Below are 115,343 nucleotides of genomic sequence, written 5' to 3' on the forward strand. Positions count from 1 at the left end.
CTCGTCCGGCGCGATGAAGCACCGGGCGACAGAGACGATCTGGCCAGCGAGGTAGCCCTGGTCGAGCTGCCAGGCGATGCCGTCGACTGAGACGATGTTGTCGCCCGAGACGCGGCGCCGGGTACGCTCGGTGAGCGCGCTGCGTAGCGCCTTCTCATCGACGGCGCTGTCTCCGGCGGGGCGGGCTGCGTAGAGCTGCGCCGGGGTCTTGCCGAGCAGGCCCGCGTGTGGCGCCGGGTGGTAGCGCCTGTCGAGGAAGGCGCGGAGCGTCGTGTTGATGTCGACGAGCGAGGCCACGGCACCGAGGTAGTTGAGGCACCCTTCGCGCAGCGTGCGCCAGAAGCGCTCCATCTTGCCGCGCGCCTCGGGGTCGTAGGGCTTTGCGTGCAGGAGCGTGATGCCGAGCCGCGCGCACGCGGTCTTGAGGATGTCGCCGCGGTAGGTCGAGCCGTTGTCGAGATAGAGCGCGTCGGGCTTGCCGTGACGGCGCAGGGCGTCGACGGTCATGCCGAGCATGTCGACCTCTTTCTCGGTGGTGTGCGCCTCGAGCGCGACGACGTAGCGAGAGGCGTCGTCGAGCAGCCCGTGGATGCGGATCGGCATCGCTTTGCCGCCGACGGTGCAGCCGGTCACGTGACAGACGTCACCGTGCCAGAGCGCGCCGGGGCGCTCGGCTTGCCAGCGCAGCCGCGTCTTCGGCTCGCCCTCGGCGCGCGCAGCGCGGCGGCGAAGTCCGTGCGCCGCGTACAGGCGCCGTACGGTGGGCTCGGAGACCTTGCCCGCTTCGAGGCGTCCGTCATCGACGAGCGTCTTGAGGATGAGCGGCACCGAGGCGTAGGGATGCTCGCGCCGGATATCGAGCAGCAACGCACGCAGCTCTTCAGGCAGCCGCTGCGCGAAGCCTCGATCGCTGCGTGGCTGCGGACGCAGGCCGTCGAGGCCAGCTGCGCGATAGGCGTACAGCCAGCGCTGGAGCGTGGGCACCGAGTAGGTGCGCGTGCTGTGCGCGCCCGGCGGGCGAAACCGCTGCTCGCTGAGCGTGCGCAGCTCGGCGGCGAGCTGGCCGTGGGTGAGCACGCGGTGCATCAGAGGGCCGATGACCGTGGCGCGATAGATCGCCACGGTCTCGGCGTGGTCGGCGGGGCCGAGAGCCATTCGAACAGGTCCTTTCTGCGCCTTGCTGGCGCGCGGTCCTTGTCCGGGATCGGCGGCGTTTTCGGCAGGGATCCTCTCAGGTGGGCTGTACGATTGGGACTCTGAAAGGGCAGAGGCCCTCACGCCGCGTGCGCGGCGCCGAGGAAGGCGCGGTGCTCGATCGGCAGCGCCCGGGTCGTTGGGGCAGCGCTCGCCGCGAGCGCTGCCGCGGCGCTGGCCGCGCTCTGACGAAGGGATGCGGGTGGGCCTGGGCCGGGGGCTTCCGCAAAGAGACGTCGCTGCGCGACATCGCGCGCCCACCGGCGCAGCGTGGCCCAGCCGGTGACGGCGCTGTCGCCGAGGATCCTCGCCGGGCCCACGCGCCGCCGGACCTCGGCTGCCGTCGCGAGCGCGAGGCCCCAGAGCGCGAGGGCGAAGCCTATCGCGGCGGCGCTGTACGTGCGCCGACCGAGCACACCGCGAGGAACGACGAGGAGCACGGCGCCGCAACGGAGGCAGCGGTAGCGGCGGGCGGTGACCGGCATCACCTCGGGCGGTTGGTCCGGGCTGGCAGGGCCCCAGACCTGCCGCTCGCGCCTGCCGTGACCTTGGAGCTGGATGGCGCCTCCGAGCGGACAACTCGCGACGCCGCAGGCGGGGCAGCGAGCAGGGCGCGCTTCGACGACCGAGGGGGGTTGCTGCTGCCAGCGCTTGATGTCGATGGCGCTCTGGATAACACTGCGACCGCTTCGATTCCTGGGCACAAGAACCGGAGCACGACGAGGAGGCTGTCGGCCAAGATCAGGTCTCCTCGTCGCCTATTTTGTGGCCGGCACCGCGCCGCTGCTCCGCTCCGCTGGTGGACCTACCCCGTCGTGAGGCGGGCGTGGGAGCAACGATGGGTGGTAATTTTCGAGCGGTGGCCGGAATGGATGCAGTCACGTGCCGGTAGCTCCTTCCGATGAGAATTCGGGGCAGCTGGCCGGAATGTAGGTACCGCGGCTTCAGGGGTGTCGTCCTCCCTCGTTGCGTACGCGGAGCGAGCGCCCTCCATGATGGCCATCTTCGCTGCGTAGAGCTCCTCACCATCACGCAGCATGCTCGATGTGAGGGGCTGGAGCATCATCGAGACCGGGCGGCAATAGCTGGTGCCGGCCTCTAGGCAGACCGGCGAGCCGGCTGCAAGCAGCGGGACGGGGGCGGCGGCGGGAGGACGGATCGATCTCTTGGCCCTGTTCAGGGCGTGGACGTACTGTTTCCATGTCGGACCTCGTGCAAGCGGGGTTCGGCCACGCAGCCCGGGGCGTTGGCGCGCCCGCGGGCTGCACTTGTTGCGCTGCCCGCAGCTTATGCGCCGCGAACCATGGCAGTCAAGGGAACCTAACCTAAAGGTTGCGTTTTCGCAGGACGCGGAGGGGACGCCGCAGGTATGGAGGGCGATCATGCGGATGCGGTGCTCGAGTACATTGGGGCGAACGTGCATCGGTTTCGTGTACGGTCCGGTCTGAGCCAGGAGGCACTCGCCAAAGCGACGGGTATCAGCACCGGCTTCCTGCAGCGCGTCGAGAGGGGAAAGACGAACCTCGGGGTCGTCATTCTCGTCCGCCTAGCTGACGCGCTCGGTGTCGCGCCCGGTGTTCTGATGCGCCGCGCCACTCTGCCGGAGGCGACGGTCGGGAGGCCGCGCAGGGCACGCGCGAAGCGGGTGCCTTCAGGGTAGCCGAGCCCGGCTCGTTGTGCGAAGCGAAGGACTCCGCTAGCCGGCAGTGCCGCACTGCCGAAGAGTTTGCTCTATTGGGAGCGGAACCGGCGGTGGAAGGAGCGCGACCAGTGCCGCGCCACCGGCCTGCGCAGGTCGCGCGCTACGCAGCGCGGACGTACGCAAGCGGGAAGGAGCCGTCCCGCGGCGCGGCACCTTGCGCCTGGGCGCTTCGCACGCAGCGCGGTGGCGGCGCTCGCGCTCCTCGAGGTCCCTTAGCCCGGCGTTGGCGATCCCTTGGGCCAGGTAGCAGGGCGCGACGAGCGCGCCGAGATCCCCCAGGTTCGCCGAGCGCGGCAATCCGGCAGTAGTCGCCCCTCAGGGAGCGGCTGAGCGGGGCGCGTACGCGTGGCTACGGCCATACCCAGGGACCGCCACAGAGTACATCTTGCTACGACGGCTGGGCCTAGACAGGAGCAAGTGTAACACAGCGACTCTCCACGGGAAACGGCCGCGAACGAGGGGTGTACACCAGGGCAGACCCGTCGATCCTCTTCCGTACGAGGTGTCCAGGCGACCCACCCGGGCGCCGCGGACGCGTCACGACGAGATCCTGCTGCTCGTGGAGCGTCTCGGCGCGAGCGCGCACGGGTCGCGTTCTGTGCGACGCGCCGACTGCGGCGCACCCCTCGGCGTGCCTTCGGGGGCGGCGCCGAGGGGGCGCGCAGAATTACCAAATCGCGCCCTTCGCTCCCCCGTTTTCCGGCCCCTCAGCGGCGCTTCCTAGAGCACCTAACCACGCGACAGGACGTCATATTTCCCCAGGCGCATCACCGGGTAATTCGAGTCGAATTACCTTAGGCGCAGAATTACCTTTTCGGGCCTCTTTCGGCGGCATCGGTCACGGTTGCTCGCCAACCTAACACGATGGAGGTACGGCATGGCACGAGCGGATCTCGCGCGTGTATCGGCACCCCTTGCTCTTCGTCAGGCAGACAACATCGTCCGGGTGGGCGAGAAGGAATTCCCGGAGGCGCCCGCCAGCGGGTCGTGCAGTTCCACGGGGCGCGACCAGTCCGCGACGACGACGGCAACGGCGACGCTCTCGATCCCGCTGGACGGGCTCACGATCACGGCGCCGCCTCCGGAGATGCTCTCGCAGAAGAACGTCGAGGCGGTCACCGGCGTCCCGGCGCGCGTCTTCCTCGACACGATCCGCGCGCCGGGCTTTCCCCTGCCGGTCACCAAGCTAGGCAAGCTGCGCTTGGTCCAGCGTGAGGCGTTCGTTGCCTACCTGCAGGCGCTGGCCAGTGAGCGGGAAGTGCGCCGTGACGCCGAGGCGGATGAGCGCACGCGGGTTGCGGCAGTCCTCGCCGCTGCCGGCCTCGAATCTGTCCCACGTGCACGTACCGACCGAGCGGGCCCTCATGGCGAAAGCGCGAGCCGTGGTAGGCTGCCGCCGAAGTAGAGCGGGCCCGCTCGGCGCTTCCAACACCGAACGAGCCCTTGATCGACCCCCGCATCACCGGAGACCGATCCATGACCGACGTACCCCAGCGGCGGGCGCGTGCCAAGCGCTCGCCGGCCCTCCCTTCATCATCCCTTCCCGCATCCACATCGCCCGACCGGCGTACGCGTTCGAGCGGCTCCGGCAGGCGCGCCTTACTGCCGGCGGAGCCTGCCGCGCCCAACGCGGGTCTGCCGGGCTCGGCCAGCTCGACGGAGCGCCCGAAGCCTGCCGCCCGCGCGGGTGGCAGGTCTGCAGGAGAGAAGCGCGCCAACGGCTCCGGCTCCGTCCGGCTGCGCGGGAAGACGTGGACTGCACGCCTCAGCCTCGGCGAGGCCGGGCGACGCACGTTCAGCCTGCCGACGTGCCGCACGGAGCAAGAAGCCAAGGCGCGGCTGCAGGTGCTGTCCGAGCTTGCGGGGCGACTACTCGCCGCCGGGCAGATCGTGCTCGGCGTGCCGCTGCTGGAGCAGGCTGCCGCGCGCGAGGGAAACGCCCTCCGGGATGTCCGGCTTGCGATCGATCACCTGTGCAAGGGCGAAGCGCGCGCCCGCTCCTCGGGGGAAACAACCTTCGCCGAGTTTGCTGAGCTGTTCCTGTCTGGGAAGCTGGCCGAGCAGTATCCGGATCATGTGAAGGCGATCCGCAGTGTAGATGATTATAGAACGCGACTCGCTCACGTGCTCGACGTGCTCGGCCCGGTTCCTCTCGCACGATTCACACTCGACCATGCTGATCGCGCGATGTCGTTGCTGCCAGGGCACTTGGAGCCCGGAACGCGCAGAAACGTTGCGAACATGGTTCACCGAATATTGTCACTCGCGGCCTACCCAGCGAGAGTCATTCCCAGCAATCCCTTGCCACGTGGATGGATCCCCAAAGCGGGTGACGACAAGGCGAAAGGGTACCTCTACCCGGACGAGGACCATCGCCTCATGCGGAGCCAGGCGATCCCGCTGTGCTTCCGGATCTACTACGGCTTCCTCATCCGCGAGGGGATGCGAGCTGACGAGGCTGGAAGGCTCCAATGGTCAGATCTGGATCTTGACCGGGGGGCCGTTGTTCTCGACGAGAACAAGACGGACGATCCCCGGGCGTGGGCACTTTCGCCCGACGTTGTGCGTGCGCTCCGGAAGTGGTGCGATATCTGTCCCGACAAGGAGCGCGTGTTCGTCGGGAAGTGGGGCAACGCCTTGCCAGGGCACAATGGGGCGATGAACTTTCGAGACCACCTTCGACGTGCCGGAATCGACCGGCCTGAGCTGTTCGAGACCACGGCAACAAGGCTGAACATCCGTTTGCACGACACGCGTGCGACCTTCATCACCATCAAGCTCGCGAATGGCCGCACGGAAACGTGGATCTCCGATCGGACCGGTCACAGCTCGAGCGATCAAATCCACAATTACAAGCGCGCTGCGCGGAAGGTCGCGGAGCTCGCCCTGGGGGACTTCGCCCCGTTGGACGAGGCGATCCCTGAGCTGGCCGGCAAGGGCGGTTCGGTAGCGGGAGACGGTCCCGCGTCCGAGGAACCGAAGGTGCGGCCGACGAGCAAGGAGGTCTCCCTTGCCTCCGCGTCGCCCCGCCACGCGCTGGCCCGGGGCGACGTGGCCGCCCTCCCCGAGGTGGACGCCGAGGTGGCCGATGAGCGCCGGTTGGGCCCGCGTTGGGCCAGACCGGAAGAGGACCCGGCTGAGAGGCAAGTCGAAGTTTTTGAAATTGTTCGAACTTCTACTCCTCGCTCCCCAGCACCAGGGAAGAAGCCCAAGTTCGTCCCTGGTTCGTCGCGGAGGGGCCGGAGCGAAGGCGGGCCACAACGGGGCCCGCTGGAGCGCAGGACCCGGAGCGGCGAACCAAGGACGAGCTCAGGCGACAACGTAACAGTGCGGGCGCGCGGGGCGAGGTGGCGCGGTAGACTGATCCCATGACCAACTCGCCCTGTCCCGCTCGCACGAGGCCGCGATCTCCTCGGCACGGCCGACGGCGCTCCCTCGGCGCAGCGCTCGCGCGCGCGGCCGGCGTCCTCGGCCTGTGCGCGCTTCCCATGTGCGATTCGCTCGACAACATCGACGTGGAGGTCGGCGCCAGGGCGGTCGTCCCGGCGGGCACGATCATCGACGACACCCTCGGCTTGCTGGAATTCGACGCCTTCCAGCGGATCGATCTCTCGGCGGAGTTCGAGAACCAGGGTGTCACCAAGGACGACGTCGACGCGGTGCATCTCGTCCACTTCACGCTGCGGGTCGAGAGCCCGGCCGACGGGAGCCTCGATTTCCTGCGCTCCGCGTCGTTCTTCGCCGAGACCGAGGGGCAGCCGCGGGTGCTCATCGCGAAGCTGGACGAGGTCCCTCGCGGGGCGCGCGAGCTGTCGATGGACGTGATCGAGGGCGTAGATCTCAAGCCCTATGTCGTAGCGCCGAGCATGAGGATCACGACCGAGGCCCGCGCGAGCGGCCGTCCCGACGAGGAGACGACCGTCGCCGCGGACGTGCTGCTCGACGTCGATATCGCCGTGCCTGGCTGCTGACGCCGCGCCGCCGAGGTGCGTTGCTGGTTCCGTGAGGGGGGTTCCCGTCCACGCCGCCGCACCGTCCCGCGCTCAGTCGAGGACCGCGGTGACCTCGACTTCGACCAGGTGCTCGGGGTCGGAGAGCGCGCTGATGCCCAGCAGCGTGCCCGGCGGGACCGGGACCACGCCCAGCTTCGCGGCCGCCCGAGCGATCCCCTCGAGCAACAAGGGCATCTTGTCGGGAGTCCAGCCGACGGCTTAGATGGTCAGCTTCGCCACGTCGTTGAAGGTGCCGCCGACCGCCGCCAGGGCGGTGGCGACGTTGAGATAACACTGCTCGACCTGAGCGGCGAAGTCGCCCACGCCGACCGTGCGCCCTTCGGCGTCCCAGGCGACCTGGCCCGCGATGAACACCAGTCTCGACCCGGTGGCGATCGACACCTGTCGGTACGCCTCGATCTTCGGCAACCCGCTGGGGTTCACCAGGGTGATGGCCATGCGCCTCTCCTCATCGTAGGAGCCCGTGGGCTCGTGTTCTCCAAATCATCCGACCGTCGAGCAGGGCGGCATGCCCCGCCGCGCACAGGCTAGATGCGCCCGCCCCGCCGCGACCGGTAGGCCCGCCGCGCGAAACGGACCGATGAGCGCTGCTATACAATCGAGCGATGAACCGCGCGGCGGACCGCTTCGAAGGGCTGACCGTCTTCCTCACCGTGGCGAGGCACCGGAGCTTCCGCGCCGCCGCCGCGGAGCTCGGCGTGACCACGGGCGCCGTGAGCCAGGCGATCCGCGCGCTCGAACGCCGCGTCGGCCTGCCGCTCTTCTCGCGCACGACGCGCCACGTGGGGCTCACCGAGGCCGGCGAGCGGCTCCACGAGCGCCTCGCGCCCGCGGCCGGTGAGATCGGCGCCGCGCTCGAGGCGCTCGACGAGCTCCGGAGCCGGCCTGCGGGGCTGCTCCGCCTCACAGTCCCTCGGACGGCCGTGCCCGTCGTGGTCGAGCCGGTGCTCCCGCGCTTCCGCCGCGCCTACCCCGACGTGGCCGTCGAGATCTCGGTGAACGACGCCTTCGTCGATCTCGCCGACGCCGGCTTCGACGCCGGCGTGCGGCTCGGCGACGGCCTCGCCCAGGACATGACCGCCGTGCGCCTCACGCGCGATCTCCGCTGGCTCGTGGTCGGCGCGCCGGCTTACTTCGCGGCCCACGGCCGCCCCGAGGAGCCCGAGGATCTGCTCGCGCACACGTGCATCCGGTACCGATTCCAGAGCGCCGCGCTCTATCGCTGGGAGTTCGTGCGCGATCACCGCGAGGTCGCCGTGCACGCTCCCGGCGCGCTCACGGTCAACGACGCCCATCTGGCGGTGTCCCTGGCGCGCGAGGGGCTCGGGCTCGCGTACGTGTTCGATCTCGCCGTGGCGGAGGACCTGGCGAGCGGGGCGCTCGCGACGGCGCTCGAGCGCCGCGCGCCGACGGGGCCCGGGTTCTACCTCTATTTTCCCGCCCGCGCGCAGACGCAGGCGAAGCTGCGAGCGTTCATCGATACGGCGCTCGCCGTGCTCATGCCGGAGGGCGGCTGACGCGGTCGCGAGGCAGGCCGCCGATGTCGCGCGTCGGTCACCGCGCGCGCTGCCAGGCGACGATCCGCGTCACCGCCTCGTCGACCTGCTCGACCGGGGCCGCGAAGGACAGCCGGACGCACCGCGCGCCACCTTCGCCGTCGAAGTCCGTGCCCGGCGTGAGCGCCACGCCCGTGTCGGCGAGCAGCCGCTCGCACCACGCGACCGAGTCGTCCGTGCCGACGTCGGCGTACAGGTAGAAGGCGCCGTCGGGCGGCGCGACCTTCCAGCCGAGCTCGGGTAGCCGTCGCAGCAGCAGGTCGCGCGCCGCCGCGTAGCCCTCCACCAGCCGGTCCGCCTCGGCGTACGCCTCCGGGGTCAGGGCCGCGAGCGCCGCGTGCTGCGCCAGGGCGGGCGGGCACAGCGCGAGGTTCCCCGCCAGCGCGTCGACCGGCGCGACGAGCTTCGGCGGGAGCACGAGCCACCCCAGGCGCCACCCCGTCATGGCCCAGTACTTCGAGAAGCTCGAGACGACGACGGCGCCCGCGTCGCCGTAGCGCGCCGCCGTCGCCTGGCGCCCGGCCCACGCGCCGTACGTGAGGCCGTGATAGATCTCGTCGCTCACCAGCCGGACGCCATGCTCCGCGCACCAGCGCGCGATCGCGTCGAGCTCCGCGGCGTCGATCATCGTGCCCGTCGGGTTCGCCGGGCTCGCCAGGATCAGGCCGTCGAGCTTCCCGCCGTCGTGCGCGGCCGCGAGCTGCGACGTGGTCGGCTGGAAGCGGCTCTCCGGGCCGCACGGCAGCTCGACCGCCTCCACCCCGAGGGAGCGGAGGATGTTCCGGTACGCCGGGTAGCCCGGGCGCGCGAGCGCCACGCGGTCGCCCGGCTCGAACGCCGCGAGGAACGCGAGCAGGAACCCGCCCGACGACCCGGTGGTGAGGGCGACGCGCGACGGGTCGAGGTCCACGCCGTACCAGCGGCCGTAGTGCTCCGCGAGCGCGCGGCGCAGCGCCGGGATGCCGAGCGCCTCGGTGTACCCGAGGTCGCCGTCCGCGAGGAGCGCGGCCGCCCGCTCGCGCACGACGGCGGGCGCCCCGGAGCCCGGCTGGCCCGCGCACAGGCTGATCACCGGCTCGCCCGCCGCGCGCCGCGCGTTGGCGGCGGCGAGCACCTCCATGACCGCGAACGGCGGCACCTGCGAACGGCGGCTGATCCTCATGAGACCTGTCGAGTCGGGACGATGACGTTTACGCCATCACCCCGAGCGGCTCAACGGCCATCTGCAGCGCTGAAGCGATGTCGTCGGCCGAGGAGATTCGGCCCGTGAGGCAGGGCGAGGACGACGCGGATCGGCGCGTCGCGACGGCGGGTCCGCTCAGGCGATGAGCGGGGCGATGAGGAGCGACACGACGCCCATCACCTTGATGAGGATCGAGATGCCGGGGCCGGACGTGTCCTTGAAGGGATCGCCGACGGTGTCGCCGACGACGGCGGCCTTGTGGGCGTCGGAGCCCTTCGCGTGGCCGTCGAGGCCGCCCTTCTCGATGTGCTTCTTGGCGTTGTCCCAGGCGCCGCCGCCGTTCGCCATCATCAGCGAGAGCACCGCGCCGACGACGAGCGCGCCGGCCAGCGTGCCCGCGAGGACCTCGGGGCCGGCCACGAAGCCGACGACGACCGGCGCGAGCACCGCGATGGCGCCGGGCGCGATCATCTCGCGGATGGCGGCCGACGTGGCGATGTCGACGATGACCTTCGGCTGCGGGTCGACGCCCGGCTTGCCCTCGAGCAGGCCGGGGATCTCGCGGAACTGACGGCGGATCTCCTCGACGATCGAGCCGGCCGCGCGGCCGACGGCGGTCATCGTCAGCGCGCCGACGAGGCAGGGGAGGAGGGCGCCGAAGAGGAGCCCCATGAGGACCTTCGCGTCCGTCAGGTAGAGCACGAGCTCCGGGAGCCCCTTCGCGCGACGGACCGCGTCGACCTCCATGTTGAACGCGGCGAACAGCGCGACGACGGTGAGCACCGCCGAGCCGATCGCGAAGCCCTTGCCGACGGCCGCGGTGGTGTTGCCGACCGCGTCGAGCTCGTCGGTGATCGCGCGGACCTCCTTGCCGAGGCCGGCCATCTCGGAGATGCCGCCGCCGTTGTCGGCGATCGGGCCGTACGCGTCGACGGTCATGACGATCGCGGTGCCCGCGAGCATGCCGACCGCGGCGAGCGCGATGCCGTAGAGGCCGAGGTAGTGGTTCGAGATCCAGCCCACGGCGACGAGGGTCACGAGGGGGATCGCGACGCTCTCGAGGCCGACGGCGATGCCGCGGATGACGTTGGTGCCGGGGCCGGTGAGCGAGCTCTGGGCCACCTTGTGGATGGGGCCCATCGACGTGTAGTAGTCGGTCACGAGGCCGACGATGGCGCCGCCCGCCGCGCCGGCCGCGAGGGTGACGACGGCGCCGGAGCTGAAGCCGAGCCCCGGGAGGATGGCGGCCGCCGCGAGCACGACGAGGAACGGCGGGACGATGAGCGCGAGGCGCAGCACCCGGGCCGGGGGCAGGTTCTTGAGCGCGCGCGTGATGAAGATGCCGACGACCGACACCGCGAGGCCGATCGTCGCGAGGAGCAGCGGCAGCGACACGGCCATGGCGCGGAGCTCCACCTCGCCCGCCGACGGCGCGAGCTGCTGCAGCTTGGCGATCGGCATCGTGAGGCCGAGCGCGATCGCGGCGACGACCGCGGCCACGTAGCTCTCGTAGATGTCGGCGCCCATGCCCGCGATGTCGCCGACGTTGTCGCCGACGTTGTCGGCGATGACGCCCGGGTTGCGCGGGTCGTCCTCGGGGATGTTCGCCTCGACCTTGCCGACGATGTCGGCGCCGACGTCGGCGGCCTTCGTGTAGATGCCGCCGCCGATGCGGGCGAAGAGCGCGATCGAGCTCGCCCCGACCGCGAACGAGTGGACGATGGTCGCGAGGTGCTCGTGGTTGCGGAACAGGGCGTAGATGCCGCCGAGGCCGATGAGGCCGAGCCCCGCGACGCAGAGGCCCATGACGGCGCCGCCGTCGAGCGCGGTGACGAGCGCGGTGGGCTTGCCGTGCGCGCGGGCGGCCTCGGCCGTGCGGACGTTGGCGTACGTCGCGGCCTTCATGCCGAAGAAGCCGGCGATGAGCGACAGGAACGCGCCGGCGGCGAAGGCGCCCGCGGCGAGGAGCCCGAGCGTCGCGGCCAGGAGCGCGAAGACGACGGCGGCGTAGACGGCGAGCACCTTGTACTCGCGCGCGAGGAAGGCCATCGCCCCCTCGCGGACGTAGCGCGCGATGCGCGCCATCGTCTCGTTGCCTTCGGGGGCCCTCTTGACGCGCACGTAGAAGGTGCGTGCGACCACGAGCGCGACGGCGCCCGTTACGAGCGACTGATACGACAATGCATCCACGGGTGATGGTCCTCTCGATCGCTCCCGGCCGGAGCGAGCGCCGGCTCCCTCTTCCGTCCATGACGGCGGATCAAGTAGGAAATGGTGGCGCCGCGGTTCCCCGGGCCGCTCTGGGCGAAATCGGGGATAGCGTCAGCGGAACGTGGCGTCCGCGGCGTCGTCCTGTCGGGGCCCGCGCCTGCCGACGGTGACCGTGATGTTGGAATATTACAGGTAGGAATGATGCGCGAGGCGCGTACGTCGGGGTCGCCCTTGCTGGCGCGCGCTCGCGGTCGCCGTCCGGACGGGGGCGATCAAGGGGCGTGATAGGACACGACTTGACCCTGGTAGCGATAGTCGCCGGCGTTGGACCAGAACACGCCCTGGCCTTCCGGGGCGAGGACGCGCCAGGCGACGGGCTGTCCGAGCGCGAGCACGACGGTCCGGTGGCTCTCGAGGTCGTGCGCGTTGACGCTGCGGTTCCCGCCCGTGTCCGTCGAGAACAGCGTCGAGCCCCGGAGGGCGAGCCCCGCCATCGAGACCCCCTGATAGACCAGCGTCTTCTGCCCTCCGCCGATGGGCGCCTTGAACACGCCGCCGTCGCCGACATTCGCCCAGTAGACGAACGCGGCGTCCACCGCGATCCCGGTTGGCTCGGCCTCGTTCTCGGCGATGACGGTCACCTCCCCGCCCGACTTCGCCACCTTGTAGACCTTGTTGGTCGCGGAGCCGCCGGTCCAGTAGATGTTCTCTGCGTCCTGCGCGAGGCGCTCGGGATTCCCGGCGCCTTCCGCGAGGACGACGGGCTCGCCGCCGTCGAGCGGCATCGTGTAGATCTTCTCGCCGAAGCCGTCGCCGAAGTAGAGGGCCGACGCGTCGCCGATGACGCTCACGACATAGCCGACCTCGACAAGGGTCTCCACCTCCTGGCTCGCCTTGGCGACGCGCCGGAGCGCGGAGGGGATCACCGGATCATCGTCGCCGCCGCTCGCCCAGTACACGTGGGAGTCGTTGACCCACAGCGACTTTGGATCCGAATCGGCGGGGATCATCGCCTCCGCCGCGTCGGCGCCCGGCTTCACGCGGTAGATGAAGCCGTCGTTGTTGTCCCCGGTGGCGACGTCCTCGGTGCCGCCGCTCGCGAAGTAGAGGAAGGACCCGTCGGCGGCGAGCGCGCTCGGGTAGCGGTGCTGGCTCGCCATCGCGGTCGGCAGGGGCATCCCCGGGTAAACGCTGGAGAGGCGGTCGGTCTCCGTGATGACGCTGTCCCTGGAGACGTCGTGTCGCGCGAGCGGCGCGAACGCGTTCGAGCCCTCCTGCGCGGTGAAGCCATAGGCGCCGAGGACCGTGTCTTCGCCCAGCTCGGCCTTGAGCGCGACGGTGATCGGCAGCGTGAGCGTGATCGGCTTGTCGAACGTCTGGCCCTCCGGGCCGAGGACGTACAGGGGCCCCACCGCGCCCTCGGGGGCGTCGTCGACGCGCTCGACGGTGATCACCGTCTCCTCGCGCACCGCGCCCGCCGGCACCTCGATCGTGAAGCCGTCCTCCGCGGTGAAGGTCCCGCCCTGCGCGTCGACGGAGAACTGGCCGGACGCCGGCTGCGCGCCGGTCTCCGACGTGTCGCCGCCGCCGGTCTCGCCGCCGCCGGTCTCGTCGCCGCCCGTATCGCTTCTGTCGGTACCCTCGTCGCCCTTGTCCGTCCCACCGCACGACGCGCTGCTCAGCGCGGCAGCCGCGCACGCCAACACCAACACCAAGTTCGTTGTCATCGCTTTGCTCCTCCGCGGGCGGCCGTCGCCGCCATGTCATGGAAGGCCATGGCTCTGCTGAGCTCGCCATCGGCGCGGCTGCGGCATCACCATTGATCCAAGCAACAGCGTAGCGCCTGAATTGCGGCTGGCGAGCTGAGCTGGAGCACGAGACAACGTACGGTGTTTACCCGTCAGGGGTTTCCCACGCGTGCAGTCGCTGCAGTCTTTGCCCGTCAGGGCTAACCCCCAGATATGCAGTTGTGATGGTCTTTGCGCGTCAGGGGTTTTCCATGTGTGCAGCCGCACCGCGTGCCGCCGGCCGCTCATGGGTCGTCGGGGGGGCGGCGGCGTCCTTCTCGGGCCGACCGGAGCGGCCGCGCCGCAGGGCTACAGGGCGGTGTGCGTCCCCGTGATCCAGACGGTCGCGTGGGAGCCGTCGGACTGCTTGGCCCAGGTGCGGACGCGGTACTTGCTCGTGGCGACCTGCTGCGCAGTCCCGTAATTCTCGTGGTAGTAGGTGAACGTCGGAGTCGAGCAGTGCCCGCGGCCGGCCAGCGGGTTGTCCCAGACCCACGCGCCCGCCTGCTCCTTGTACGTGAGCTCCACGAACTTGTTCGTGGCCCAGTCCCAGCGCTGCATGCGCGTCGCCATCTTGGTGTTCTCACAGTCGCTCATCGCCTGCGAAGCGTTGCTCCACGAGGTGGAAGAGGAGCCCCAGAAGGTCGGCTCCACGTCGAAGCGGTACGTCTCCGGGGACTGGTGCTGGTAGTAGTTGGGCACGGGGAAATCCACGATCGTCGTCGCTCGATCCAGCCCGCCGGCCGGACAGATGCTGTCGATCCACTGGTAGGAGCGGACGTAATCCTCGCTTGCTCCGACCGCGGTGAGCTGCGGGCTGGTGAAGTTCGGGTCGAGCCCCATCGCGCAGGGGTCAGGGTTTCCTCCGAGCGCCTCCGCGCTCTCCGCCGTGTCTTCCTCGCCGAAGCTGCCGTCCTCCGCCGCCACGCAGCCCACGACGCTCGAGAAGGTGATGAGACCGAGACCGACATGATACGCAGCAATCTTCATGGTGCGACTCCCCTTGGTATGCCTGCCTGTCAGACCGCGCCCGACCAAGGAGCAGGGAGCATGCCTACGGCGATCCCGCCGAGCGCTCCTGCGTGTTTCAACGGTCTCGCGGCGCAAGTTTGCGACGCGGGCCATGGGCTGATCGCCGCTCGCCAGGCGATGGAGGCGGCAGCCTCCTCCATCGGCAGGGCGATGGAGGCTCGCGCCTCCACCTCGGCGAGCTCCCTGCTCCCCACATGGGTGCGGGCGGGCGCAGCCCGCCGGGCCCGCGAAGCGGCGGGTCGATCGCGACGGGGCGGAGGCGCTGACCGGAGCGGCGCGCTGGCAGCGCTGCCACGCGGCGTACGACTCGGTGAAAGCTCGTTGCAATCTTGCGCCCCGAGCGCCATGCCCTCTCTGCAGAAGGCACTTTTCGAGTGCAAAGACGCTGCCCGTTCGACGAGACTCGCTCATGAGAAGCTCCTGAGGCCGTGGGGATCCGCCCGCGCCTCCCTGAAGTGGCATCACGCCGTCGTGAGCGAGACGGCGCTCACCGCAACCGCACGCACCTCCATGAAACTTCAAGCTATCGTCGCGTCGTTCGCCGCGCTCACCGTGGCCGTGTCGTGCTCCCCGAGCGATCCGGGCCCTTCCGTGGACGCCGCGGCGGCGGGGAGCGGCGGCCAGGGGGGAAGCGCAGGCAGCGCGACCGCGGGCTCGGGCGGCGGATCGACCGCGGGCTCGGGGGGCGGATCGCCGAGCAGCACCGGCGGCACGGGGGCCGTGGGCGGGAGCGGGGGCTCACCGAGCGAGCCACGCCCCACGGTGACCGCCGCGCCGGGCACGGAGCTCGTCAGGATCGACACGGGCGTGCTCCACCAATCGTTCGAGGGCTGGGGCACGAGCCTGTGCTGGTGGGCCCATCACGTGGGCGGATGGGAGGAAGCCAAGCGCAACGCGGTCGTCGAAGCGGTCGTCGATCCGGTGAGCGGGCTCGGCTACAACATCTTCCGCTACAACATCGGTGGCGGGGAGAACCCGTCCCACGAGCACATGAAGGAGCACCGCGAGATGCCGGGGTTCCAGGGCGCCGACGGGACCTTCACGTGGGAGAACGACGAGAACCAGCGCGCCATCCTCCTGCGCATCGCGGAGCGCGGAGCGGACCTGATCTTCGAGGCGTTCTCCAACTCGCCCCCGTACTGGATGACGAGCAGCGGCTGCGCCTCGGGCAGCAGGAGCGGCGGAGACAACCTCAAGGCCGACCACTACGACGACTTCGCCCACTACCTCACCGAGGTCGTGCGTCATTACAGGGACGAGCACGGGATCGCCTTTCGCACGCTGGAGCCGCTGAACGAGCCTTACGCAAACTGGTGGAAGTCGGACGGCTCCCAGGAAGGTTGCCACTTCGACCGGGCGAGCCAGGAGAAGATCATCCGAGAGGTGGCCGCGCAGCTCGCCAGCAAGGGCCTCGACGAGACGGTGGTCAGCGCATCGGACGAGAACAGCATGGATGATGCCGTCCGGAACCTCGGCGCGTTCGGCGCGGAGACGCTCGCCGCTCTCCAGCAGATCAACGTCCACTCCTACGCGGGCAGCCAGCGCAAGGAGCTCCGGCAGCTGGCGACCCGGCTCGGCAAGCGTCTGTGGCAATCGGAGTCGGGGCCCCTCGGGCAGAACCTGAGCGACGACACCGACGCGGCGCTGTTCATGGCGGAGCGCCTCATCCGGGATCTGCGCGAGCTGCAGCCGGAGGCCTGGGTGGATTGGCAGTCGGGCGATCCGTCGCGCAGCTGGGCGAGCTTCACGCTGAACGACCGCGAGCAGTCCTACGCGCCCATCAAGCGCTTTTACATGCACGCCGGCTTCAGCCGGTACATCCGGCCCGGCGCGACCTTCGTCGAGGTCGACAGCGAGGACATGGTGGCCGCGGTCAGCGCCGACGGGCGCGCTCTCACGCTCGTGGTGCGCAACGGCGATCGCGGCGCGAGCCGCGGCTACACGCTCGATCTCACGCGGCTCCCCACGGTCGGCCCCGCGGCGGAAGCGCACCGCACCTCGCGCACGGAGGACCTCGAGCGGCTCCCCGACATCGCGATCGAAGACTATCGCTTGGTGATCACGGCCCCCGCCTTCTCCGTCACCACCTTGGTCATCCCGATGCCTTGATGGGGCCGCATCGCCCCCGGCCGCGCGTCGCCCGGCCGCTCCTGCGCCGCGCGCCGGTAGGCCGCGGGCGTCGTGGCGAAGTGTCCCCGGAACAGGCGCGTGAAGTGGCTCGTGTCGCGGAAGCCCCAGCGCGCGGCGATCTCGAACACCGCGTCGTCCTGGCGGGTCGCGAGCTCGCTCGCCGCCCGCTCGAGGCGGCGCCGCCGGATGTGCGCGGCCAGCGAGCTGCCGAGCTGCTCGGCCATCGCGCCGTCGAGATAGCGACGGCTCACCCCCTGCGCCCGCGCGATGTCCGCCGGCTGGAGCGCCGGGTCGCCGAGGCGCAGCTCGATCTCGGCCAGCGCCCGCTCGACGCGGGTCCGCGAGAGCTCGGGCGCGCGGCCGCACATTCCGATCGCCTCGAGCACCACGCCGACGGCCGCCGCGCAGTCGCGCTCCGACAGCGACGAGCCCTCGCGCAGGATCTGGCGCAGGAGCCCCGCCACGACCCGCTCGCCTGCGTGCTCTTCGCCGCGCGCGACGGCCGTCCGGAGGTCGACCCCGGGGTGCCGCTGCTGCACCACCGAGACCGGCAGCCGCAGCAGCAGTCGCCGCCCCCGGCTCATCGAGAGCTCGAAGGGGGCGTCCGACTGGACCCAGGCGAACATCCCCTCGCGCAGGAGGGTCCGACGGCCCCCCTGCGCGATGACCCCCTCGCCCTCGGCCACGGCGACGATCTTGAGCAGCCCCGTGGCCCGCGCGGGCTCGCAGCGGACCTCGAACGGCTCGGCGCCGAGCCAGAGCAGCTCGCCCGGGCCGGTCCGCACCGCGCGCTCGAGCATCGCGTCCGGAGGCGCCGCCAGGTGGGTCAGTTCCATCGTGGACCACCCGCCGCGTCGGATCCGGCCAGGCGCCGCCCGCCGCGGCGCCGCACGCTGGGGCCAGACGTTCGGCCCCGGAGGAACATCATGTCTGCGGTCCAGATCATTCGCGTGCCCATTTTACCCTTTCGGATGGTCAACGCGCACCTGCTCGTCGGCGCTGCAGGTTGCGTGCTGGTCGATGCCGGCGTGCCGGAAGCGGCGCCCAAGGTGGGCGAGGCGCTGGCCCGCGCGGGCCGCGGCTGGTCCGACCTGAAGTTGATCGTGGTCACGCACGCCCACGTCGACCACGCCGGGAGCGCCGCCGCCCTTCGCGAGCGATCCGGAGCGCTCGTCGTCGCCCACGAGGCCGAGGTCGAGCACCTCAACGGGCGTGCCCCGATGACCTTCTGCCCGACCGGTTGGTTCGGTCGCGTGTTCGTCCGTGCCCCGCTCGTGCACGAGCGCTACGCCCCCGTCGCGCCCGACCTCGTGCTGTCCGGCGACGAGACGCTCGACCTGGCTCCCTACGGGGTCGCAGGCAGCGTGCGCCACACGCCCGGGCACACCCGGGGCTCGCTCTCGGTCGTCCTCGAGTCGCGCGAGGCGCTTGTCGGGGATCTTGTCGCTTCGGGGGTGATGCTGGGCGGGCTGGCGCGACTGGGCCATGCGATTAGGCCCCCCTTCGAGCTGGACCCGCGCGCCGTCGGCGTCGCGCTGGAGCGGCTGGTCGACGAGGGGGTGCAGACCTTCCACCTGGGTCACGGAGGGCCGCTCGGCGCCGGCGAGGTGCGGCGGCACGCCCGCGTGCTGGCAGGCTCCGTCGCGGGCGTGCCCCACCTGCAGCGGATGCCCCAGCCGCGGTGAGCGCGGTCCCACGGCGCGGTGGGCCCTCCTTGACGAGGCGGGGCAGCCGTCGGCTACGCTATCTTGCCACGATGCGTGGGGGCGGCACATGGGGGTGGGGTCGGGGTTCAAGGCGCTCCACGCGGATGCCGCGGTCAGCGGTCGAGAGGACTGACCATGCCGAGAATACGGGGATAGGCGCCACGCTTTGCGGCTTACATGCGAGAGCGCGAAGATATGTCGTGCAGCACGGCTGATTGCGGTGTTCGGCGGCAGGAGGCGAGGCGCGGATGGTGGTAAGCGGCATCGAGTACCTGGACGAGGGCGCGGAGCTGTTCCCCGACGGCTCAATCCACGACGCGACCCTTGTCCGCGACACGGACATCCAGGGACTTCCGTGCGCCGGCGGCTGCGACGTGGTGTTCTTCCCCAGCGGCCGGCTCCGGCTCGCCTCGCTCTCCCGGCCGGTGGTCATCGGGGGCGTGGCCTGCGCCCCCGGCATCGCGTACCTTCACGAGAGCGGCGCTCTTCTGAACGCCACGCTTGCCACCGACCACGAGTTCACGGGCGTGCCGGTCCCGGCCCGTGCGCGGGTCACGCTCGACGAGGCCGGGCGGCTGCTCGAGCGCTCGCAGCGGCTGGAGGCGGATCAGCTGGTCGGCGGGCTCCCGTGCTCCGCCGAGCTTCACGCCTGGGTCTACCCTGATGGCCGTCCGAGCGTCGTGGTGCTCGCCTCGCCGTCGATCGTCGGGGGGCAGGAGTACCCGCGTGGGGCCGAGCTGTTCCTCGATGAGGGCGGGCAGGTCCTCGACTGGCGGCAGGTCGACCTCGATTCGGGACGGCGGTACAAGCAGCGCGTCTTCGGAGTCTACGAGGCTCCGCTCGAGTAGGCCGCCGAACCGGGCGCTGCCGACGCTGACGAGGTGAGGTTCGAACGGCCGTATTGCCCGGGCGCCGAGGATGTGCTCGGCGCCGGGCGCGCCGGGGTCAGACCGCCGGCGGCTCGGTCTGGCGCTGCCACGCGCGGTGGATGGCGATCACCTTGATGAACGCCGGGGCCGCCTCGGCCACCCCGTCGTCGGGCAGGACGAGCAGGCCCGGGTCGTTGTCCGCGCCGGCCGCGGCGGCCTTCACGCCCGCGGCCGCGGCGAGCTGCGCGGCCGACGCGGGCACGAGCAGGGGCTTGCAGTGGCGGTACTGGAGCTGGACGAACTCGACCGCGAGCCCGTCGCGCGCCAGCGCCGCCGCGTTCGCGCCGGTCGGCAGCGCCGCCGCGTCGAAGAGGACGCTCGGGGCGGTCTCGAACGTGACCTCGACCGGCAGCTCGTCGCCCTCGGCGGTGCGCACCACGCCGAGGCGCTCGCCGACGTAGCGGGGCACCGCGCCCGCCGTCAGCAGCGCGTCGTAGAGGGCGCCCACCGCCGCGCCGCTCACGCCGTCGGCGACGAGGAGCGCGACGCGGCGGCCGAGGATGCGGCCGTCGCCCGGCCGCGCGAACAGCGACAGGGGCGGCGACACCGCGACCTCGGGGTTCTCGACGGGCGGCACTGCCACCGGGAGCGGCTCGGGGAGCGGCATGCCGAGGTCGGCCGCGACGCGCGCGGCCAGCGCCTCGTCGACGTTCCGCACCATCCGGACCATGCGCTCGCGGATGGCCTGCGTCTGCACGCGCGTCAGCTCGAAGCGGAAGGCGCGCGCGATGTGCTCGCGCTCGACGGGCGTCTGGCTCGCCCAGAAGAGGCGCGCCTGCGTGTAGTGGTCGGCGAACTTCTCGGGCTTCGCGCGCAGCTTCGTCGGCTCGGTCGCGGCCTGCTGCGCCAGGAGCCGCTCGGCGACCGAGGCGAAGCCGCGCGCGCCGGCCTGGAAGGGGCAGCCGCCGGCGAGCGAGTTGGGCTCGTAGTTCACCCGGCCGCGGTTGATCGCTTGACGGTGGAAGCCGTCGCGCTGGTTGTTGTGCACCTCGGCGATCGGCGCGTTGATCGGGATCTCGTGGAAGTTCGGCCCGCCGAGGCGCGAGAGCTGCGTGTCGAGGTACGAGAAGTTGCGGCCCTGCAGCAGCGGGTCGTTCGTGAAATCGATGCCGGGGACGACGTGCTGCGTGCAGAACGCGACCTGCTCGGTCTCGGCGAAGAAGTTGTCGGGGTTGCGGTTCAAGACGAGCCGGCCGACGGTGCGCAGGGGCGCGAGCTCCTCCGGCACGATCTTTGTCGCGTCGAGCACGTCGAAGCTCCACCTCTCGGCCTCGGCCTCGGTGAACGTCTGGATCTGCAGGAGGTACTCGGGGAAGGCGCCGCCCTCGATGGACTCCCAGAGGTCGCGGCGGTGGAAGTCGGGGTCGGCGCCCGCGATCTTCACCGCCTCGTCCCAGTCGAGCGAGTGCGTGCCGAGCAAGGGCGTCCAGTGGAACTTCACGAGCGTCGCCTCGCCCGCCGCGTTGACGAGCCGGAAGGTGTGCACGCCGAAGCCCTGCATCGTGCGGTAGCTGCGCGGGATCGCCCGGTCGCTCATATGCCACATGATCATGTGCATCGACTCGGGCATGAGCGAGATGAAGTCCCAGAAGGTGTCGTGCGCGCTCGAGGCCTGCGGCATCTGGTGGTGCGGCTCGGGCTTGACGGCGTGCACCACGTCCGGGAACTTCATCGCGTCCTGGATGAAGAAGACGGGGATGTTGTTGCCGACCAGGTCCCAGTTGCCCTCTTCGGTGTAGAACTTCACGGCGAAGCCGCGCACGTCACGCACCGTGTCGGCGCTGCCGCGCTCGCCGGCCACGGTCGAGAAGCGCACGAAGACGGGCGTCCGCTTGCCGACCTTCGCGAAGGGCGCGGCCTTGGTGAGCGCGGTGATGTCCTCGGTGCACTCGAAGTAGCCGTGCGCGCCCGAGCCGCGCGCGTGCACCACGCGCTCGGGGATGCGCTCGTGGTCGAAGTGCGTGATCTTCTCGCGCAGGATGAAGTCTTCGAGCAGCGTCGGGCCGCGCAGCCCCGCGCGCAGCGAGTTCTGGTTGTCGCCGACGGGGACGCCCTGATTCGTCGTCAGCGCGCGGCCGAGCGAGTCGGCCCGGTGCTTCTGCAGCGGCCCCTGGTTCAGGTTCTCGCCGGGCGCCGCCTTGGCGCCGTTCTTCTCGGACTCGTTGCTTTCGGTGATCGTGCTCGCGGTCGCGTCGAGGTTCTCTGGCTTCGCTGTGGCACCTTGCGGCGGCTGTGGCACTTTGCCGCGTAGCGCGTACTCGGCGGGTTTGTTCACGTTCTCTGGGATTGCGGCGACGAGCGCCTCGGTGGCGTCGACCTTCGCGTCGAGGCGGTCTGCCGCCGCGAGGTTGCGCACCCCGGCGTCGTCGCTGCTGGTCCCGCTGCCGAGCGCGGTCGCCGCGCGCTCGAGGAGGCTGCGTTTGGGCCGCGCCGCCCGCGGCTTCGCGGACGGTCCGCCCATCGATTGCTTCGCGCTGCCGGCGCCTTTTTCGGCCGGCGCCGGATCTTTGGATGATGACTTCGCAGGGTCTTTGCGATCGGTCATGAGATGGCCTCCTGGGGGGACCGGGGCTTCAGCAAGGAGCGCACCAACGGTCGAGCTTGGGGCCGCCGTGCGGTCGCCCGACGCGCGGCCGGGGCCGTGGCGGCGCTTCGGTTGGCCCGCCGCGGATTCGCAGGGCGTCGACGCGCGGACGGCCGCGGCGACGGCCGGGTGGGCGACTCACGATGACGAGCGGGGAGGGGAGGGAGCAGGGCGGGAGAAGCCGGACCGGGGAATCGCGCACGCGCACGCGCACGAAGGACGAGCACGAGAGACGAGCACGAAGGACGAGCACGAGAGACGAGCACGAAGGACGAGCACGAGAGACGAGCACGAGAGACGAGCACGAGAGACGAGCACGAGAGACGAGCACGAGAGACGAGCACGAGAGACGAGCACCATCCGCATCAAACCCGAGCGAAAACCACGCGGCGTCTCTCTTCCTCGGTCTGCCCCCCTCGCACCCGGCGCGCGCTCCTCCCCGCGATTCCGGCGCCCAACCCGCGCCAGCGCGATGCTACAACACGACCCCACACCCGCCATGAGCACCGCCCGCCTCCTCTCCTCCACCGCCCTCCCGCTCCTGCGGGGCCGCAACCCCGTCGCCCGCCGCGTCCAGACCCGGCATGGCTTCCCCGTCCTCCCCGGCGGCTTCCCGGTCGTGGGCCACATGCCGGCGATCGCCGTCGACGAGCTCGGCCTGCTCCGCGAGGGCCAGCGCCGCTTCGGCTCCCTGTTCTTCTGGACCCACGGCTTCCAGGCCTGGCAGCTCATCTACGCCTCGAAAGACGCCTTCTCGCTCTTCAAGAGCAAGACCGTCGACTCCTCGTATCTGACCGAAGGCGGGGTCGGCCACCTCTTCGGCCAATCGCTGATGGCCCACGACGGCGCCTCCCACCGCCACATCCGCACCGCCATGAACGGTCCCTTCTCGCCCAAGGGCCTCGACGCCGCCGAGGTCGGCGCGATCGTCGCGACCAGCGTCGAGCGCAAGGTCCGCTCCTGGGTCGGCCGGCGCGACGTCCTGGTGCTGCGCGAGACCCGCGAGCTGGCCCTGGAGGTGATGTTCAAGATCACCGGCGTCGAGGACGACGAGCTCCCCGAGTGGCGCCGCCACTACGAGGATCTGATGCTCCTCATCCTCAACCTGCCCTTCGACGTGCCAGGCTCGCCGAGGCGCCGCGGCCTCCGCGCCCGCGGCTGGCTCGACGCGCGCATCCGCCGGATCCTCGCCGACGTGCGCGCCCGCGGCGAGGCGAAGGGGCTCCTGCCCGCGCTGCTGGCGGCGCGCGACGAGGACGGCGAGCCGCTCTCGGAGGACGATCTGGTGGGCAACCTCCGCCTGCTCCTCCTCGCCGGCCACGAGACCTCGGCCTCGACCATGGCCTGGTGCGTCGCCCACCTCGCCGAGAGCCCCGCGATCTGGCGCGCGCTCCGCGAGGAGGCGTCGAGCGCGCCGGATCTCCCACGCTCGCCCGCGGAGCTCCGCCGCTTCCCCTTCGCAGAGGCCGTGTTCCGCGAGGCGCTCCGCCTCCACCCGCCGGTGCCCCACGACGCTCGCCGCGCCGTCGCCGATTTCGAGCTCGAAGGCCGCACCGTCCCCCGAGGGACCAACGTGGCGATCCCGCTGGTCCTGCTCTCGCGCGATCCCGAGCTCTACCCGGATCCGGACAGCTACCGCCCCGAGCGCTGGCTCGACCGCAAAGAGGCGATATCGCCGCTCGAGATCGCCCAGTTCGGCGGCGGCGCGCACTTCTGCCTCGGCTATCACCTCGCCTGGATGGAGATCGTCCAGTTCCTCGTCGCGCTCGGGCGGGCGCTCCCGGCCTCGGGCCCGAGGCTCCAGGGCGGATTCCCGGCCTCGCGCTACCTCCCGGTGCTCCGGCCCGCGGCGGGCATGCGCGTCCGCTTCGACGGCTGAAGCGGCGTGGGCCGGCTGTAACGGAGCGCGCGCCCCGCGAGCGAGCGCGACGAACACGCCGAAACCGCCGGTGCGCGCTCAGGCGGGCGCGGGGCGCGCGAACGCGCCGAGGAAGCGCGTCGCGAGGGCGGCGTCGCCGGCGATCTCGACCCCGCGCGGCTCGTGTCCAGCGAAGACGACGGCGCGGAGCGTGCGCGCGGTCGTGGTGATCGTCGCGTCGGGCGCCTCCGGCTCGCCGCGCGCCACCGACAGGGCGCCGCACGCGATCTCGACCGAGAACGGCTCGCCGTCGAGGACGACCGCGAGCCTCCCGCGTGAGAGCGCGCCGGGGTCGAACGTGGTGCGGAGCGCGATCATCAGCGCGCTCGGGCTGAGCTCGCCCCGCGGCAGCGGGGCTGCCCGACTCCCCCAGCGGGCCAGCGACACGAGCACCGCCTCGAGCTCGCGCCCCCGGGGCGTGAGCTCGTAGACCGTCGCCGCGACGGGCGGCGGGAGCGCGCGCCGCTGCACCACGCCGGCGTCCTCCAGCTCCCGCAGCCGCTGCGACAGCACGTTGGGGCTGGCGGACGGGAGCCCGGCGCGCAGATCGGTGAAGCGCCGCGGGCCGAGGAGCAGCTCGCGCACGACGAGGAGCGCCCACCGCTCCCCCACGCGGTCGAGGGCGCGCGCGATCCCGCACGGATCCTGGTAGCTACGCATGCGCACACGATGGAGTTTGACTTCAGGACCGTCCAGTCCTAATTTAGGACTACGATCTTCCAACGAGGTCGCGCGAGGAGGTTGCGATGAGAAGGCTGACGGTGTTCGAGAACGTCTCGCTGGACGGCTATTTCGTCGATGCGCGGGGCGACATGAGCTGGGCTCACGCGTCCTCCGCGGGGGATCCCGAGTGGGCGCGCTTCTCCGCCGAGAACGCGAAGGGCGGCCGGGGCACGCTGCTCTTTGGCCGCAAGACCTACGAGCTGATGGCGGGCTTCTGGACCACCGAGGCCGCGCGCCAGCAGATGCCCGAGGTCGCCGAGGGCATGTCCCGGCTGGAGAAGCTCGTCGTCTCGCGCACGCTCGAGCAGGTCGGCTGGACGAACGCCTCCCTGCTCCGCGGCGACCTGGTGGAGCGGATCGCCGCGATGAAGCAGGGCAGCGGCGAGCCGATCCTGGTGATGGGGAGCGGCACGATCGTGGCGCAGCTCGCGCGGGCCGGGCTCATCGACGGCTACACGTTCGTCATCGTGCCGATCCTGCTCGGCGCTGGGCGCACCCTCTTCGAGGGCCTCGACCGCGCCATCGCGCTCCGCCGCGTCTCCGAGCGCACCTTCCAGAACGGCAACATCGTCGCGACGTACGAGCCGAGGTGACGCGCGCGCCGGACGATCGCGCGCGCCGCGGCGCGGCGACTCGGCATGATGGAATCGTGTCAGAGCCCTAGGGCCGACCGCGGGCGGGGGCGCCGTGGCCCTCCTGGAGGTGCCGCGCGAGCAGGCTGTCGCCGAAGTCGTCCTGCAGGTCGCGGAACACGGTGTGGATGTGGTCGCCGCCGCGGTTGTCGTACTCGATGAGGTGGGTGGGGCCGTGGATCCGGTAATAATGCGACTGCTTCGGTGAGGCGCTGCCCGCCCAGGCGAAGTGCAGGCGCTCCACGCCGGCGCGCGCGATGCGGTCGAGGTGCCCGTCGGCGAGGTCGGCCGGGAAGTTGCGGGCGTAGGCCTCCAGCAGGCGCAGCAGCGCGGCGCGCTGGGCCGGGGTCATCTCGGCCGCGGGCAGGCCCTCGACGCTCGCCAGCGCGGCGCGGCGGGAGGCCTCGGTCACGAGGTCGGGCGGCGCCGTGGCGGCGATCACGGCGCGCTGGCGCTGCGCGGGGGTGAGGGAGGCCAGGAAGGCGCGGCCGAGATCCTCCTCGGCCGCGAGCACGCGCAGGCCCTTGCGGGGTCCCGAGGGCACCTCGGCCGGGTTGGCGCCCAGGAACGCCGGGGTGGTGGCCACGCCGCCTCCCGCGGAGGTGAAGTTGAGCGAGACGTGGTGTCCCTCGAAGCGAAAGCCCCACGGGGCCTCGGGCCCGGGCTGGCCGAAGAGGGCGAGGTGGTAGCGGCCCGGGTCGCGGAACGCCGGGTTGCCCTCGATGCCCCCGAGGATGCCCTCGAGCAGCAGGACGCCCTCCACCTTGCGGTATCCCTCCGGGCTGAGGCCGGCCCGGAGCAGCGCGTGCGCCGCGCCGCGCTCGCCGCCGTCCATGTCGCCGAGCGCGAGGCCGGCGCGGCGGCGCGGGACGTAATGCCAGTCCTCGCGCTCGCGGCTCTGGAACGCGAGCAGCGCCCGGCCGCGCGCCTCGCCGTCGAGGCCGTCCACGAAGGCGCGCGCGGAGGCCGCGATCGCCTCGGCCGTGGCGCGCCCCGCGGCGCCGCCCGGCGGAGGCGCGGCGCCGGGAGGTCCCGCGGGCGCGGGCGGGGAGGGCGGGGTGGGTAGGGGGCCCGGCTCGGCGGCCTGCTGGGCCGGCGCGGACGGGCTGGCCGGCGCGGCCGCGGGCTCGCCGGGCGGGGCTTCCTGGGGTCGCATGCTGTTGCAGGAGGTCGTCATCGCCAGCATGAGGGTAGCCGCGATCCGCGAGCCCGGCCCGGACAGGCGGGGGTAGCGCGACCGGAGCGCGCGCGGAGGCGCAGCGGTGCGCGCGATCGTGCCGTCGCCCGGGCTGGCGAGGCGATGTCCCGCTGCGTCCGCGCCCGCGGCGCGCCCGGCGATGCTCCGCATGCGCGTAGCCTACTTCGGCGTGTCGGAAATGCCGCCAGAAACACCGGTCGATGGCGAGCGGTCGCCGGAAACAGTAGCAATTTGCATAGCTTCCGCCTGTTTCGCCGCCGAGGACGGCTCCGGTGTGGCCCAACGGCGACGCCGTTGCCGCCGAGGTCGATGCCCCGGAGAACGTCGTCGGCGGTGGATGCTGCGCTGAAGCCGCTGCCGATCAAATGTTGCTTGTTCGTCATGCCGCTCTTCTATCGCCTGTCGCGAAAGACCGATTCGAAGGAACGGGCATTTCACTTTCGGCTACGGTTCAGCTTGCTTGGCGGGAACGAACGACCAAAATTCGAAGGTGCTCGAAACGACGGCGGCTCCTCGCTCGGCCTTCTCACGGTCGCGCTTCGTCGAGTCCGTTCGCAGCTCCGTGCCGCCGCGAGGTCGCGCGCGTCGCGTCAATCGACTCCCCGACGGCAGGACTTCGCTGTTCTTCCGCCTGCACGAGGGCCGTCACCCCCTCGCCCTGTCCTCAGCCCTGCGCCGTAGGCCACACAACGACGCTGCCGACATTGACCTCGGGCGGCTGCTCGATCGCGAAGGCAATGGCGCGGGCGATCGAGTCCGCCGGGATCGCGACTGAATCGGCGGTCGACCGGATCGCGCTCCGCGTCGCCTCGTCGGTGATCGTGTCCGCGAAGTCCGTCGCGATCATGCCGGGAGAGATCTCGGTGACGCGCAGGTTCGGCCCGGACTCCTGGCGCAGCGCCTCTGTGATCGTGCGGACCGCGTTCTTGGTGGCGCCGTAGACGCCCATCGTGGGCACGACCTTGAGGCCGGCGACGGAGATGACATTGACGATGTGGCCGCTCTTCTGCCGACCGAAGACGGGCAGCGCGGCGGCAATGCCGTAAAGAACGCCCTTGAGGTTCACGTCGATCATTGCGTCCCAATCATGGACGTGCAGCGCGTCGAAGCGCGAGATCGGGGCGATGCCCGCGTTGTTGACGAGGACGTCGAGCCGTCCAAACCGGTCGCAGGCGAAGTCCACCAGCGCCTGAAGGTCCGCTCGCTTGGTGACGTCGGTGATCCGATAAATCGCACGCCCCCCGGCCGCCTCGATCTCTCCCGCTGCCGCCGCGATCTCCGCCTCGCGCCGGGCGCCGATCACGATCCGCGCGCCGCGCGAGGCCAGAAGAATTGCTGTGGCCCGGCCAATCCCTCTGCCGCCGCCCGTGATCGCGACGACCTTGCCCTCGATGGTCATGAGATGCCTCCTGGGTTGTGTTCGAATAAGGCTAGTCGGGCGAGGCCGGTCGATCCATGATTGTTCGGCCATGATTTTGTCGCGATCGTCCAGAGAGACGCTGGATCCATTTTCCCATGTGCTGTCGGCCCTGGGCGTGCGCAGCGTCAGGTCCACGCGGTTCGAGGCGTCGGGCGACTGGGCGCTCGCCTTTCCCGGCAAGGCGAGGCTGAAGTTCGTCGCCCTCCTGCGCGGGCGGTGCTGGATGCTCCTGCCCGACCACCCGCCGGAGGCGCTGACCGAGGGCGACGTGTTCCTGATCGGCGATACTCCCTATACGGTAGCGAGCGACCCTGCGATCGAGCCTGTGGACGGCGCGCCGCTCTACGCGCAGCCGGACCATGACGTCGTGCGCCTGGGCGACGGCCTCCAGACAGGGCTTCTGGGCGGGAGCGTCGACTTCGCCGATGGCGATGCGGCCTTCATCCTGGAGGCGCTGCCCGCGTTCCTCCGGGTCGATCGTGCCTCGCCCGGGGCGGGAGCCGTCGCGCGGACGTTGGCGTGCCTGGAGGCGGAGATCGGCGAGGACCGGCCGGGGGCCCCGCTCATCACCGACCGCCTGGCGGAAATCCTCCTGGTCGAGGCGATCCGTGCTTATATCGCGATGGGTGCCGAGGATCGCGTCAGCTGGATCGGCGCCCTGGCAGATCGGCAGGTCGGCGCGGCGCTCCGGCTCATGCATAGCGAGGTGGCTGAGCCCTGGACGGTGGCCAGGCTGGCAGCGCGTGTCGGCATGTCGCGCTCCGCCTTCTCGGCCCGCTTCGTGGCGCGCGTTGGCCGGCCGCCGCTCGATTATCTCACTCATTGGCGCATGGTGCTGGCGCGACGATTGCTGAGCGAAGGGCGGGACCCCATCGCGAGCGTGGCGGCCGAGGTCGGCTATAGCTCGCAGAGCGCCTTCGCGCATGCGTTCAAGCGCACGTTCGGATATCCGCCACGGAGCGTCGCTTGAGGAGCGCGCTGCTCCCTGGCGAGCACACCACCGGAGACGTTGTAATCCTTGTGGAGGTAGAGCATGCGGTTGGCACGTTCATAGGTAATCCGTGCAAACGCGGCGCTGCATGCGTGGTCCCGGTCGCAGGATTTCTCGGACCTCGCCAGGTCGGTGATCGAGCGCGGCGCCTCGTCGGCCCGCTGCGCTGCCGGGGGATCGGCGGCACCCAGCCCGCGGCAGATCCAGGACCAAGCGGACCGTGCCGACATGGCTCGGCCCCCGCGGCTCTTGGCGTCTGTCCTACCCGGACGCCTCATCTCTGCGGCATGCTACTGTCGGCGCGACCGTGCTCGCCCGTCCAGTGCCACCGGCAGCCCGAGCAGCCGACCGATCGCCCCATGAACGACCCGGGCCGCCACCTCATCCCCGAGGGCGACGGCGCGGCTCAGGGTGCTGGCGAGCGAGGCGACCACGGCCGCCCGAGGCGACGGATCGGTCACGGCGAGCCCCCCAGGCCCGGGGCTTGACCGTTGGGCCCGGGTTGGGACCATGTCTTCCGAGGGGGTGCGATCCATCGTCACGCCCTCCCCAGATCCCCGCGGAAGCGACGACGTGCACGTGCGTCGTTTCGCGCTCGAGCATGCGCTCGCGCGTCTCCGCGCCAGGCAAGCCGGTCGGCTCGCGGAGCTCGCGGCGCACGATCCGCCCGTCCCGCAGCCAGGGTCGGAGCGCGCCGACGTGGACGTCGATCGAGACCGAGCAGCGGTGCTCCGCGACCCATCGCCACACGTTGGCGGACGTGATGTAGCCGGTGCCCTCCACGCGGGCGCCGCTCGGGTCCTCGACGCGACCAGCATCGTGCGGGCGGCGCGGGAGCTGCTGGCCGTGCCGTGACGGCCCTCCAGCGATTCGATCCGGCGCTGCGGCGGAATGTCCATGCGCATACGCTGGCGCTGGATGGGCCTCGAACCCTCGATCTCGTACTCGATCGGATATGAGGTGTGAGAGGAACAGGGGCAGCGCGCCGGGGCGACGTAGGGGCACTGCGAGCCACTATCTCAATTTCTGAATTTTCGTCACGCGAGCTCGCACAGGGCGATCACGTCAACTCGGCCCGGCCATGAGACTGAAGCGAATGAATTTCTTTGACATTCACAAGGGCTTTAGGATTTGCTACCCGCCCCAGGGCGATCCGGAGCGCCGAGCAGAAGGCCGCGACATCGGGTCGCATCGTCCTGCATGGAGGCAATCGTAATGAAGCTGCAGAAGGTGATGGCGTTCCTCGGCGCCTTGGCGCTCGTGGCCGGGTTCGGGTTGGCGCGCGAAGCACGCGCCGCCGAGGCGATCAAGATCGGCACGCTGGCGCCCAAGTCCAGCACGTGGGGCAAGGTCTTTACGGTTTGGGAAAAGGCCGTCAAAGAGAAGAGCTCGGGCAGGCTCGAGCTCCAGTTCTTCTACAACGGAACGCAGGGCGATGAAGACGCGATGATCGCCAAGATCAAGGGCGGCCAGCTCCACGGCGCGGCCGTCACCGGCGTCGGCCTCGGCAAGGTTTACAAGCCGATCCTCGCGCTGCAGATGCCGGGCCTGTTCACGAGCTGGAGCAAGCTCGACAAGGCCCGTGACGCCCTCAAGACGGACTTCGAGAAGGGCGCGAAGGATGCGGGCTTTTTCATCTCTGGCTGGTTCGACGTCGGCCTCGTGCGCACCATGTCGAAGGGCTTCGCGATCAAGGTGCCCGGCAACCTCAAGGGCAAGAAGCCGCATTACATCCGCGCCGACGCCATCCTCCCCGTGCTCTACTCCACGATCGGCGGCGTCTCCGGCGTGCCGCTCAACGTGCCCGAGGTCCTGCCGAACCTGAACACCGGCGCGGTCAATGTCGTCAGCGCGCCGTGCCTCGCCGCCGAGCAGCTCCAGTGGGCTGGCAAGCTCGACAACCTCAACGACGCCGTGATCGCGACCGCGATCGGCGCGGTCGTGTTCTCGAGCAAGACCATCGACGCGCTCCCGGCCGACCTCAAGGCCATCCTGACCGACACCGGCAAGGTGGCCGTGAGCGCCCTCACCACCCAGGTCCGCAGCGAGGACGACGCCGCCTGCAGCCGCCTCAAGACGAAGATGACGGTCACCACGCCGTCGGCCGACGACAAGACCAAGTGGGAGGCCGTCTTCAAGCAGACCCGGCAGAAGCTCGGCCAGGGCACCTTCTCGCCAGATCTCGTGAAGAAGGTCGAAGGCTACGCGAAGTAGCCTTCGAGCGGTCGGTTGCTGCGCGCCACTTTCGCATCAACCTGGGCCGAATGCCCATGCGCATACGCTGGCGCTGGATGAAGTGGTTGTGCCGCGCGAGGAGTTGGCTGGAGACAGCCTGTCCTCTCTGCGCGTGCCGGCGCTCGACGGATGGCGAGGTGCATGACGTCGCGCGCGCAGCTCGATTCGTATGACTTACAGATCGAGGTCGACGGAGCGAGAGCGAGCCCCGAGGGCCTCGATCACTTGATGACGAACTCGATCGGAAAATGGTCGCTCACCGCCCTCATCTCGTCCCCGTTCAATTTGAATCTCTCGTCCACATACACGGTGCGAGCCTGCGCGGCATTCACCCGCATCTCGTCGCCTGCCACGACGACTCGATCGTAAGCGCAATTTTGCTTACCGACGGTGGTGTCGGCGTCGTCCCCGATGAGCCACAAGTGATCCTCCCCCGCTTCCTCGGACAGTCTCACTATGCCGCGCGCGCGGCCACGTAGGTCTTCAATTCGAACTCGATCGGGCTCATGTAGGCGAGCCGTGAGTGCCGGCGTTTCAGGTTGTAGAAGTTGTCGATGTAGTCTCTGACCGAGGCGGTGGCGGCCGCTCGCGTCGGGTAGCGCTCGTACTCGACCAACTCCGCCTTCAGCGTCGCGAAGAAGCTCTCGGCCACGGCGTTGTCCCAGCAGTCGCCAGCGCGGCTCATGCTCGGGATGAGCCCGTGCGCCCCGAGCACGAGCCGGTAGTCGTCGCTGGCGTAGGGGCTGCCGCGATCCGAGTGGTGTACCAGCCCAGGCGCCGGCCGCCGCGTTCCCAAGGCGAACGCGAGCGCGGTGAGCGCCAGGGCGCGATCGTTGAACGCGCTCGCGGCCCAGCCGACCACGCGGCGCGAGAACAGGTCCAGGATCACGGCCAAGTACAGCCAGCCCTCGCCGGTGGGAATGTACGTCACGTCCGTCACCCAGACCTGGTTGGGCGCTCGAGCATCGAATTGCCGCTCGATCACATTCGGGGCGATCGAGCCGTTGTGCCGCGAGTCGGTGGTGCGGCGGAAGCGCCGCTTCGTCCGAGCCACGAGCCTCTGAGCGCGCATCAGCCGCTCGACCCGTTTCTTGCCGACACGCATGCCGCGAGCACGCCGCTCCGCGTGGATGCGCGGACTGCCGTAGCGGCCACGGCTCTTGTGGTGCACGGCCCTGATCTGCGCGCTCAGTTGAGCGTCGGACTTGGCCCGCGCGGACTCCGAGCGCTTGGCCCACCCGTAGTAGCCGCTGCGCGAGACCAGCTGCGTATTCCGGGCCGACGTGACGGCCGATTCCGAGCGCACGTGACGGCTCGTTCCGACGGGACGTGACCGGGCGTTCCGGGCCACCCGACGGGGTGTTCCGACACACCTGACGGCTCGTTCCGACGCACGTGACGGGCCGTTCCGAGGGACGTGACGGACCGTTCCGACGGGGGTGACGGCCCACAGGCGGCGCTCGCGGTCGCAGCCTCATCGCGTACATGGGCGCGATGTCGGAGCGGCTATCGATGCGGAAGGTTCGAGAGATTCTGAGGCTCAAGTTCGAGTGCAAGCGCAGCCGAGCGGAGATCGCTGCAGCGGCCTGCGTCGGCGAGAGCACGGTGAGCGGCTACCTGGCGCGCGCGGAGAAGGCGGGGCTGACGTGGGAGGTCGCCCGAGAGATGACCGAGGCCGAGATCGAGTCGCGGCTGTTCCGCGACGTCGGCCGCAACGAGCCGCCCGCGCGCGTGCCGATCGACTTCTCCTGGGTGCACCGCGAGCTGTCGAAGCCGTGCGTCACGCTGCAGACGCTCTGGCTCGAGTACCGCGAAGCGAGCGCGGCACAGGCTCCGCTGAGGCCCTACGAGTACAGCCGGTTCTGCGACCTGTACGCAGGCTGGAAGAAGAAGCTCGGCGTCGTGATGCGTCAGGTTCACCGCGCCGGCGAGAAGGTCTTCATCGACTACTCGGGAAGGAAGCCGCACATCGTCGACCAGACGACCGGCGAGGTGACCGAGGTTGAGCTGTTCGTCGCGGTGCTCGGCGCCAGCAACTACACGTACGCCGAGGCAACGCGCTCGCAGAAGCTCGCCGACTTCGTCGGCTCGACGGTTCGGATGCTCGAGTACTTCGGTGGCGTGCCCGAGGTGATCGTCCCCGACCAGCTCCGCAGCGCGGTCTCCGGGCCGGATCGGTACGAGCCGGACATCAACCCGACCTACCTCGAGATGGCGCACCACTACGGCGTGACGGTGATCCCGGCTCGGCCTCGAAAGCCGCGCGACAAGGCCAAGGTCGAGGGCGGCGTGCTCATCGCGCAGCGCTGGATCCTCGCCTCGCTGCGACACCGGACCTTCTTCAGCCTTGCCGAGCTCAACGACGCGATCGCGTCGCTGCTCGAGCGGCTGAATGCGCGGCCGTTCCAGCGGCTCGACGGCTGCCGGCGGACAGCGTTCGAGACCATCGACAAGCCCGTGCTGCGGCCACTGCCGGCGCGGCCGTACGAGCTCGCCGACTGGAAGCACGCCAAGGTCAACATCGACTACTGCGTCTGCTACGACGACCGGCTCTACAGCGCGCCGTACACGCTGGTCGGTGCGCGCGTCGAGATCCGAGAGACGGCGGCCGTCGTGGAGCTGTTCCACGACGGCGTGCGCGTCGCATCGCACGCGCGCAGCTACGGGCGGAAGGGCACGGCGGTGATCGTGGACGAGCATCGCCCCAGGGCCCATCGCGACTACGGCAAGTGGCCGCCGGAGCGCGTGGTGGCGTGGGCCGAGACGATCGGTCCGAACGTCGGCGAGCTCGCGCGCGCGGTCATGCGCCACCGCACCCACCCGGAGACGGGCTACCGGACGTGCCTGGGCGTGATCCGGCTCGCGGACAAGTACGGTCGCGAGCGCGTCGACGCTGCGTGCGCGCGTGCGCTTCGCATCGGCAGCCCCACCGCGAAGAGCGTGACCGCGATCCTGAGGAATGGTCTCGACCGCGCGCCGCTGGTCGAGCCGCCGCCCCGGGGGGCCCTGGCGCACGAGAACATCCGCGGTGCTGAGTACTTCGACAAGGAGGAGAGGAGTGATCTTGGAAGAGACGATTCAGAAGCTGGTCGAGATGAAGCTGAACGCGATGGCGGCGATGCTGAGAGAGAGGGAGGCTGCGCCGTCGGCGGAGCCGCTCTCCACTGAGGAGATGATCGGGTTGCTCGTCGACCGCGAGTGGACAGCCCGTGAAAACAAGCGGCTCCATCGCCTGCTGAAGGATGCGCGGGTGCCGGGGGGCGCGTGCATGGAGGACTTCTCCTGCGAGGCAGGGCGCGGCGTAGACAGGTCCTTCGCTCGGTCGCTGGGCTCCTGCCAGTGGGTCCGAGCGAAGCAGAACGTGATCGTGCTGGGAGCGACCGGAGCCGGGAAGAGCTTTCTCGGCGGCGCGCTGGCGCAGGCAGCCTGCAGGCAGGGCTTCCGCGCCCTCGTCATCCGCACCCCGCGCCTGCTCCAGCAGCTCGCGGTCGCGCGTGCCGACGGGACCTACGCCAACGCCCTCGCGCGCATGGCCAAGGTCGCCGTGCTGGTCCTCGACGACTTCCTGCTCGCGCCCATGACCGATGTCGAGAGGCGCGATCTACTCGAGGTCCTCGAGGACAGATACGACACGTCGTCGACCGTGATCACCTCGCAGATCCCGGTGAAAAGTTGGCACCAAGCCATCGGAGAGGCGAGTATCGCCGACGCGATCTGCGACCGCGTTGTCCACAACGCGCACCTGGTGACGCTCCGCGGCGGGTCGATGCGGAAGAAGAAGGCGGTGGCTCCCGAGGTGACCGAGACGAAGACCTGACCGCGCTCGTCGCTACGCTCCGGTCCACGTCACGCCGGACTGGGCCGTCGCGTCGCCCCGGAACGAGCCGTCACGTCCGTCGGAATACGCAAGCGAAGGCGCGATTGAGCGACAGCCGCACCAGGCCGTCCTGCTGCGGCTCGACGCGGTCCTTTGCGATCGGGGGTCGCAGCACGTAACGCAGCAGCGCCTCCCTCGCCGCGGCATGGTGCGCACCGGCGCGCGTCGCTGCGTGCAAGGTGAAGCCATCGAGCGCAGCGCACAGCGGCTTATCGTACGCGAGCGCGCTCGGAGAAGACGGCGAGAGCCCGCGGAGCCATTGCGGGGCGACGACGTGTGGCGCGGCTCTCGTCCCGAGACGGCGGAGGCACAGAGCGCTGCCTCGGGCTCGTCGTCTCCCTCGACGTCGTGCTCGATCTCGAGACGCCCGTGCCGCCGGAGGTAACGGAGCATCCGCCCGACGGCGTGCTCCAGGACCTGACCGACCGCGCGAGTCGGAAGATGACCGAGTTCGTTCCACACGAGCTCGGTGCCGTCTTCGTGATAAGCCCCGTCGAGGAACACCACGTGCAGATGCGGATTGAGCCGCATGTCGCCGGACGTGCGTTGCACGACGGTCACCGCGCCGCTCTTGACCGCGCCGCACGCGCCTCGGCGCGCGGCGCGCTCTTCGTAGAACCGCTCCACGCTCTCGACGAAGATGCGGGTCAGCACGCCGAACAACGCCCCGTCCTGGGCGAGCCTGCGCCGCCAGCGTGTGTCCGAGCTGCGATGCTCGCCGGATGTGCAATACGGCGGCGCACATAACGGACCGCGTGCTCCCAGCGGTGCCCGTGCGGCAATGGGTGCTTTCGCTACCCTTCTTAGCTCTGTCACCTGACCGCGGCTTTGTTGAGCCAGGTGACCACACCGATCGCGCTTTATATTCTGTTTGGTCCGGCGATGGAACATCAGGGGGAGGAAGCATCGCGCCCGCGCGGGCGTTGACTGGCGGACCGAGCGGCTCAGTCGAACTTGAACTGGGTGGCGGCGCTTTGATCCGAGGCGCCGGCGCAGTTGATCACGCGCACGTCGGCGACGGCGCCCGCGATGCCAAACGGTGCCTTACATGTGATGGTCTTATCGTCTTTGACCGTGACATCGGTCGCGTCCCCGAACCCGATCAAGAAGTAGAACCTCACCTTGCAGTCCTGGGAGAAGTTCTTGCCGGTGATGGTCAGCAGGTCGTTCATGTGCCCGTTGTTCGGGCTCACGCTGGTCGCCACCGGCGGGTTGGGGAGCTGCTGCTGCTCGGAGAGCCCGAGGAGCTCGAGGTAGGTGTTGGCCCCGTGCTGGTACGCCATCTCTTCCTTCCAATAGGCGTCGGCCATCGCCTCGTCATTTCTGAGAACGTGGCGGGAATCAGTAAAAGAAATAGAGAGATTCGTGTTGAGCGGCGGCTGCTGGGCCACCTGCGTATACTGGGAATGTGTGCCCACCCCGTTTGCCTTGTCTATTGCGCTCTGAATCTGCTGTTTCATGTTCTTGCTGGCGGCGAGCCCCGGCAGGGGATAGAAAGTATCCCGGACCGTCTCCAGCGCGGCCCAAGCGTGGGGGACGACATCGTATGCGTTCCAGACGCAAACGGGCGCAGGCTGCTGGTTGTTGAACGAGGTGGCAAACTTGCTGTCACCCGCGCTCGGCGCGGCGAAGGTGTAGCACTGCACGGTGCAACCATAGCCGTTCAGCTGGTCCCGGAGGTAGAGGCTAAACATGGTGGCCATGGCTCCGCCGAGGCTATGGCCGACGACATATACAGTCTGTGGGCCGGAACTTTCCTTCACGAATCCCTGGAGCGTCGACACCAGATTCGTATCGTTCGTGATCGCAGCGAATGCGACATTAGATCCATGGGACACCTTGCCATACTGCGCGCCGCCGAGGAAGTCCTCCGGAGTCGCCACGTCATAGTCTTCCATTAAGTTGAAGAGGTTGACCGTGCCGCGAAATACCACCGCGAACGCGGAGGCCGCGGCGTTCTGCGCGATGTAGGCCATGTTGAACCCGAAACCCGACTGCTGCACCCACTTCAACGTCCACTGGCCGGCGGTGGCCAGCGACGTCATCGCCAGCTGCGTTTCGATGCCCTTCTGGATGCGCGCAGTCTGCTGGTCGGGCGATTCGCCCGGGAGCGTATTCTGCGCCGTCGACGCCAGACCAGCCAATGTCATCATCACCTGCTGCTTCACGTCGGTCCCTACTCCCGCGTTCTCCTGCTGTACCATGGCTTCTCCTCCTTGAGCGCTATGTCCAATCACGCCTGACTCCCGGGTGGGGTCAGGCGGGCGAAAGGTGTCAGTCTCGATGAGAGATGACAATCGTTGGTTTCCTCTCGAATGTGTGCTGGTGGGCCTGTCCCTTTCGGACATGGTGCAGGGGCGAGCCTCATGCCGCGCTGCCGTGCCGTCGTCGGATGGCAAAGGGATGGCAAAGCTCGTGCCGCTGGGCTACGTGGGCGTGGGCGTAGACCGAGGCAGTGAAGTGATGCGCAAGCACCCGCGCTCGTTCAAGGCAGGGGGCGGCGGAGCGGAGGCTTGCGTCCCTGCATGCAGCGCCGCGTCTCCCGCACACGCAGGCTCCAGGAGAGGACGGCCACCTCGACGGCGTCGTCAGCGTCATCCTCGCCTCGCCGCACGACCACGGCGTGGACGGCGCCTCGATGATCGACGCCGGCGAGGCCGCGCGGTCGCAGGCCTCGCACCAGGCCGTCTGCGGCGCCCCTCGGCGTACGGCGGCCATGTCGAGGGCTCGCGGACGGCTCGATCGTCGCCACGCTGGACCAGGCGCGCCACGGCGCCGCGACGGACCTCGCCGTGCAGGCGGCGCGGTGCGCGCTGCGGCTCAAGGAGCGCTGGCCGGAGGCGCGGGTCGCCCTGGCCAGCGGGCGCAGCGTGCTCCGCGGGCACCTCCCGCTCGGCGAGGCCGCCGACCGCGCGGGCCGCCTGGTGCACGCCGGCGCCGGCGTCACCGGGCGCGTAGGTAAAAGAAGCCGGATCGCAGCGCGAAGAAGTGTAGCGCAGCAAACCGAAAGGGTGGAACCGCGAGCGTCGTGATGGCTCGGTCCTGGGTCGAAAGAGCGTGGTCCGGGCGGCGCCGAGCGCGCTACGGGGCGCATCGGCGTGCCGTGGGCACACGTGTCCGTCCGTGCGTTGGTCTGGCCGGGGAGGCGCGTCGCGAGACGCTATGCGGCGTCACCGGGCGCCTTGCGGCGCACAACGGTGCTTTTCCAGTACGGTGGCCGCCGCGTGGACGCTGGGAGAGCGTGCTGGAACATCGGTCGGCTCGCTGAGCGCGGAGAGGAAGCGGGCGATGTTCCGGGGCTCGGTGACCATGGCGACGAGCTTCATCCGCCCCTTGCAAGCTGGGCACTGGCCGGCCACCCAGCGCAACCACGTCGTAGCACGGCGCGCCGAGCGCATCTGGGGTGCCGGACCGGCCGCGTGCGTCTTCAGAAGAGGCGCTGCGTCTCCAGGTGACGCACGCAGCCCCGGTCGCTGCCGGCTGCCGGCAGGCCCCTGCCCGCCCACGCACGCCGCCGCGCCGATCGCCACGTCGGCGGCTCGTGGGAGAGACGGTTCGAGCGCCTGGCATGCGAGCTGCACCCGGCAGGGGCAGCGGGTCGAGATGACGCGGCTCTACAAACGGTTCGAGGCACCGCCGGCGAGGGACGTGACCTCTGCGTTTCTCGCCGCGGAGCAGGCAACCTTCATGAGCAAGTAGATCAGGAGTGCACCATGCATGCGCAGAACGCAGGTGCAACACAACCCGTCCCCAGGTCTTCCATCGGACGCGCATGGGACGACATGCAAGTGAGCATTCGCATGTCATACGTCATCCGCAGCACTCGGGACAGGCGCTACGTCGTTGGTGTGCCAGCGACATTCAATGATGGTGACCCTGTCCAGCTTCTGCTGGATATGGTTTCTGTTTCCTCTCAAGTCGAGTGGAATCTGGACCCGGTGTCAGGCCTGATCATGCTCGCGAGCAGCCCCGGACTCGCCTGCCACGGCAACGTGTGCCTGGGCCGGCATGCGCGCTGATATAACGGAAATTCAAAGCACGACGAGGAATGAGGAGAGCCACCACGAAGAAGACTTTCGCCATCGCCGCTCTGTTCGTTGCCGCACTGACCGGGACCGCCGTGGCGGCCGACAGTTATGACCTGTCGGTGAACGCGCCCGCGTCGAAGGTCAACCAGAAGGCCACCGCCAAGTTGTCGGTGCAGACCAAGGGTGACTGGCACATCAACAAGGACTACCCGCACAAGCTCACCCTCGTGCCGCCCGCGGGCGTGAAGATCGAGAAGACGACGCTGACGGCGAAGGAAGCCGCCAAGTTCGACGAGAAGCAGCTCGCCTTCGACGTGACCTACACCGCGGCCAAGGCGGGCAAGGCGGAGATCAATGGCACGCTCAAGTTCGGCACCTGCCAGGGCGAGAGCGTCTGCGTGCCGAAGACCGAGAACATCGTCATCTCCGTCTCCGCCAAGTAGCACCTGCAGGGCGGCGCAACGCGTAGGTAAATCAAGCCGGATCGCAGCGCGAGGAAGTGTAGCGCAGCAAAGCGAAAGAGTGGGACCGCGAGCGTCGTGATGGCTCGGTCCTGGGTCGAAAGAGCATGATCCGGGCGGCGCCGAGCGCGCTACGGGGCGCATCGGCGTGCCGTGGGCACACGTGTCCGTTCGGGCGTTGGTCTGGCCCGGGAGGCGCGTCGCGAGACGTTATGCGGCGTCACCGGGCGCCTTGCAGCGCACAACGGTGCTCTTCCAGTACGGCGGCCGCCGCGTCGGCGCTGGGAGAGCGAGCTGGAACATCGGTCGGCTCGCCGAGCGCGGAGAGGAAGCGGGCGATGTTCCTTGGCTCGGTCACCATGGCGACGAGCTTCATCCACCCCTTGCAAGCTGGGCACTCGAGCACATCGATCGCAAATGTGCGGCGCAAGAGCTCGACGCTCGGCACCCTGGCGGCCGGCGTCGCGCACGAGATCAACAACCCTCGACATGCTCGACCGCCCCACGGTCATCCCATTCATCGGCCGCGCTGGTGGATGGGACTTGACTGGACCGACAGAGCTTAAGTAAAAGGTTAGTTTCAAGCGAAGTCATCCGCGAGCACGGCGGGGGATTGCGGGACCGTGCTCGTCGATGACGAATGCGACGCGCTGCCAGGGCGCGCGCGCTCGCACACGTCCTTTTCACGAAAGGTCACAGGAGATTCTTCTCATGAGCAGCAACGGAAACATGCGTGACACGCGTTCGTCCGGTCTCGCGCTTTCGATCGACCGGCGCAACTTCTTGAGGCTCGGCGCCACGGTGAGCGCGGGTCTCTTCCTACCCGAGGTCCTCGGCTGCGGCTCCGATCCCGTGAGCCCCGGGACGGTCACGCCGCCGAACCCCGAGATCCAGAAGCCCGCCTGGGTCCGCTCCAAGGACGGCGTGCTCGATATCGAGATCACCATCACCGAGACGGATGTGACGGTGGGCGCATACACGTTCAAGACCCGCGCCTATACGGGCCTGACGGTCAACAAGGGCACGGCGAGCTTCACGGGCACCTACACGGGCAAGCTGCCCGGCCCGACCCTCGAGGTCAGCCCCGGGGACACGATCATCATGAAGCTCATGAACAAGCTCCCCAGCGACAACCTCAACGTGGATCCCACCGATTGCGGCATCGCGAACGCGAGCGGCTCGAGCACCACCGGCGGCGATTCGCACCACGTCCCCGGGTTCTCCAACAACACCACGAACATGCACGTCCACGGGCTGCACGTCGATCCCGGGCCGCCCGGAGACGACGTCCTGCTCGAGATCGCTCCCGGCGAATCGTACGATTTCGTCTTCAAGATCCCCAAGGATCTCCCCATGCCGGACGGGACCGTGGCCAATCACCCCGCCGGGACGTACTGGTATCACCCGCACGTGCACCGCTCCACGGCGATCCAGGTCATGGGCGGCATGGCCGGGGCCATTCTCATCCGCGACCCGGCGAACGACGACCTCGACGCCCTCTTCGCGCCCGAGCCGCAGGCGGGTCAGGGCAAGGAGCAGCTCCTCGTCATCGGGGAGTTCATGCTCCAGACGCTGGATACGTGCCCCGGCGCGCCCCGCCTCGCGACGTACAACGAGATCGTCACCGACGCGGACGGGACGACCGATTTCTTCACCGTCAATGGCCAGGTCAACCCGATCATCCGCATGCGCCCGAGCGAGGTGCAGCGCTATCGCCTGATCCACGCCGGCTTCCACCTGCCGCTCGACGTCGCCTTCGTCCGCGTGCCTGACGATCAGGTGGATTCTGCGACGAAGCTGCCGAAGGCAGGGTACACGCCGTTCAGCTACGCCTGCCCGGCGAATAAGCATTTCGACAGCAAGCAGGACCCCGGCTTCCTGGCAGCGCAGAACGCTCTGCGCGCGCAGTCGGTCCCCTACGTGCAGGTCGCCACCGACGGGGTCACCTACCCCAAACCCATATCGATGCCCATGGCCGATGCGGTCTCGGAGGTCGAGTACCTCATCGGGCCGGGGAACCGGGTAGACATCCTCGCCCAGTTCCAGAAGGGCACCTATCAGATGGTGACCCTCGGCTATGATCTCGGCTTCGCTTGCTCCGAGCCGCAGGTCCTCGGCACGATCATCGTCGATGGGGAGCCGGACACCAGCATCGAGATCCCGGCGACGATGAAGACGCCCGCGCTCTACCCGGGCTTCGACGACACGATGAAGCCCGGCAACATGGTCTCGAAGAAGCGCTCGCTCGAGTTCAAGGTGGTGGTCGACAAGGGCGCCACGGGCACCTCGGGCTACCATTTCACGATCGACGGGAAGGAGTTCTGCGAGGGCCGGGTCGATCAGTGCATGGCGACGGGCGCCACCGAGGAGTGGACCGTGAACAACATCCAGAAGAGCGCCTCGCTGCACCCCTTCCACATCCACGTGAACTCGTTCCTGGTGACGTCGCTCAACGGCAAGCCGCCCGCGTATCCCATCTGGCGCGACACGCTGCTCCTGCCCAGGGACGGCTACGACATGGACGGGTTCGGCGGGACGTTCACGTTCCTCTCGCGCTTCCTGCACTTCGAAGGCGCGTACGTGCTGCATTGCCACATGTTGCAGCACGAGGACCTCGGCATGATGCAGCTCATCGACGTGGAAAAGGACGGCATCTGCACGCCGCCCTCGAACATGACCTGCCCCTGAGCCTTCCCCGCCGACACCTCGTCCTCGCTGGTGACCCGGAGCCCCTGCGCGCCTCCGGGTAACCCGACCTCCGCCACCACCGATTCGCCTCCCGTGCGACATCTTGACGCACGGTCTCTGCCGCTCGGCGTATTAGTGCTGCGCTCCGCCATAACCTGGAAGGGAGAAGGTGTGCTTCGGCAGAGCGACCGGCGCTCCGGCGGGCGTGAGTTTTCGGTCATGAGCGCAGCGTGCGGGGATGGAGCAGTTGCCTGCCATGCAAGTTCATGCTCCGGCGTGCGGCGCATCCGAGGGTGCTCGAGCGTCGACCCCCGCAGCCTCGTCGATGAAGGCCTGGTTGCACGTGAAGTCTCGGGTCTCGAGGAAGCCGGCGATGGTCGAGCGACGGGTGGTGCCGGTAACCGGCTCGACCTCGTGGGGCAACAGCGTGGGGCTGAGCGAGAAGATCAAAAGTTCGTTGGCCCGCGGGCGGAGCTCGCCGAGCATGCGTGGCTGGCCCTCACCCCCTTCGGGAGCCGCGTACAGGCGCAGCCGCCCTCCCTCGCCCTCGGCCAGGCTGGAAAGCGAGAGAGTAAACGCGTATTTACCGAGGCCGCGATCGTCATGGAGGCTGAGAAAGTCGCCATCCTGAAAAATCGTCACGTACACATCGCTCATTCGCACGACCTCCTCCCCGACGATCGCCGAAAGCTGGGCCAAGGTGGCCGCCGAGCTCATGTGTCGCTGCACCTCCTGATGAAAGGCCGACGCGCGCTGGGGTTCCCACTTGGAGTAGGCGAACTCGCCTCGCTTGTAGGCGGCCTCGACGCGACGCCGCCGCTCGACGATGTTTTCATTGCTGCGGATCTTGGCCGTGCCGTCGTTGGTCGTGTAGCTCCACTCGCCATCGGGTCCGGGGAGCTCGGCTCGCTCGCAGTGGCGACGCCAGCGCTCGAGTAGCTCGACCGCTAAAAAATCGTGGGTCGTCAGTAAGCGCGCGCTCCTCTCGGGGCGCTGGAGCGGCTCATCTACCGGCCAGACGCGCATGGCAGTCATCGCCGCTCTTCCTTCAACCCGAACACGTCGGCTGCCTCGAGCGCGCGAATGGCCTCGTAGTCAGCTCTGACGACGGCTTCGTCCTGGTGGCTGAGCACGACCAGGGCGGGGATGGACTGTTGATCGATGCACGGTCGCAGCGCATCGCCGAGCCCGGGCTTCCATATGAAGTCGCTGAAGCTCACCAGCGACTCGATGCGCGAAAGGCCGGCCAGTGAGTTCACGGTTCCGGCCTCGAGTGCCGCCACCGCGACGAACCACACGTGTTTGCTCATGGTCATCGGCGCCTCGAAGCGCCGCAAGAAGCCCTGGGGATCACAGAGGCGCTGGGCGTAGGCGCTCGCGTGGCTGTGCCCGAGGGCGGCCTCGATTTCGGCGCAGGAGCCGGTCCCGGCCCCGGCGAGCCGGGCGTTGATCTCGATCAGCATGGGCCCCTGAGCCGTCAGCATGATCTCGCCGAGGACCGGACCCGTCTTGACGTGCAGCGCGTCCAGGCATCGGCGCGAGTAGTGGTACAGCTCTCGCCATGACTCGTGCTGGTCCGGTGAGATCAAGCGAAAGCAGTCGTAAATGGCTCCCCCCAGCGGGCCGGTTCGCTTGACGAATTCGAACACAGCCACCAGCACGTGGTGGCCGTCGAGGCTGACGGTATGCGTCGCGTAGGCCGGCCCCGAGACGAATTGCTGCACCGCCAGCTTCTCGTTAATCTGTCCGCAAAGGTTCCTTTCGCCGAGCAGCGCGCGACAGGCACGCTCGACATCAGCCGGCCCGTGACAGAATGACACCCCATCGGAGCCCGAGCTGTTGATGGGTTTGACGACCACGGGCCACGAGCCGATGCGAGCCGCGCTCTCGAGCCCCTGGGCCACCGTCGTCGCCGCAAAGGTCAGCGGAGCGGGCACGCCCGCGGCGGCGAGGGCCTCCGCGGCCAGATGCTTATCGAGGTAGAGCCGCCGGCCGATCTCCCCGTTCGCTGGTAGGCCCAGCGCCTCGCTCAGCACGTCCGCGAGCCAGATGCTCTCGTGAGCGCCGACGGCCACGAAGGCTGGCGCGAATTCTTCGCGCAGCCGCGCCGCGAGGCCGTCGACGTCACCCGTGAAGACCAGGGCCTCTCGCCACTGCCCCGCCCGGTGAGCGGACAGGTAATCGCGAGGAATCTCACGCATGCTTTGGACGTGCACGCACTCGTAACCAAAGCGCCGAAGCGCGCGCGGCAGGGCTGCGGCTCCAGAGTAGCCGTCAATGAGGATCCCCATCCGTTGGCCCATGATTCGGATTCGTCCCTCCGGGTCCGCCATTTACCCTAGAATGGTCAACAGTCTCGAGAAGCGCGGACTCCTACGTCGACAGGTGCGGAGACGGTGGGGAATCGAACCAGACGGGGCGCCGGTAGTCAATAGACTCTTTGCAGCGCTCGCTGACGGGTCGAGCGCGTGGCTCGTTCCCGTCCCGAAAGTCGCATCTCCGCGTGGCCTCGGCGTGGGGAGACGAGCATCCGTGCAGTAGGAACGGCAGGGCGGAACGTTCCCCGGCGCCGGAGCGCGCCGCAGACGCACCACGGCCGGGGAGCAGGCACACGAGTCCTGACGGCCCGCGCTCCCGATATGCCGCGTCATCGAAGATGTAGGCCACGGCGTCTGATCCCATCTTCCTCAACCGCCTCCTGCGCCGAACGACTGCCGCTCCGCCGCGGGCCGCGCCGCCGAGCGGAGCGAGGCTGCGCGGACCGCCGGCCAGCAACGGCGAGTTAGCCAGCTGTCTCGAGGACTGCGCCCTCCAGAACGCCGCGATCCACGCGCCACGAGCGTCCACATGCCTGGCAGACGAGAGCGCCTTCCACGGCACGGAAGCGCGCCGCGCTGAGGCGAAAGTGCGGACAGGTCATGGGCTGCTCGAACACGGGCGTTCCGGTAAGTTCCGGCCGTTTCGCCGCCGAGGGCGGCTCCGACGTGGCCCAACGCGCGCCCATCGGGCCGCCCTCCGCCGCCGCGTCGGCCGCTGGTCGGGATAGAGGGAGCTTTTGGCCTTGTTGTCGTCCGCCTTGGGAATCCATCCACGCGGCGGCGGGTCGTTGGCGATGATGCGCGCCGGATGGGTCGCGAGCGCGAGTATCCGGTGAATGACCATTCGCCATGGCTCGACGCGAAGAAAGCTCCACCGAATAAGGCGACCGCGCCGGCCACGTCGACACGTCACCGGAAAGCTACGTCGCCGCCGAAGGGCGCCTCTCAGGCGCTGGAACCTGCAGGGGCGACGTCGCGGACGCCTCGCTGGCGTGATGCCCCCCGCCTCGCCCGCGGCCTCTCCTCGCGTCGGGGCGGCGGCGCGGGACGCCCGGTGCCCTGTCGGGCGGTGGAATGCCCGTTGCCAGGAGGGTGCCTGGTGCGACACAACGGCGACACCACCCGCGCCGGAGCGCCGGCCGCGGGCAGCCATCCACCTGCTTATCCGCGGAGAGATCTCATGCGCCGAAGCCTGATCCCGATGCTCCTCTCGTGCCTCGCCCTCGCGGCCGCCGCTTGTTCGAGCACACCGCCACAGCCCGTCGAGACCCCGACGGGGACATCGTCCGCCGAGACGCCCCCGAATGCGGGGCCGGAGGCGGTGCCGAGCTCCCGCGAGGCCTCCGAGGAGGACGATCTCTGCTCGGACCAGCAGCCGACAGGCGACCCGCCGGTCTGCCCGCCGGGCTGCATCTGGAGCGGCCCCAAGCAGAAGTGCATCCAGGATCGCGGCGTGATCGTCGACCAGCGCCCAGAAGAGCCGGTGCGCGACCCGCGCCCCGCGCCGACGTTGGTCCCGAAGCCAGCGCCGACGTCGATCCAGCCGCCAGCGTCGACGCCGCCGAAGTGACCCGCGCGCGCCCCGGTCAGGCCGAGATCGGCGCCGTCCGCCGCGCCGGCGAACGACGGCTCCTGGGACCGTGAGCGCCTGGGGCTCGAGAGGTCGGGCGCCGAGGGCGGCGCGGCCGCGGCCTCACCCCGACGCCGGCGCCGGCTCGGACGGGAGCGTCGGCTCCAACACCGCCCGCGTCGCAGCGACCCACGCGCGCGCCTCGTCCATCAGCACCAGCGTGAGCGGGCGCAACGTCACGCCCGATCCTGCCGCCTCCGCGATCGCCGCCTCGATGGCCTCGGCCCCGACCTCGCCCCGCCGCGCCACGAAGAGCAGCTCCCAGAGCCGCGCCCCGAGGGCGAGGTCGCGGTCGCCTCGCGCCTCGGCGACCTCGCGGGCCGCCCGGGCGTCGGCGAGCGCCTCGGCGGAGCGGCCGGCCAGGGCCAGGATCTCCGCGCGCCGCAGCAGCGTGAGCGCCTGGCGACGGTCGCGGTGGGCGCGCTGCAGCGCCTCGGCCTCGTCGGCGGCGGAGAGCGCGCCGGCGAGATCGCCGGTGCGGCGGAGCGCGTCCGCGCGCAGCGACAGCGCGCTCGCGCGCAGCGCCGGATCCCCCGCCTCGGCCGCGAGCTCGGCCGTGCGGCCGGCCGTCTCCGCCGCCTCGGCCGCGCGACCCTCCCGCAGCAGGAAGGCGGCGAGGTTCGTGAGCACGAGGCGGAGCTGGCCGCGCATGCCCTCCGCCTCGGCCCGCGCGGCGAGGCGGCCAAGCCGGTCGATCGCGGCGCCGAGCCGGCCGCGCTCCGCCTCGAGCACCGCGAGATCGGCCTCGATGTGCAGCCGGTGCCAGCTCGACCCGAGCGCGGTCGCGATGGTGAGCGCGCGCGTGAGGTCCTCCTCGGCCAGCGCGAGGTCGCGGTGGTTCGAGGCGTAGTTCAGCTCGAAGCGCAGCACGCGCGCCCCGAACTCCAGCGCGGCGCCGGCGCGCGACGCGAGCGCCACCGCCTCGCCCGCCAGCGCGAGGGCCCGCTCCGGCGCGGCGACGCCGGCGAGCGCCATGCGCGCCTCGCAGCGGAGCGCCAGGTCGGGCTGGGCGTCGGCGTCGGCGAGCAGCACCGGATCGTCGTAGCCCTCCTCCCGCAGCCCCCGCGCCACCTCCAGCCGACAGAGCCGGCGGCGCAGCGACACCGCCGCGCAGCGAGGGGGGAACACGGCCGCGCGCGCGTCGAGCGCGTCGAGCCGCCGCCGGGCCTCCTCGAGCTTCCTGCCGCGCAGGAGGGCGCGCACCGCCTCGATCTCGAAGGCCGCGCGCTCGTCCGGGTCCTCGGCGAGCGCGGCGAGGCGGTCGCCGAACTCCACCGCCTCGACGAACAGGCCCGAGGCCAGCGCGGCCTCCATGGCCCGGCCGAGCCAGCGCCGCGCCTCCGGGGCCGCGCCCAGGCGCTCGTAGCCCGTGGCGAGGAACGCGGCGTCCGCGGCGGCGGTGGGGCCGCGCGCGATGGCGTCGAGCAGCGCGCGGTGCAGGCGGCGCAGCCAGGGCCGCGGCCGCGCGAGGTTGAGCACGGCCTGGCGCACCATCTCCTGCGCGAAGCCGTGCCCCTGCCCGTCGCTCGCGGCGACGAGGATGCCCGCATCGACGAGGGCGAGCAACGCGACCTCCAGCGCGTCCTCGTCGCCGTCGATCACCTCGGCGAGCACATCGGCGCCGAGGCCGCCGCCATAGAGCGCGACCGCGGCGAGCGCGCGCAGGGCGAGCCGCCCGGCGTCGCTCGCCGGATCGAGGTAGCCGGCGAGGCGCGCGGACACGAGGTCGGCGACGCCGGGGACGCCGCGGTCGAGGGCGTCCGGCGCCGCGACGTCCCAGGCGCCGGAGCGGTGGACGAGCGCGCCGGTCTCGCGCCAGGCGACGAGCGCGTGAACGATGAAGAAGGGCACGCCGCCCGCGCCGCGCACCACCGCGCGCTCGAGCGCGGGCGCGACCGGGAGCGTGGCCTGGACGAGGCGGGCGGCGTCCTCGTCGCCGAGCGGGCCCAGGGCGACGTGCCGGGCGCCGGGGCGGGTGCGCCCGCGCAGCTCGGCGAGCAGGGCGCGCAGCGGCGGCGGAGGGTTCGGCTCGTCGCGCGCGGCCGCGAGGACGAGGAGGCGCGGCGCCGCGCCGGGGCGGGCGCTCGCCGCGCCTGCGCGCGCGCCGACGCGCTCGAGCACGAGCCGCAGCAGGATGAGGGTGGGCGCGTCGGCCCACTGCAGGTCGTCGATGGCGAGCAGCAGCGGCGCCTCGACGCTCGCCCAGAGCAAGGCGTCCTCGACGGCTTCCATCGCGGCGGCCGCGTCCGGCGCGCCCGGGAGCACGCTCGGCGACAGCGCCCGCTCGATGGTGTCCTGCAGCAGCCCGAACGCGGAGGCGGCCTCGGGCGGGAGCGCCTCCAGGGCGCGGAGCAGCGGCCGGAGGGGGCTCTTCCGCTCCGGTGAGCAGGCGGCGCGGAGCACGCGGGCGTCGCCGATGCCGGCGCGCTCGACGGCAGCGGCGAGCAGCCGGGTACGGCCGATGCCGAGCGGGCCTGTGATCACCGCGGCGCGGACGGCGCCCTCCTGCACCTCCGCGGCGAGGCGGGCGAGCACCTCGAGGGCGTCGCTGCGGCCGACCAGCGCGGCGTGTGTGCAGGGCTCGGGCGGGCCTCCGGCCTCGCTCGTCCGGATGGCGCCCGGCGCGGCGGGGAGGGTGACGTCGTGCGGCAGGGCGGCGGTCGGCAGGTCGCGCCGGGCGGGCTCCGCGCCCGGGGAGCCGCGCCCGACGCGGATCGTCGGCGGCGGGCGCTCGCTCGTGGAGAGGGCGAGCGCCCGCTCGAGCTCGCGCGCGACCCACTCGGCGTGGCGCGGGCGCGCGCCGGGATCCGGCTCGAGCAGGAGCGCGGTGAGGCGCGCGAGCGGCTCGAGCACGGGCGCGCCGGGCGGCAAGAGCGCGTCGAGCCGGGGCGGGCGCCGCCGGTCGAGGAGGGCCTCCAGCCCGCCCACGGCGTCGACCGGGAGCATGCCGGTGCACAGGCGGAAGAGCGTGGCGCCGAGGGCGTAGAGGTCGGTGCCGGGCGACGCGGCGCCCCCGAGGAGCCGCTCCGGCGCCATGTAACCGGGGGAGCCGAAGAGCGGCCGCTCGACCGCGCCCGCGGGCACGACGGAGGGGTCGTCGACGACGATGCCGAAGTCGATGAGCTTGTACGCGGGGCGCGCCGCGGAGCCTCGGCCCGCGGACGGCGGCTCCGGCGGCGCCGCGCGCTCGACGATGTTGCTCGGCTTGACGTCGTGGTGCACGAGGCCAGCGTCGTGGACGGCGGAGAGCGCCCAGGCGACGGCCAGCGCGGCCTCGGCGGCGTCTCGAGGGCTCAGGCACCCGGCCTGCTCCAGGCGGCGATCGAGGCTGAGGCCGGCGACGTGCTCCATGGCGAGCCCGACCGCGCCCCAGGCGTCGTCGCGGTGCAGGGCGTAGAAGCGGACGATGTTGGGGTGCTCGACCCGGCAGAGGGCGCGCGCCTCGTCGAGGATGGCGTCGCGCCAGGACGTGGCCGCGGGCGAGGCCGGGGCGATGCCGTCCGGCAGGAAGAAGAGCTTGACCGCGGCGTCGCGGAGCTTGCGGCCGTCGTAGATCTCCTCGGCCAGCCACACGGGGGCGAAGCCGCCGCGCCCCAGCTGGCGGATCAGCCGGAAGGGGCCGAGCCAGCGCTCCGCGTCGGGGCGCTGGAGGTAAACGGACGCGGCGGAGGAGGCGGAGGACGGCATCCGGGCCGGGTGCAATGCTAGTCTCGACTTGGGCACAGCTGCCCGAAGTCAGGCAGCAGTGTCCAAGCACGCCAGCAGCGGCGCCAGACGTTTCTTCAACGTCGGAGCGTTTGCGTCGGGCTCAAAAAGTCGCTCAGCCCACGAGGCACGCCGCAGTGTCGCGAGCATGTCGGAGAAGGCAGGCAAGGTCTTGGAGGGCGAGCTCTTCGGCGAGTACCAGGGCGCTTTGGTCGGTTGCGCCGAGCGGAGCGCGCAGCCGCTTCGGGCGTACCAGAGCACCACGAGCGTGTAGAGGAGCAAGGTGAACGGGGCGGTTCGCTCGACGGCGTGCTCGGTCCTGGAGCGCGGCTGCTCAAGGCCGAGCTTGCCCTTGGTCTCCTGGAAGGTGGTCTCGAGCGACCAGCGCGTGGCGTAGTGCTCGATGATGTTCTTGGGGGCCATGGTCGGGTCGGTGCTGAGCAGCACGTCGTCCTTGGCGTGGCCCGGAAAGCCGCGCACCACCACAAGGCGCACCGGCTTGGAGTGGGCCACGGCGTACCAGAGCGCGTCGAGGGTCATGACCTTGACGGTGACGACCCGGTGGTAGGCGCTGACCTCGACCCGCTGCCAGCGCGCCTTGGCTGCGTCGGCCTGGGCGGCCGGTGATGGCAGCCTCATGCCTCGCACTCTCGGCCGCCCCATCTGGCCGCCGCGGCGGGCAGGCGCCGGTGCGTAGAGGGCCGCGTCGAGTCGCGCGCGGCCGACGAAGGTGACGTTGCTGGGGCGAGCCCGGACGACCGAGCGATTGGTGTAGGCCGCATCTCCGACGACGAGCAGGCGCCGGTGCGGCAGCTGCTCGGCCAGCAGTGCGATGAGCTCAGCCGCAAGCTCGGTGGTGCGGCGATGCGCGCGCCCCTGCTGCTGGCACAGCTTCTCGCTGCGGTAGAGCCGGAACAGCACCGGCAAGCACCACGTCTTGTGGAACAGCTGCACGATGATGCCCAGCACCACCCAAACGTGCCCCCAATGGAACGCCACGCGCGTGGCGGTCGACAGCAGCGGGTCGCGATGCATCGACGCAGCGGCGATCTTCTTGCCCGTGTGACGACCGAGCGTGTCGTCGACCGCGGCCACAAGCGGCTGGTCGCGCTCGACCAGCGCATCGACCGCGCGCACCAAGGTCAGCCCCAGCGCGTCGCGCTCCCAGATGGACTTGGAAAAGAAGCGATGGAAGCTGCGGATCTGCTTCCAGCCCATGGCGTTGGCAGCACGCACCGCGGAGGTGACCGTATGGCGGCCGAGCGCCAGCACCCAGCCGCACGCCATCGTCAGGAAAGTGTGGAAGGTAGGTGCGGTGAAGTGCGGCTCGAGCACTTGCAGCAGCGCGAGGAAGCTGGGAACGATCACGACGTCCGGCACGGGAACCTCTGGTGGGGCTGGTGTGTGGCAACTCCTCCTTCGCCAAAGCGCGACCGTGCCGGAAGTCTTTGTCGGCGTACAATTGGTTGTTTTTACAAGGAAATCGCCGCTGCGTGGGCGCAAGGGGCAGCGTCCAAGTGCGGCGTAGCTGACGCTACCGCCCACCACGCACGGCAGCATCCGGCCAGAGCCGCCTCCGTGCATCGTGGCCCTGCTCGCGAGCGCCGCGTGCGCCAGAATTGATCCCCTTTCGCGTTGCCGCGCCGGTGCGGCGCTTGCAGCGCGAGGACCGCGGCCACCACGAGAAAAGTGCCCAAGTCGAGACTAGCGCGAGTCGAGCCGTCCGCGGGCGCCGCTACCCGGCCGCGTCCCCGCCCTCGCCGCTCCCCTCTGCGTCCCCGCGCAGGCCGTGGCGCTTCATGGCGCGCTGGATGAATTTGCGGTTCACCCGCGCGAGCTCCGCCGCGCGCGACACGTTGCCGCCCGTCTGCCGGAGCGCGGCGTCCAGGTACGCCTTCTCGTACGCCTCGGCCACGCGCTCGCGGCCCGCGAGCAGCGGCTCGTTCAGGTCCACCGCGGGCTCGCCCGGCGCGCCGGGCTCCGGCGCCGCCGCGTGCGCCGGACGACCGCCCGCGCCGCCGGCGGGCCCCAGCGAGAGCGCCCGGGCCACCGCGTTGCGCAGCTCGCGGACGTTGCCAGGCCACGAGCGCGACGCGAGCCCCGCCACCACCTCCTCGGAGAGCGGCGGGGGCGACCCGGAGCGGGGGCGCAGCTCCTGCTCGAAGTGGCGCACGAGCTGCGGGATGTCGCCCTGCCGCTCGCGGAGCGGCGGCAGCGCGACCTGGATGACCGCGAGGCGGTAATAGAGATCCTCGCGGAACTTTCCGCGCTCCACCTCGCGGGCGAGGTTCCGGTTCGTGGCGGCGACGATGCGCACGTCCACCCGCCGCGGCACGTTCGCCCCCACCCGCCTCACCTCGCGGCGCTCGAGGGCGCGCAGGAGCTTGGGCTGGAGATCGAGCGGCAGCTCGCCGATCTCGTCGAGGAACAGGGTGCCGCCGTCCGCCGCCTCGAAGGCGCCGGGGCGATCGGCGAACGCGCCCGTGAACGCGCCCCGCACGTGGCCGAACAGCTCGCTCTCGATCAGGGTGGCGCTCACCGCCGAGCAGTCGAAGACCACGAACGCTGCGCCCTGGCGCGGGCTCTCCTCGTGCACCGCCTCGGCGACGAGCTCCTTGCCCGTGCCGGTCTCGCCCTCGACGAGCACGGTGGCGTCCGTGGCCGCGACCCGCTCCAGCACCGCGAACAGCCGGCGCATGGCCACGCTGCGCCCGAGCATGCCGCCGAAGCGCTCGCGCTGGGAGAGCGGCAGCTCGACGACGTCGCTCAGCATGCGCAGCCGCATCGTGGTGCCGCCGATCGAGATCGCCGCGTCGGGGCGGGCGTAGGCGTCCCGCACCTCCACGCCGTCGACCGCCGTCCCGTTGCGGCTGCCGGCGTCGATCACGCGGATGCGCTCGTCCTCGACGCGCACGACGAGGTGCAGGCGGCTGACCGTGGGGTCCTTGAGGACGAGATCGCATTCCCGGCCGAGGCCGACGCGCGCCTCCGGCCCCGGGAGCTCCGCGACGAGCCCCCGATCCGGACCGTGCACGACCTCGACGCGGATCTTGCGTGAGGCGAGCCTGAACGCGCTGCCGTCGCGCTCCAGCGGCTGGGTGAGCTCCTGTGCCACGGCGTGAGTATAGGCGGGAAGCGCATCCCCAGCCTGGGGATCGCCCGCGGCCCCCGCGGCCGCGACGCGATCGCGGGCACCGGGTTATCCTCCGCAGCCTCATGGCCAGGACGCGATGGACACCGTGGCTCCGCGGCGCGCTCGCCGCGCTCTGCACGGCGGTAGTGGCCCCGGCCCCGGTCGAGGCGCAGTCCCAGCCCCTGTGGGTCCCGCCGAGGACGGCGCTGCCGTCGCCCGAGGACGAGCGGCTGGACGGCGCCCTGGACCACGAGCTCTGGGAGCTGACGGCGCAGGGGAGGTACTTCGAGGCGCTCTCCGCCGCCGAGCGGCTCCTCGAGCTGCGCCAGCGCGTGCTCGGGCCGGAGCACCTGCAGACCGCGCTCGCCGCGATCTGGGCGGCGAGCCATTCCCGGAGGGTCGCGGAGTACCACAAGGCAGCGTCCCTGCTGGAGCGCGTCCTCGCCCTCCTGGAGCGGGAGCGCATCCCGGGCGATCTGCTCTTCGCCGAGGTGGGGGCCCTCGCGCTCGTGTACCGCGAGATGGGCGACTTCCGGCGCGCGGAAGCGCTCTACCGGCGCCTCCTGGCCGAGCACGCGCTGGTGGGGAGCAGCGGCGACGACGCGCTCCGTGGGCTGGCAGCCCTGGCCAAGGCCCAGGGGGATCTCGACAGGGCCGCGTTGCTCTACGAGCGCCTCCTCGCGGCACAAGAGAAGGAGAACGCCAGGAACAGGAGCGAAGGGGCGAAGCTCGACAGCCACGAGCTCGGCGCCGCGCTGGACAACGTCGCGGAGGTCTACCGGCTCCAGGGGTCCCATCCCAGAGCCGAAGCGCTCTTTCGGCGCGCCGTGAGCATCCTGGAGAGATGGAGCGGCGGGCCGGAGCTCTCCCTGGCCACGTGCCTCGACCACCAGGCGCTCCTCTACCAGGACATGGGGGACGACGCGCGCGCCGAGCCGCTCTTCCAGCGGGCGCTCGCGATCCGTGAGAAGGAGCTCGGGCCGACGCACCCCGACGTCGCCGAGCCCCTGGCGCACCTCGCCGCGCTGTACCGGGACAGGAAGCAGTACGGCCGCGCCGAAGCGACGTTCCGGCGCGCGCTCTCCCTCCTCCAGCAGGCCCTGGGACCCGAGCACCCGCGCGTCGCCGAGTGCGAGGGAGCCCTCGAGGGGCTCGCCCTCGCCCAGGGCAAGCTGCGGGAGGCCCTGACCCTGCGGCTCGCCGCCGTCTCCGCCGAGGATCGGCACCTCACGCGCCTGCTCACCAGCGGCGCCGAGCGCGAGAAGCGCGCCTTCCTCGGCAGGCTCGAGCCCTCGACGAGCGCGGCGATCTCGCTCCACGCGATCTCCGCCCCGAAGAACGCCGAAGCGGCGGCGCTCGCGCTCACGACCGTCCTCCGCCGCAAGGCGCGCGCCCTCGACGCGATGGCGGACAGCCTGGCCAGCCTGCGCAGGAGCATGACCAGGCAGGATCAGGCCCTGCTCGACCGGCTCGGTGAGATCGACGCCGAGCTGAGCGCCCGCGCGTACCGCGACCCCGCCGGGCAGCGCGCGCGCGTGCAGGCGCTCGAGGAGGAGCGCGAGGGCGTCGAGGCCGAGGTGAGCCGGCGGAGCGCCGCCTTCCGGGCGGAGCAGCGCCCCGTGCTCCTCGCCGAGGTGCAGGCGGCGATCCCGGAGGACGCGGCGCTGATCGAGCTCTTCGCCTACCGGCCCTCCCAGCCCCGGGCCACGCAACGCGACCGGCTGGGCGAGCCCCGTTACGTCGCCTACGTCCTTCGACGGAAGGGGGGGCCCGCCTTCGCCGACCTCGGCGAGGTGAAGCCGATCGACGCGGCCGTGGAGGAGCTGCGCCGCGCCCTGTCCGACCCGTCGCGCGACCCCACGCGCCTCGCGCGCGGCCTGGACGCCCAGCTCATGGCCAAGGTGCGCCCGCTCCTTGGCCCAGCCCGGAAGCTCCTGATCAGCCCCGACGGCGCGCTGAGCCTGCTGCCCTTCGGCGCGCTCATCGACGAGGACCAGAGATCCCTGCTGGAGCGCTACGAGATCACGTACCTCACCACCGGACGCGATCTCCTCCGGCTCACGGCGCCCGCCGAGCCGGGGCAGGAGCTCGTCGTGATCGCCGATCCGGCCTTCGACGGCGGCGCGCCGGCGCCGCGTTCCGGCAAGGAGCCCTGCAGCTGGGATTGCCAGGCGCAGCGCGGCGTCGATCTGTCGAGGCTCAGGTTCCTGCCGCTCCCGGGCACCGCGAAGGAGGCGGCCGAGGTCGGCGCGAAGCTCACGGGCGCGCGGGTGCTCACGGGCGCGAGCGCGACCGAGGGCGCCGTGAAGGGCCTCGCCAGGCCGCGCATCCTCCACATCGCGACCCACGGCTTCTTCCTGCCCGCTGCCTCTGCCCCGGCGCCGGCCCGCCATGGGCTCGATGCGGTCGCTCGCGCGGCCGTGGCCGCGTCCGTGTCCGAGGTGGACAGCGCCCTCCTGCGCTCGGGGCTGGCGTTCGCGGGCGCGAACCTCCGCGAGAGCGGCGGCGACGACGGCGTGCTGACGGCGGCCGAGGTCTCCGGGCTCGACCTGTCCGGTACGCAGCTCGTCGTGCTCTCCGCGTGCGACACGGGCGTCGGTGAGCCGAGCCACGGCGAAGGGGTGCAAGGGCTCCGCCGCGCGCTGGTCATCGCGGGGGCGGAGACCCAGGTGATGAGCCTCTGGCGCATCGGCGACCAGGCCACGCGCCACCTGATGACGGCCTATTACGACCGGCTGGTCTCCGGGCGAGCGCGCAGCGGCGCCCTGCGGGAGGCCCAGCTGTCGCTGAAGGGGCAACCGGACACCGCGCACCCGTTCTACTGGGCAGCGTTCATCGTGTCCGGGAACGGTGGCCCGCTCCGCGGAGGTCCGCTCCTCCGCGCGGCCCCGAAGCCGCAGACCGACCCGGTGGAGCCGGTGCGGCGAGGACCGAGGGGGTGCGCCTGCGAGGTCCAGGGCGGAGCGGCCGGCGGCGCGCCGCGGCTCGACCTCGCCGCTGGCCTCGCCGCCGGCCTCGCCGCGGCCGCACGTCGGCGACGCGCCGGCTCGAGGGCGGCGAGGCGCTCCGCGAACGCCGGGTGAGCCCTGGTGCCCCCGCGCTGTCGCGCCGGCGGGGGACGGCGGGGCCCGGGGTGCCCCCGCGCTGTCGCACCGCCCTGCGAATACCGCGGAAATTGGCGGACTGCGCCCTTGGCCCGGCGCGTGCTGAAGAGTCTGGCGAGTCCGGCGTCGCGACATTGCGACGGACTCGACAACCATCAAAGGGGATTCGCCATGAACCTTCTCGTGAAAAGCACCCTCGTCGTCGCCTCCGCCCTCGCCCTCGGTGCCATCACGCTGCCCGCCGCGGCCCGCAGCTCCGTCGGTTTCCTCGGGCGCGCCCAGAACCCCGCCGACGCGGGGTGCTTCGGCGAGATTTACGGCAGCACGGTCAACAACTGCAGCACCACGAAGCTCCTGATCATCCCGGTGACCATGGATCCGGGGCCCTTCAACAACTACTTGAACGCGACCGTCACCGCGTATGCGCCCAACGCGACCGGGCTTGTGCAGTGCGCGTCGTTCGGGATCGACAGGGCGTCGGGGGGATACTGGGGAGGCCAATACCAGAACCTGCCCGCGTTCGGCTCGCGGCAGGACATCGTGCTGCCTGGGGCGTTCTTCTACCCCGACGGCGCGGCCTATGTCGGATGCTACGTCGGCCCCGGCGGGCAGGTGAACCAGGTCCGTTACTGAGATCGACGGCGTGCGCCGCGGGAGCCGGGGGGGGCTCCCGCGGCTTTGCTCGGGCCGGCTGGCCGCGCAATGGAGGGAGTCATGGGCATGAAGCGGATAGGGCAGGTTCTTACCGCGCTCGCGGTGATCGGCGCCGTGACGATGTTCGGCGTCGAGCGGCGGCGCCAAAAGGCCCAGGAGGCCGAGCTCGCGCGCATGCGCGCCGCGATGGGCGAGCTCTCGCGCGACCTGGAGGAGGCGCGCGGCGGCACCGCGAGCGCCGAGTCGGTGCGGCGGCTGGAGCGCCGTCTGGAGGCCGCCGCCCGGCCGAGCGCCGCGCCGCGGCCTGCGTCCGGGGAGGAGGCCGAAACGTCGGGGCAGCCCGACGACGAGGAGGGCGAGAGCCCCGCGCCGGCCGAGCCGCGCCCGGTCGATATGGCCGCGGTGAGCGCGCGGATCCAGGACGCATTCGCGCAGCAGGGGACCGACGCGCAATGGACCGCGCGCGCGAGCCAGACGGCGCGCGAGAAGCTGAGCTCGGCCCTCCCCGAGCGATCGTCGCTGCGCACGCTGGAGTGCCGCAGCTCGATGTGCCGCATCGAGACGGAGCACGACGACATGGCGCAGATGCAGCAGTTCATGCAGGAGGCGTTCATGGATCCGCAGAAGAGGCCCTGGAACGGCGGGTTCTTCGCGATGCCCGTGAGCGATCCGGACACCGGCAAGGTGGTGGTCGTGTCCTACCTCGCGCGCGAGGACGAGGCGCTGCCGATGCCGCTGTGATCCGACCGGCGCCCCCCGCCACGTGCCGGACCCTGCTCGCCGGCCGGGCGCGGACGGGCCCGCGACATCACCGCTCCCCCGGGGGGGCCACCTTATCTCGATCTCGCTGCGACGATCCGGTAGGACAGGCGGCCGAGCGCATACTCGAGCCCGCGCTCGAGGCTGCCGCGCGTCGTGATGCGTCCGAGGTCGACGTCGAGCCCGACCAGGGTCTGCGCCGCGGCGGGCCCCATGCCCACGAGCACGCTCTCGCAGCCGAGCAATGCCGCGGCCTGCACGGTGCGCAGCAGGGCCTCGGCGGCCATGGTGTCGACGAGCGGGACGCCCGTCACGTCGATGATCACGAAGCGCGCGGAAGCGTCGCTGATCGCGGCGAGGACGCTCTCGGTGACCTGCGCGGCCCGCTCCTGGTTCAGCGCGCCGACGAGCGGCAGGAGCAAGACGCCCTGCCAGATGCGCACGACCGGCACCGCGAGCTTTTCGAGCAGCGTGCGCTGGGCCTCGATGATGCCGAGCTGCGCGCGATTTTCAGCCTCGAGCCGCTCGGCCGCGACGAGCTTGCCCTTCATGTTCGTGATGTCCGTGATGATGCCGCAGAGCCCGACCACCTGCCCGGCGTCGTCGCGCACGGGGTACTTGCGTGTCCACATCGTCCGCTCGACGCGGTCGCCGCCGGTGACCACCTCCTGGTTCTCGTCGGGCTCGCCCGTGTTCACGACGAGATCGTCGTGCTTCCAGAAGACCGCGACCTGCTCGGCGGGCCAGAACCCCGTGTCGTCCTTGCCGATGAGCTCCTCCCGCGGGTGCCCGATGAGCTTGCAATACCCCTCGTTGACGGCGACCCAGCGATGCGCCCGGTTCTTGACGAAGATCGGATCGGGCAGGGTATCGATGATGCGCTGGAGCAGCTCGACGCGGTGCCAGGTGAAGGGATCGACAGGGAGGCTGGTCATTGCAACTCGCGCACCCCCGCTGGAAACATCCGCTTTCTTCATACCAAGGAACGCCCGGCGGCTCAAGGGCTGCTCCGGCCGCCGGGCAACTCCGGCGTCGCGCTCACCGCGCTCGAGGGGGGCTGGGCCGCCAGGTGCCGTGGAACCCGAATGGCACGCGGTGCGGCAAGCGGGCGACCGCGACGGGTCCAGCGGTGAGGCCCATGGCATCGAACACCAGATCCGTGGAAACTCCGCCACGAGATCGTCGAGGTAGTCACGCCGGAACCCGGCGCCTGCGTCCGCCAGGTGGAAGGTCCAGCGGCACAGGCGCGCGGCCATCGCCTCGGGGTCGCCGGGGCGGCCCTCGGCGTCGGGCAGGCCGGGCGCAGCCTCCGATTGCATGACGTAGGCCACGATGGTGTCGCCGTCGTCCCAGGCATTCATCACATGGAACATGTGGCAGGCGTCGGTGTTGAACCAGCGCGGCGCGCCGGCCGCGTTCCCGCGCTGCATCACGCCGACGTGGGTCCGCAAGCTCGCGTCCCAGGCCAGCAGCGGCTTGCCGCGCATGGCGCGTTCCACGCTGAGCGTCAGCGGCGTGACGGGAAAGAGCACATGGCCGCGATGTCGTGCTCCTCGCGGAGCGGTGCGTAGTTGCCGGTAAAGAAATGAGGATTCTTCTGCATTTTTGCGTTCACGTGAGGCCTTCGGGGTTCAATTCATTCAGGAAGTCGACGAGGCGTCGCGTCGTGCGATGGCTGCGAGAGGGTCAAGCGGTTTTCTCTGGGGTCGGCGCTCGCCGTCGTTCAGGCCCACGGCCACACCGGCCAGCAGGGCGCTGCCTGCTGGCGAAGCGCGCAGCCTCGATGGCCCGGCTCCGGAGCGGCGCCGAACGGAGGATGTAAGTGGTGATCTGGATCACCACTGTCCTAGGAATCCATTCGACGCGTCGCGCAGTCAGCCGCCTTCTCCTGGAAGTTACATCGTATCAACAATTTGACGCCGATACTGCCCCTCTGGGCGAGCTGCATACTCCGAATCATCAGGTGCGATGGCGACGACGACTGCACCGCGCGCTGCGCCGGTGTATACCACCCGCGACATGGTGCATTTGGACGAGAAAGTTGAGCCCCTTTTCGCGCAAATCGTTCGCCGCAACCCCGGCGAATCGGAGTTCCACCAGGCGGTCCGTGAGGTCCTGGAGTCCCTCGGCCCGGTGCTCTCGAAGCACCCCGAGCTGACGCGGCAGAAGATCATCGAGCGCATCTGTGAGCCCGAGCGCCAGGTGATCTTCCGCGTGCCGTGGGTCGACGACCGCGGCGAGGTGCAGCTGAACCGCGGCTTCCGTGTGCAGGTGAACAGCGCGCTCGGTCCTTACAAGGGCGGCATCCGCTTCCACCCGACGGTCTACCTCGGGACCATCAAGTTCCTCGGGTTCGAACAGGTCTTCAAGAACGCGCTCACCGGGATGCCGATCGGCGGCGCCAAGGGCGGCGCGGACTTCGACCCCAAGGGGAAGTCCGAAGGCGAGATCATGCGCTTCTGCCAGAGCTTCATGACCGAGCTCCACCGCCACCTCGGCGAGTACACCGACGTGCCGGCGGGCGACATCGGCGTGGGCGAGCGCGAGCTCGGGTACATGTTCGGGCAGTACAAGCGCCTGACGAACCGCTACGAGTCGGGCGTGCTCACCGGCAAGGGCCTCGCGTGGGGCGGCTCGCTGGTGCGCAAGGAGGCGACCGGCTACGGCGCCGTCTACTTCGTCGCCGACATGCTGCGGGCGCGCGGCGAGAAGCTCGCGGACAAGACGTGCGTGGTGTCGGGCTCGGGCAACGTCGCGATCTACGCCATCCAGAAGCTGGAGCAGCTCGGGGCCCGCGTCATCGCGTGCTCGGACTCGAGCGGTTACGTGCACGACCCCGACGGCATCGATCTCGCGCTGCTCAAGCAGGTGAAGGAGGTCGAACGCGCTCGCATCAGCGAGTACGCGACGCGGCGCGGCCGGCGCTCGCGCTTCGCGCCGGGCGGCAACGTCTGGGAGGTGCCGTGCCAGATCGCCCTCCCCTGCGCGACGCAGAACGAGCTGACCGCGCGCGACGCGGCGACGCTGGTGAAGAACGGCTGTCGCGCCGTCGCCGAGGGCGCGAACATGCCCACCACGCCCGAGGGCGTGCGCGTTTTCCTCGAGTCGGGGGTGGCGTTCGGCCCCGGCAAGGCGGCGAACGCCGGCGGCGTGGCGACCTCGGCGCTCGAGATGCAGCAGAACGCGAGTCGCGACTCGTGGTCGTTCGAGCACACCGAGAAGCGGCTCGCCGAGATCATGACGAACATTCATCGCACGTGCTACGACACGGCAGAGGAGCTCGGCGTGTCGGGCAACTATGTGGTTGGCGCGAACGTCGCGGGGTTCCTGCGGGTCGCACGCGCCATGATCGCGCTCGGCGTGATCTGACGGCTGGCCGCGAGGGACAGAAGACCGCGCACGAGGCGACAAGAAATCGTCGCAGGGGAGACGCCGACGCATGGATACGCCGCTGTCGCTGCCTGGAGAGGAGCGGGCTGACGGCTCATCCATCCAGATCGGCGCTCTCGTTCCGCTGACTCGGCCCGGCTGGGTCGAGGCAGGCCGGCACTTGCTCGCTGGGCTCGAGCTGGCCGCCCGCGAGGTCAATGACGCCGGCGGGATCGCCGGAAGGCCGCTCGAGCTGGTGGTCCGAGACACCGCGGCCGATCCAGAGAGGGCCGCGGCGGCGGTCGATGAGCTGGCTCGCCTTGGCGTGACTGCCCTGGCGGGGGAGTATCACAGCGTCGTCGCTCGCGCGGCTGCCGCCAGGGCCGACGCCCTCGGCCTGCCGTTCCTCTGCTCGTCAGCGGTCCTCGACGCGCTCACCGAGCAGCCGACGGAATGGGTCGCGCGCCTCGCCCCGGCGCAGTCCCACGGCTGGCGGATCTACGCGAGCTTCCTCCTCGACGCGGGCCACAGGCGCATCGCCGTAGCCGCCGATCCGAGCGTCTACTGGGCGTCTGGGGCCCGCGTCCTGCGGGACTACCTCGCTCCACGCGGCGGCAGCGTCATGGAGCTCGACATGCGCGCGCGCGCCCCCGCGGCCGTGTGCGACGCGCTCGTCGACCATCGCGCGACAGCCCTCCTTCTTCTTGTCGGCTACCCGGAGCCGGCGGTGTCGCTCGTCAAGTCTGTCCGTCGCGACCGGCGCCTCGCCGGGATCATGATAGGTGCTCCGGCCGGGCAACCGGAGTTCGCCGAATGGGCGACGTTGCTGGGCGGCGACGGCGCCGCGATCCCGTTCTTGCGCTACCTGCCCGAGCGCCTCAGCCCGCTCGGCGCTCGAGTCGAGACGGCCCTGCGCGAGCGGCTGGCCGAAGCGCCCTCCTTCGTCGCCTTCGAGGGCTACGACACGGTCGCCGTCCTCGCCGATGTGCTGCGTTCTCACGGCGCGGACCGGGCGCGCGTCGCCGGATCCTGGGCGCGCGTCGCGGTCGAAGGCACCCGCGGGCAGGTCCGGTTCTCCCGCACGCCGGGCGTCAACGTCTGGCAATGGGCTTGGCCGCCGGTCCAAGTCGTCGATCGAGATCCGGCGGAACCCGGTCGCCTCCGGATCCTTCACGCCGGCTGAGCGAGCGCAGAGGTCCGACTGCCCGGTCCGCGGGTCAGCGCTTGGGCGAGAGCGCGCTGGCGAGCTTCAGGCGGGTGTAGAGCCCGAGCGCGACGCCCGCCATCAACATCGTCGCGACCGAGAAGAGCGCCGCGATCTCCCACGCCGGCGCGCCTCGCTGGAAGCTATCCAGGATGAGCAGCACCTCGAACAGCGCGAAGATCGCGAGCAGCGCCGCCGTGAACGCGACGAGCGAGGCGTATCGAGCCGCGTGCGCCTTGAGCCCGCGCAGGCCATAGACGGCGAACGCGATCTGGTAGAGCACGATCGGCACCTCCCAGAAATGGAACGTGATCACGCACCCGAGCGGATCCGCGTACGGCTTGCAGGTCGTCCACGGATGTCCGATCAAGAACGGGATATGCGCGGCGAGGAGCCCGTAAACCACGGCCACCAGGATGAGCCACGAGTACAGCGTGACCGCGCGCTCCGCCGAGGCCCAGGCCTCGGTCGCGAACGGGTCAGGCTTGGGGAGCGGCGCGGGGATAGGCCGCTTCGGCATCGCGTCCTCCAGCCCGAGGTGCTCCCGCCAGTAGGCCGTGAGGAAGATGTTCTTCGGGTCGAGCCGCGCCCGCAAGGCCATGAAGTCGTTCCAGCGCTTGAACTGCTTCGCCAGGTACTTCGACCACACCTTCGCCGGAGGCGGGTCGTTCGGCAGGAACTTGCCCCAGTGCAGCTTGAACCCGAACGGCTTGAGCAGCTCCCAGAACTGCGGATAAAAATCGATCGCGGGGTCCCCCGCGTTGTAACCGAACCAGAACACGTCCACGCGCACCACCGGCTCGCCGTCCGACGACGCGCTCATCCAGAACGGGCTCGCTTTCGTGCCGTACAGCTCGAAGGAGAAGGTCCCGGTCGCCTTCAGACCGCCGGTCGCGAAGAAATCGCGCAGCGTGGTCATGACGGCCTGCGTCTTCGATACGGGGATCCATATCTCCGTGAACCACGTGGGCATCAGGATGTCATCCATCCCGTTGTCCATCGGCAGGCCGGTCCACCAGTAGTCACAGAACTCCTGCGGCCCCGGGGGCTGCTTCTCGCCGTCGAGGGGGACGAACTCCTTGTAGATCACCGGCACGATGGACGGCAGGGCCTCCTTCAAGAGGCGCCCCGCGAGCTCGATGCCCGGGAACTCGAGCAGGCCGTCCACCCCGGCCTCCAGGAGAGCCGCGACGACCGTGGAGAGCGCTTCCGCCACCCTCGGCTCGAAACCCATCTTTTCGATGTCTTCCAGCAGCGTGGTGTCGAGCTGGCTGAAGATGGGCTCGACCTTCTGCGGCAGGAGGCGCAGATCGTCGAGGTTGCCGAGGATGCTCAGGAGCAACCCCGCCAGCACCTCGGACCCCTCCGGGTAACGCCCCATCTCCTCGTAGGGCTTCGGGACGAAGCCGGGTGATGCCGGGATCCGGCGCGCCTTCCAGACCACCATGCGGTCCAACCCTCGCTGAGGCCACCACATCAGGCGGCTATAGTCGGTCTCGCGGAGGAATTGCTCGAAGCTCGGCTTGTCGTCCGTGCCGGGGCCGAAGAGATCGATCTCGCAGTCGTGGGTCGCGGTGGTCGACTCGGATCCTTTGATGTTGTACGTGGGAACGCACTGGAAGGTGACCGATGAGATGACCCCGAGGAGGCCCATCGAGACGCCGGCCGCGTGAAAGAGGTCAGCGTCCTGGTCGCGCGAGACCTCATGGATCTGACCCGTGCCGTCGATCAAGCGGAGCTTCAGGATGTTCTCGTCGATCCCGAACTTGAGCGACCCGCCCGAGGATCCCGTGGCGAGAAACCCGGAGACCGTCTGGTGGGAGATGCCACCGAGGTCCGAGAGCGCCCACCCCTTCTGCTGCAGCTGATAAAGGAGGCCGTTCTGGACGGTGGACGTGCCCGTCGGATCGTACGGGTTGATCGACAGGTTGCACCCCGCCTCGATCTCGACGATACCCTGGACCTCATCGACCCAGCGAACGGCGCGGTATCGGTCGAGCATGATGTTGATCTCGAGCCTGACCTTGCCTGGATCTCGATCGGTGAAAATGGCGCGATTGGGGGAAGGTATGGGTCGAGCCGCGGACGCGCACCTGGCGGTTCGTGTCGTGCGCCCATTTCACGAGCGCGGCGAGCTCGGCCTCGGTCGAAGGATGATAATAACCGTCGGAGCCCATGGAAATCCCCGGAGCACGAGGCGCGCCTCCACGGCCGCGCTGGCGGGGCGGCGCGCCGAGGGGATCACGTCGCCCGGCGCCCCGCAAGGAGCACCGCGGGAGCTGCGCCACAGTGGGCCAACTCTGCCTCATCGATCGCGGCCGCCGCTGCGCTGCTGGCCAGCGGAGCGTCGTTATCGGCAGGCGCCCTGGGTCGGCGGAGAGCGGGGCGCCACGGGCCGCGACGCTCCTCGCGCCGCCCTGGCACAACACCTGCTCTGCCGGGGCGCATGCGCAAGCTCCAGGTCCTCTCAGCCCTCCTCCCACTATCCCTGATCTTCGCCGGCTGCGTCTCCGACACAACCGAACCGAATCCACAGTCAGCGTGCAGCGACGGAGGCACGCCGCCGTGCGCCGCCGCCTCCGACAAAGAGCGGGTCCTCGACCCTCAGGTGTCGGACGTCGAGCGCGACGACCTCGCCCACGGCAACACGAGGTTCGCGCTCGACCTCTACCACGAGCTCGGCGCCGAGCCGGGCAACCTCTTCTACTCGCCCTACAGCATCTCGAGCGCGCTGGCGATGACGTACGCAGGGGCGCGCACGGAGACGGAAGAGCAGATGGCGAGCACGTTGCACTTCACGACGCTGTCCCAGGAGCGGCTGCACCCGACGTTCAACGTCCTCAATCGTGTGCTCGAGAGCCGCGGCGAGGGGGCGAGCGGGGCGGGCGGCGGCAAGTTCCAGCTCAACATCGCCAATGCGCTCTGGGGCCAGAACGGCCATCCGTTCCTACCTTCGTTCCTCGACGTGCTCGCGGAGCATTACGGGGCGGGGATGACCCTCCTCGATTTCGCCGGCGCGGCCGAGGCGTCGCGGAAGGTCATCAATGACTGGGTGGCCGAGCGCACCGAGGACCGGATCAAGGATCTCCTCCAGCAGAACGATATCCAGAGCACCACACGGCTCGTGTTGACGAACGCGATCTATTTCAACGCGGCCTGGAAGTTCCCCTTCGACGAGGACGCGACGGCCCCCGGCGACTTCACGCTGGCGGACGGGTCCAAGGCGTCCGTGCCGATGATGACCAACAAGGCGCCCATGCGGTATCACGAGGACGACGGGTACCAGGCGGTCGAGGTGCCGTACCAGGAAGACCGCCTGTCGATGGTGCTCGTGCTGCCATCGGACCTCGGCGAGTTCGAGGCGGGCCTCGATTTCTCGGCTCTCAGCACCCTCCTCGTCTTCCAGGAGACGCGGGACGTCACCATCACGTTGCCGAAGTTCAGGGTGGAGTCGCGGTTCGATCTCATCCCGCCCCTCAAGGAGCTGGGGATGACCGCCCCGTTCTCCAACGCGGATTTCTCGGGCATCGACGGGTCGCGAAACCTGGCCATCAGCGCCGTGGTCCACAAGGCGTTCGTCGACGTGAACGAGGCCGGCACCGAGGCCGCGGCGGCGACGGCGGTGGCGATCGACGAGCGCGCGTCCCCGGCCGCGGCCATCCGCTTCGATCGGCCGTTCGTCTTCTTCATCCGGGACAACGACGCCCGCACGATCCTCTTCGTGGGCCGCGTGGCCGACCCGTCCAAGTAGGAGCTCCGAGCCCGCCGGGGAGCGAGGCCGCTGCCAGGGCGCCGCCGCCCCGAGGAAGCGGGCGATCAGCTGGCGGCGAACTCCCGCTCGTGGATGGAGCGCACCTTCTCCAGCACCCTCGGACCATGCTCCCGGAACGGGAGGTCCATCGCGCGGTCCTTCCTCAAGTAGACGCCCGAGAGCTCCCGGTGCGCGCCGAACGCCCCCTCGTACAGCCGCGAGGCGCCCTGGGTCGGGGGCGGGAAGAAGAGCCTCATCAGCGTCTTCACGAAGAACGGCAGCCCCGACCGCTTCCCCTTCCTCAGCGTGTTGTTGCCCCCTGGATCCACGCTCCGGATCTTGATCCCGTCCTTCTCGAGCAGCGGCGCCACCTCGCGCGTCCAGAGGGAGAGCGCGAGCTTGGACGTCGCGTACGGGCCGAAGAGCTGCTTGAACGACGCCGGGCGCTCCAGGGCGTCGGGGTCGAAGCGCCTCGTCATGTCGAACGCGTTCGAGGAGGTGTTCACGACCGTCTTCAAGGATCCCCTCCGCAGCAGCTCCCTGAGCTCCATCGCGATGACGTACGGCGCCACCGTCTGGAGCTCGAAGTGCAGCTCGCGGCCTTGCCTGGAGAAGGTCAGCTCAGGGACGCTGCCGCCGGCGTTGTTGAACAGCACATCGATCCTCTCTTCGCTCGCCCTGATCGCGCCGAGCGCGCGTCTGAGGCTCTCGAAATCGGACAGATCCGCCCGGTGGACACGGAGCCTGCGGCGCTCGATGCTCTCCCGGATCAGGGGATCGTCCTCGGGGAACCCCGAGCGGTTCAGCGCGATGACCTGAAAGCCCTCCGACAGCAGGCGGCGCGTGAGCTCGAGTCCGATACCGTGGTTTGCGCCCGTGATGAGCGCGACCTTGTCGTGTTCCTTGGTGATCATCGTGGCTCCTGTGAGGGCCGCCTCCCCGCGCGCACTCCGGCGGACGACGGCCGTGGGCGCGCCGATCGCCCGAGCCGACCAGCGCGCGTACAACAGAAATGTCGGTGTCCGCAGCAAAGCGGCGTCCGGCGGTGCGCCCGCGCGCGAGGACCCAGGCGCGCGACGATCGCGCCGAGGCCTCGGCGCCGCTCAGGGCGGCGGCGATGGATGGACTCCGTACCCGTGGACCCGTGGACGCGCGCACCCTCGCGCGAAACCGCCCGAGATCGCTCGACGTCGGCGGGGCGCCGCGACAGGGGAAAGAATGTGCTACTGAGTAGCATTTGTCAAGGAGAGGCACCCGGATCCTGCGTGTGGTAGGCTGGCGCCATGGCGGAGGGCCAGGCCCCGGGGCTCCGAGAGCGCAAGAAGGAGCGGACGCGCGCGCAGATCATCGAGACCGCGATCGACCTCTTCCTGAAACATGGCTACGAGCAGACGACGCTCGACGAGGTGCTCGGAGCGGTCGAGATCTCGCGGAGGACGTTCTTCCGCTACTTCGAGTCGAAGGAAGATCTGCTCATCGCCTGGATGGACCAGCTCATCGAGGTGGCGTGCGCGTCGATCCGCGCGCGCCCTCGGAGCGAGCCGCCGCTCGTCGCGACCCGCAATGCGGTCCGGGATACCCTTGGCCGGCTCTACGAGGGGAATCTGCCGCGCTTCGTCGCGGTTCAGCAGTTCGTCGCGAAGACGCCGGCGATCCGCGCGAGGCAGAGCGAGCGGCTCGGCCATTGCGCGGAGGCCATCAGCGAGCCGCTGGCCGCGCGCATGGGCCTGGATCCGCGGCGCGACCTCGCGCCGCGGGTGCTGGCGAGCTGCGCGGTCGCCATCATGGGGTGCGCGATCGACGCGTGGCTCGCGCGCGGCGCGACGGAGGACCTCCTCGAGCTCGTGGACGAGGGCTTCCGGGCGCTCGCGCTCGAGCACGAGCGCGCCCGGTAGGGCCGGCGCGGCGGCGGCGTCCGGGGCCGACGTCGGCCGCGGGCCGGATGGCCGCCGGAGCGCGAGGGAGGGGGCTCACGCCGCGGAAGGGACAGGCCGCGCGGGCGCCGTCCGCGAGGGACGCAGCAGCCGCGCGAGCCGCGCGGGCAGGAGGCCGCGAATCGGCCCGTGGGCGACCTCGCCGACCGGCAGCCCGAAGCGCTCGAGCAGGGCGTTCGCGGCGAGGAAGCCGCTCGCCGTCGCGCGCTCCATCAAGCCGCTCGGGAAAGGGAGCTTCACGTAATCGCCGGCGAGGACGACGGCGGGCACGGGCGTGCGGACGCCGGGGCGGCGCGCGTGGGAGCCCGGGCGAAAGGCCGGGCAGTCGCGCCGGAGGAGGAAGCGCTCGTCGAGGACGCGCGCCGCGGCCGTCTCGGGGTACGCCCGGTGGAGGCTCGAGAGCAGGTCGGCGCGGATCGCGCCCTCGTCCATGGCCTCGGGCAGCGCGTAGCCGTGGAGCTCGACCACGGACCCGCCCGTGGCCCCGGCGATGCGCCGGCTCTCCCCCTCGAAGCGCTCATAGAGCGAGATGTTGTCGAGCAGGCCGAACCCCGTCGTGCCCGCGAACGGCGCCCGCTCGGGCGCGCACGGGCGATCGAGGAAGAGCCGCCACACGGCGAACGGCGGGGCGACCTCCAGGCTGGTCACGCCGCCCTCCAGCGCGGCGAGGGCGGGCGAGGCGGCGACGAGCTGCCGCACGGCCGGGACGGTGACCGCGAGGACGACCGCATCACACGCGATCCGCTCGCCGGCGCCGAGCCGCACCGCGAAGCGCCCCTCCTCCCGCTCGACGGCCTTGGCCTCGCGCCGGGAGGCGATCGCGACGCCCCGGGCGCGGAGATAACGCTCCATCGGCCGCCACACCGCGGTGCTGAAGGGCTCCTTCACGACGTCGAACACGAGCCCCTCCCGGTTGCCCAGGAAGTAGAAATGGAACATCGCGAGGAGCTCGGCCGCCGAATAGTCGCTGTCCGGATTGAAGAACGAATGCGCGAACACATCGAACAGCATCTGCCGCGCCCCCGGGGCGAGGCGCAGCCCGTCGAGGTATTCCTTCGCGGTCGTCGCGTCGAGGTCGAGGTACGTTTGCTCCGGATCGAAGGTGAACATCGTGAGCGCGCCCCGCACGTCGACCCGGAGGAGGTCCGAGAGGCGCACGCTGGGAGAGCGGAGGAGCAGCGCCGCGACGTTGAGCGGCGTGCGCGTGGGGAGGCCGGAGAACGACTCGACCGCGCCGCCGGGGCCGAGCAGCGGATAGTCGGAGAGCGGCGTGAGGAGCGAGAGGTCGGGATCGATGCGTCTGAGCAGCGCCCGCACGTTGGCGTAGTGCCGGAAGAAGGCGTGAAAGCCTCGTTCCATCTCGAAGGCCGTCCCGCCCCGCAGGCGCTCGGTCCACGCCCCGGCGCGGCCCCCGAGGTAAGCCTCGCGCTCGACGAGCGTCACCGCGACGCCCCGCTCGGCGAGGAGCACGGCGGCCGCGGTCCCCGCGAGCCCGCCGCCGATCACGACCACATGGCGCTGGCCCGCACCCCTGCGCGACGTCGACTGCATGTCGTCGGACCCCCCCGCGAGGCAGCGTAGGCTTTCCGGCGGGCGAGGCAAGGTGTCCCTCGGATCCTCCGGGCGTCGGCCGTCCTGGGGATTGATGAGGATCTCGAGGGGTGTCGAAAGGGGCCGTCCGGGGCAAACGAAGCGGCGGACGGCCAGGCGTCTGACCCACGGACAGCCAGACGCGGGGATCGGCTACTGGGTACAGAGGCAGCGCGTGCAGCCGGACCACCGGCAGACACCGGTGCCCGGGCCGTCGCATCTGGCGTCGCAATCGCTGTCCTTGACGCACTCCCAACATGCCGCGGGCTGCGCCTCTTCCGCCGCGGGGGGCTCCGTGGCCGCCGCCGCAGGAGCGCCGGCGGCGCACACCCAGAGGCCCACGCCGGAAAGCAAAATCACGGAGGCCAAAGCCCGTCGAACCATCCTCATCATCGTGAGCTCCTTTCGCTCGCGCCTCGCCGGGCAAGGCCCAGAACGAGGAGGCGCTCCGGGCAGCTTATCGATCCGCCGTCCCCCGGCCACCCGTATCGTTCAATGAATTGTTAAGAACGATGTCGATCCATCGGTGTCGAAGAAATCGATTTTCCACGTCGCCGCCGCCGGCGGCGTACCTCCACATGAATGCATGCAGGCTCAGCCGAGGTCGCTGCGCGCAGATCGGCGCCACGGCCTCTCGCGCTCGAGTCCGCCGCTCCCCGCGGCGTCGTCTCACGAGCGCCCGAAGCGCCGCCGGTACTCCTCCGGCGTGACCTGGAGCGTGCGCTGGAAGGCGCGCCGCATCCGCTCGTCCGTGCCGAAGCCGCAGTCGCGCGCGAGCTGCTTGATCGACGCGCGCCCCCCCTCCAGACACGAGCGCGCCTGCTCCAGCCGCGCCGCCTCGACGAACTTCGCGGGCGTCGTCTGCAGCGCCCTCGCGAAGGTCCGCGCGAAGTTGCGGGGGCTCATCCCGGCTCTCTCGGCCAGCACCTCGACGCGCAGGTCGGCGTCGAGGTGCCGCAGGGCCCACGCGATCACGCGCCCGAGCGGCCCCGCGGCGGCCTCCTGCGCGCGGAGCGGGCGGCTGAACTGCGACTGTCCGCCAGGGCGCTTGAGGAACACCACCATGCCGCGCGCCACCTCGAGCGCCACGTCGTACCCGAGATCCTCCTCCACCAGCGAGAGCGCGAGATCGATGCTCGCGGTCGTGCCCGCAGAGGTGTAGATCTTCCCGGATCGCACGAAGATCGCGTCGGGATCGACCTCGATGGCGGGAAACTGGCGCGCGAGCGCGGCCGCCTCGCGCCAGTGCGTGGCGGCGCGGTGCCCCGCGAGCAGCCCCGCGGCGGCGAGGATGAAGGTGCCCGTGCAGACGGCGCCCATGCGCCGCACCTCGGGCGTCGTCGCGCGCAGCCAGCCGAGCAGCCGGGCGTCTCGCATCGCCTCGCGAGGATCGCCCCCCGCGACGAGCACCGTGTCGGCGCCGGGGGCCACGTCCTCGAGCGCCTTGTGGGCGACGATCTGCGCCCCGGAGAGCGTCCGGATCACGCCGCCCGACACCGAGGCGATCTCGACGGCGTACGCCGGGGGAGCCCCAGGGCTCCTCGGGATGGCGCACTCCGAGGCCAAGGCGAAGACATCGACGGGCCCCATCACGTCGATGGCGCCCGCGCCGTCGTAGACCACGACCACGATCCTGCGCGTCGGCGCGTGCGGGCTCGCGCTCGGCGAGCTTCGCGGAGCGCGCTTCGAGGGACGGGGCCGGCTCACGCGACGACGGTACCCGCCGCGCACCTGACCGCAACGACAAAGCACCCGCATTTCCTGCCAGGTCTCCCGAGGGCGGAGCCGACGCCGCCGCGCCGCGGGCCCGACGCGTGGCAGGAAACGCAGGTGCTCTGTCCCTTCGGCTCCCCGCGCGGGGCGCATGCTCACGCGCGGCTCCTTCGCGTCCTCGCGCGAAGCCAGAAAGGATTCCTCGATGAGCGTTCATGACGATGCCTCGTTCACCTTGCCCCTGAGCCTCCCCGTGGAGCGCAAGCTCCAGGTGGCGCTCTTCGTCTGCCCCGGCTTCTTCTTGCCCGACAACATCGGCCTGCAGACGGTGTTCGGGGTCCTGCCCAACGTGGACCTCCACCTCGTCTGGAAGAACAGGGACGAGATCGCGGGCGTCCCGCGCTTCACGACGCGGGCCACCACCACCTTCGCCGAATGCCCGAAGGCGCTCGACGTCCTCCATGTGCCGGCGATTCCGCCCCACGTCATGGAGGACAAGGAGTCGCTCGCGTTCCTCGCAGAGTACGGCGGCCGCGCGGCGTGGCTGTCCGGCGTCTGCGCGGGCGCCCTGATGCTGGGCGCCGCGGGCCTGCTCAAGGGCTACCGGGCCACCACGAACTTTCACCTGCACGATCAGCTCCCCTACTACGGCGCCATCCCGACCCAGGGGAACGTGGTGGAAGACCGGAATCGGCTCACCTCAGGGCCGGTGTCCGGCGGATTCGATCTGGCGCTGCGCCTGATCGGGCGCCTGTGCGGAGACGAGCTCGCCAGGGAGTGCGAGCTGGAGATGGAGTATGCGCCGGAGCCGCCCTACGGCACGGGCAGCCCCGAGCTCGCCGGGCCAGAGCGCACGGCGCGGTCGCTCCAGAGGATGGCGCCGCTGATCGAGGAGATGCGCCAGGTGGGCATCCGCGCCTCCCGGCGGCTGGAGATCGCCTGAGCGGCGCTCCGGGTCGCGCCTCTCCGCTGTCGCGCCCGGCGGCGGTCACGCCCCCGCCGCGACGAACTCGACAAGATCGTTCAGGCTCGCTCCCGCGGCGTCGGCGCTCACGCCCAGCTCCTCGGCCGGCAGGCCCAGGCGGTTGACCCAGAACGTGGGATAGCCGAACCAGCGGGCGCCCGCGGCGTCCCAGCCGGCGAACGGGACGAACAGGATCTCCTCGCGCTCGAGGCCGAGCGCGTCGAGCGCCATCCGGTAGGCGCGCGGATCCGGCTTGTAGGTCCTCGCCAGATCGGTGCTGAGCACGCGATCGAACAGGCCTCCCAGGCCGGAGCGCTCGATCGCGGCGCCGAGCATCCTCGGCGTGAAGTTGGACAGGAACGAGAGCCGGAGGCCCGCGCGTCTCAGCGACGCGAGCGCGGGGAGCGCGTCGGGCCACGCCTCGAGCTCGAGGTACGCCCCGAGGAGCCGCGCCCGCCTCTCCTCGCCGAGATCGAGCCGCAGCGCCCGCTCGGCGAACACGAGCGCGTCCGCCGTCACCTGCCAGAAATCGGCGTACTCGCGGGCCGCGACCCGGAGCCACGTGTACTCGAATTGACGGGTGCGCCAGGCGTCGCTCAGCGCGGCGCCCTTGCCCGGACAGAGCTCCTCCGCCAGCGCGGCGATCGGCCGCGGATCGAAGATCGGAAAGGCGTCGAAGGCGATGGCCTTGATCTTCCGGCCCGGCGCGGGCCCGCGCTCCGCGGCGCACGAGGCGGTCACGGCCGGCGGGGCCGAGCCCAGCAGGCCTGTCGCGGCCGTCCCGGCCACGCGATGGAGAAACGTACGACGACTCGAATGCATGCTGGCCTCGATCGGGTCATCCGACATGGAGTGGGTAGGACGCGCGAGCGTGCGAGGCGCGCGCAGCGTCACGAAGAGAGCTCACGCAAAGAAACGCGAGCGCTGCGCCAGAGACGATCGCGCGAATGCGTGGAGAGAGCATGCACCCTCCGCCGTTGCCCGGACATCCGCCATCGCCGTATACTCGTCATGCATCTGTGCATGGCGCGGGGCGCTCTCGCGCAGCAGCGCCCCGCGCGAAGACCATGCTCGACTGGGACGATCTGCGCTATTTCCTCGCCGTCGCCCGGCACGGCACCCTCTCGGCCGCCGCGCGCGCGCTGAAGGTCACCCAGCCGACCGTGGGGCGGCGCATCGACGCGTTCGAGCGGCGCCTCGGGGCGAAGCTCTTCCGGCGCTCGCCGTCGGGGTTCGCGCTCTCGACCGCGGGCGAGAGCGTGCTCGGCCACGCCGAGCGCATGGAGCAGGGCGCGCTCGCCGCCGAGCGCGCCGCCGCCGGACGCGACGCCGGCCTGGCAGGCCACCTCCGCGTCACCGCGTCCGAATGGCTCGCCGCCCGCGTCCTCGGGCCGCTGCTCGCCCCGTTCCTCGCGCGTCACCCCGGCATCTCCGTCGAGCTCGTCGCGGACGCGCGCTGGCTGAGCCTCCCGCGGCGGGAGGCGGACATCGCCTTTCGCCCCGCCGCGTTCGAGCACCGCGAGGTCTTCCAGCGCGAGGTCGCGCGCATCGGGTTCGGCCTCTACGCGTCGGAGGCCTACCTCGCCGAGCGCGGCCCGCCGGACTTCGACCGGCAGTGCGAGGGCCACGCCCTCGTCACGATGAGCGACGATCCGCCGGCGGTCGCCGACCTCGCGTGGCTGCGCGCCGTCGCCGCGAAGGCCCGCGTCGCCGCCCGCACCAACGGCCGCGAGGCCCAGGCGACGATGGGGGCCGCCGGGGTCGGGCTCGTCTGCCTGCCGCGCTACCTGGGCGACGCGACGGCGGGCCTGCGCCTGCTCTCGCCGCCGTCGCCGCCGCCCGAGCGCGCGCTCTGGCTCGGGGTGCACCGCGACACGCGCGGGGTGCCGCGCGTGAAGGCGCTCGTCGCGTTCGTCACCGACGCCCTCGGGCCGCTGCGAGGCGCCCTCCGGCCAGACGCGCGGCCGCGCCCCGGCCGGTGACGCGCCCCGCCGCTACCGGCCCTCGCTGAGCTGGCAGGCCCGCTGATCTTCGTAAAACGGCGCGCAGTCCACGTAAATGAAGTCGGGGTCGCACGCCGGGTCGCTGGACGGCATGCACGCGAACAGCGGATCGAGCCACGCCGAGATCTGCTCGCAGCGCGTGACCGACGGGATCTGGACCATCCTGCCCATGCAGTCGAAGAACGGCGCGGTCAGGTCGTTGCAAGGGCGCGGCACAGAGAGCAGCTCGTCGCAGGCGTCGCGACAGCCGGGGTCCGGGCAGGCGGTGCCGTCGAAGAGGGCGCAGAAGAAATCGCACGAGGCCCGCGCTCCGCCGCCCGAGCCCGCCGCGCTGGAGCTCGACGACTGCGGGCCCGCGCCGACGCTCGCGCGCCCGCTCGACGTCGCGCTCGAGCCGGCGCCCCCGGAGCCGTCGTCGTCCCCCGGGGCGCCGTCGACCACGACGGCCCCGCCGCAAGCGCTCGCCCCCGCGAGCGCGATGAGCGAGGCGAGGAGCGCCGAATGCAGCGTCGTTCTCATGCCCGGGAGTCTACACCGGTCCACGCCGGCGCGGGCAGGGGCGGGGGTCGCTCGCCGGGCGCGCGCTCGCCTGGCGCGCGCTCGCCGGGCGCCGTCGCCGCTCACTCCACGGCCTGCGCCTGCTCGATCGCGTCCTCGCGGCGCTCCCGGCGGTTGCACGCGAGCACCTTCTTGCGGACGCGCACCGCGTCGGGCGTGACCTCGACGAGCTCGTCGCCGTCGATCCACTCCATCGCCGTCTCGATCGTGAGCAGCCGCGGGCTGGCCAGGAGGACGTTCTCGTCCTTGCCGTGGTTGCGCACGTTCGACAGCTTCTTCTCCTTGATCACGTTGACGTCGGTGTCGTTCGGCCGGTTGTGCTCGCCGATGATCATCCCCTCGTAGACCTCGACGCCGGGGACGATGAAGAACATGCCGCGCGGCTGGAGGTGGTGCAGCGCGTACGGGGTCGCCACGCCGGCGCGATCGGCGACGATGGCGCCGGTCGGGCGGCGCATCATCGGGCCGCCCCAGGGCGCCCAGCCGTCGAACATCGTGTTGAGCAGGCCCGTCCCGCGCGTCGCCGTCAGGAACTCGCCCCGGAAGCCGATGAGCCCGCGCGACGGCACCCGGAACTCGAGGCGGGCGCGCCCGAAGCCGGGGTTCGTCATCTTCACCATCCGGCCGCGCCGGGTGCTGAGGCGCTCGGTCACCACGCCGACGTAGGTGTCGGGCACGTCGACGACCACGAGCTCGATCGGCTCCATCACCTCGCCGTTGATCTCGCGCGTCACGACCTCGGGGTTCGAGAGCTGCATCTCGTACCCCTCGCGCCGCATCGTCTCCACGAGGATCGCGAGCTGGAGCTCGCCGCGGCCGAGCACCACGAACGTGTCGGGCACCTCGGTCGGCTCCACCCGGATCGCGAGGTTCTTCATCGCCTCGCGCTCGAGCCGCTCCTTCAGGTGACGGCTCGTCAGGTACTTCGACTGCTTGCTCTTGCCGGCGAACGTCGACGTGTTGACGCCGATCCTCATCTTGATCGTCGGCTCCTCGACCACGATCCGCGGCAGCGCCTCGGGGGTCGCCGGGTCCGCGATCGTGTCGCCGATCGTGACCGAATCGAGCCCCGCGATGGCGATCACCTCGCCCGCGGCGGCGCTCTCGACCGGGACCCGCTTCAGCCCCTCGTAGGCGTAGAGCATCTTCACGTAGCCGCGCGACTGGCCGCCCTCGCCGAGGAGCGCGACGTCGGCGCCGGACCGGGCGGTGCCCCGGACCACGCGGCCGACCGCGAGCCGGCCCACGTAGTCGTCGTGGGTCGTGTTGCAGACGATGACCTGGAGCGGCCCGTCGGGGTCGCCGGAGGGGCCGGGCACGCGCTCGAGGATGGTCTCGAAGAGCGGCTCCAGGTCCTTGGCCTCGTGCTCGAGCTCGCGCTTGGCCTGGCCGAACTTCGCGATCGCGTAGAGCGTCGAGAAGTCCATCTGCGCGTCGCTCGCCTCGAGGTCGCAGAAGAGGTCGAACACCTCGGAGAGCACCTCGTGGGCGCGCGCGTCGCTCCGGTCGATCTTGTTGATGACCACGATGACCGGGAAGCCGCGCTGGAGGCACTTCGAGAGCACGAACCGCGTCTGCGGCAGCGGGCCCTCGGCGGCGTCGACGAGGAGCAGCGCCCCGTCGGCCATCATCAGGGTGCGCTCGACCTCGCCGCCGAAGTCGGAGTGGCCGGGCGTGTCGACGATGTTGATCTTGACCCCGCGGTACCGGATGCTGGTGTTCTTCGCGAGGATGGTGATGCCGCGCTCCCGCTCGAGGTCGTTCGAGTCCATGACCCGCTCGGCCACGACCTCGTTCTCTCGGAAGGCGCCCGACTGGCGGAGCATGTGATCGACGAGGGTCGTCTTCCCGTGGTCGACGTGGGCGACGATGGCGATGTTGCGGAGGTCGTTACGCGGCATATACGGCGGCGGCCGTGTAGCACGCGACCCACGGAGGAGCGAGCCCATCCTCGCCAGAGCCCGAACGTTCGGCCTGCACCCGGACGTCGCGCGGCGAGCGCTCGCGTTCAGGTGGCGCGCGCGTGAAGCGGGCGCGGGCGGGCGCGAGGCGGACAGGAGCCCGCGCGAGTCGGGCGCGTGGCGAGGGACGCGCGCGGAGCGGGCGAGGTGAGCGGGAGCGATTGACAGCCGGAGGCGCATCCTCCTAGGGTGCGCGCCGCGCTGGTGCCTGGGCGCTCGCTCAGGCTGAATAGGGAACCCGGTGAGATTCCGGGGCTGCCCCGCAGCGGTAAGCGAGAACGACCTCCACCCCATGCACTGGCCCGATGAGGGCTGGGAAGCGGTGGACAGTAGGAAGCCGGCCCGGCCGGAGCGCTCGCGAGCCCGAAGACCTGCCCGCGCCCGGCGACGGGGACACATCCGACGCCGGTTCGACCTGGGAGCCTCGAGGGAGGCGGCGAGGTCCGAGCCGGTGCAGCCCTGCGCACGTCCCGGATCCCGAGCCGCCCCCGCGTTGCCTTCTGGTCGCCCGCGGGGGCGAGAGGTCGGTCCAGGGCGTCGCGCCGTGGGCGGCCTTTTTCCTCCTCGTGGAGCTCGATGCGAGCGGCCCGGCGCCGCTCCGCGCGATTGCGCGAAGGAGGACATGAATGCTGCGCGAGAACGTCACGAAGGGCCACGGACACCGCCATCGACTCCCTCGGATCGCCGCCCTGGCGATCCTGCTGTCCGCCGCGCGGCCAGCGCGGGCCCAGGGAGAGCCCATCGAGGTCACGGTGCACGCGGAGAAGCCGGGGAGCGAGGCCGCCTCGCGCGTCTCGGTCGGGCACCGCGAGCTCGAGCTCCGGCCGAGGCTCCGGCCGGGCGATCTCCTCGAGTCGGTCCCCGGGCTCTTCGCCGTGCAGCACGCCGGCGGCGGCAAGGCGAACCAGTACTTCCTGCGCGGCTTCGACGCCGACCACGGGACGGACGTCGCGTTCTTCGTCGACGGGGTGCCCGTCAACCTGGTCAGCCACGGCCACGGGCACGGCTTCACCGACCTCTACTTCATGATCCCGGAGCTCGTGGTCGGGCTCGACGGCTACAAGGGGCCCTACTACGCGAGCATCGGCGATTTCGGCACGGCGGGCGCCGTCAACCTCCGCTTCGCCGAGAAGCTCGACGAGAGCTCCGCGCAGCTCAGCGTGGGGCAGTACGGCATCCTGCGCGGCCTCGTGATCGCCTCGCCGGAGCTCGGCGACGACTGGCGCGCGGTGGCCGCGGCGGAGGTCTACCGGAACGACGGGCCGTTCCAGAGCCCGGAGCGGCTCAAGCGCTTCAACGTGTTCCTGAGGGCGACGCGCGACCTCGGCAGCACCGGCAAGGTCCAGGCGACGTGGATGTCCTACGGCTCGACCTGGTACGGCTCCGGCCAGATCCCGGCGCGCGCCGTGTGCGGCGAGGGGGAGCAGGGCGGCCTGAACCCGCCGCCGTCCGCTTTCGGACAGCCGTGCATCGACCACTTCGGCGCGGTCGATCCGACCGAGGGCGGGGCGACCTCGCGGCACATGGCGTCGGTCTCCGCGTCGACCGCGTGGCGGGACGCCGACCTGAGCGCGATGGCTTACCTCCTGCGCTATCGCTTCACGCTGTACTCGAACTTCACGTTCTTCGCCGAGGATCCGGTGCACGGCGATGCGATCGAGCAGAACGACGACCGCACCGTGCTGGGCGCCGATCTCCGGTTCCGCAAGCAGATCGAGCACCGCGGGGCGAGGTTCACGACCTCGCTCGGCGCGCAGATCCGCGCGGACGCGATCGACAAGTCGCTCCACCACGACGAGGCGCGCGAGCGGCTCGAGGAGCGGGATCGGACCCACGTCGACGAGGGCCAGATCGGCGTGTACGTCGAGCAGGACGCCCGGCTCCGGCGCTGGCTCCGCCTCGTGCTCGGCGTGCGCGGGCAGTGGATCGACGTCAACGTGGACGATCTGCGCGAGGACCTCGAGGGGACGGGGAACCGGTCGAGCGGCGCGCGGGGGCAGATGCAGCTGCTCCCGAAGCTCTCGGCGGTCGTCTCGCCGGTGGGCGGGCTCGATCTCTTCGCCCACTACGGGCGCGGCTTCCACTCGAACGACGCGCGGGGCGCGGTGCTGGGCCGGGGGGCGGCGACGCTGATCACCCCGGCGAAGGGCTACGAGGTCGGCGCGAGGGTCGCGCCCGTGCGCGGCCTCTCGCTGAGCGCGGCCGGGTTCCTGCTCGACCTCGACTCCGAGCTGGTCTGGAGCGGCGACGCCGGCGAGACCGAGGCGTCGGGGGAGACGCGGCGCTACGGGATCGAGATCAGCGCGCGCTACCGGCTCGGGAGCTGGCTCTTCGCCGACGTGGACGCGACCTTCACCCGCGCGCGCTTCCGCGCGAACGCCGGCAACGGGAGCGCGGTCGCGCTCGCGCCGACGCGGACGCTGACCGCGGGCATCGGGGTGCGCAGGGCGTTCGGCGCGCTCACGCCATTCGCGGCGCTCCGGGTGAAGGCGATCGGCGCGCGGCCCGCGACCGAGGACGAGTCGCTCACCGCCGAGGGGTTCACGGTGGTCGACGCGAACGCGGGGCTCCGGTGGAGGAACGTCGAGGCGGCCGTGGACATCCAGAACCTCTTCGACGCGACGTGGCGCGAGGTGCAGTTCGCGAGCGACTCGAGGCTGCCGTACGAGCCGGCCGCGGTCACGGGGATCCACTACTCGCCGGGGTGGCCGTTCACGGCGATCGGGCGGGCGACGCTGTACTGGGAGTGAGGGGGGACGCTGCGCTCTAGCCCGTGACCCAGCGCGTGACCGCGGCGTGCGCGAGGCTGGGGCATGATGTTGGTGGGGGCGGCGGCGGAAGGAGGCAGGCTCGCGACCCGCGGAGCGCGCGTGTATCGTTCGCGCAGCCATGCCGACGCCCCACGACGTCCTGCAGCTGCTCTCCCGGGCAGATCTCGCCGCCCTGGCCGATCGCTTCGGCGTCGACCTGCCCGACCGGCGGAAGAAGGCGGCGATCCTCGACGCGATCCTCTCGACGCCGGGGCTGCAGCTCCATGAGCTGCTGCGCGTTTTGCGCATCGATCAGCTGAGAGAGCTGTGCCGTGCGCTTGGCCTCGACGCGCGCGGGCGTGACAAGGCTGCCTTCATCGAGCGTGTGCTCGAGGAGCCCTCGCCGGAGATCGCGGCGCGCGGCGCCACGGGGACGCGGGGGGGCGCAGCGGCCAGGCTCGGCCCTGGGAGCGAGGCGCGTGAGGGTCGACTGACGAAGGAACGGCTCGTGAGCTGCCTCCTCGAGGCTGCCAGGCTTCTTCGGCACACGCATGGCCAAAGCGGGCAGCATCGGACGGTCATCGCCGTCCTGCTCCTCCTGAAGCGTCTGAACGACGCGGATCCCTCCACGTACGACATCTCGGTACCTGCTCGGGCGCGATGGGCGAGGATCGAGGCCGCTCCGACGATGGTCGATGTGGCGTTGAACGTCGCCTGCGCGGCGATCGAGGAGCTCAACCCCGCTCTCGATGGCGTGCTTTCCTCGGTCGATTTCACGGATGAGCGACGCTTCGGGGACCGCGCGGAGCGTGCTCCTCTCCTCCACGAGCTCGTCCGGATCTTCTCGGGACTGCCGCTTCGTGACGGGGATCTGGCCGCGCCCGACACGCTGGGGAGCGCCTTCATCCTGTTCCTGGAGGAGATGGCCCTCGGGGAAGGCAAGCGCAGCGGTGAGCCCCTTGCACCCGCCACGGTCGCGGAACTCATGGCGGAGCTGCTCGATCCTTCCGAGGGGATGCGTATCCACGATCCGGCGTGCGGCTCCGGCACCTTGCTGGTCGCGTGCGCCACATACGTCGAGCGCCGCGGTGGAGATAGGCGGAGCCTCTCGATCCATGGTCAGGAGAAGAGCGTCGATGCCTGGACGCTCGCCAGGATCAACATGCTCCTGAACGGGCTGCCGAACGCGCAGATCGAGAAGGGGGACACGCTCCGCGAGCCGCGTAGCACCGAGGGTGGCCATCTCGTGCGTCATGACCGCGTCCTCTGCGTTCCGCCGTTCGGGCTGACGTGGTGGGGGCATGACATGGCGGAGCACGATTCCCATCATCGTTTTCGATACGGGGTACCTCCCAGGAACCGCGGTGACTTCGCGTTCCTACAGCACATGCTCGCCAGCCTCCATCCTACCGGGCGGATGGCGATGCTGGCGCCCGAAGGCATGCTGTTTCGGGGAGGATTGGAGGGGGAGATCCGAAGGAGAATGCTGGAGGATGGCCTGTTCGACGCGGTGATCGGGCTGCCTGCCAACCTGCTCCCGTCCACGCGGGGGCCCACGGTGATCCTCCTCTTGAGCCGCGTCAAACCGGCGTCGAGGAAGCGAGAGGTGCTCTTCATCGATGCCTCGCGAGGGTTCCAGGAGGGGCGCGTGAAGAACCGGCTCGGGCCCGAGGACGTGGCCAGGATCGCGGAAGCTTTCCGAGCGGCCAGCGACGTTCCTGGGTATGCGCGGCTCGTCGACGTCGACGAGATCGCGACGAGCGGGTTCAGCCTCGCAGTGCGCCGGTATGTCGACGCCGGCGCTCCCACAATCGGCGAAGCGCCGGCGCAGATGTGGAGGCGCGTCGAGCTCAGGAACTACCGGAGCATCGCGGAGGCCAGCGTCGATCTGGCGCCCTTCACGGTGCTCGTCGGCCCGAACGGCAGCGGCAAGTCCAATTTCGCCGATGCGCTCGTGTTTGCGAGCGAGGTCGCGATCGACGCCGCGACCGCGGTCGAGCGGCGCGGCGGCATCGCCGGCATCAGGCGCTGGCAGCCGGAGGAGGACGAGCAGGCCGACGTTGTGGTCGACATCCGCGCCGCGATGTCGCGCGTTGCCCTCGAGACCGACTACCTGCGTCACCAGTTCACGGTCCGCGCGAAGGGCAACGGAGCCTGGGCGTTCCGCAGCGAGACCATCGAGCTCTTCGTCCGAGGCGCCCCGGTGAGCTGGGTGGAGCGGACGCCCGAGGGGCTGGAGGTGGAGATCGGAGGGGAGAGGCGCGTGTTCTCGAACGGGAGCGCCCCCAGCGAGACCGCGAGCGCCATGGTGTTCGCGCGCCAGCTCTTCGACATCGCCAGGGTCACAGCGCTCCGGAACGTCACGCGGATCCGGCTGAACGCCGAGGTCATGCGTCAGCCGCAGCTCGCGACCGAGTTCACCCGCCTGGACGAGTCGGGGAGCAACATCGCCGTGGCTTTCCGGAGCCTCGACGCCGAAGGACAGGCGCGCGTCCTCGCCGCCATGCAGCGGATCGTCCCGGGGCTCTTGCGCGTCTCCGTGGAGGCGTTCGACCGGTTCCTGCTCCTCAAATTTGAGCAGCACCAGCCTGGAGGACATGTGGCGCGGTTCTCGGCGAGCGAGATGTCGGAGGGCGCCCTGCGTGCGCTCGGCATCCTCGTCGCAGCTCAGCAGATGACCGGAGACGAGCTCCTGATCATTGAGGAGCCTGAGGTCGCGATCCACGTCGGAGCGGCCCAGCTGCTTTTCGACGTGCTCAAGGACGCGTCGACCAGGGGCTCCCTGCTGATCACGACACATAGCGCCGATCTGCTCGACGCCGCGCGCGAGGAGGAGATCCTCGTGTGCTCGTATCGTGACGGCGTGACGCAGATCGGTCCGCTCTCCTCGGCGCAGCGTGAGGTCGTACGACAGGGGCTGTTCTCCGTCGCCGAGCTGATGCGCTCCGAGCCGCTGCGAATCGAGGGGGAAGAGCCCGAGAGCGTCCAGCTCTGAGCCTCATGAAGCGCCTCGTCTGCATCGTCGAGGGCAGGGGCGAGGTCGGCGCGATCCCGAACCTCTGCATGCGGATCTTGCGCCAGTACCTCCTGGATATGGCGTGGATCGTCGACCAGCATCCGATCCGGCATCCTCGCAGCCAGCTGGTAAACGAGAGGGACAGGAGCCCGCTGCGCCGCTGTCACGCCGATGGCCTGCGCCGCGCCGTGCAGCTCGCGCGGTCCCGGGGAGCTCAGGCCGTGCTCGCCCTGTGCGATGCGGATGACGATTGCCCCGCGACGTGGGGCCCCGACGCCGCACGCGCCATCCAGGTGCTCATGCCAGGCGACGCCGTGATGGCGGTTCGCGAGTACGAGACGTGGCTGCTCCTCAATCACGCGCAGGAAGAGCTGCGGCGGGCTGGAGCTCCCATGGTGGAGAGCAAGCGCGGCGCCAAGGAGGTGCTGAGGAGGCTCGTCCCGGGCTACCTGCCGACCACGCATCAGCTGAGCGAGACACGGAAGATCAACATCGCCCTCGTCCGCGGTCGCTCCGACAGCTTCGACAAGCTCGTCCGCGCGCTGGCAACGATCTCGGGTATGCCCCTTCCGGATCGCTGAGCTGGACGCGCTGCCCTTGCCCGAGCGGCAGACCGCGCGCCGCCGCACGAGCTTGCGCTGTAAGGTCCGTCCGGCCGCCCCGTTGCGAGGGAGTACGCCCGCGGCTCTCGTGCCGCGGCACCTCCACGAGGGCTTCCATGCTGTTCCGTGTCCGCCCGATCCACGCCGCGCGGAGGCGCCCGGCGACCGCCGCGCCGCTCGCCCCGCTCCTCGCGCTCGCCGTTGTCTTCCTGGCGTTCCTCGCCGGCTGCGCCCCCCGTCTCGTCCCGTTCACGCACGAGCTCCGCGTCCAGCACGGCCTATCCGACAGAGACGTGAGGGGCCTCCAGTTCTACGCCTCGCACGAGATCGCGCTGCGCCGCGAGCTCACGGCCGAGAGCTCGCGGATCACGAGCAGCCACACGCTCCTGCTCGTCTCCGGCAAGGTCATCGAGGAGGTCGTCGTCGAGGAGCGCACGCCCGGCGTCGTCGTCGGCGCGCGCGGCGGCGTCCTCTCGGTGAGCTTCGAGCCCGGCGCGTCGCTCTCCTTCTCCGCCGCCCCCGAGCCCGAGCCCCCGGCGCCCGCGCCGCCGTTCCCTGGCTTCGCGACGCCGCCCGATCCGTTCCCCGGCAACGCCGCGCCGCTCCTCGCGATCCCGAGCGCGGCGGGCGATGGCAAGACCCCCGGCGGCAACTACTGGCTCGCGGCCGAGCCCGGCGGCGAGGTCCGCTACCAGGGCAAGGTGTTCTCGGCGATCGAGGACAGCCTGCGGGCGCACCTCCTCATCGACGCCGACGCCCTCGAGGAGGTCGTCGAGCGCCGCGAGGTCCTCCCCGGCGTGCGCCTCTCCGGCCGGTGACACGTCACGGCGCCGCGAGGTGGTGCTTCATCGCCTCCGTCAGCCAGTCCCACTCCGGCGCCCGCCCCGCCTGGGCGGGCTGTCCGTTCATGATCGCGACGAGCTCCCAGTACCGCGACGCGCGCGGGTCGTGCCTGCGGTACCGGTCGAGCAGCGAGGCGCGGAACGCCCCGTCCGCCGGCTTGCCGGCCGCCGCGGCGAGCCCCGAGACGAAGGCCTCGACGATCGGCGCCGCCGCGGCGGACGACGGCGCGACGCCGCGAGCGCTGGCGTCGCGCGCGGCCCGGGCCGCCTCGTCGTTCGCCCGCTTGTAGGCCGCGAGATCGAAGCCCCCGTCCCACGTGCTCGCGGCCGCCGCGCGCATGCCCTCGACGAACGTCGGATCCGACAGGATCCCGGAGAGCTCTATCCACGCGTCGAGCTGCGCGGGCGTGGGCTCGTCCGGCAGCTCCGGCGTGCTCGCCTCGATCATCCCGCGCACCCACTGCTCGTCGATGGCAATCCCGTCCGACACGCGCGCGAAGAAGCGCTCGACGGTGGCCCTTCTCTGCTCATGCGATAACCGAGTCACGGCGCATAACCTCCCGATTTCCTGCTCGGTGGGCTCCGAGCGCAGCGCGGCGCGGAGCGCGGCGGCCACGCGGCGCAAGGCCGCCATCTGCGCCTCCACCGCGGTGAGGCGCAGCCGGAGCGCGTCGCCCAGCGACATGTCGCGGGAGAGCACCGCCCGGATCGCCTGCAGCCCCAGCCCCGCCTCGCGCAGGGTGCGGATCAGATCGAGCCGGACGACGTCGCGCTCGGCATAGAGCCGGTAACCGCTCCGCGTCCGCGCCGACGGCGGCAGGAGCCCCTCGTCGGAGTAGAAGCGGAGCGTCTTCACCGGAATCCCCGTCCGGCGCGACAGCGCGCCGATGGTGAGCCGCTCCTTCGCCACGACCCCACCCTGAGGTCTCCAGCGGCTGGAGAGTCAAGCGCCAGCACCCACGATCCTCCGCCGGCGCCGCGCCCGCGCCGCCGGCCGCCGTTGCGAAGCCGCGCGCCCTGGGCTTCCATGCCGCCGGCCCCGTGAGCACCCCGCCGCCCCCCAAGCTCCGCGCGCCGCGCGCCCCGCGCGCCCGCGCCGAGCTCGTCGCGACCGGCTGGGAGCTGTTCTCGGCCCTCCTGTTCCTCTCCGCCGTCGTCCCCGCGGCCCTCACCACGCCGTGGCCGGCGATCCTCCTGCTCGCCTCGATGGCCCTCTCCGCCGCGCTCTCGGGCCTGCTCGCCCGCCGCGGCGACCGCGGCTTCGCCATCGCCGCGGCGATCCGCACCCTCTCGTGGCCGCTCGCCGTCTCGCCGCTCGCCCTCCGCGGCGCCCCCGCGGCGCCCGCCTCCTGGCCCGGACCGCTCGGGATCGGCCAAGCGACGCCGCCGTCGTGGCTCGGCCTCCTGGTCACCGCCGTCGCCTTCGGCGTCATGGCCGGCGGCATGCGCCTCGCCATCTACCGCAGCCTGCTCCGCGCCGACGCGGCCGACGGCGGCGCCTCCGAGGCCGCCTCCGCGCGCGCCCTCGCCGCGGCGCTCCGGCCGCGCCTCGCCGAGTCCGCGACGGCCGCCGGCATCGTCGGCGGCCACGTCATGCTGCTCTTCTGCGTCGCGTTCCTCCGCACCCAGAGCCAGGTCGTGTTCCAGGCGTGGTTCGAGGTCGTCCCCCTCCTCGCGCTCTCCGGCACCCTCGGCTTCACCCTCGCCGTGCGCCCCGCCACGGGCGCGATCGTCGCCGCCCTCCGCGCCGGCCCGTCCGGCGACCGCGCCCTGCTCGCCCGCGGCCTCGCCCGCGCCGAGCGGCTCCCCGACGTCCTCGCCTCCCTGAACTTCGCGCTCTGGCTCGGGTGCACCGCGATCGGCATCGCCTACGTGCGCCCCGGCGCCACCTTCCGCCCCGGCGCCCCCTTCAGCGCCGCCGACGCGCTCATGCAGCTCGGCTTCGGCGCGCTCTTCGCCTTCGGCGTCTCGTTCTACCAGCGCGCGTGGCACAGGGACTCCGTCGCGCGGGCCGTCGACCTCCTGCGCGCGTGGACCGGCGCCCCCGAGCGCGGCGGCGCGCCCCCGACGCCCCTCCGGCGGCGCATGCTCCGCGACTTCGGGCTGCCGCTCCTGTTCACCGGGCTCCTCTCGCTCTTCTCCTCCATCGGCCTCTACCGCGCGCTCGCGACCCGCTCGTCGTTCAACGAGGATTTCAACGCGATCACCGCGCTCTTCGCCTCGTTCTCCCTCCTCGTGCTCGCCGCCCTCGGCGTCGTCGCGCGGGCGGCGCGCGAGCTCTCGCGGCCGATGGCGCAGCTCGCCCGCGCCGCCGACGAGGTCGCGCGCGGCGAGCTCGGCGCCGCCGTGCCGCGGCTGTCCGGGCCGAAGGAGGTCGTGGGCCTCGGCGAGAGCGTCGAGCGCATGCGGCAGGCGCTGTCCCGAACGATCGCCGAGCTCGAGGGCGAGCGCGCCGGCCTCGAGGAGAACGTCGCCGCGCGCACCGCGGAGCTCACGCGCGCCCTCTCCGAGCTGAAGCGGACGCAGGCCGCGCTCATCCAGGGCGAGCGGCTCGCCTCCATCGGCGAGCTCGTCGCCGGCGTCGCGCACGAGATCTATAACCCCCTGAACGCCATCGCCGGCGCCGCCCAGCCGATCGAGGAGCTCGCCGCGGAGCTCCGCGCCGTCCTCGACGCCTACCGCGCCGCCGAGCGCGAGCTCCCGGACGACCGCCGCCGCGCCCTCGAGGCGCTCCGCGAGCAGCTCCAGACCGAGGCGGCGCTCGACGACCTCGTCGGCATCTCCACCCTCGTCCACCGCGCGGTCGAGCGCAGCGTCCGCATCGTCACCAACCTGAAGAGCTTCTCGCGCGTCTCCGGCGAGGCGCTGCCCGTCGACCTGCACGCCGGGCTCGAGGAGACGCTGCTCCTGCTCGGCCCGCGGCTCCGCCAGGCGCGCATCGAGGTGGTCCGGCGCTACGGCGAGCTGCCGCCCGTCACCTGCCGGAGCGGAGAGATCAACCAGGTCTTCATGAACCTCCTCGTCAACGCCATCCAGGCGCTGGAGGAGGCGAGCGCCGCGCCGGTCGCGCCGGCCGCGCCGGTCGCGCCGGCCGGCGCGGCGGAGGCGGAGGGCGCCGGCGGCGCGGCGAAGGGCCCGCCCGGCGCGCCGGTGATCTGCGTCGAGACCTGGATCGACGAGGACATGGCGGCCGTCGCCATCTCCGACAGCGGCCCAGGCGTGCCGCCCGACCTCGCGCAGCGCATCTTCGATCCGTTCTTCACCACGAAGCCGCGAGGGCAGGGGACCGGCCTCGGGCTCTCCATCTCGACGGACATCGTCCGGCGGCACGGCGGCACGCTCGCCCTCGCCCCCGCGGACGGCCGCGCTGGAGATCTGCGCTGCGGCGCGCCCGCCGGGGCGCGCTTCGTCTGTCGCCTGCCCCTCGATCCTCGCCCGGGGAGCGCCCGCCCGCAAGGCGATGCGCCCCCGCCTGCACGGCCGTCTTCCGACGGCGGCCCGGCCCCGCGGACGGCGGAGGCGCGCCCCGCTCCGCGGACAGCGGAGGCTTGAACCAGCGCGCAATCGGCGCCGGTCTCCCACCCCACCTCCACGCGGAGCGCGCTCCAGATTCCTCCGCACCCGACCGCGGCCCCGTAGACCGGCTGTTTCAAACCGGATACGTTCAGCGAGCGATCCGACTCACCGCACAGCGCAATAAGGCCCCTGAGAGACGCGAACGGCTCTCCGGGGAGCGCTGAGGAGAAACGAAGGCACCATGGAGCGCGCGATTCAGCGACCGGCAGGTCCCAAGGCTTCGAGCACCGATCCGTTGATCGGTAAGGTCGTGGCCGGCCGGTACCGGCTCGAGGCACGGCTTGGCGAAGGCGGCATGGGCGTCGTTTACCGCGCCCGTCACGTGCTGATCGACCGGGTCGTCGCCCTGAAGCTCATCCGGCCCGATCTCCGCGGAGAGACCCACCTCCGCGCGTGGATGCTGCGCGAGGCGCGCGCCGCAAACCGCGTTGATCACGCCCACATCATCGATATCCACGACATCGGCGAGACCGAGGAGGGCGAGCTCTACCTCGTCATGGAGTACCTCGTCGGCACGCCGCTCTCGGCGGAGCTCGCGCGCGGCCCGATGCCGATCGCGCGGTCGGTGGACATCCTCGAGCAGATGTGCGCCGCGCTCGCGCGCGCCCACGACCTCGGCGTCGTGCACCGCGATCTCAAGAGCGACAACATCCTGCTCACCCACCGCGGCGGCCGGAAGGACTTCGTCAAGATCCTCGACTTCGGCCTCGCCGCCATCGCGCGCGACCCGCGCCTCGCCCCGAAGGGCGCGGTGTTCGGGACGCCCGAGTACATGTCGCCCGAGCAGGCCCGCGGCGAGGAGGCGACGGCGCAGTCGGACCTCTACGCGCTCGGCGTGCTCTTCTTCGAGATGCTCACCGGGCAGCTCCCCTTCCGCGCGAACGACCGCGACACCCTGCTGGAGATGCAGCGGACCCACGCGCCGCCGCGCCCCCGCTCGATCCGCCCCGACGCGCATTCGCAGGGCGAGGCGATCGTGCTGCGCCTGCTCGAGAAGGACATCCGCAAGCGCTACCGCGACGCCCACCACCTCCAGGAGGAGCTGAAGGCGCTCCAGCGCGGGCTCCCGGCCCACGCGTGGGAGGTCGAGGGCGGCGACGGCGTCCCGGTGCCCCCGCCGCCGCCGCCGCCGCAGAGCGCCGGCGTCATCGAGTGGGCGAGCCGCGCGGCCCTCTTCTCGCGCATGGTCTCTCGCGCCTACCCGTCCGGGCAGGTGCCGCAGGAGGTCCAGAACGGCCTCGCGCAGGCCTGGGACCTCGCCGCGCGCGCCAACAAGCTCGAGGGCGAGGTGGCGAGCCTCACCCGCAAGCTCGAGGCGCTCGAGCGCCGCGGCCGCGCGCTGCGCGCCGAGATCGGCCGCAAGGTCGAGGAGCTCGCGCACGAGGAGTCGCGCGTGATGCGCGAGGCGATGGCCGACGGCGAGGACGTCGAGAAGGTCCGCGTCGAGCTCGCCGCCGCCGAGAAGCTCGCGCTCTCCGCCCGCCAGCTCGCGGACGCGGCGGCCCGCCAGGGCAACCACGATCCGCTCGTCTACGAGCGCGCGGGCGCCGCCGGCGCGACCGCGCAGGCGAAGCGCGAGCAGCTCGGGCGCTACGAGCACAAGAAGAACGCGCGCGAGGCGAACGCGCGCGACCTGCGCCGCCAGATCGACGAGCTCCGCGCCCAGCTCGCCCGCTACGCCGAGGCGCTCGAGGAGGATCTCGCGCAGGGGCGCGAGCGCGTCGCGGCGCGCACGCGCGAGGGGCTCGCCTACGAGAAGTCGTTCAGCGAGGCCTCGAACCTGCTCCTCAGCCACCTCCGCAACAAGCCGGAATGCCGGGACCTCGTGGCCGAGCTCCTCACCTCCCACGCCAGCCCCAACGCGGACTCCGGCTCGGATCAGCGGCTCTCCGGCTCGGACCGGAGGCTGAACAACGCGACCGAGCGCAACTGAACAGGGCTGAACGCGACAATCGGTGAAGGAGCGCGCCAATGCGCGCTCCGCTCCATCCTCCTACGCGATCTCCCCGCGCTCCGCGCCATCCTCCTACGTAATCTCCCTACGTGATCTCCTGACATCGCGGCGCTGACAGGCGCTCTCGTCGTGCGCGCGCATCGCACCCTCTCGACGGCGTCTGCCACACATGGTAGCTAGCGCGCGCCTCGGCGTTCCCGGTCGAGGCGGGGGGCTTGCGAGGAAACTCTCTGGGCGCCCCGCCACCACCGGCCGCTGAGGGACGAGGCTGTGCTGAAGCGTCGGCGTTAGAGCAAGATCCCTCCGGCAGCGCGCCGGTCCTTCCCCTTTACGCAGGCGGCCAACCCCTCGGAACCACGAAGCTGCGGGCGGCGATAGCGCCGTCCTCTGCCTCGGATTTTGCGATGGAGGCACACCGTCCATGAACGTCATCCGGTCTCAAAAGGCCTGGCTCGCACCGCTGCTGGCCGGGCTCGCTGCGCTCGCCCTGCTGCTCAGCGGCGGGCTCGCCAGCGCAAGTGAATCCGATCTGGTCCTCCCCGACCTAGGCACCCAGTCTTTCGGCGGCATCGACGGCCGCACGCTCCTCTTCGGCGGCATCGGCGTCTGCGCGCTCGGGTTCGTGTTCGGGATCGTCATCTTCTCGCAGCTGAACAAGCTCCCCGTGCACCGCGCGATGCGGGAGATCTCGGAGCTCATCTACGAGACCTGCAAGACGTACCTCGTCACGCAGTTCAAGTTCATCCTGGTCCTCGAGATCCTGATCGGCGCGGTCATGGTCCTCTACTTCGGGGTGCTGCGGCACATGGAGGCCACGAAGGTCGTGGTCATCCTGCTGAGCAGCCTGGTCGGCATCGCCGGCAGCTGCGGCGTCGCGTGGTTCGGCATGCGCATCAACACGTTCGCCAACTCGCGCGCCGCGTTCGCGAGCCTCAAGGGCAAGCCGTTCCCGACGTACGCCATCCCGCTCAAGGCGGGCATGAGCATCGGCGCGGTCCTCATCAGCACCGAGCTCATGCTCATGCTGGTGATCCTGCTCTTCATCCCCGGCGACTACGCCGGCCCGTGCTTCATCGGCTTCGCCATCGGCGAGTCGCTCGGCGCCTCCGCGCTCCGCATCGCGGGCGGCATCTTCACGAAGATCGCCGACATCGGCTCCGACCTCATGAAGATCGTCTTCAACATCAAGGAAGACGACGCGCGCAACCCGGGCGTCATCGCCGACTGCACCGGCGACAACGCCGGCGACTCGGTCGGCCCGAGCGCGGACGGCTTCGAGACCTACGGCGTGACCGGCGTCGCGCTCATCTCGTTCATCCTCCTCGCCGTCCCCGACACGGCCGTCCAGGTCCAGCTGCTCGTCTGGATCTTCGTGATGCGCATCGTGATGGTCCTCGCGAGCATCGGCTCGTACCTCCTCAACGAGGCGATCGCGAAGGCGTCCTACGCCGAGGCCGACAAGATGAACTTCGAGGCCCCGCTGACGCGCCTCGTCTGGCTGACCTCGATCGTGTCGGTCGCGCTCACCTACGCCGTCTCGGCGTTCATGATCCCGAACCTCGGCGGCGACACCACGCTCTGGTGGAAGCTGTCGACGATCATCACCTGCGGCACCCTGGCGGGCGCCATCATCCCGGAGATGATCAAGATCTTCACCTCGACCGAGTCGCGCCACGTCCGCGAGGTCGTGACCGCGTCGCGCGAGGGCGGCGCCTCGCTGAACGTGCTGTCGGGCCTGACCGCCGGCAACTTCAGCGCGTACTGGATGGGCATCGTCCTTGTCGTGCTGATGGGCGTCTCGTACTTCTTCTCGGCCCAGGGCCTCGATCGGCTCATGATCGCCGAGAGCGTCTTCGCCTTCGGCCTCGTGGCGTTCGGCTTCCTCGGCATGGGCCCGGTGACCATCGCGGTCGACTCCTACGGCCCGGTGACCGACAACGCGCAGTCGGTCTACGAGCTCTCGCTCATCGAGAACGTCCCGAACGTCGAGGCCGAGCTGAAGAAGGACTTCGGCTTCACCCCGAACTTCGACAAGGCCAAGCACTACCTCGAGGAGAACGACGGCGCGGGCAACACGTTCAAGGCGACGGCCAAGCCGGTGCTCATCGGCACGGCGGTCGTCGGCGCGACGACGCTGATTTTCTCGATCATCGTCGTGCTCACGAACAAGCTGACGACGAACGTGGACAAGCTCTCGCTGCTCCACCCGCCGTTCCTGCTCGGCCTCGTGACGGGCGGCGCGGTCATCTACTGGTTCACCGGCGCGTCGACCCAGGCGGTCTCGACGGGCGCCTACCGCGCGGTCGAGTTCATCAAGGCGAACATCCGCCTCGAGGGCGTGGAGAAGGCCTCGATCACCGACAGCAAGAAGGTCGTCGAGATCTGCACGCAGTACGCGCAGCGGGGGATGTTCAACATCTTCCTCGGCGTCTTCTTCTCGACGCTCGCCTTCGCCTGCCTCGAGCCGTTCTTCTTCATCGGCTACCTCATCAGCATCGCGCTCTTCGGGCTCTACCAGGCGATCTTCATGGCGAACGCCGGCGGCGCCTGGGACAACGCGAAGAAGCTCGTCGAGGTGGAGCTCAAGGAGAAGGGCACGCCGCTCCACGCGGCGACGGTCGTCGGCGACACCGTGGGCGACCCCTTCAAGGACACCTCGTCGGTCGCGATGAACCCCATCATCAAGTTCACGACCCTGTTCGGCCTCCTCGCGGTCGAGCTGGCGATCGAGATCGACCGCACGACGAGCCTCGTGCTCGCGGCCATCTTCTTCGTGCTCTCGATGGTGTTCGTGTACCGCTCCTTCTACGGGATGCGCATCAAGTCGGACGCCGAGAAGACCGCCGCCGTCCGCGCCAACGCCACGGCCTGAGCCGGGCGTCCCGTCCTCCCGCGCCCTCCGCGCCCCCTCTCCCCCCGCGCTGACCTCCCCCGCCGCCCGTCCACGGGCGCGCCGGGGGAGGGTCTTGCACCCAGCGCGGCCGCACTATAGTGACCCCTCATGCGAGCGCTCTGCCCCTCCTGCGGCCTCCACCACGAGGTAGTCCGGGTCCTTGACGACGGGCACGGTGAGCAGCGCAAGGACGTCTACCAGGTCGCGCCGCTCCAGGGCTGCGAGCGCACCTGGATCTCCGACAAGGAGCTGCTCGAGGCGCGCGCGCGCTTCGATCAAGACGTCGTCGTGCCCGACGACGACGACGAGTAGCGCCGCGCCGACGAGTAGCGCCGCGCCGACGAGGCGCGCGGCGCCTCCGACGGTGAGCTCGCCCCCCATGCCCGCCGTGATCTCGCGCTTTTAGCGCCGCGCGGCGGAGCGCACGCCGCCGCGCCCCGCGATCCGCGCGAGCGCTGACAAGAACTCGTCGCCATCGTCGCATCGGGGCGCCACGGTGGGCAGGCATCGTCTCCGCCAAATCCCCGGCGGAGAAGATGCGATGATGACGAGGCGGACCCTGAGGACAGCGTTGCTTCTGGTGCTCGCGAGCGGCCTTGCCGCGAGCGCAGGCGGTTGCGGTGAGGATGGGAAGCAGGGCCCGCCCGGCAAGGACGGCGCGCCGGGGCTGGATGGCAAGGACGGGCAGGACGGCGAAGACGGCGCGCCGGGCCAGGACGGCGAGGACGGGCAGGACGGCGAGGACGGGGCGCCGGGTCAGGACGGGGCGCCGGGCCAGGACGGGGCGCCGGGTCAGGACGGGGAGGACGGCGAGGACGGGGCGCCGGGCCAGGACGGGCCTCCCGGGCCCAAGGGCGAGGACGGCGAGGACGCGGTCCCGTGGACCAGCGCCGCGAGCATCGCGGGCTACGTGAAGGAGCGCGTGGAGATGTTCGCCGCCGGCGCCTTGCCCGCGGGCGAGCAGTTCCCGCTCCACGCGGCCGCGACCGACACCATCCGGACGCTCGCCGGGGTGCGCTCGGACATCGTGGTGACCTGGCTCGATCCGCTGACCTTCAGCACCGCGCCGGACGCGCCGCGGTTCGGCGCCAACAACGATTACACCGCCTTCTTCGGCGAGGGGTGGTCCGCCGCCGCGGGCAACGCGCCGCAATGGAACGGCTCCGGCAGCGCGGGCTGGCTCTGGGTCAACCACGAGTACGTCTCCGGAAAGAGCCCGACGGCCAGCTCCGCGCCGACCGGGCAGCACCTCACGCTGGCGCGGCACCTGAAGAAGCTCGGCGTCCTCGCCAACGACGTCGAGGCGAACGTCTGGGCGCAGGAGGACGTCGACACGTACATCCGCTGGGAGAAGAAGGAGGTCGGCGGCTCCTGGCTCCGGATCGTGCAGGACCCGGCGACCGGCGCGTGGTCGGTGGACCGGAGCGCGCGCGCCGTTCGCTACGACGCGACGAGCAAGACGCTGAGCCGGATCGCGGGGCACGAGCTCTCGGGCCCGGGCAAGGACGACCTGACGGGCGCGCCGCTCCCCGAGGGGATCGTGGCCGGCATCATGGGCGATTGCGCCGGCGGGCAGACGCCCTGGGGCACGGTGATCACCGCCGAGGAGAACGTGCAGGACTACTACGGCGATCTCGAGGCGAACTGGTCGGGCGATCAGAAGCTCCTCACCGGCCGGGGCTTCGACCCGGGCGCGCCGGTGAGCCCGACCTTCGAGGCGAGCACCAGCGCGGAGTTCGGGCGCATCTCGGACCCGAACGGCAGGCAGCCCCGCGATCACTACGGGTACCTCACCGAGATCGACCCCGGGAAGCCCGCGGACGAGTACGACGGCAAGACGGCGGCGGGCACGGGCCACAAGAAGTTCGGTTTCATGGGCCGCGCCCGCTGGGAGGCCGCGACGTTCGCCGTCGACGGCGACTGGAAGCTCCTGCCGGGCCGGCCGATCGTGGTCTACGGGACCGACGATCGCCGCGGCGGCCGCATCTACAAGTACGTGACGGCCGGCAGCTACACGGCCGGGATGACGCGGGCGGAGATCCGCGGGCTGCTCGACGAGGGCAAGCTCTACGCGGCGCACCTCGCGGGGCTCGACAACACGACCGGCAACACGCTGCTCGCGACCGGCGCGGCCCCGACCGAGGCGGCCCCCGGCGAGGGGCAGTGGATCGAGCTCTCGGTGGACAGCGCCGCCGTCGCGCCGAACGCGGCCGCGCTCGGCGACGCGACGAGGACCGTCGGCGCCGCGCTGCGCGACGCGAGCTGGAACGGCCTCGGCGGCTTCGCGACGGACCACGACGTGTGGCGCGCGCTGTTCACGGCGAGCAACAAGGTCGGGATCATGGAGCTGAACCGGCCCGAGGACATCGAGTGGAACCCGCGCGATCCGAGCGGCACGCCGCGGGTCTACGTGGCGTTCACCAACCACACGGGGCAGACGGCGCTCGATCAGGGGGGCAAGCTCTACGATCCGGCCACGCACGCGACGACGTCCCCGAAGCGCGCGGACGCCGTGGGCTCGATCTTCGCCCTGGAGGAGGCCGACCCCGCGAACCCGGGCGCGTCGGTCTCGTTCCGGTACTTCGAGGTGTGGCACGGCGCCAAGACGCAGGGCGACTTCGACGCCTCCTGCCCGGACAACCTGCTCCTCGACCGCGAGGGCGGCGTGTGGTTCGGCACCGACGGCAACTTCGGGGTCGCCTCGCACGCGGACGCGTTCTACTACCTCGATCTCGACCCCACCCACCGCGAGGGCCAGCCGGGCGTGACCCAGCCGAGCTTCGGCAAGGCGTTCCGCGTGGTGGCCCTGCCGAGCGACGCGGAGGCGACCGGGCCGTCGTTCACGCCCGACATGGGCACGATCTTCATGTCCGTGCAGCACCCCGGCGAGAACGCCTACAGCACCTGGCCGAAGGGCGACGGCGCCCTGTCGAGCGTGATCGCGGTCACCTTCCTGCCCGAGTGATCTCCGTGGGTGCTCGCCGCGAACGCCCGCTGTCCGTGCCCCTGGCCCTCGCGGCGATCTCAGCCGTCCTCGCCGCGGCCGCGCGCTGCGGCGGGGGCGGGTACGATCCGCTCGCCGCCGCGGCGGCGCGCGCGGGGCACGCGGGCAACCCGGAGGCGTCGATCCCGCCGATGTGTTACGCGGCGACGGCCGGCGGCGCGAACGGCTGCTGGACGTGCCACACGATCGGGCGAGGCCCGAACACGCTCGCCGATCACGACCTCCAGCGCGCGTACAGCTTCTCGGACGCGGCGCGGAAGAACCCCTGGACCAACCTGCTCGAGGACCTCTCGGCGTCCGCCGCCCGGACGAGCGACGCGGAGATCCTCGAGTACATCCGGGAGGACAACTACGCGCCGCTGCGCGAGGCGCTCGCCGCGCGCCCGGATTACCCGGGTTACGTGCCGGATCTCGACCTCGAGGCCGGCTTCGACGACGAGGGCTTCGCGCGCGACGGGAGCGGCTTCCGGGCGGTGCGATACAAGCCGTTCCCGGGGAGCTTCTGGCCCACGAACGGCAGCGCCGGCGACGTGTTCCTCCGGCTGCCGGCCGCGTTCCGCGAGGACGCCTCCGGCGCGCCGTCGCGCGAGGTCTACAAGCTGAACCTCGCGCTGCTCGAGGCGGCGATCGCGTCGCCGTCGCCGCTTCCCGTGGGGGGCGCGGCGCCGCCCGCGGAGGCGCCCGCCGGGCGGGAGGTCGAGCCGGTGAGCGAGCTCCTCGCCGGCTTCGATCTCGACGGCGACGGCGCGCTCGAGCCGGCGGTGACGCGCATCGTTCGCCTGCCCGCGCGGTACGCCGGCGGGGCGGCCGGCGTCCCCGTTCGCGCGTGGCTCTACCCGCGCGGGGCGGAGCTCTTGCATTCGGTGCGGTACCTCGATCCGGACCGCCCGGCGTTGCTGTCGGCGCGGATGAAGGAGCTGCGCTATGCGCGCAAGGTCGAGGCGCCGGACGACTGGGCGATCGCGCGCGCGTACGAGCGCGAGGCCGAGGAGAAGGCGGAGGGGCAGCCGCCGTTCCACGCCGGCGGGCCCGAGGTCGGCCTTCGGAACGCGTTCGGCTGGCAGATCCAGGCGTTCATCGAGGACGAGCGGGGCCGGCTGCGCCTGCAGACGGCGGAGGAGCACCGCGCGTGCATGGGCTGCCACGGCGCCGTGGGCGTCACGGTGGACCACACCTTCTCGCTGGCGCGCAAGGTGCCCGGCGCGGCTGGCTGGCGGCACCAGGACCTGCGCGGCATGCCCGACGTGCCGCAGGCTGGCCACGCGGAGCCGGAGGTCCTGACCTACCTGCGCCGCGCCCGCGGCGCCGACGACTACCGCGGGAACGCGGAGATGCTCGCGCGCTTCTTCCCCGGCGGCGCGCTCGACGAGGCGGAGGTGCGGCGCGGCGCGCCCGGCGGCGACCGCGATCTCGCGTACCTCGTCGCGCCGTCGCGCGAGCGGGCGCTGCTGCTCGACAAGGCCTACCGCGCCCTGGTCCGGGCGCAGCGCTTCGAGGCGGGGCGCGATGTCGTGCTCGGGCCCGCGACGGGGATCCTGCGCGTCGTGGAGGGCGAGTCGACGGGGCTCGCGGAGGCGGAGCGCGTGTACCTCGATGGGCGGGCGCACCTCGCCTGGTGACGTCGAGCGTTTTGCCTCCGACTCTCCTCTTCCGTCTTCCGTCTTCCGTCTTCCGTCTTCCGTCTTCCGTCTTCCGTCCTCGTCTCCCGTGCGCGTGCGCGTGCGCGTGCGCGTACTCGCTCCTCCGGCTTGCTTTGAGCTTCGCGAGCCCGTCCTTATCTCTCGACTGCAGTCTCCCTGGCGACTCGCAGACGTGATTCTTCGCATATTTCGCGCACGCGCACGCGCACGCGCACGGAAGACGGGAGAGGAGAGACGGAAGACGGAAGAGGGAAGAGGGAAGAGGGAAGAGGAGAAAGGAAATCCACCAAATCGCGACGGTTAACGCCTGCGTCATCATCTCCGCCCCATCGATTCATCTGCCGGAGATCGTTGATCTTTCCCCTCCTCACCCCACCTCCGGCGAGCGCTCCCCCGCCGGCGCGCTATGGTGGCGCCCCTTTTCGCCCTCGGTGCTCCCGTGAACCCCGCTTCCTCCTCGCTCGCCGCCGACAGCGCGCGGTCCGAGCTGCGCGTGCTCGCGCGCCTCGCGCTGCCGATCGCGGTCGCGCAGGCGGGGCTCGTCGCGATGTCGCTCGTCGACGTGGCGATCGTGGGGCGCGTCTCGGTCAACGAGCTCGCCGCCTGCGCCATGGGTAGGACGATCGTCCACATGGCGAACGCGGTCGGGGTCGGCGTCTCGGCCGCGGTCGAGCCGCTCGCGTCGCAGGCGATCGGCGCCGGCCGCCCGGGGCAGGCCTGGGCGGCGCTGCGCGCGACCCTGCGCGCGAGCCTGCTCGTCAGCGTCGTCGCGTTCGGGGCCGCGCTCGCCGCGACCTTCGCGCTCGCCCCCATGGGCGTCGACCCCGCGCTGGTCCCGGGCGTGCGCCGGTACATCCTCGGCCACGCGCTGTGGATCTTCCTGTGGCCCGTCTTCCTCGCCAGCAAGAGCTTCCTCCAGGCCCACGGCGCGACGCGGCCCGCGCTCGCCGGCGTGATCGTTGCGAACCTCGTCAACCTCGTGGCCTGCAACCTGATGGTCCGCGGCGACGAGGCCCTGCGCTGGGTGGGCCTGCCGCCGATCGGCTTGCCGCAGCTCGGCGCGCTCGGCGCGGGGCTCGCCGCGAGCCTCGCCACCGCCGTGCTCTCGTCGATCGTGCTCTGGTCCGCACGGCGCCGCCGCGGGCCGTCCACGGAGGACGCGGCCGCCGTGCCGGTCGCGGTGATCTACCGGCTCGGCGTCCCGATCGGGCTGCAGCTGCTCGCCGAGATCGGCGTGTTCGGGATGACGGCGCTGCTCGCCGGCCGGCTCGGCGCCACCGTCGTCTCGGCGCACCAGGTCGCGATCGGGCTCGCCGCCTTCGCGTTCATGGGCGCGGCCGGCGTCGGCGGGGCGACCGCCGTCCGCGTGGGGCACGCCGTCGGCGCGGGCCGGCCGCCGCTGCGCCCCGGTCTGCTCGGCCTCCTGCTCGGCGCCGGCGTCATGTGCGTGAGCGCCTCGACGTACGCCGCGTTCCCCCGCGCCCTCATCGGCGCGTTCACCCCGGACGCGCAGGTCATCGCCATCGGCGTCTCGCTGCTCCGCATCGCGGCGCTCTTCCAGCTCTTCGACGGCATCCAGGCGGTCGCCGCCGGGGCGCTGCGCGGCGCGGGCGACGTGCGGTTCCCCTTCTGGGCCAACCTCGTGGCCCACTGGGGCTTCGGCCTGCCGCTGTCGATCGGGCTCGCCTTCGGGCTCGACCTCGGCGTCCGCGGCCTCTGGTTCGGGCTCACCGCGGGGCTCATCGCCGTCGCGGGGGTGCTCTCGATGCGCTTCGTCCGGCTGGCCCGCGCGCCGGTGGCGCGGGTGCTGCCGCACGCCGGGTGACGCGCGCTCAGTTCGGCGCGCTCAGTTCGGCGCGCTCAGTTCGGCGCGCTCAGTTCGGCGCGCGGGGGGCCGGCGCCTCGGGCGAGGGGCCCGGCTGGCCCGCGAGCGGCGCCGCCGGCGCGAGCGGCCCCGGCGCCTCGGGCGGCTGGTCGGCGAGCGGCCGGTTCTGCCCGTCGACGCGGAGCACGCGCGGCGCGTGCCGCCGCGCCTCGGCGTCGTCCATGTCCGCGAACGTGGCGATGATGACGAGATCGCCGGGCTGATTGAGGTGCGCCGCGGCGCCGTTGATGCACACGACGCCGGAGCCGCGCGCCCCCTCGAGCGCGTAGGTCGTCAGCCGGGAGCCGCGCGTCACGTTCCAGATGTCGACCGCCTCGTAGGGCAGGATGTCGGCGGCCTCCAGGAGGTCCACGTCGATCGTGACGCTGCCCTCGTAGTGCAGATCCGCGTGGGTCACGGTCGCGCGGTGGATCTTGCTCTTGAACATCCGTCGATTCATGCGTGCTGACCTCTGCTCCTCCCGGCTCGGGCCGGCGCCGCGCGCGCGCTGTTCACCGCGCGCCGCGCGCCGCCGGTCCGCGAGCGAGGCGCGCGCGGTCACGAGCTCCGCGAGGGCCGCCGGGAAGGACAGCCTTTCTCCTTAGTCCAAGTGGCGGTCAGTCAAGGAACAATCGCTGCCGGAGGAGCCGGCCGCCCGCGAGCTGGACGGCGGCCTGGTCGGGCGGCGCCTCGACGTCGTCGACGTCGACCGCCGGCGACCCGGGCTGGCCGATCACGAAGACGACCTCGCACGGGCCCGCCGCGGCGTCCCCGAAGAGCGTCTCGCGCGTGCCCGACACGCGCGCGCCGCCGCTGCCGTCGAGCTCGATGTCGACGGGCCACGGGCGCGCCTTCCCGCCCTGCACCAGAAAGGCCCTCACGGCGACCGGCGACGGCACGCGCGCGCCGGGCGAGAGCGCGATCGTGATCCGGGCACCCCGGCCGATGCGGCGCGGGGTGCTCGGATCGCGATCGCCCTGCAGCGCGCCGCCGACGAGGGTCGTCGCGATCGTGTAGTCGGGGAGCGGGGCGGCGCCGGGCGCGAACGGCGCAGGGCGCAGCGCGAGCAGCGACACGAGCGCCGCCGACACGACCCAGCCGGCCACGCCCACGGCGGTCCGCACCCGCGCCCCTAGCTTCGCCCGCGGAGCGCTCCGCCGCTCGACGACCAGCTCGGGGACCAGCGGCCCCGGGCGCGGCGCCAGGGCGCCGGCGTCCGCCCCGTCCGGCGCACGCTGGGCTGGCGGCGCCGGCGCCGGGCTCGGGCGCGCGGCGCGGGGCGGCTCCGAGGGCCCGGGCGGCACCGATTCGCCGCCGATCGCGCGGCAGACGGGCGCGTCCGTGGTGGACGGCGAGCTCGTCCCGCTGAGCGAGTCGGCGTCGGCGCCGAGCGGCGGCGCGTCCGCCGCGTCGCTCGGCTCGTCCGCGTCGCCGTCCCACTCGTGGGGGCTCCGGAAGCGGATCCCGGACTTCCGGTCGACCACCGGACGCGACAGCGACGGCGGCGCGGGCGCGTCGCCGCGCGTGTCCCGCAGCTGGGCGATCAGCTCGTCGGCGAGCCGGGCGCGGGTCTCGTCGTCGAGGGGCACCCGCGCCCGGCGCTCCTCGCGCCCTGCGCCCGAGGTGGGCGCCTCGGCGCCCGCGGTCTTCGCGGCGTCCGCGGGCCCCGAGGCGTCCGCGGCGTCTCGCTGCGCGCTCTGCACGTCGTCCGGGCGCGCCGCCTCGCCGAGCTTCTGCCGGCGCGGATCGCCCGGCGGGTCCTGCTGCGCGATGCGCTTCAAGGTGCGCAGCAGCTCGTCGTCGTCCATCAGCCGCTCCCCGCGTCGCGCCGCGGCGTACGGCGTTCGGGCGGCCGGCACCGGCGCAGCAGCGTGGGTGCGACACGAGGAGCCGGGAGGGGGAGGCGCTGCTCGCCGGACGCCAGGGGGGGCTCCCCGTTGCTCCGATTCGCCTCGTGGATCAGCGCGAGCGGACGCTCAGGCATCTGATTCCCTTCCCCTGGGGATCGAAGAGCCCCAGTTTGCCATCGACGTTATCCGGTCCGCGCGGCGCCCGTCAATGGAGCAGACGGGCGCCGCGGCGCTTCTCGCGCTGTCGGCGCTGTTCTCGCCTCGCGCGTCGTTCGCGTCGTTCGCGTCGTTCGCGTCGTTCGCGTCGTTCGCGTCGTTCGCGTCGGTTGCGCCGGTTGCGCCCCCTGCAGCTCGCGCGCGAGAACGTGTTGCAGACGGCGACGAGAGCTTCTCACGAGATCGTCTACTTTTTCTCGCCGCTCGCGCTGCTCGCGCCGGTCGCCTCGCCCGTCAAGATCCGCACGGTGTCGCCGGCAATCTCCAGCGCCGCTGGCTTTCCGCCGTAGTGCGCGGCCATGCCGACGTCGATCCGCCAGACCTTGTCGCCGCAGGCCGAGGTGACGCCGTTCCTCTGGACCGTGTGGCCGACGACCATGCGCTTCGCGGACATGGCCGCGAGGGTCTGATCGAGCGCCGCGCAGGGGCTCGAGCCCGGGGTCGGCGCCGGATCGGTGGAGTAGAGGCGCGCCCACACCGGGCTGTCCTCGGCCGCGATCACGGCCGGCGCGGACGGGCTCTTCCCCTCCATCCACGCGCGCACCTCGCGGTTGATCCGCGCGATGCCGTAGCGCGTGTGCGACGGGAGCACGCCGCCGTGCGCGAAGACCGTGTCGCCGACGGCGATGATCACGTCGCGCGCCGCGAGCTTCTTGGCGTAGACGCCGCCGGGGAAGAACGCGGCGGCGCGGGCGCGCGCGGGGGGCGGCACCGGCGCGAGGCGCGGCGACGAGGCGTCGAGCCCGGGCACGTCCTCGAAGTCCTTGAAGCCGCCCTCGGTGACGTAGCGGAAGTCCAGCTGGACGTTCATGACCTCGTGGTTGCCGTTCAGCGCGTACACGGCGCCCCCGGCCGCGCGCGCCTCGACGGCGAGGCGGTCGAACAGGTCGACGATCGCCTGCTCGCCGTCGCCGCGGTCGATCTCGTCGCCCGTCTGGACGAGCACGAGCTTGCCGCCGATCCAGCGATCCGAGCCGTCGATCGCGCCCGCGATCCGCAGGGCCGCGCGCGTGGCCGCGAGGTCGCCGTGGACGTCGCCGATGGCCACGACGCGCTCGGCGGCCGGGTAGGCGTAGGAGCGATCCGTGTCGGGCGGCGGCGCGGGCGAGGCGGCGGCGCGCGCGGGCGCGGCCGAGGTGGCGGCGGGCGCGGGCCGCTGCGCCGTCGAGGCGGGGCGATCGGCGTCGCAGCCCGCGGCGAGCAGCGCGGCGAGCAGCGCGGAGAGGCAGGGAGCGGCTGACATCGGACGCGGTCCTCCGGGGGGATGGGCGTTATGTACTACGCAGGGGCTGGGCGCGCCGCGGCGAGCGGCGCGCCCGCAGCGGCTCGCCGCGCGGCGGCGCGCCGCCCGCGGGCGGTCAGGCCGGGAGCTTGGCGGCGAGGAACGATTTCAGCTTGATCAGGTTCTTCGCGTCGCGGCTGAAGGTCGGGGCGGTGTAGCTCGAGGCCCAGCCGGCGATCTCGTGCATGAACGAGACGCGGACCTGCTCGTCGCCGAGGATGTCGTCCACGGTGCGGCCGCGCGCGGCGCCCTTCTCCAGCGAGCGCACGTAGCCCTTGAGCCGCGCGTAGTCGCCGCCGAGCAGCTCGGCGATGAGCTCCGCGTCGCGCGCGAGCCGCGCGAGGGCCGGCGCCTGGTCGCGCAGCTCCTGGCTCTCGGCCGCGGCGAAGGAGGCCGCGACGCGCAGCACGAAGGCGTCGTCGAGGAAGCCGAGATCCTCGATGCCGTCCGGGATGAGGTCGAGCGACTTGAAGAGGTAGTTCAGGCCGGCCGCGAGCGAGCGGCGCGCCGCCTCCGGGCTGTCCGGCGAGGCGAGCAGGCCCGCCAGGTCCGTGGCGTCGGAGGCGAGGCTGCGCAGCCACTCGGGGAACGTGTCGAGACAGCGGTCGTCGAGATCGGTCATGGGATCCTCCCGGCGGGAGCGGGAGGGTAGTCCGACCGGCGCGGCGCCGTCCATGCCGTCGATGCGGACGCCGGCGCGCGGCGCCTGCTGGCGCTCAACGCGCGGCCGCCGTGAGGCGCCGGCCATGAGGGGCACGCCCCGCCTCGTGGAGCTCCGTCGAGGACGGGACACCGAGCTCGTGTTCTTCAAGATCGCCCGGTGAGCCAGGCTCGCGCGAGCGCTTCAGAGGAACGCGTTCCAGCCAGCACCGACCTTCTGCGGACCGGTCCAGTCGACGGCTCCGGTCTGCCAGCCGTTGTGGCGATACCAGTGGAGATCCCCGTTCGGCAGGATGCCGTAGATGACGCCGCGCCCTCCGGAGAAGACGTGCGCGAACGAGTTCCAGACCGTGCCGACCCGCTGCGGGCCGGTCCAGTCGACGGCCCCCGTCTGCCAGCCGTTGTGGCGATACCAGTGGAGATCCCCGTTCGGGAGGATGCCGTAGACGACGCCGCGCCCGCCGGAGAAGACGTGCGTGAATACGTTCCAGCCATTGCCGACCTTCTGCGGGCCGGTCCAGTCGACGGCCCCCGTCTGCCAGCCGTTGTGGCGATACCAGTGGAGATCCCCGTTCGGCAGGACGCCGTAGATGACGCCGCGCCCTGCGGAGAAGACGCGCGTGAACGCGTTCCAGCCGGTCCCGACGGTCCGCGCGTCGGCCCAGTCGACGGTCCCGGTTTGCCAGCCGTCGTGGCGATGCCAGCGGAGGTCCCCGTTCGGCAGGATGCCGTAGATGACGCCGTTTTCTCCTGGAACCACACGTGTGAACGAGCCCCAGCCGGTCCCGACGCTCTGCGGGCCGGCCCAGCTCGCCTTTCCCTCCTGCCAGCCCCGGTGGAGATACCACTGGAGGCTCCCGTTCTGCCGGGTGCCATAGATGACGCCGTTGCCAGCGGAGAACACGCTCTCCTGGGCGGCGGCTCCCTGGATCGCAGCGAGGGACAAGAGCCCCGCGGCTGCAGCGACCGCCCTGATGAATGCCCTTCGTATCATCGCTTCCCCCTCGTCTCGCATGAGCTCGGCGCCTCGTCGCGCGCGCTCCGTCCCCGGATCTCATGAAGCCGCATGGCGCGGCGGGAAGCCTCGGTGGCCGGCGCCTGGTCGCGGAGCTGCGGGCGCGAACCGGCGGCCGAGGTGACGGCTAGTTCCGCCTGTCAGAAGTAGAAGTCCGGCCAGGGATCCGGAGCGAGAGTTCAACGCAAAGTCGCAAAGACGCAAAGACGCAAAAAAAATTGTAGTTTTGCGTCTTTGCGCCTTTGCGCCTTTGCGCCTTTGCGACTTTGCGCCTTTGCGCCTTTGCGCCTTTGCGCCTTTGCGCCTTTGCGCCTTTGCGTTTATTTCTCTATCGCTCGTGAAGCAGAACCCTGGCGGGATTTCTGATCCGCGGAACTAGAGCGCCGATTGGCTTGAAACGCCCGAGAATGAAGAGATTTCAACCACAGAGAGACACAGAGGGCACAGAGGGAGGAAGAAAAGATGCTGAGCTACCTCTTCCTCTCTTCCTCTCTGTGGTTGATTTCTCGGGGGTTCAACCCGCGCTGGATCAGCCGCCCGTCGCCCCGACTCGCCCCGTGACGCTCGCGCTCGCGCGCACGCTCACCTGGATGCGCACCGACGCGCTCGTCGAGGCCTCGGCCGCGCCGGCGACGCACGCGAGCGCGCGCGCGCCCGCGTCGCCCACGATCCGCGGCAGCGCGGCGCCGACCTGGACCACGGTCTGGGCGTCGCCGAGGAGCCTGCGCCCGAGCGCCACCTCGGCGTGCAGCAGCGCCGGCAGGTTGGCCTGCAGCGTCGCCGCGAGCCGCGCGGCCATCTCGGCGCCGTACGACGCGCGCACCTGCACGAGCGCCGGCGTGCACGCGGCGTAGACGTCGGCGTGCGCGCGGCAGCTCGCCTCGCACTCGGCGTCGGCGCTCGGGGGCCGCACCATCCCGGCGCACTGCGGCGCCTGCCAGGTGCCCTCGCACCGCGCGTGGCAGGTCGCGTCGCAGCCGCCGTCGCACTCGCCGTTGCAGAACCCCACGCAGCGCCCCTGCGCGTCGTACGCCGAGCACTGCCCCCGGCACTGCCCCGCGCAGCGCCCCTCGCACCGCCCCGCGCAGCGGCCCTGGCAGTAGCCGGAGAGCCGCGCGGGCTCGCACTGCGCCACGATCTGCCCCGGATCCAGCTGGACGTCGCACGCGCCGCTGCAGCGCGCCCCGGCCTGGGCGTTCGCCTGGCAGGCCGGCGGCGTCACCGCGACCTGCACCCCGGCGCCCTGGCGCAGGATGGCGTCGATCGCCGCCGAGACCGGGCCGCAGGCGCCGCTCGCCTGGCCCCCCGCCTCGTCGCGCGGCGCCATCTGCGCGGGCGGGATCCCGAGGTCCGCGCCGATCCGGCGGCAGGCGTCGGCCACCTGCGCCTCGATCGCCGCGGACACGGCGGCCATGTCCTTGGCCGCCTGCACGAACGTCCGCACCTTGGCGTTCGCCCGCGCGTCCGCGGAGAACTGGGCGCCGAGGACGTCGCCCGGCCCGCGCAGCTCGGGGCAGACGGCCTCGCCGACGCCCTCGATGTGGCCGAGCTCCGCGCAGCTCAGGCCCGGGATGCACGCCACGACCGCGAGGGCGAGGAGCCCCCGCGGCGACCGAGCGACTTCCGTGCGCATGCGTGCCCTTACCACGACCGCACCGGCGGCGCGCGGCCGGTCGATGCCTACCTGGGCGGCTGCCCCCCGCCAGAACCCGCCGGCCGCCAGCCGAGGATGCGCAGCGCGTTCTGCGAGAAGATCTTCACCACGTCCTCGCGCGACATCCCGCGCTGCCGGAGCCGCGCGGCCAGCACCGGCAGCGCCGACGCGTCGTCGAGCCCCTTCGTCGGGATGATGCCGCCGTCGAAATCCGACCCGATCGCGACGTGATCGACGCCGGCCACGCGGACCATGTGGTCGACCTGCGCGAGCACGTCGTCGAGGTCCGCCTCGCTCGTGCCGTTCACGAACGGCGCGTGGAAGTTGAGCCCCGCGACCCCGCCGCTCCGCCCGATGAGCCGCAGCTGCTCGTCGGTCAGGTTGCGCGGCCGGTTCGCCACCGCGCGCGCGTTCGAGTGGGTCGCCACGATCGGCGCGTCGTGCGCGGCCGCGATCGGCACGAGGTCCGCGAACGCGGCGTCCGAGATGTGCGAGACGTCGATGAGCGCGCCCTGCGCGTAGACGCGCTCGCAGAACCGCTTGCCGAGCTCCGTCAGCCCGAACGCGGCCGGCTCGCCGGTCGCCGACGACGAGAGCCGCGTGTTCTTCGCGTGGTTCGGGCTGATGAGCCGCACGCCGCGCGCGATGAACCGGTCGATCTGCGCGATGTCCTCCGCGAACGCGCCGGCCCCCTCGATCGAGAGGAAGGTGCTGATCTTCCCCGGCTCGGCCCGCGCCGCGCCGAGCGGCAGGAGCACGGGGCTCGCGGCGATGATCGCCTCGATCGTCGCGAGGACCGCGCTGGCGTCCTCGATCTGCGGGCCCTCGGGCCGCGCCCGGTCGGGCAGGTAGATCGGCAGCACGATGCCGAGGTAGTTGCCGGCGACGAGCGTGTCGCTGCGGGCGTGGCCCTCGCCGAGGCGAGGGTCGCGCCCCTTGAAGTGGACCTGCCAGGGCACGTCGACGTGCAGGTCGACGACGTGCACGGGGGGCTCGCGGCCGCCGCCGGCGGGCGGGTCGCCGCGCGTGGGCCGCGGCGCGCCCAGGGCCGAGGCGGCGCACGCGGCGGCGAGCAGGGCGCGGACGCGGCCTCCGGCGCTCATCCGCTCACCAGCACGCCGAGCGCGAAGCCGACGCCGAGGCACACGAGGCCGATGACCGCGACGAGCCACCAGGCGGCGCCCTCCGAGGGCGCCGTCTCGGCGGGGAGGGGGACCTCCACGACCCGCACATCGTAGTGGCCGCCCGTGAGCGTCGGCACGCCCGTCGGCCGCTGCGCGCTGACGTGGGTCGGCCCGGCGGGCACCGGGGGCGCCGCGAACGCCGCCGTGGGCGCCACCTGCGAGGTCGTCGGGGGCGGCGGCGCGGTCGGGCGCGGCGGGGGCGCCGACTCCGGCCTCGGCATGACCGGCATGCTCGTCGTCGAGCCCGGCCCGTGCGGCGGCGGGGGCAGCTGCGACGGCGGCTGCGGCGCGTACAGCTGCGACGGCGGTTGCGACGCGTGCAGCTGCGACGCGTGCAGCTGCGACGCGTGCGGCTGCGGGTGCGGCTGCGCCGGCGGCGGCAGCGAGGGCAGGTGGTGCGGCGGCGGGAGCGACGCCTGCGGATCGGCCCACGCGCCGGGCGTCGCGATGCCGGTGCGGTGCGCGACGGCGCTCAGCGTCTGCGCCATCTCCTCGGCCGTCTGGAAGCGCCCGTTCACGTCCTTGGAGAGGGCGCGCTGGAAGAAGAGGCCCCAGGCGGCGAGGTGCGGCGCGACCTGCTCGATCGGGCGCACCTCCTTGGCGAGCACGGCGGTGAGCCGCGCGAACTCGTTCTCGGCGGGGAACGGCTGCGTCGCGGTGAGCATCTCGTAGAAGATCACGCCGACGCTCCAGAGGTCGGTGCGCGCGTCGACGGCCTGCGCGTTCTTGATCTGCTCGGGGCTCATGTAGCCGGGGGTGCCGAGGAGCGTGCCGGCGCGGGTCTTGAGGCCCATGCCGCCGGCCGCGTCCATCACCTTCGCGATGCCGAAATCGAGCACCTTCACGCGGAAGCCGCCGCGCGGATCGCGCACGAGGAACAGGTTCTCCGGCTTCAGATCGCGGTGGATCACCCTGTGGCTGTGCGCCGCCATGAGGGCCTGGAGCACCTCGTGGATGATCGGCACGGCCTGCGCCGGCGGGATGGGGTTGCCCGTGTCGATGTACGCGGCGAGCGGGACGCCCTGCAGGAGCTCCATGACGAGGTAGGGCGTGCCGTCCTCGGCGCGGGCCGCCTCGAAGACCGAGGCGATGTTCTGGTGGACGAACCCCTTCGTCGCCTCCGCCTCGGCGAAGAAGCGCTGCAGGACCTGCTCTTCCTGCGTGAACTCGGGGTGCAGCACCTTGATGGCGCGCTTTCCCTCGCCGCGCAGCCCGTCGGCCTCGTAGACGGCGCCCATGCCGCCCTCGCCGAGGAGACGCACGATCCGGAAGCGCCCGTTCAGCACGGCGCCCACGAGCTGGTGGGAAGGGCTCGAGGGGTCGACCACGCGCGGACTCTACCAAAGCTTCCGCGCCGCCCGCTCGCGGAAACCTCGGCGCGGCGCGCGGGAGCAGGCCGTCGACACGGGGCGCCGGGGCGCGCCGGCGCGCGGCGAGCGCAGGGCGCGCGCCGGGGCGCGTCAGGGCGCGGCGTTCGCCACGGCCGAGCGCGCCGCCGGGCTCGCGGGCAGCGGGGTGCGCAGGGCCTCGCTCGGCTGATCGCCGCCATAGAGGAGCTCGTAGACGGCGAGGCTCGTGAGCACGCGCTTCGTGTAGAGCCGCGTCTCCTCGTACGGGATGCGCTCGACCCACAGGTCGAAGCTCTGCGAGGGGCGCTCCGCGATCCACCGCTTCGGCGCGCCGCCGCCCGCGTTGTAGGCGGGGATCGCGAGCAGCGGGTTGTCCGAGAACTGGCCGCGCAGCACCGAGAGGTACCGGCAGCCGAGCGCGATGTTGACCTCGGGCCGCCTCAGCGCCTCGGCGCTCGACGGCAGCCCGAGCGGCTTGGCCATGCGCTTCGCGGTCGGCACGATGAGCTGCATGAGCCCGTACGCCTGCGCGGGCGAGGCCACCTTCGGGTCGAAGGCCGACTCCTCGCGCATGATCGCGTAGGCGAGGGCCTCGGGGATCCCGCTGCGCTTCGCCTCCGCGGTGACGAGGGCGGCGAACGGGCGCGGGTAGGCGAGCTCCCACGCGCTGCGCCAGCGCCCGGCCGGGTAGTGGTCGACCCAGTCGCCCGCGAGCTCGACGCGGCCGTCGTCCGCCGACGGCGCCGCCATCGCCGTGCGCAGGATGCTGTACGACTGCGGCAGCGCGCCCGCGCGCGCGAGCAGGAACGCCGAGGCCCACATCACCTCGCGCGGCGCCGTGCGGCTCCCCACGCCGAGCGCGTCGAGCTCGCGGCGCGCGAGCTTCGCCTCGCCCTGGCGCGCGAGCTCGACCGCGCGGGTGAACGCCGGGCGCGCGAACAGGGAGCTCCGGAGCTCGGCGTACGGCGCGCTCGCATCGCGCTCGAGGGCCGCGGACAGGGCCCGCTGGGCGGCCGCGGGATCGGCGTCGGCGAGCCGGGCGTGGGCGAGGGCCATGTAGAACGAGAGCGGGTAATCGCGGATCACCTGCTCGAGCAGCGCCTTTCCCTTGTCGGGCGAGCCGGTCTCGATGTGGGCGCGCCCGAGGTAGTAGGGGAACCTGCCGGCGGCGTGGTACGCGCGCTCGTGGGGGAAGCGCGCGAGCCCGAGCTCGAGCGGCCTGACCGCGCCGGCCCAGCCGTCGCGCTCCATCTCGAAGAGCGCGAGCTCGAACAGGCCGTCGGCGACCATGTCGCCCGACGGGTAGTCGTCGGGCATGGCGGTGAGCATCTGGACGAACTGCGCCTGATCGCCGAGCGCGAGCAGGGCGCGCGCGCCGAGGTAGCGCGCGTCGTCCGCGAGCCGGTGATCCGGGTACTCCTTCTCGAGCAGCGCGAAGCGCGCGGCGGCCTCGGCGTGCCGATCGACGCGGAACGACGCGCGCGCGGCGTTGTAGAGCGTCTCGGGCCGCCGCGGGGCGGGCGCGCCTGCTCCTGCAGCCGCGGGCGCCGCGGGGGCGCTCGCGGCGGCGGCGGGGGCGCTCGTGACGGCGGCGGGGACGCTCGCAGCGGCGGCGGGGGCGCTCGCAGCGGCGGCGGGGGCGCTCGTGACGGCGGCCGGGGCGCTCGCGACGGCGGCCACCGCGGGCGCGCTCGCCGATGCGGCGGCCGCGGGCGCGGCCGGCCCGCAGCGCTCGATCGCCGTGCCGTAGATGTCGGCGGCCTCGGCCCGCCGCCGGACGCGCCCGAGCGCCTCGCCGCGCGCGGCGAACGCGTCGCAGGCGAAGGCCGAGGGCGCCTGCGCCTCGGGCAGGGCGATCAGCGCCTCGGTGACGGCGAGCGCCTCCTTGTCCTGGCGCGAGGCGAGCAGGGCGCGCGCGCGGGCGAGCAGGTCGGCGGGGCCCGGGTCGAGGAACGGCTTGCGCCGCGCGAACGGCAGCGTCGACAGGGCCTGCTCCAGGATCTCCTTCGCCTCGCCCGCGCCCGCGCCGCCCGGCGCCTCGTCGAGGACGCGCCGGGCGAGCCGGATCGCCTCCTCGGCGTGGTCCTCTTTCGGGTGGCGGAGCAGCGCGCGGGCGAAGCGGAGCGCCTCGGGCACCCACGTCGATGCCGGCCAGCTCCGGGCGAGGTACGCCTGCCAGCTCGCGGCGGCGGCCCCGATGTCGCCCTTCTCGGCGAGCGCATGGGCGATCACGCGATCGAGCTCGTCGGCGATCGCGACGTCCGAGGCGACGGCGCGCGCGCGCTCGATCGCCGCGTCCGGCTGCCCCGCCCTGGCGAGGAGATCGGCCGCCGCGAACCGCGCGTAATCGGCGAGCGGCCCGCCGGCGGCCGCCGCCGCGTCGTACTCCCTCGCGGCGCCCAGCGGGTCGCCCGCGAGCGCGCGCAGCCGACCGAGCTGGTAGCGAAACGCCGCTGCGTCCGCGGGCGGCAGGGGCGCGGAGAGCGCCTGGGCCATGGCGGCGGCCGCGCTCGCGTACGCCTCCTGGGCGACGAGCTTCTGCACCGGCGCGAGCCGCGGGTCGTCCAGCACGAGCGTGAGGCGCTCGGGGTCGAACACCGGGGCCTCGCCCGCCGTGCCCGGCACGACGGGCCCCGGCGGCGCTGGGGGCGGCGGCGCCGTCGGCTGCGGGCAGCGCGGCGGGCAGGCCGCGGTCCCGCGCTGCGCGGGGGGCGCGCCGGCGCAGGAGGCGCCGAGCGCGGCGGTCAGCGCGAGCGCGGAGGCCAGCGCGAGCGCGGCCCCGGAGCGGGCATCCAGCCTGAACATGCCTGCACCATACTCCGGATCGCGCGGTCGCACAGCGCTCGAGGCAGCGGCGCGCCGGGGCCCGAGGCGATCAGGGCGAGGCGGTCACCACGGTGGCGGCGACCGCGGCGAAGCGCAGGAGGTCCTCCGCGCGGGCCACGAGCTCGAGGTTGAAGGCTGTGCCCGCCGTGAGCTCGCCCGAGGCTCCGACCTCCAGCGCGCCGGACGCGGCGTCGGGCGGCAGCGTGAGCGGCGTGTACACGAGCCCGGCGGGAGGTGCGTTGACGATGATCTCGATCGGCTCGTCGAAGCCGTTGAATCGACGGATCGAGAGATCGACGGACGTCAGCCCGTCATAGGGGATGTCGATGGTGGCGGGGACGATGAACAGCGCGAAGTCCGGCGCTGCGTCCATGCCCCCGCCGCCGGCGCTGCCGCCGTCCCCGCTGCCGCCGCCGCCGCCCCCGCCGCCGGCGCTGCCGCCGTCTCCGCCGGCGCTGCCGCCGTCTCCGCCGGCGCCGCTCGTCGTGGTGGTCCCGTGCCCCGCCTGTCCGCCGGCGCCCTCGCCCTCGGGGAGGTCGTCGGAGCACCCGGAGGCCGAGAGGGTAATCGTCAACGCTACAGCAAAACTGAAGCCCCGCTGTAAACGCCTCGGGTCGAGTCTCATGTCGAAGGGAGCCGTCGTGCTTCCGGGATGGGATGTCCCGGGGTGTGCCGCGGCCACGTTATCGCTGCTCTGGCGGGACCTGCAAGCGGGCCGGGCGGCCCTTGGCGGGACCGCTGGCGCGCCGCCTCGCGGGGCGGCGCGCCGGCGTTCGGACGAAGCGTGAGGGGTGGGGGCGGGGTGCTACTGCGTTTCGCAGGCGAGGTAGACCCGGATGGACTCGACCGTGGCGTCCTGGAGCCGGCCGGTCGGGGGCATCGCGCCCTCTTCGATCTCCTCGTAGATCTTCTCCGCGTTCCCGCTGACATACGCCGGATCGTCGACGTTGACGCCCTCGGGCGCGTTGGCGCGGGCCGCCGCCCCCACCTTCGTCGTCGAGTGACAGATATTGCAGTTGCCCTGGAGCGCATCCAGGCCCGCCGCCTGCTCCGCCGCGGAGTCGGGCGGGCAAGCGCCGAGCGGCCCGTCTTCGCCGCCGCCGCCCGAGTTGGAGTCGTCGCCGCAGCCCTGGAGCGAGCCGATGACGAAGGGCGCAAGGCAGAGCAAGAAAATCGTACGAACGCGCATCAAAGCACCTCAACAGCTTGTTAGAGGACGGGTGGCGAGCCGGGTTCGAGCCTCCAGCCATGCAGGCAGGCCAGCCGGGCGCCGCGCGGGGATGGTGCCTGGCGACGCGCACCAGGTCAACAAAGACGGATCGGCGTGAACTGAAGGAGACCGGGTCGTCCGGGGTGGCAACCTTGTACAAGTTCGAGGCGTCGTGGGTCGTCCGAGGCGGCAACCTTGTACAAGTTCGAGGCGCCGTGGGTCGTCCGAGGCGGCAACCTTGTACAAGTTCGAGGCGCCGTGGGTCGTCCGAGGCGGCAACCTTGTACAAGTTCGAGGCGCCGTGGGTCGTCCGAGGCGGCAACGTTGCACGAGGGGGCGGCGCCGCCGGCGCCGTTGGAACGGGGCGGCTACTGCGGCACGTCCGGGACCGGCGTGTCGAGCTCGATCTCGGGGAGCGCCTCCTCGTCGTCCTCGTGCTCGTCCGCGGCCGGCCCGCCCTTGCCGCTCTTGCCGGCCGCCCGCCGCGCGGCGGCTTGGCGCAGGCGGTCCAGCGGGGCCAGCGCCGCGCGCGCCGACTGGACCGTCTCCGGCCTCTCGCGATCGACGCTGGCGACGACCTGAAGCAGGTAATCGCCGATCGCGCCCACGAGCTCCCGGAGCGGCTCGCGCAGGGCCGCCACGTCCGCGGGCGTCTCGTGCGCCTTCGTGATCCCCAGGACCTCGCCATAGGCCTCATGGGCGGCGCGCACCTCGGCCAAAAACTCCTGGCCCGCGATGGCGACGAGGTCCTTGCCGAGCGCGTCGTCCTCGGCGATCCGGCCGAGGAGGGCGTTGCTCTCGGCCCATTCCAGATCCATCGAGAGCTTGAGGAACTCGAGGCCTTCCGGGAACAAGAGCCGCGAGATCTCGTTGGCTCGCTCGGCCCTCGGGTGCGCCGGGGCCGGCAAGAGGGCGCAGGCATCGACGCGCATCTTCAGGGCGGCCCAGGCGGTATCGACGCGGTGGTCCGCCTTGACCTTGCTCGCGGGCTTCGGGGCGCCGGCCGCGCGCCGCTTCTGGTCCCACGCCTTGTTCATGGCGAGCGTCGCCTTGCGTACGGCGCGCGCCGTGCGCTTCATGCCGGCGGTCGCGTCCCTCGGCAGCGCCGAGAGGAGCGCGATCGCGAGCGCGACGCCCTGCCGGACGTCGAGCTTCGGAGGACGCAGGTATGGAGTCGGATCGAAGGGGATGGACGTTGCCACGCAGAATACCTCCCTTGATCGTCAAGGCATCACGCGCAGGCGGGCGGAGTCAAGCGATTTCTCGAAGCCTCGCTCCTTCCTGGTTCGCTGGTTCGCTGGGCTCGCTGGGCTCGCTGGGCTCGCTGGGCGATGACATGGTCGCCCTCGCCGAGCGCCGCCAGGGCCATGCCCAGGGCGATGGGCGGGCGATGATGTCGATGCACCGTCCAATCGAGCGGTCCGTGCTGCGCCTCCGGCGCGGACGGCCGAAAGCGTTATCGACGCAGCGCGATCCCTGTTACCGCATGGACGCCAGCCAGGCACAGACATCCTGATGAATGCCTGGAGCTCAGCATAGGGAACGGGTGCCGACTCACGCTCATCGCTTGACGCGGGTCGCGGCGCCATGGCCTCCTCGGTGCGACGGAGGCTGCGATGGCGTGCGTTCTGCGGGATGTGCTGCGGGCCCTCACCCCGCTCTTGATGTTTCTCGCATGCGTGCTCGCGCAGGGGGGGTGCGAGTGCATCTCCGGCGATCCGCCCGTGGATCCGCGTCAGGGCGTCATCGCCTGCCGGACCCAGCGCGCACACGGCCCTGCCGCGGAGCGCCCCGCGCCGGCGGTCGAGACCGTCGCCGCCGGCACCCTCCCGGGGGCGTTCTCCATCACGAGCACCGGGGAGGCCGTGTACACCATGGAGCTGGCCGCCCCGCCCTCGCGCGCGGGCATGGGGCCTCGGATCGAGGTGGTCTATCGGAGCGACGGCGGCGACGGCGTGCTCGGCGCCGGGTTCTCGATCGCCGGGCTGTCCGCGATCACGCGATGTCCCAGGAGCCTCGCGCAGGACGGCGAGATCCGCGGCGTGCGGTACGACGGCGACGACGCGCTCTGCCTCGACGGCCAGCGCCTCGTCCCCGTGGGAGAGGGGCCGGGGATCATCGAGTACCGGACGTTCCCGGACACCTTCGTCAAGGTGGTCGGGCACTACACTGCGGATGGCGGAGCGCCCGCCGAGGCGCTCTTCTTCGAGGCGTACGTGCCGTCCGGCCGCGTCGTCGAGTACGGGCGCACCGAGGGCAGCAAGCCCCTCGCGCGGGGCGGCGTTCCGCGCGCGTGGCTCGCGAACAAGGCCCGCGACGGCCGCGGCAACGCCATGACGTATGCGTACTGCCTCGCCGAGGCGGAGGACGGCCATGCCGCCGAGTACGCGGTCGACGAGATCCGCTACACGGCTTTTGAAGGAACGCCGTCGCTCGAGCCTTCGCGGGCGGTGCGCTTCGTGTACGCGACGAAGGATCCGGCCGCCATTCGGACCGGCTACTCGGGCGGCATGGCGCTCCAGCGCTCGCTTCGCCTCGACGAGATCCAGATGCTCGGTCCGGGCGATGCGCTGGTCCGGAGCTACGGATTCCGCTATGAGCTCAGCCCGACGACGAGCCGTACGCTCCTGACCGAGGTCGAGGAATGCGCGAGCGACAGGGTCTGCAAGCCTCCCACACGCTTTCAGTACAGCCACGCGAGGCCCGGATTCGAGCGGGTGACGACGGACATCGACGAGCCGGTCTCCGAGAGGGCGAGCCCGATGGTGTTCGACCTCGACGCCGACGGGCGCGACGACCTCGTGATCCCGGACATGGTCGCGGGGCTCAGCACGCCGAGGAATCCGATCACCGCGTGGCGGGTGGCGCGAAACGTCGGGTTGCGCGCCTCGCCGTCCTTTCTCGCGCCGGCGGAGCTCGCCTTCCTCGAAGAGTGGCCCACGGTCGCCGATCCGGTGGGGCCCTCCGATCCCGCCCTTCTTCAGCCCGAGCTCGGGACGGTCCTGGACTACGACGACGATGGGCGGATGGACGTGCTGCTCCACGACGTCTACGATGCCAAGACGACGTGGCATGTGCTCCTGTCCCGGCCGGACTGGACCTTCGCGCTCCACGACACGGGCATCCGCAGGCCGTTCCCGCTCGGGGTCACGCCCGCGCCGCCGAGCCTGAGCAGCCCCGGCGGGTCGATGCACCTGGCCGATCTGGACGGCGATGGCATGCCGGATCTGATCCAGTGCGAGGACCACGCCCGCGAGGGACAAGCTCCGCTCCCGCTCGCTGCCGTGTGGGCCGTCCACCCCTGGCGACCAGCGCGCGGCGCGACGCCCGCGGGCTTCGACCCCGCGGGCGAATCGATCGAGCTGCTCACCGGCTATCCCTGCGATACGGAGCTCCACACGCTCGACA

The 115,343-nt window shown here is 71.5% G+C and carries 82 protein-coding genes, 2 pseudogenes and 1 riboswitch (2 of these 85 only partly in view); of the genes and pseudogenes, 40 read left to right on the plus strand and 44 right to left on the minus strand.

All coding sequences use genetic code 11. From position 1 onward, the window contains the following. Both WME98_RS30830 and WME98_RS30835 read right to left on the minus strand, forming a co-directional pair. Positions 1-1,155: the 5' portion of a DDE-type integrase/transposase/recombinase gene (locus WME98_RS30830; RefSeq protein ID WP_437945294.1), read on the minus strand. Its footprint begins 201 nt before the window's first position; only the first 1,155 of its 1,356 coding nucleotides appear in the window; it begins with the start codon at positions 1,153-1,155; the stop codon falls past the left edge of the window. Between the two features lie 119 nt (positions 1,156-1,274). Next, a complete protein-coding gene (locus WME98_RS30835; protein WP_437954008.1) occupies positions 1,275-1,679 on the minus strand; it encodes a hypothetical protein in 405 nt (134 codons plus the stop codon). A gap of 884 nt (positions 1,680-2,563) precedes the next feature. Here WME98_RS30835 and WME98_RS30840 point away from each other — a divergent pair. The 4 genes from WME98_RS30840 (at position 2,564) to WME98_RS30855 (ending at position 6,867) form a co-directional block, all read left to right on the plus strand. Further along, positions 2,564-2,854, plus strand: coding sequence for a helix-turn-helix domain-containing protein (locus WME98_RS30840; protein ID WP_437945295.1), 291 nt, complete (start codon positions 2,564-2,566; stop codon positions 2,852-2,854). A gap of 919 nt (positions 2,855-3,773) precedes the next feature. Continuing rightward, complete coding sequence (locus tag WME98_RS30845; RefSeq protein WP_437945296.1) at positions 3,774-4,301, plus strand: hypothetical protein; 528 nt, start codon at positions 3,774-3,776, stop codon at positions 4,299-4,301. 71 nt (positions 4,302-4,372) lie between these two features. Further along, the gene (locus WME98_RS30850; RefSeq protein ID WP_437945297.1) at positions 4,373-6,268 is read left to right on the plus strand and encodes a tyrosine-type recombinase/integrase; all 1,896 of its coding nucleotides are present in this window, start codon (positions 4,373-4,375) and stop codon (positions 6,266-6,268) included. A gap of 116 nt (positions 6,269-6,384) precedes the next feature. Further along, complete coding sequence (locus WME98_RS30855) at positions 6,385-6,867, plus strand: hypothetical protein (RefSeq protein ID WP_437945298.1); 483 nt, start codon at positions 6,385-6,387, stop codon at positions 6,865-6,867. A 72-nt stretch (positions 6,868-6,939) separates the two neighbouring features. Here WME98_RS30855 and WME98_RS30860 read toward each other — a convergent pair. Beyond that, positions 6,940-7,347: pseudogene (locus tag WME98_RS30860) on the minus strand (RidA family protein). Positions 7,348-7,514: 167 nt separating this feature from the next. Between WME98_RS30860 and WME98_RS30865 the strand changes: the two are divergent. Beyond that, positions 7,515-8,426 (plus strand): LysR family transcriptional regulator, encoded by a 912-nt coding sequence (locus WME98_RS30865; protein ID WP_020733298.1) that lies wholly within the window; start codon positions 7,515-7,517, stop codon positions 8,424-8,426. Between the two features lie 37 nt (positions 8,427-8,463). Here the strand turns inward: WME98_RS30865 and WME98_RS30870 are convergent, their stop codons facing one another. The 4 genes from WME98_RS30870 to WME98_RS30885 all read right to left on the minus strand — a co-directional run bounded on the left by WME98_RS30870 (position 8,464) and on the right by WME98_RS30885 (position 14,636). Continuing rightward, positions 8,464-9,627 (minus strand): pyridoxal phosphate-dependent aminotransferase, encoded by a 1,164-nt coding sequence (locus WME98_RS30870; protein WP_437945299.1) that lies wholly within the window; start codon positions 9,625-9,627, stop codon positions 8,464-8,466. Between the two features lie 156 nt (positions 9,628-9,783). Next, a complete protein-coding gene (locus tag WME98_RS30875; protein WP_437945300.1) occupies positions 9,784-11,838 on the minus strand; it encodes a sodium-translocating pyrophosphatase in 2,055 nt (684 codons plus the stop codon). Between the two features lie 293 nt (positions 11,839-12,131). Next, complete coding sequence (locus WME98_RS30880) at positions 12,132-13,586, minus strand: DUF5050 domain-containing protein (protein WP_437945301.1); 1,455 nt, start codon at positions 13,584-13,586, stop codon at positions 12,132-12,134. 369 nt (positions 13,587-13,955) lie between these two features. Next, positions 13,956-14,636 (minus strand): hypothetical protein, encoded by a 681-nt coding sequence (locus WME98_RS30885; protein WP_437945302.1) that lies wholly within the window; start codon positions 14,634-14,636, stop codon positions 13,956-13,958. A 552-nt stretch (positions 14,637-15,188) separates the two neighbouring features. On the opposite strand from WME98_RS30885, the gene WME98_RS30890 reads away from it, so the two are divergent. Continuing rightward, positions 15,189-16,787, plus strand: coding sequence for a glycoside hydrolase family 30 protein (locus tag WME98_RS30890; protein ID WP_437945303.1), 1,599 nt, complete (start codon positions 15,189-15,191; stop codon positions 16,785-16,787). Here the strand turns inward: WME98_RS30890 and WME98_RS30895 are convergent. Beyond that, complete coding sequence (locus tag WME98_RS30895) at positions 16,724-17,644, minus strand: helix-turn-helix transcriptional regulator (RefSeq protein WP_437945304.1); 921 nt, start codon at positions 17,642-17,644, stop codon at positions 16,724-16,726. The two genes, WME98_RS30890 and WME98_RS30895, sit on opposite strands and share 64 nt — an antisense overlap. A gap of 90 nt (positions 17,645-17,734) precedes the next feature. Here WME98_RS30895 and WME98_RS30900 point away from each other — a divergent pair, with 90 nt between their 5' ends. Both WME98_RS30900 and WME98_RS30905 read left to right on the plus strand, forming a co-directional pair. Continuing rightward, a complete protein-coding gene (locus WME98_RS30900) occupies positions 17,735-18,493 on the plus strand; it encodes an MBL fold metallo-hydrolase (RefSeq protein WP_437945305.1) in 759 nt (252 codons plus the stop codon). 269 nt (positions 18,494-18,762) lie between these two features. Next, a complete protein-coding gene (locus WME98_RS30905; RefSeq protein WP_437945306.1) occupies positions 18,763-19,362 on the plus strand; it encodes a hypothetical protein in 600 nt (199 codons plus the stop codon). Between the two features lie 97 nt (positions 19,363-19,459). Here WME98_RS30905 and WME98_RS30910 read toward each other — a convergent pair whose 3' ends face one another. Continuing rightward, a complete protein-coding gene (locus tag WME98_RS30910; RefSeq protein ID WP_437945307.1) occupies positions 19,460-21,988 on the minus strand; it encodes a catalase in 2,529 nt (842 codons plus the stop codon). Positions 21,989-22,526: 538 nt separating this feature from the next. Between WME98_RS30910 and WME98_RS30915 the strand changes: the two genes are divergently transcribed. Then, entirely contained in the window at positions 22,527-23,906 is a 1,380-nt protein-coding gene (locus WME98_RS30915) for a cytochrome P450 (RefSeq protein ID WP_437945308.1), read from the plus strand. Between the two features lie 78 nt (positions 23,907-23,984). Here the strand turns inward: WME98_RS30915 and WME98_RS30920 are convergent, their stop codons facing one another. Beyond that, positions 23,985-24,605 (minus strand): winged helix-turn-helix transcriptional regulator, encoded by a 621-nt coding sequence (locus WME98_RS30920; protein ID WP_437945309.1) that lies wholly within the window; start codon positions 24,603-24,605, stop codon positions 23,985-23,987. An 86-nt stretch (positions 24,606-24,691) separates the two neighbouring features. On the opposite strand from WME98_RS30920, the gene WME98_RS30925 reads away from it, so the two are divergent. Next, positions 24,692-25,261: a dihydrofolate reductase family protein gene (locus WME98_RS30925; protein WP_437945310.1), complete on the plus strand. Its 570-nt coding sequence runs from the start codon at positions 24,692-24,694 to the stop codon at positions 25,259-25,261. Positions 25,262-25,328: 67 nt separating this feature from the next. Here the strand turns inward: WME98_RS30925 and WME98_RS30930 are convergent, their stop codons facing one another. Further along, the gene (locus WME98_RS30930) at positions 25,329-26,648 is read right to left on the minus strand and encodes a DUF3500 domain-containing protein (protein ID WP_437945311.1); all 1,320 of its coding nucleotides are present in this window, start codon (positions 26,646-26,648) and stop codon (positions 25,329-25,331) included. 514 nt (positions 26,649-27,162) lie between these two features. Next, positions 27,163-27,897: an SDR family NAD(P)-dependent oxidoreductase gene (locus WME98_RS30935; protein ID WP_437945312.1), complete on the minus strand. Its 735-nt coding sequence runs from the start codon at positions 27,895-27,897 to the stop codon at positions 27,163-27,165. A gap of 70 nt (positions 27,898-27,967) precedes the next feature. On the opposite strand from WME98_RS30935, the gene WME98_RS30940 reads away from it, so the two are divergent. Both WME98_RS30940 and dctP read left to right on the plus strand, forming a co-directional pair. Continuing rightward, entirely contained in the window at positions 27,968-28,888 is a 921-nt protein-coding gene (locus WME98_RS30940) for an AraC family transcriptional regulator (protein ID WP_437945313.1), read from the plus strand. A gap of 1,236 nt (positions 28,889-30,124) precedes the next feature. Further along, entirely contained in the window at positions 30,125-31,123 is a 999-nt protein-coding gene (dctP, locus tag WME98_RS30945; RefSeq protein ID WP_437945314.1) for a TRAP transporter substrate-binding protein DctP, read from the plus strand. A 242-nt stretch (positions 31,124-31,365) separates the two neighbouring features. On the opposite strand, the gene WME98_RS30950 is transcribed toward dctP, so the two are convergent. Together WME98_RS30950 and WME98_RS30955 are read right to left on the minus strand one after the other, a co-directional pair. After that, positions 31,366-31,566 carry a hypothetical protein gene (locus WME98_RS30950; RefSeq protein ID WP_437945315.1) on the minus strand — a complete coding sequence of 67 codons (201 nt, stop codon included), beginning with the start codon at positions 31,564-31,566 and terminating at the stop codon, positions 31,366-31,368. Between the two features lie 32 nt (positions 31,567-31,598). After that, complete coding sequence (locus WME98_RS30955) at positions 31,599-32,450, minus strand: IS3 family transposase (protein WP_437945316.1); 852 nt, start codon at positions 32,448-32,450, stop codon at positions 31,599-31,601. 206 nt (positions 32,451-32,656) lie between these two features. On the opposite strand from WME98_RS30955, the pseudogene istA reads away from it, so the two are divergent. Together istA and istB are read left to right on the plus strand one after the other, a co-directional pair. Continuing rightward, positions 32,657-34,189, plus strand: a pseudogene (gene istA, locus WME98_RS30960) (IS21 family transposase); the annotation flags it as partial. A 19-nt stretch (positions 34,190-34,208) separates the two neighbouring features. Beyond that, on the plus strand, positions 34,209-34,961 hold the full coding sequence (gene istB, locus WME98_RS30965; protein ID WP_437945317.1) for an IS21-like element helper ATPase IstB: 753 nt from the start codon (positions 34,209-34,211) through the stop codon (positions 34,959-34,961). A 12-nt stretch (positions 34,962-34,973) separates the two neighbouring features. Here the strand turns inward: istB and WME98_RS30970 are convergent, their stop codons facing one another. The 3 genes from WME98_RS30970 to WME98_RS30980 all read right to left on the minus strand — a co-directional run bounded on the left by WME98_RS30970 (position 34,974) and on the right by WME98_RS30980 (position 38,347). Continuing rightward, positions 34,974-35,675 (minus strand): transposase, encoded by a 702-nt coding sequence (locus WME98_RS30970; RefSeq protein ID WP_437954038.1) that lies wholly within the window; start codon positions 35,673-35,675, stop codon positions 34,974-34,976. A gap of 290 nt (positions 35,676-35,965) precedes the next feature. After that, positions 35,966-37,225: a lipase family protein gene (locus WME98_RS30975; protein ID WP_437945318.1), complete on the minus strand. Its 1,260-nt coding sequence runs from the start codon at positions 37,223-37,225 to the stop codon at positions 35,966-35,968. A 966-nt stretch (positions 37,226-38,191) separates the two neighbouring features. Further along, positions 38,192-38,347: a hypothetical protein gene (locus WME98_RS30980; RefSeq protein ID WP_437945319.1), complete on the minus strand. Its 156-nt coding sequence runs from the start codon at positions 38,345-38,347 to the stop codon at positions 38,192-38,194. Between the two features lie 387 nt (positions 38,348-38,734). On the opposite strand from WME98_RS30980, the gene WME98_RS30985 reads away from it, so the two are divergent. Both WME98_RS30985 and WME98_RS30990 read left to right on the plus strand, forming a co-directional pair. After that, complete coding sequence (locus WME98_RS30985; protein ID WP_437945320.1) at positions 38,735-39,040, plus strand: hypothetical protein; 306 nt, start codon at positions 38,735-38,737, stop codon at positions 39,038-39,040. 29 nt (positions 39,041-39,069) lie between these two features. Beyond that, entirely contained in the window at positions 39,070-39,492 is a 423-nt protein-coding gene (locus tag WME98_RS30990; RefSeq protein ID WP_437945321.1) for a protein-disulfide reductase DsbD domain-containing protein, read from the plus strand. A gap of 238 nt (positions 39,493-39,730) precedes the next feature. Here the strand turns inward: WME98_RS30990 and WME98_RS30995 are convergent, their stop codons facing one another. After that, a complete protein-coding gene (locus WME98_RS30995) occupies positions 39,731-39,886 on the minus strand; it encodes a hypothetical protein (protein WP_437945322.1) in 156 nt (51 codons plus the stop codon). 353 nt (positions 39,887-40,239) lie between these two features. On the opposite strand from WME98_RS30995, the gene WME98_RS31000 reads away from it, so the two are divergent. Next, on the plus strand, positions 40,240-42,198 hold the full coding sequence (locus WME98_RS31000) for a multicopper oxidase family protein (RefSeq protein ID WP_437945323.1): 1,959 nt from the start codon (positions 40,240-40,242) through the stop codon (positions 42,196-42,198). A 264-nt stretch (positions 42,199-42,462) separates the two neighbouring features. Here WME98_RS31000 and WME98_RS31005 read toward each other — a convergent pair whose 3' ends face one another. Both WME98_RS31005 and WME98_RS31010 read right to left on the minus strand, forming a co-directional pair. Next, positions 42,463-43,233 carry a 2OG-Fe(II) oxygenase gene (locus tag WME98_RS31005; RefSeq protein WP_437945324.1) on the minus strand — a complete coding sequence of 257 codons (771 nt, stop codon included), beginning with the start codon at positions 43,231-43,233 and terminating at the stop codon, positions 42,463-42,465. After that, positions 43,230-44,489: an ATP-grasp domain-containing protein gene (locus WME98_RS31010; RefSeq protein WP_437945325.1), complete on the minus strand. Its 1,260-nt coding sequence runs from the start codon at positions 44,487-44,489 to the stop codon at positions 43,230-43,232. Before WME98_RS31010 ends, WME98_RS31005 begins: the two co-directional genes overlap by 4 nt. Positions 44,490-45,696: 1,207 nt before the next feature. Here WME98_RS31010 and WME98_RS31015 point away from each other — a divergent pair. After that, complete coding sequence (locus tag WME98_RS31015; RefSeq protein WP_437945326.1) at positions 45,697-46,086, plus strand: hypothetical protein; 390 nt, start codon at positions 45,697-45,699, stop codon at positions 46,084-46,086. Between the two features lie 123 nt (positions 46,087-46,209). On the opposite strand, the gene WME98_RS31020 is transcribed toward WME98_RS31015, so the two are convergent. The 3 genes from WME98_RS31020 to WME98_RS31030 all read right to left on the minus strand — a co-directional run bounded on the left by WME98_RS31020 (position 46,210) and on the right by WME98_RS31030 (position 52,966). Next, the gene (locus WME98_RS31020) at positions 46,210-49,833 is read right to left on the minus strand and encodes a serine/threonine-protein kinase (RefSeq protein WP_437945327.1); all 3,624 of its coding nucleotides are present in this window, start codon (positions 49,831-49,833) and stop codon (positions 46,210-46,212) included. 48 nt (positions 49,834-49,881) lie between these two features. Then, the gene (locus WME98_RS31025; RefSeq protein WP_437945328.1) at positions 49,882-51,231 is read right to left on the minus strand and encodes an IS701 family transposase; all 1,350 of its coding nucleotides are present in this window, start codon (positions 51,229-51,231) and stop codon (positions 49,882-49,884) included. 355 nt (positions 51,232-51,586) lie between these two features. Next, positions 51,587-52,966, minus strand: coding sequence for a sigma 54-interacting transcriptional regulator (locus WME98_RS31030; protein ID WP_437945329.1), 1,380 nt, complete (start codon positions 52,964-52,966; stop codon positions 51,587-51,589). 101 nt (positions 52,967-53,067) lie between these two features. On the opposite strand from WME98_RS31030, the gene WME98_RS31035 reads away from it, so the two are divergent. The 3 genes from WME98_RS31035 to WME98_RS31045 all read left to right on the plus strand — a co-directional run bounded on the left by WME98_RS31035 (position 53,068) and on the right by WME98_RS31045 (position 57,483). After that, on the plus strand, positions 53,068-56,067 hold the full coding sequence (locus tag WME98_RS31035) for a CHAT domain-containing tetratricopeptide repeat protein (RefSeq protein WP_437945330.1): 3,000 nt from the start codon (positions 53,068-53,070) through the stop codon (positions 56,065-56,067). Positions 56,068-56,271: 204 nt separating this feature from the next. Beyond that, on the plus strand, positions 56,272-56,721 hold the full coding sequence (locus tag WME98_RS31040) for a hypothetical protein (protein WP_437945331.1): 450 nt from the start codon (positions 56,272-56,274) through the stop codon (positions 56,719-56,721). Positions 56,722-56,802: 81 nt separating this feature from the next. Then, positions 56,803-57,483: a hypothetical protein gene (locus WME98_RS31045; RefSeq protein ID WP_437945332.1), complete on the plus strand. Its 681-nt coding sequence runs from the start codon at positions 56,803-56,805 to the stop codon at positions 57,481-57,483. Positions 57,484-57,575: 92 nt separating this feature from the next. On the opposite strand, the gene WME98_RS31050 is transcribed toward WME98_RS31045, so the two are convergent. Beyond that, a complete protein-coding gene (locus tag WME98_RS31050; RefSeq protein WP_437945333.1) occupies positions 57,576-58,988 on the minus strand; it encodes a PAS domain-containing protein in 1,413 nt (470 codons plus the stop codon). Between the two features lie 532 nt (positions 58,989-59,520). Here WME98_RS31050 and gdhA point away from each other — a divergent pair. Both gdhA and WME98_RS31060 read left to right on the plus strand, forming a co-directional pair. Beyond that, complete coding sequence (gdhA, locus tag WME98_RS31055) at positions 59,521-60,870, plus strand: NADP-specific glutamate dehydrogenase (RefSeq protein WP_437336412.1); 1,350 nt, start codon at positions 59,521-59,523, stop codon at positions 60,868-60,870. A 70-nt stretch (positions 60,871-60,940) separates the two neighbouring features. Further along, positions 60,941-62,053, plus strand: coding sequence for an ABC transporter substrate-binding protein (locus tag WME98_RS31060; protein ID WP_437945334.1), 1,113 nt, complete (start codon positions 60,941-60,943; stop codon positions 62,051-62,053). Positions 62,054-62,087: 34 nt separating this feature from the next. Here the strand turns inward: WME98_RS31060 and WME98_RS31065 are convergent, their stop codons facing one another. Then, positions 62,088-64,076, minus strand: coding sequence for a D-arabinono-1,4-lactone oxidase (locus tag WME98_RS31065; protein ID WP_437945335.1), 1,989 nt, complete (start codon positions 64,074-64,076; stop codon positions 62,088-62,090). Between the two features lie 606 nt (positions 64,077-64,682). On the opposite strand from WME98_RS31065, the gene WME98_RS31070 reads away from it, so the two are divergent. Then, complete coding sequence (locus tag WME98_RS31070; RefSeq protein ID WP_437945336.1) at positions 64,683-65,825, plus strand: serpin family protein; 1,143 nt, start codon at positions 64,683-64,685, stop codon at positions 65,823-65,825. Positions 65,826-65,890: 65 nt separating this feature from the next. Here the strand turns inward: WME98_RS31070 and WME98_RS31075 are convergent, their stop codons facing one another. Next, positions 65,891-66,739 carry an SDR family NAD(P)-dependent oxidoreductase gene (locus tag WME98_RS31075; protein ID WP_437945337.1) on the minus strand — a complete coding sequence of 283 codons (849 nt, stop codon included), beginning with the start codon at positions 66,737-66,739 and terminating at the stop codon, positions 65,891-65,893. A gap of 369 nt (positions 66,740-67,108) precedes the next feature. Here WME98_RS31075 and WME98_RS31080 point away from each other — a divergent pair, with 369 nt between their 5' ends. Continuing rightward, positions 67,109-67,720: an acyl-CoA-like ligand-binding transcription factor gene (locus tag WME98_RS31080; RefSeq protein ID WP_061627179.1), complete on the plus strand. Its 612-nt coding sequence runs from the start codon at positions 67,109-67,111 to the stop codon at positions 67,718-67,720. 75 nt (positions 67,721-67,795) lie between these two features. On the opposite strand, the gene WME98_RS31085 is transcribed toward WME98_RS31080, so the two are convergent. Both WME98_RS31085 and WME98_RS31090 read right to left on the minus strand, forming a co-directional pair. After that, positions 67,796-69,310 carry an FAD-dependent oxidoreductase gene (locus tag WME98_RS31085; protein WP_437945338.1) on the minus strand — a complete coding sequence of 505 codons (1,515 nt, stop codon included), beginning with the start codon at positions 69,308-69,310 and terminating at the stop codon, positions 67,796-67,798. Positions 69,311-70,018: 708 nt separating this feature from the next. Continuing rightward, complete coding sequence (locus WME98_RS31090; protein ID WP_437954039.1) at positions 70,019-70,939, minus strand: GlxA family transcriptional regulator; 921 nt, start codon at positions 70,937-70,939, stop codon at positions 70,019-70,021. 328 nt (positions 70,940-71,267) lie between these two features. Between WME98_RS31090 and WME98_RS31095 the strand changes: the two genes are divergently transcribed. After that, positions 71,268-72,005: a DJ-1/PfpI family protein gene (locus WME98_RS31095; RefSeq protein WP_437336420.1), complete on the plus strand. Its 738-nt coding sequence runs from the start codon at positions 71,268-71,270 to the stop codon at positions 72,003-72,005. A 45-nt stretch (positions 72,006-72,050) separates the two neighbouring features. Here the strand turns inward: WME98_RS31095 and WME98_RS31100 are convergent, their stop codons facing one another. After that, a complete protein-coding gene (locus WME98_RS31100; protein WP_437945339.1) occupies positions 72,051-72,848 on the minus strand; it encodes a haloacid dehalogenase type II in 798 nt (265 codons plus the stop codon). Between the two features lie 245 nt (positions 72,849-73,093). Here WME98_RS31100 and WME98_RS31105 point away from each other — a divergent pair, with 245 nt between their 5' ends. Next, complete coding sequence (locus WME98_RS31105) at positions 73,094-74,008, plus strand: LysR family transcriptional regulator (RefSeq protein ID WP_437945340.1); 915 nt, start codon at positions 73,094-73,096, stop codon at positions 74,006-74,008. A gap of 12 nt (positions 74,009-74,020) precedes the next feature. Here the strand turns inward: WME98_RS31105 and WME98_RS31110 are convergent, their stop codons facing one another. Next, a complete protein-coding gene (locus WME98_RS31110; RefSeq protein ID WP_437945341.1) occupies positions 74,021-74,548 on the minus strand; it encodes a hypothetical protein in 528 nt (175 codons plus the stop codon). 101 nt (positions 74,549-74,649) lie between these two features. Further along, entirely contained in the window at positions 74,650-76,536 is a 1,887-nt protein-coding gene (gene typA / locus WME98_RS31115; RefSeq protein ID WP_437945342.1) for a translational GTPase TypA, read from the minus strand. 197 nt (positions 76,537-76,733) lie between these two features. Then, positions 76,734-76,941, plus strand: a riboswitch (cobalamin riboswitch). Positions 76,942-77,174: 233 nt separating this feature from the next. On the opposite strand from typA, the gene WME98_RS31120 reads away from it, so the two are divergent. The 4 genes from WME98_RS31120 (at position 77,175) to WME98_RS31135 (ending at position 83,734) form a co-directional block, all read left to right on the plus strand. Beyond that, positions 77,175-79,298, plus strand: coding sequence for a TonB-dependent receptor (locus WME98_RS31120; protein ID WP_437945343.1), 2,124 nt, complete (start codon positions 77,175-77,177; stop codon positions 79,296-79,298). Between the two features lie 139 nt (positions 79,299-79,437). Next, a complete protein-coding gene (locus WME98_RS31125; protein WP_437945344.1) occupies positions 79,438-82,293 on the plus strand; it encodes an N-6 DNA methylase in 2,856 nt (951 codons plus the stop codon). A 5-nt stretch (positions 82,294-82,298) separates the two neighbouring features. After that, positions 82,299-82,895, plus strand: a complete 597-nt coding sequence (locus WME98_RS31130; protein ID WP_437945345.1) for a hypothetical protein — start codon at positions 82,299-82,301, stop codon at positions 82,893-82,895. Between the two features lie 137 nt (positions 82,896-83,032). Beyond that, complete coding sequence (locus WME98_RS31135; protein ID WP_437945346.1) at positions 83,033-83,734, plus strand: DNA-directed RNA polymerase; 702 nt, start codon at positions 83,033-83,035, stop codon at positions 83,732-83,734. A 4-nt stretch (positions 83,735-83,738) separates the two neighbouring features. On the opposite strand, the gene WME98_RS31140 is transcribed toward WME98_RS31135, so the two are convergent. Beyond that, on the minus strand, positions 83,739-84,668 hold the full coding sequence (locus tag WME98_RS31140; protein WP_437945347.1) for a MerR family transcriptional regulator: 930 nt from the start codon (positions 84,666-84,668) through the stop codon (positions 83,739-83,741). A 131-nt stretch (positions 84,669-84,799) separates the two neighbouring features. On the opposite strand from WME98_RS31140, the gene WME98_RS31145 reads away from it, so the two are divergent. The 7 genes from WME98_RS31145 (at position 84,800) to WME98_RS31175 (ending at position 98,650) form a co-directional block, all read left to right on the plus strand. Further along, positions 84,800-87,310 carry an ATP-binding protein gene (locus WME98_RS31145; protein WP_437945348.1) on the plus strand — a complete coding sequence of 837 codons (2,511 nt, stop codon included), beginning with the start codon at positions 84,800-84,802 and terminating at the stop codon, positions 87,308-87,310. A 205-nt stretch (positions 87,311-87,515) separates the two neighbouring features. Further along, positions 87,516-89,267, plus strand: coding sequence for a serine/threonine-protein kinase (locus WME98_RS31150; protein ID WP_080682014.1), 1,752 nt, complete (start codon positions 87,516-87,518; stop codon positions 89,265-89,267). Positions 89,268-89,709: 442 nt separating this feature from the next. Then, on the plus strand, positions 89,710-92,160 hold the full coding sequence (locus tag WME98_RS31155) for a sodium-translocating pyrophosphatase (protein ID WP_437945349.1): 2,451 nt from the start codon (positions 89,710-89,712) through the stop codon (positions 92,158-92,160). A 129-nt stretch (positions 92,161-92,289) separates the two neighbouring features. Beyond that, positions 92,290-92,493 (plus strand): hypothetical protein, encoded by a 204-nt coding sequence (locus tag WME98_RS31160; RefSeq protein ID WP_061626777.1) that lies wholly within the window; start codon positions 92,290-92,292, stop codon positions 92,491-92,493. Between the two features lie 229 nt (positions 92,494-92,722). Next, entirely contained in the window at positions 92,723-95,146 is a 2,424-nt protein-coding gene (locus WME98_RS31165) for an alkaline phosphatase PhoX (RefSeq protein WP_437945350.1), read from the plus strand. 35 nt (positions 95,147-95,181) lie between these two features. Beyond that, positions 95,182-96,804, plus strand: coding sequence for a hypothetical protein (locus tag WME98_RS31170; RefSeq protein WP_437945351.1), 1,623 nt, complete (start codon positions 95,182-95,184; stop codon positions 96,802-96,804). 460 nt (positions 96,805-97,264) lie between these two features. Further along, positions 97,265-98,650, plus strand: coding sequence for an MATE family efflux transporter (locus WME98_RS31175; RefSeq protein ID WP_437945352.1), 1,386 nt, complete (start codon positions 97,265-97,267; stop codon positions 98,648-98,650). 49 nt (positions 98,651-98,699) lie between these two features. Here WME98_RS31175 and panD read toward each other — a convergent pair whose 3' ends face one another. The 12 genes from panD to WME98_RS31235 form a co-directional block, all read right to left on the minus strand. Then, a complete protein-coding gene (gene panD / locus WME98_RS31180; protein WP_437336433.1) occupies positions 98,700-99,149 on the minus strand; it encodes an aspartate 1-decarboxylase in 450 nt (149 codons plus the stop codon). A 157-nt stretch (positions 99,150-99,306) separates the two neighbouring features. Next, on the minus strand, positions 99,307-100,497 hold the full coding sequence (locus tag WME98_RS31185) for a hypothetical protein (RefSeq protein WP_437945353.1): 1,191 nt from the start codon (positions 100,495-100,497) through the stop codon (positions 99,307-99,309). 445 nt (positions 100,498-100,942) lie between these two features. Beyond that, the gene (locus WME98_RS31190) at positions 100,943-101,998 is read right to left on the minus strand and encodes a metallophosphoesterase (RefSeq protein ID WP_437945354.1); all 1,056 of its coding nucleotides are present in this window, start codon (positions 101,996-101,998) and stop codon (positions 100,943-100,945) included. Between the two features lie 115 nt (positions 101,999-102,113). Further along, a complete protein-coding gene (locus tag WME98_RS31195; protein ID WP_437945355.1) occupies positions 102,114-102,659 on the minus strand; it encodes a DUF1232 domain-containing protein in 546 nt (181 codons plus the stop codon). Positions 102,660-102,881: 222 nt separating this feature from the next. Further along, entirely contained in the window at positions 102,882-103,691 is an 810-nt protein-coding gene (locus WME98_RS31200) for a tachylectin-related carbohydrate-binding protein (RefSeq protein ID WP_437945356.1), read from the minus strand. 550 nt (positions 103,692-104,241) lie between these two features. Then, on the minus strand, positions 104,242-105,345 hold the full coding sequence (locus WME98_RS31205) for a hypothetical protein (protein ID WP_437945357.1): 1,104 nt from the start codon (positions 105,343-105,345) through the stop codon (positions 104,242-104,244). Between the two features lie 47 nt (positions 105,346-105,392). Then, positions 105,393-106,469 (minus strand): dipeptidase, encoded by a 1,077-nt coding sequence (locus tag WME98_RS31210; protein WP_437945358.1) that lies wholly within the window; start codon positions 106,467-106,469, stop codon positions 105,393-105,395. Continuing rightward, a complete protein-coding gene (locus WME98_RS31215; RefSeq protein ID WP_437945359.1) occupies positions 106,466-107,878 on the minus strand; it encodes a serine/threonine-protein kinase in 1,413 nt (470 codons plus the stop codon). The genes WME98_RS31210 and WME98_RS31215 overlap by 4 nt, the downstream gene beginning before the upstream one ends. 132 nt (positions 107,879-108,010) lie before the next feature. Further along, positions 108,011-110,704 carry a transglycosylase SLT domain-containing protein gene (locus tag WME98_RS31220; RefSeq protein ID WP_437945360.1) on the minus strand — a complete coding sequence of 898 codons (2,694 nt, stop codon included), beginning with the start codon at positions 110,702-110,704 and terminating at the stop codon, positions 108,011-108,013. 70 nt (positions 110,705-110,774) lie between these two features. Next, positions 110,775-111,299: a hypothetical protein gene (locus WME98_RS31225; protein ID WP_437945361.1), complete on the minus strand. Its 525-nt coding sequence runs from the start codon at positions 111,297-111,299 to the stop codon at positions 110,775-110,777. Positions 111,300-111,530: 231 nt separating this feature from the next. Next, complete coding sequence (locus tag WME98_RS31230; protein WP_437945362.1) at positions 111,531-111,914, minus strand: c-type cytochrome; 384 nt, start codon at positions 111,912-111,914, stop codon at positions 111,531-111,533. 389 nt (positions 111,915-112,303) lie between these two features. Further along, positions 112,304-113,137, minus strand: a complete 834-nt coding sequence (locus WME98_RS31235) for a hypothetical protein (protein ID WP_129573536.1) — start codon at positions 113,135-113,137, stop codon at positions 112,304-112,306. A 14-nt stretch (positions 113,138-113,151) separates the two neighbouring features. On the opposite strand from WME98_RS31235, the gene WME98_RS31240 reads away from it, so the two are divergent. After that, positions 113,152-113,451, plus strand: a complete 300-nt coding sequence (locus WME98_RS31240; RefSeq protein WP_437945363.1) for a hypothetical protein — start codon at positions 113,152-113,154, stop codon at positions 113,449-113,451. Positions 113,452-113,551: 100 nt separating this feature from the next. Further along, positions 113,552-115,343, plus strand: the start of a protein-coding gene (locus WME98_RS31245; RefSeq protein ID WP_437945364.1) for an RHS repeat-associated core domain-containing protein. The gene runs 4,952 nt beyond the window's last position; 1,792 of the gene's 6,744 nt are visible here — the first part of the coding sequence; the start codon lies at positions 113,552-113,554; its stop codon lies beyond the right edge, outside the window.

Source organism: Sorangium sp. So ce296, from assembly GCF_051529605.1.
GTDB classification, from domain to species: Bacteria; Myxococcota_A; Polyangia; order Polyangiales; family Polyangiaceae; genus Sorangium; species Sorangium cellulosum_D.

Excerpts from the sequence above, each read along its gene's own strand:
- WME98_RS31105 (WP_437945340.1), top strand. The coding sequence starts at position 73,094 with ATGCTCGACTGGGACGATCTGCGCTATTTCCTCGCCGTCGCCCGGCAC.
- WME98_RS30990 (WP_437945321.1), top strand. The coding sequence starts at position 39,070 with ATGAGGAGAGCCACCACGAAGAAGACTTTCGCCATCGCCGCTCTGTTC.
- dctP (WP_437945314.1), top strand. The coding sequence starts at position 30,125 with ATGAAGCTGCAGAAGGTGATGGCGTTCCTCGGCGCCTTGGCGCTCGTG.
- WME98_RS31185 (WP_437945353.1), bottom strand. The coding sequence starts at position 100,497 with ATGGACGACGACGAGCTGCTGCGCACCTTGAAGCGCATCGCGCAGCAG.
- WME98_RS31100 (WP_437945339.1), bottom strand. The coding sequence starts at position 72,848 with ATGCATTCGAGTCGTCGTACGTTTCTCCATCGCGTGGCCGGGACGGCC.
- WME98_RS30980 (WP_437945319.1), bottom strand. The coding sequence starts at position 38,347 with ATGAAGCTCGTCGCCATGGTCACCGAGCCCCGGAACATCGCCCGCTTC.
- WME98_RS31060 (WP_437945334.1), top strand. The coding sequence starts at position 60,941 with ATGGATACGCCGCTGTCGCTGCCTGGAGAGGAGCGGGCTGACGGCTCA.
- WME98_RS31075 (WP_437945337.1), bottom strand. The coding sequence starts at position 66,739 with ATGATCACCAAGGAACACGACAAGGTCGCGCTCATCACGGGCGCAAAC.
- typA (WP_437945342.1), bottom strand. The coding sequence starts at position 76,536 with ATGGGCTCGCTCCTCCGTGGGTCGCGTGCTACACGGCCGCCGCCGTAT.
- WME98_RS31080 (WP_061627179.1), top strand. The coding sequence starts at position 67,109 with ATGGCGGAGGGCCAGGCCCCGGGGCTCCGAGAGCGCAAGAAGGAGCGG.
- WME98_RS31130 (WP_437945345.1), top strand. The coding sequence starts at position 82,299 with ATGAAGCGCCTCGTCTGCATCGTCGAGGGCAGGGGCGAGGTCGGCGCG.
- WME98_RS30850 (WP_437945297.1), top strand. The coding sequence starts at position 4,373 with ATGACCGACGTACCCCAGCGGCGGGCGCGTGCCAAGCGCTCGCCGGCC.
- WME98_RS30870 (WP_437945299.1), bottom strand. The coding sequence starts at position 9,627 with ATGAGGATCAGCCGCCGTTCGCAGGTGCCGCCGTTCGCGGTCATGGAG.
- WME98_RS31160 (WP_061626777.1), top strand. The coding sequence starts at position 92,290 with ATGCGAGCGCTCTGCCCCTCCTGCGGCCTCCACCACGAGGTAGTCCGG.
- WME98_RS31090 (WP_437954039.1), bottom strand. The coding sequence starts at position 70,939 with ATGGGGCCCGTCGATGTCTTCGCCTTGGCCTCGGAGTGCGCCATCCCG.
- WME98_RS31000 (WP_437945323.1), top strand. The coding sequence starts at position 40,240 with ATGCGTGACACGCGTTCGTCCGGTCTCGCGCTTTCGATCGACCGGCGC.
- WME98_RS31085 (WP_437945338.1), bottom strand. The coding sequence starts at position 69,310 with ATGCAGTCGACGTCGCGCAGGGGTGCGGGCCAGCGCCATGTGGTCGTG.
- WME98_RS31010 (WP_437945325.1), bottom strand. The coding sequence starts at position 44,489 with ATGGGGATCCTCATTGACGGCTACTCTGGAGCCGCAGCCCTGCCGCGC.
- WME98_RS31020 (WP_437945327.1), bottom strand. The coding sequence starts at position 49,833 with ATGCCGTCCTCCGCCTCCTCCGCCGCGTCCGTTTACCTCCAGCGCCCC.
- WME98_RS30865 (WP_020733298.1), top strand. The coding sequence starts at position 7,515 with ATGAACCGCGCGGCGGACCGCTTCGAAGGGCTGACCGTCTTCCTCACC.
- WME98_RS31190 (WP_437945354.1), bottom strand. The coding sequence starts at position 101,998 with ATGTCAGCCGCTCCCTGCCTCTCCGCGCTGCTCGCCGCGCTGCTCGCC.
- WME98_RS31195 (WP_437945355.1), bottom strand. The coding sequence starts at position 102,659 with ATGACCGATCTCGACGACCGCTGTCTCGACACGTTCCCCGAGTGGCTG.
- WME98_RS31220 (WP_437945360.1), bottom strand. The coding sequence starts at position 110,704 with ATGTTCAGGCTGGATGCCCGCTCCGGGGCCGCGCTCGCGCTGGCCTCC.
- WME98_RS30845 (WP_437945296.1), top strand. The coding sequence starts at position 3,774 with ATGGCACGAGCGGATCTCGCGCGTGTATCGGCACCCCTTGCTCTTCGT.
- WME98_RS30900 (WP_437945305.1), top strand. The coding sequence starts at position 17,735 with ATGTCTGCGGTCCAGATCATTCGCGTGCCCATTTTACCCTTTCGGATG.
- WME98_RS30885 (WP_437945302.1), bottom strand. The coding sequence starts at position 14,636 with ATGAAGATTGCTGCGTATCATGTCGGTCTCGGTCTCATCACCTTCTCG.
- WME98_RS31135 (WP_437945346.1), top strand. The coding sequence starts at position 83,033 with ATGCTGTTCCGTGTCCGCCCGATCCACGCCGCGCGGAGGCGCCCGGCG.
- WME98_RS31045 (WP_437945332.1), top strand. The coding sequence starts at position 56,803 with ATGGGCATGAAGCGGATAGGGCAGGTTCTTACCGCGCTCGCGGTGATC.
- WME98_RS30985 (WP_437945320.1), top strand. The coding sequence starts at position 38,735 with ATGCATGCGCAGAACGCAGGTGCAACACAACCCGTCCCCAGGTCTTCC.
- WME98_RS31120 (WP_437945343.1), top strand. The coding sequence starts at position 77,175 with ATGCTGCGCGAGAACGTCACGAAGGGCCACGGACACCGCCATCGACTC.
- WME98_RS30975 (WP_437945318.1), bottom strand. The coding sequence starts at position 37,225 with ATGGTACAGCAGGAGAACGCGGGAGTAGGGACCGACGTGAAGCAGCAG.
- WME98_RS31150 (WP_080682014.1), top strand. The coding sequence starts at position 87,516 with ATGGAGCGCGCGATTCAGCGACCGGCAGGTCCCAAGGCTTCGAGCACC.
- WME98_RS30995 (WP_437945322.1), bottom strand. The coding sequence starts at position 39,886 with ATGAAGCTCGTCGCCATGGTGACCGAGCCAAGGAACATCGCCCGCTTC.
- WME98_RS30925 (WP_437945310.1), top strand. The coding sequence starts at position 24,692 with ATGAGAAGGCTGACGGTGTTCGAGAACGTCTCGCTGGACGGCTATTTC.
- WME98_RS31065 (WP_437945335.1), bottom strand. The coding sequence starts at position 64,076 with ATGCTCGACCGATACCGCGCCGTTCGCTGGGTCGATGAGGTCCAGGGT.
- WME98_RS30940 (WP_437945313.1), top strand. The coding sequence starts at position 27,968 with ATGATTTTGTCGCGATCGTCCAGAGAGACGCTGGATCCATTTTCCCAT.
- WME98_RS31155 (WP_437945349.1), top strand. The coding sequence starts at position 89,710 with ATGAACGTCATCCGGTCTCAAAAGGCCTGGCTCGCACCGCTGCTGGCC.
- WME98_RS31095 (WP_437336420.1), top strand. The coding sequence starts at position 71,268 with ATGAGCGTTCATGACGATGCCTCGTTCACCTTGCCCCTGAGCCTCCCC.
- WME98_RS30880 (WP_437945301.1), bottom strand. The coding sequence starts at position 13,586 with ATGACAACGAACTTGGTGTTGGTGTTGGCGTGCGCGGCTGCCGCGCTG.
- WME98_RS30895 (WP_437945304.1), bottom strand. The coding sequence starts at position 17,644 with ATGGAACTGACCCACCTGGCGGCGCCTCCGGACGCGATGCTCGAGCGC.
- WME98_RS30935 (WP_437945312.1), bottom strand. The coding sequence starts at position 27,897 with ATGACCATCGAGGGCAAGGTCGTCGCGATCACGGGCGGCGGCAGAGGG.
- WME98_RS31205 (WP_437945357.1), bottom strand. The coding sequence starts at position 105,345 with ATGCGCACGGAAGTCGCTCGGTCGCCGCGGGGGCTCCTCGCCCTCGCG.
- WME98_RS30905 (WP_437945306.1), top strand. The coding sequence starts at position 18,763 with ATGGTGGTAAGCGGCATCGAGTACCTGGACGAGGGCGCGGAGCTGTTC.
- WME98_RS31005 (WP_437945324.1), bottom strand. The coding sequence starts at position 43,233 with ATGACTGCCATGCGCGTCTGGCCGGTAGATGAGCCGCTCCAGCGCCCC.
- WME98_RS30920 (WP_437945309.1), bottom strand. The coding sequence starts at position 24,605 with ATGCGTAGCTACCAGGATCCGTGCGGGATCGCGCGCGCCCTCGACCGC.
- WME98_RS31200 (WP_437945356.1), bottom strand. The coding sequence starts at position 103,691 with ATGATACGAAGGGCATTCATCAGGGCGGTCGCTGCAGCCGCGGGGCTC.
- WME98_RS31125 (WP_437945344.1), top strand. The coding sequence starts at position 79,438 with ATGCCGACGCCCCACGACGTCCTGCAGCTGCTCTCCCGGGCAGATCTC.
- WME98_RS31015 (WP_437945326.1), top strand. The coding sequence starts at position 45,697 with ATGCGCCGAAGCCTGATCCCGATGCTCCTCTCGTGCCTCGCCCTCGCG.
- WME98_RS31035 (WP_437945330.1), top strand. The coding sequence starts at position 53,068 with ATGGCCAGGACGCGATGGACACCGTGGCTCCGCGGCGCGCTCGCCGCG.
- WME98_RS30840 (WP_437945295.1), top strand. The coding sequence starts at position 2,564 with ATGGAGGGCGATCATGCGGATGCGGTGCTCGAGTACATTGGGGCGAAC.
- gdhA (WP_437336412.1), top strand. The coding sequence starts at position 59,521 with ATGGTGCATTTGGACGAGAAAGTTGAGCCCCTTTTCGCGCAAATCGTT.
- WME98_RS31165 (WP_437945350.1), top strand. The coding sequence starts at position 92,723 with ATGATGACGAGGCGGACCCTGAGGACAGCGTTGCTTCTGGTGCTCGCG.
- WME98_RS31230 (WP_437945362.1), bottom strand. The coding sequence starts at position 111,914 with ATGCGCGTTCGTACGATTTTCTTGCTCTGCCTTGCGCCCTTCGTCATC.
- WME98_RS31110 (WP_437945341.1), bottom strand. The coding sequence starts at position 74,548 with ATGAGAACGACGCTGCATTCGGCGCTCCTCGCCTCGCTCATCGCGCTC.
- panD (WP_437336433.1), bottom strand. The coding sequence starts at position 99,149 with ATGAATCGACGGATGTTCAAGAGCAAGATCCACCGCGCGACCGTGACC.
- WME98_RS30930 (WP_437945311.1), bottom strand. The coding sequence starts at position 26,648 with ATGCGGAGCATCGCCGGGCGCGCCGCGGGCGCGGACGCAGCGGGACAT.
- WME98_RS30835 (WP_437954008.1), bottom strand. The coding sequence starts at position 1,679 with ATGCCGGTCACCGCCCGCCGCTACCGCTGCCTCCGTTGCGGCGCCGTG.
- WME98_RS30855 (WP_437945298.1), top strand. The coding sequence starts at position 6,385 with ATGTGCGATTCGCTCGACAACATCGACGTGGAGGTCGGCGCCAGGGCG.
- WME98_RS30910 (WP_437945307.1), bottom strand. The coding sequence starts at position 21,988 with ATGACCGATCGCAAAGACCCTGCGAAGTCATCATCCAAAGATCCGGCG.
- WME98_RS30890 (WP_437945303.1), top strand. The coding sequence starts at position 15,189 with ATGAAACTTCAAGCTATCGTCGCGTCGTTCGCCGCGCTCACCGTGGCC.
- WME98_RS30915 (WP_437945308.1), top strand. The coding sequence starts at position 22,527 with ATGAGCACCGCCCGCCTCCTCTCCTCCACCGCCCTCCCGCTCCTGCGG.
- WME98_RS31050 (WP_437945333.1), bottom strand. The coding sequence starts at position 58,988 with ATGCGCGGCAAGCCGCTGCTGGCCTGGGACGCGAGCTTGCGGACCCAC.
- WME98_RS31210 (WP_437945358.1), bottom strand. The coding sequence starts at position 106,469 with ATGAGCGCCGGAGGCCGCGTCCGCGCCCTGCTCGCCGCCGCGTGCGCC.